Source organism: Variovorax ureilyticus, from assembly GCF_037889935.1.
Classification (GTDB): domain Bacteria; phylum Pseudomonadota; class Gammaproteobacteria; order Burkholderiales; family Burkholderiaceae_C; genus Variovorax; species Variovorax ureilyticus.
Genome location: NZ_JBBKZU010000002.1, coordinates 166,006 through 276,367, shown reverse-complemented (window position 1 = coordinate 276,367; position 110,362 = coordinate 166,006). Strand labels below are relative to the sequence as shown.

113 protein-coding genes and 2 pseudogenes (2 of these 115 running past the window's edge) are annotated in these 110,362 nt (G+C 67.0%); 51 read left to right on the top strand and 64 right to left on the bottom strand.

Features of this window, described 5'->3' with window-relative positions:
- On the top strand, positions 1-110 hold the end of the coding sequence (locus tag WKW77_RS05710) for an RNA recognition motif domain-containing protein (protein WP_340355875.1). Its footprint begins 316 nt before the window's first position; 110 of the gene's 426 nt are visible here — the last part of the coding sequence; its start codon lies beyond the left edge, outside the window; the stop codon is at positions 108-110.
- Positions 111-189: 79 nt separating this feature from the next.
- Here WKW77_RS05710 and WKW77_RS05705 read toward each other — a convergent pair whose 3' ends face one another.
- The gene (locus WKW77_RS05705) at positions 190-1,272 is read right to left on the bottom strand and encodes a LysR substrate-binding domain-containing protein (RefSeq protein ID WP_340355874.1); all 1,083 of its coding nucleotides are present in this window, start codon (positions 1,270-1,272) and stop codon (positions 190-192) included.
- On the opposite strand from WKW77_RS05705, the gene WKW77_RS05700 reads away from it, so the two are divergent.
- The 3 genes from WKW77_RS05700 to WKW77_RS05690 all read left to right on the top strand — a co-directional run bounded on the left by WKW77_RS05700 (position 1,226) and on the right by WKW77_RS05690 (position 4,701).
- The gene (locus WKW77_RS05700; RefSeq protein ID WP_340355873.1) at positions 1,226-2,560 is read left to right on the top strand and encodes a M20/M25/M40 family metallo-hydrolase; all 1,335 of its coding nucleotides are present in this window, start codon (positions 1,226-1,228) and stop codon (positions 2,558-2,560) included. The genes WKW77_RS05705 and WKW77_RS05700 overlap by 47 nt on opposite strands.
- Positions 2,561-2,643: 83 nt before the next feature.
- The gene (locus WKW77_RS05695) at positions 2,644-3,609 is read left to right on the top strand and encodes a Bug family tripartite tricarboxylate transporter substrate binding protein (protein ID WP_340355872.1); all 966 of its coding nucleotides are present in this window, start codon (positions 2,644-2,646) and stop codon (positions 3,607-3,609) included.
- A 132-nt stretch (positions 3,610-3,741) separates the two neighbouring features.
- On the top strand, positions 3,742-4,701 hold the full coding sequence (locus WKW77_RS05690; RefSeq protein ID WP_340355871.1) for a fasciclin domain-containing protein: 960 nt from the start codon (positions 3,742-3,744) through the stop codon (positions 4,699-4,701).
- A gap of 194 nt (positions 4,702-4,895) precedes the next feature.
- Here WKW77_RS05690 and WKW77_RS05685 read toward each other — a convergent pair whose 3' ends face one another.
- The 3 genes from WKW77_RS05685 to WKW77_RS05675 form a co-directional block, all read right to left on the bottom strand.
- On the bottom strand, positions 4,896-5,252 hold the full coding sequence (locus WKW77_RS05685) for a hypothetical protein (RefSeq protein ID WP_340355870.1): 357 nt from the start codon (positions 5,250-5,252) through the stop codon (positions 4,896-4,898).
- Between the two features lie 196 nt (positions 5,253-5,448).
- Positions 5,449-5,754, bottom strand: a complete 306-nt coding sequence (locus WKW77_RS05680; protein WP_340355869.1) for a hypothetical protein — start codon at positions 5,752-5,754, stop codon at positions 5,449-5,451.
- A gap of 12 nt (positions 5,755-5,766) precedes the next feature.
- The gene (locus WKW77_RS05675) at positions 5,767-6,075 is read right to left on the bottom strand and encodes a hypothetical protein (RefSeq protein WP_340355868.1); all 309 of its coding nucleotides are present in this window, start codon (positions 6,073-6,075) and stop codon (positions 5,767-5,769) included.
- A gap of 288 nt (positions 6,076-6,363) precedes the next feature.
- Between WKW77_RS05675 and WKW77_RS05670 the strand changes: the two genes are divergently transcribed.
- On the top strand, positions 6,364-6,798 hold the full coding sequence (locus WKW77_RS05670) for an Hsp20/alpha crystallin family protein (protein WP_340355867.1): 435 nt from the start codon (positions 6,364-6,366) through the stop codon (positions 6,796-6,798).
- 12 nt (positions 6,799-6,810) lie between these two features.
- Positions 6,811-7,215, top strand: a complete 405-nt coding sequence (locus tag WKW77_RS05665) for an Hsp20/alpha crystallin family protein (protein WP_340355866.1) — start codon at positions 6,811-6,813, stop codon at positions 7,213-7,215.
- 98 nt (positions 7,216-7,313) lie between these two features.
- Here WKW77_RS05665 and WKW77_RS05660 read toward each other — a convergent pair whose 3' ends face one another.
- The 4 genes from WKW77_RS05660 to WKW77_RS05645 all read right to left on the bottom strand — a co-directional run bounded on the left by WKW77_RS05660 (position 7,314) and on the right by WKW77_RS05645 (position 11,368).
- On the bottom strand, positions 7,314-8,426 hold the full coding sequence (locus tag WKW77_RS05660; protein ID WP_340355865.1) for a CgeB family protein: 1,113 nt from the start codon (positions 8,424-8,426) through the stop codon (positions 7,314-7,316).
- Entirely contained in the window at positions 8,423-9,607 is a 1,185-nt protein-coding gene (locus WKW77_RS05655) for a glycosyltransferase family 4 protein (RefSeq protein ID WP_340355864.1), read from the bottom strand. Before WKW77_RS05655 ends, WKW77_RS05660 begins: the two co-directional genes overlap by 4 nt.
- A 213-nt stretch (positions 9,608-9,820) precedes the next feature.
- Entirely contained in the window at positions 9,821-10,315 is a 495-nt protein-coding gene (locus WKW77_RS05650) for a hemerythrin domain-containing protein (RefSeq protein ID WP_340355863.1), read from the bottom strand.
- Positions 10,316-10,615: 300 nt separating this feature from the next.
- Positions 10,616-11,368: a histidine phosphatase family protein gene (locus WKW77_RS05645; protein ID WP_340355862.1), complete on the bottom strand. Its 753-nt coding sequence runs from the start codon at positions 11,366-11,368 to the stop codon at positions 10,616-10,618.
- Between the two features lie 277 nt (positions 11,369-11,645).
- Here WKW77_RS05645 and WKW77_RS05640 point away from each other — a divergent pair, with 277 nt between their 5' ends.
- A complete protein-coding gene (locus WKW77_RS05640) occupies positions 11,646-12,218 on the top strand; it encodes a phage holin family protein (RefSeq protein WP_340355861.1) in 573 nt (190 codons plus the stop codon).
- 137 nt (positions 12,219-12,355) lie between these two features.
- Here the strand turns inward: WKW77_RS05640 and WKW77_RS05635 are convergent, their stop codons facing one another.
- Positions 12,356-12,688 carry a hypothetical protein gene (locus WKW77_RS05635; RefSeq protein WP_340355860.1) on the bottom strand — a complete coding sequence of 111 codons (333 nt, stop codon included), beginning with the start codon at positions 12,686-12,688 and terminating at the stop codon, positions 12,356-12,358.
- Positions 12,689-12,987: 299 nt separating this feature from the next.
- On the opposite strand from WKW77_RS05635, the gene WKW77_RS05630 reads away from it, so the two are divergent.
- The 3 genes from WKW77_RS05630 (at position 12,988) to WKW77_RS05620 (ending at position 16,808) form a co-directional block, all read left to right on the top strand.
- Positions 12,988-13,524, top strand: a complete 537-nt coding sequence (locus WKW77_RS05630; RefSeq protein ID WP_340355859.1) for a hypothetical protein — start codon at positions 12,988-12,990, stop codon at positions 13,522-13,524.
- Between the two features lie 106 nt (positions 13,525-13,630).
- Positions 13,631-15,688 carry an AsmA family protein gene (locus WKW77_RS05625; protein ID WP_340355858.1) on the top strand — a complete coding sequence of 686 codons (2,058 nt, stop codon included), beginning with the start codon at positions 13,631-13,633 and terminating at the stop codon, positions 15,686-15,688.
- A 10-nt stretch (positions 15,689-15,698) separates the two neighbouring features.
- Positions 15,699-16,808 (top strand): YihY/virulence factor BrkB family protein, encoded by a 1,110-nt coding sequence (locus tag WKW77_RS05620; RefSeq protein ID WP_340355857.1) that lies wholly within the window; start codon positions 15,699-15,701, stop codon positions 16,806-16,808.
- Positions 16,809-16,829: 21 nt separating this feature from the next.
- Here WKW77_RS05620 and WKW77_RS05615 read toward each other — a convergent pair whose 3' ends face one another.
- The 5 genes from WKW77_RS05615 to WKW77_RS05595 are packed head-to-tail and all read right to left on the bottom strand — an operon-like array spanning position 16,830 to position 20,925.
- Positions 16,830-17,195, bottom strand: coding sequence for a hypothetical protein (locus WKW77_RS05615; RefSeq protein WP_340355856.1), 366 nt, complete (start codon positions 17,193-17,195; stop codon positions 16,830-16,832).
- Positions 17,196-17,235: 40 nt separating this feature from the next.
- Complete coding sequence (locus tag WKW77_RS05610; RefSeq protein WP_340355855.1) at positions 17,236-18,078, bottom strand: hypothetical protein; 843 nt, start codon at positions 18,076-18,078, stop codon at positions 17,236-17,238.
- 14 nt (positions 18,079-18,092) lie between these two features.
- Positions 18,093-18,641, bottom strand: a complete 549-nt coding sequence (locus tag WKW77_RS05605) for a hypothetical protein (RefSeq protein ID WP_340355854.1) — start codon at positions 18,639-18,641, stop codon at positions 18,093-18,095.
- A complete protein-coding gene (locus tag WKW77_RS05600) occupies positions 18,638-19,402 on the bottom strand; it encodes a DUF2092 domain-containing protein (RefSeq protein ID WP_340355853.1) in 765 nt (254 codons plus the stop codon). The genes WKW77_RS05605 and WKW77_RS05600 overlap by 4 nt, the downstream gene beginning before the upstream one ends.
- A 35-nt stretch (positions 19,403-19,437) precedes the next feature.
- On the bottom strand, positions 19,438-20,925 hold the full coding sequence (locus WKW77_RS05595) for a DUF1254 domain-containing protein (RefSeq protein WP_340355852.1): 1,488 nt from the start codon (positions 20,923-20,925) through the stop codon (positions 19,438-19,440).
- Positions 20,926-21,002: 77 nt separating this feature from the next.
- Here WKW77_RS05595 and WKW77_RS05590 point away from each other — a divergent pair, with 77 nt between their 5' ends.
- From WKW77_RS05590 to WKW77_RS05580, 3 genes are read left to right on the top strand one after another with little or no spacing between them, the layout of a single operon-like run.
- The gene (locus WKW77_RS05590; protein ID WP_340355851.1) at positions 21,003-21,347 is read left to right on the top strand and encodes a hypothetical protein; all 345 of its coding nucleotides are present in this window, start codon (positions 21,003-21,005) and stop codon (positions 21,345-21,347) included.
- Positions 21,344-23,170: an ATP-binding protein gene (locus WKW77_RS05585; RefSeq protein ID WP_340355850.1), complete on the top strand. Its 1,827-nt coding sequence runs from the start codon at positions 21,344-21,346 to the stop codon at positions 23,168-23,170. The genes WKW77_RS05590 and WKW77_RS05585 overlap by 4 nt, the downstream gene beginning before the upstream one ends.
- The gene (locus tag WKW77_RS05580) at positions 23,167-23,799 is read left to right on the top strand and encodes a response regulator transcription factor (RefSeq protein ID WP_340355849.1); all 633 of its coding nucleotides are present in this window, start codon (positions 23,167-23,169) and stop codon (positions 23,797-23,799) included. Before WKW77_RS05585 ends, WKW77_RS05580 begins: the two co-directional genes overlap by 4 nt.
- Here the strand turns inward: WKW77_RS05580 and WKW77_RS05575 are convergent.
- From WKW77_RS05575 to WKW77_RS05555, 5 genes are all read right to left on the bottom strand, one after another.
- Positions 23,794-24,162: a response regulator transcription factor gene (locus WKW77_RS05575; protein ID WP_340355848.1), complete on the bottom strand. Its 369-nt coding sequence runs from the start codon at positions 24,160-24,162 to the stop codon at positions 23,794-23,796. The two genes, WKW77_RS05580 and WKW77_RS05575, sit on opposite strands and share 6 nt — an antisense overlap.
- Before the next feature lie 156 nt (positions 24,163-24,318).
- A complete protein-coding gene (locus tag WKW77_RS05570; RefSeq protein WP_340355847.1) occupies positions 24,319-25,167 on the bottom strand; it encodes a fumarylacetoacetate hydrolase family protein in 849 nt (282 codons plus the stop codon).
- A gap of 40 nt (positions 25,168-25,207) precedes the next feature.
- Complete coding sequence (locus WKW77_RS05565; RefSeq protein ID WP_340355846.1) at positions 25,208-25,960, bottom strand: IclR family transcriptional regulator; 753 nt, start codon at positions 25,958-25,960, stop codon at positions 25,208-25,210.
- 21 nt (positions 25,961-25,981) lie between these two features.
- Positions 25,982-27,481 carry a bifunctional 3-(3-hydroxy-phenyl)propionate/3-hydroxycinnamic acid hydroxylase MhpA gene (gene mhpA, locus WKW77_RS05560; RefSeq protein WP_340355845.1) on the bottom strand — a complete coding sequence of 500 codons (1,500 nt, stop codon included), beginning with the start codon at positions 27,479-27,481 and terminating at the stop codon, positions 25,982-25,984.
- A complete protein-coding gene (locus WKW77_RS05555; protein WP_340355844.1) occupies positions 27,474-28,031 on the bottom strand; it encodes a VOC family protein in 558 nt (185 codons plus the stop codon). Before WKW77_RS05555 ends, mhpA begins: the two co-directional genes overlap by 8 nt.
- Positions 28,032-28,177: 146 nt before the next feature.
- Between WKW77_RS05555 and WKW77_RS05550 the strand changes: the two genes are divergently transcribed.
- From WKW77_RS05550 to WKW77_RS05525, 6 genes are all read left to right on the top strand, one after another.
- A complete protein-coding gene (locus WKW77_RS05550) occupies positions 28,178-29,167 on the top strand; it encodes a Bug family tripartite tricarboxylate transporter substrate binding protein (protein WP_340355843.1) in 990 nt (329 codons plus the stop codon).
- 87 nt (positions 29,168-29,254) lie between these two features.
- Positions 29,255-29,788 (top strand): cytochrome b, encoded by a 534-nt coding sequence (locus tag WKW77_RS05545; protein ID WP_340355842.1) that lies wholly within the window; start codon positions 29,255-29,257, stop codon positions 29,786-29,788.
- Positions 29,785-31,557: a glucans biosynthesis glucosyltransferase MdoH gene (gene mdoH / locus WKW77_RS05540; protein WP_340355841.1), complete on the top strand. Its 1,773-nt coding sequence runs from the start codon at positions 29,785-29,787 to the stop codon at positions 31,555-31,557. The genes WKW77_RS05545 and mdoH overlap by 4 nt, the downstream gene beginning before the upstream one ends.
- A gap of 107 nt (positions 31,558-31,664) precedes the next feature.
- On the top strand, positions 31,665-32,261 hold the full coding sequence (locus WKW77_RS05535; protein WP_177142738.1) for an RNA polymerase sigma factor: 597 nt from the start codon (positions 31,665-31,667) through the stop codon (positions 32,259-32,261).
- 104 nt (positions 32,262-32,365) lie between these two features.
- Positions 32,366-32,983, top strand: coding sequence for an anti-sigma factor family protein (locus tag WKW77_RS05530; RefSeq protein WP_093165278.1), 618 nt, complete (start codon positions 32,366-32,368; stop codon positions 32,981-32,983).
- Positions 32,984-32,988: 5 nt separating this feature from the next.
- Positions 32,989-33,828, top strand: coding sequence for a caspase family protein (locus tag WKW77_RS05525; protein ID WP_340355840.1), 840 nt, complete (start codon positions 32,989-32,991; stop codon positions 33,826-33,828).
- A gap of 72 nt (positions 33,829-33,900) precedes the next feature.
- Here the strand turns inward: WKW77_RS05525 and WKW77_RS05520 are convergent, their stop codons facing one another.
- Positions 33,901-34,860, bottom strand: coding sequence for an alpha/beta fold hydrolase (locus tag WKW77_RS05520; RefSeq protein WP_340355839.1), 960 nt, complete (start codon positions 34,858-34,860; stop codon positions 33,901-33,903).
- A 141-nt stretch (positions 34,861-35,001) separates the two neighbouring features.
- Here WKW77_RS05520 and WKW77_RS05515 point away from each other — a divergent pair, with 141 nt between their 5' ends.
- From WKW77_RS05515 to tagF, 10 genes are all read left to right on the top strand, one after another.
- Positions 35,002-35,574, top strand: a complete 573-nt coding sequence (locus tag WKW77_RS05515; protein WP_340355838.1) for a hypothetical protein — start codon at positions 35,002-35,004, stop codon at positions 35,572-35,574.
- 69 nt (positions 35,575-35,643) lie between these two features.
- Positions 35,644-35,967 carry a hypothetical protein gene (locus WKW77_RS05510; RefSeq protein ID WP_340355837.1) on the top strand — a complete coding sequence of 108 codons (324 nt, stop codon included), beginning with the start codon at positions 35,644-35,646 and terminating at the stop codon, positions 35,965-35,967.
- A gap of 27 nt (positions 35,968-35,994) precedes the next feature.
- Complete coding sequence (locus WKW77_RS05505; protein WP_340355836.1) at positions 35,995-37,599, top strand: DUF4384 domain-containing protein; 1,605 nt, start codon at positions 35,995-35,997, stop codon at positions 37,597-37,599.
- Positions 37,583-38,020, top strand: a complete 438-nt coding sequence (locus WKW77_RS05500) for a hypothetical protein (RefSeq protein ID WP_340355835.1) — start codon at positions 37,583-37,585, stop codon at positions 38,018-38,020. The genes WKW77_RS05505 and WKW77_RS05500 overlap by 17 nt, the downstream gene beginning before the upstream one ends.
- Positions 38,021-38,051: 31 nt before the next feature.
- Positions 38,052-38,786 (top strand): GIN domain-containing protein, encoded by a 735-nt coding sequence (locus WKW77_RS05495; RefSeq protein WP_340355834.1) that lies wholly within the window; start codon positions 38,052-38,054, stop codon positions 38,784-38,786.
- Between the two features lie 62 nt (positions 38,787-38,848).
- Positions 38,849-39,454, top strand: a complete 606-nt coding sequence (locus tag WKW77_RS05490) for an OmpA family protein (protein ID WP_340355833.1) — start codon at positions 38,849-38,851, stop codon at positions 39,452-39,454.
- A 143-nt stretch (positions 39,455-39,597) separates the two neighbouring features.
- Positions 39,598-40,791 (top strand): type VI secretion system lipoprotein TssJ, encoded by a 1,194-nt coding sequence (gene tssJ / locus WKW77_RS05485; protein WP_340355832.1) that lies wholly within the window; start codon positions 39,598-39,600, stop codon positions 40,789-40,791.
- Positions 40,788-41,915, top strand: coding sequence for a type IVB secretion system protein IcmH/DotU (gene icmH / locus WKW77_RS05480; RefSeq protein ID WP_340355831.1), 1,128 nt, complete (start codon positions 40,788-40,790; stop codon positions 41,913-41,915). Before tssJ ends, icmH begins: the two co-directional genes overlap by 4 nt.
- Positions 41,912-45,235: a type VI secretion system membrane subunit TssM gene (gene tssM, locus WKW77_RS05475; RefSeq protein WP_340355830.1), complete on the top strand. Its 3,324-nt coding sequence runs from the start codon at positions 41,912-41,914 to the stop codon at positions 45,233-45,235. The genes icmH and tssM overlap by 4 nt, the downstream gene beginning before the upstream one ends.
- Positions 45,229-45,816: a type VI secretion system-associated protein TagF gene (tagF, locus tag WKW77_RS05470; RefSeq protein WP_340355829.1), complete on the top strand. Its 588-nt coding sequence runs from the start codon at positions 45,229-45,231 to the stop codon at positions 45,814-45,816. The genes tssM and tagF overlap by 7 nt, the downstream gene beginning before the upstream one ends.
- Here tagF and WKW77_RS05465 read toward each other — a convergent pair.
- From WKW77_RS05465 to WKW77_RS05445, 5 genes are read right to left on the bottom strand one after another with little or no spacing between them, the layout of a single operon-like run.
- Positions 45,780-46,520 (bottom strand): PP2C family protein-serine/threonine phosphatase, encoded by a 741-nt coding sequence (locus tag WKW77_RS05465; RefSeq protein WP_340355828.1) that lies wholly within the window; start codon positions 46,518-46,520, stop codon positions 45,780-45,782. The two genes, tagF and WKW77_RS05465, sit on opposite strands and share 37 nt — an antisense overlap.
- Complete coding sequence (gene tagH / locus WKW77_RS05460; RefSeq protein ID WP_340355827.1) at positions 46,502-47,785, bottom strand: type VI secretion system-associated FHA domain protein TagH; 1,284 nt, start codon at positions 47,783-47,785, stop codon at positions 46,502-46,504. Before tagH ends, WKW77_RS05465 begins: the two co-directional genes overlap by 19 nt.
- A gap of 17 nt (positions 47,786-47,802) precedes the next feature.
- Complete coding sequence (locus WKW77_RS05455) at positions 47,803-49,308, bottom strand: serine/threonine-protein kinase (protein ID WP_340355826.1); 1,506 nt, start codon at positions 49,306-49,308, stop codon at positions 47,803-47,805.
- A 13-nt stretch (positions 49,309-49,321) separates the two neighbouring features.
- Positions 49,322-50,194 carry a Tll0287-like domain-containing protein gene (locus WKW77_RS05450; protein WP_340355825.1) on the bottom strand — a complete coding sequence of 291 codons (873 nt, stop codon included), beginning with the start codon at positions 50,192-50,194 and terminating at the stop codon, positions 49,322-49,324.
- Between the two features lie 58 nt (positions 50,195-50,252).
- Positions 50,253-51,332: a FecR family protein gene (locus WKW77_RS05445; protein ID WP_340355824.1), complete on the bottom strand. Its 1,080-nt coding sequence runs from the start codon at positions 51,330-51,332 to the stop codon at positions 50,253-50,255.
- A 239-nt stretch (positions 51,333-51,571) separates the two neighbouring features.
- Between WKW77_RS05445 and WKW77_RS05440 the strand changes: the two genes are divergently transcribed.
- The 3 genes from WKW77_RS05440 (at position 51,572) to WKW77_RS05430 (ending at position 53,460) form a co-directional block, all read left to right on the top strand.
- Positions 51,572-52,159, top strand: a complete 588-nt coding sequence (locus tag WKW77_RS05440; protein ID WP_340355823.1) for a SixA phosphatase family protein — start codon at positions 51,572-51,574, stop codon at positions 52,157-52,159.
- A 129-nt stretch (positions 52,160-52,288) separates the two neighbouring features.
- Positions 52,289-52,597 (top strand): AAA family ATPase, encoded by a 309-nt coding sequence (locus WKW77_RS05435; protein ID WP_340355822.1) that lies wholly within the window; start codon positions 52,289-52,291, stop codon positions 52,595-52,597.
- Positions 52,558-53,460 (top strand): ATP-binding protein, encoded by a 903-nt coding sequence (locus WKW77_RS05430; protein WP_340355821.1) that lies wholly within the window; start codon positions 52,558-52,560, stop codon positions 53,458-53,460. Before WKW77_RS05435 ends, WKW77_RS05430 begins: the two co-directional genes overlap by 40 nt.
- Positions 53,461-53,672: 212 nt before the next feature.
- On the opposite strand, the gene WKW77_RS05425 is transcribed toward WKW77_RS05430, so the two are convergent.
- Positions 53,673-54,038, bottom strand: coding sequence for a hypothetical protein (locus tag WKW77_RS05425; protein WP_340355820.1), 366 nt, complete (start codon positions 54,036-54,038; stop codon positions 53,673-53,675).
- A gap of 333 nt (positions 54,039-54,371) precedes the next feature.
- Between WKW77_RS05425 and WKW77_RS05420 the strand changes: the two genes are divergently transcribed.
- Both WKW77_RS05420 and WKW77_RS05415 read left to right on the top strand, forming a co-directional pair.
- Entirely contained in the window at positions 54,372-54,989 is a 618-nt protein-coding gene (locus WKW77_RS05420; RefSeq protein ID WP_340355819.1) for a DUF2652 domain-containing protein, read from the top strand.
- 70 nt (positions 54,990-55,059) lie between these two features.
- The gene (locus WKW77_RS05415) at positions 55,060-55,824 is read left to right on the top strand and encodes a ParA family protein (RefSeq protein ID WP_340355818.1); all 765 of its coding nucleotides are present in this window, start codon (positions 55,060-55,062) and stop codon (positions 55,822-55,824) included.
- A 40-nt stretch (positions 55,825-55,864) separates the two neighbouring features.
- Here WKW77_RS05415 and WKW77_RS05410 read toward each other — a convergent pair whose 3' ends face one another.
- Together WKW77_RS05410 and WKW77_RS05405 are read right to left on the bottom strand one after the other, a co-directional pair.
- Entirely contained in the window at positions 55,865-56,794 is a 930-nt protein-coding gene (locus tag WKW77_RS05410) for an amidohydrolase family protein (RefSeq protein ID WP_340355817.1), read from the bottom strand.
- Between the two features lie 32 nt (positions 56,795-56,826).
- Positions 56,827-57,801 carry a Bug family tripartite tricarboxylate transporter substrate binding protein gene (locus tag WKW77_RS05405; protein ID WP_340355816.1) on the bottom strand — a complete coding sequence of 325 codons (975 nt, stop codon included), beginning with the start codon at positions 57,799-57,801 and terminating at the stop codon, positions 56,827-56,829.
- Between the two features lie 93 nt (positions 57,802-57,894).
- Between WKW77_RS05405 and WKW77_RS05400 the strand changes: the two genes are divergently transcribed.
- Complete coding sequence (locus tag WKW77_RS05400) at positions 57,895-58,821, top strand: LysR family transcriptional regulator (RefSeq protein WP_340355815.1); 927 nt, start codon at positions 57,895-57,897, stop codon at positions 58,819-58,821.
- On the opposite strand, the gene WKW77_RS05395 is transcribed toward WKW77_RS05400, so the two are convergent.
- From WKW77_RS05395 to WKW77_RS05325, 15 genes are all read right to left on the bottom strand, one after another.
- The gene (locus tag WKW77_RS05395; protein ID WP_340355814.1) at positions 58,818-59,009 is read right to left on the bottom strand and encodes a 2-hydroxymuconate tautomerase; all 192 of its coding nucleotides are present in this window, start codon (positions 59,007-59,009) and stop codon (positions 58,818-58,820) included. The genes WKW77_RS05400 and WKW77_RS05395 overlap by 4 nt on opposite strands.
- A 13-nt stretch (positions 59,010-59,022) precedes the next feature.
- Complete coding sequence (dmpH, locus tag WKW77_RS05390; RefSeq protein ID WP_340355813.1) at positions 59,023-59,814, bottom strand: 2-oxo-3-hexenedioate decarboxylase; 792 nt, start codon at positions 59,812-59,814, stop codon at positions 59,023-59,025.
- Positions 59,811-60,854 carry a 4-hydroxy-2-oxovalerate aldolase gene (dmpG, locus tag WKW77_RS05385; RefSeq protein ID WP_340355812.1) on the bottom strand — a complete coding sequence of 348 codons (1,044 nt, stop codon included), beginning with the start codon at positions 60,852-60,854 and terminating at the stop codon, positions 59,811-59,813. Before dmpG ends, dmpH begins: the two co-directional genes overlap by 4 nt.
- Positions 60,855-60,863: 9 nt before the next feature.
- Positions 60,864-61,778 (bottom strand): acetaldehyde dehydrogenase (acetylating), encoded by a 915-nt coding sequence (locus tag WKW77_RS05380; RefSeq protein ID WP_340355811.1) that lies wholly within the window; start codon positions 61,776-61,778, stop codon positions 60,864-60,866.
- 13 nt (positions 61,779-61,791) lie between these two features.
- A complete protein-coding gene (gene dmpE / locus WKW77_RS05375; protein ID WP_340355810.1) occupies positions 61,792-62,574 on the bottom strand; it encodes a 2-oxopent-4-enoate hydratase in 783 nt (260 codons plus the stop codon).
- 21 nt (positions 62,575-62,595) lie between these two features.
- Positions 62,596-63,420, bottom strand: coding sequence for an alpha/beta fold hydrolase (locus WKW77_RS05370; RefSeq protein ID WP_340355809.1), 825 nt, complete (start codon positions 63,418-63,420; stop codon positions 62,596-62,598).
- Positions 63,421-63,430: 10 nt separating this feature from the next.
- Positions 63,431-64,885 carry a 2-hydroxymuconic semialdehyde dehydrogenase gene (locus WKW77_RS05365; protein ID WP_340355808.1) on the bottom strand — a complete coding sequence of 485 codons (1,455 nt, stop codon included), beginning with the start codon at positions 64,883-64,885 and terminating at the stop codon, positions 63,431-63,433.
- A gap of 11 nt (positions 64,886-64,896) precedes the next feature.
- The gene (locus WKW77_RS05360; protein ID WP_340355807.1) at positions 64,897-65,829 is read right to left on the bottom strand and encodes a catechol 2,3-dioxygenase; all 933 of its coding nucleotides are present in this window, start codon (positions 65,827-65,829) and stop codon (positions 64,897-64,899) included.
- Positions 65,830-65,850: 21 nt separating this feature from the next.
- A complete protein-coding gene (locus WKW77_RS05355) occupies positions 65,851-66,189 on the bottom strand; it encodes a 2Fe-2S iron-sulfur cluster binding domain-containing protein (protein WP_340355806.1) in 339 nt (112 codons plus the stop codon).
- Positions 66,189-67,247: an NADH:ubiquinone reductase (Na(+)-transporting) subunit F gene (locus WKW77_RS05350; RefSeq protein ID WP_340355805.1), complete on the bottom strand. Its 1,059-nt coding sequence runs from the start codon at positions 67,245-67,247 to the stop codon at positions 66,189-66,191. The genes WKW77_RS05355 and WKW77_RS05350 overlap by 1 nt, the downstream gene beginning before the upstream one ends.
- 18 nt (positions 67,248-67,265) lie before the next feature.
- Positions 67,266-67,628, bottom strand: a complete 363-nt coding sequence (locus WKW77_RS05345) for a phenol hydroxylase subunit P4 (protein WP_340355804.1) — start codon at positions 67,626-67,628, stop codon at positions 67,266-67,268.
- An 86-nt stretch (positions 67,629-67,714) separates the two neighbouring features.
- Entirely contained in the window at positions 67,715-69,295 is a 1,581-nt protein-coding gene (locus WKW77_RS05340) for an aromatic/alkene/methane monooxygenase hydroxylase/oxygenase subunit alpha (RefSeq protein ID WP_340355803.1), read from the bottom strand.
- A 10-nt stretch (positions 69,296-69,305) separates the two neighbouring features.
- Entirely contained in the window at positions 69,306-69,599 is a 294-nt protein-coding gene (locus WKW77_RS05335) for an MmoB/DmpM family protein (protein ID WP_340355802.1), read from the bottom strand.
- A gap of 20 nt (positions 69,600-69,619) precedes the next feature.
- The gene (locus WKW77_RS05330) at positions 69,620-70,615 is read right to left on the bottom strand and encodes an aromatic/alkene monooxygenase hydroxylase subunit beta (protein ID WP_340355801.1); all 996 of its coding nucleotides are present in this window, start codon (positions 70,613-70,615) and stop codon (positions 69,620-69,622) included.
- A gap of 18 nt (positions 70,616-70,633) precedes the next feature.
- Complete coding sequence (locus WKW77_RS05325; RefSeq protein ID WP_340355800.1) at positions 70,634-70,867, bottom strand: phenol hydroxylase subunit; 234 nt, start codon at positions 70,865-70,867, stop codon at positions 70,634-70,636.
- A 556-nt stretch (positions 70,868-71,423) separates the two neighbouring features.
- Here WKW77_RS05325 and WKW77_RS05320 point away from each other — a divergent pair.
- Positions 71,424-71,654: a hypothetical protein gene (locus WKW77_RS05320; protein WP_340355799.1), complete on the top strand. Its 231-nt coding sequence runs from the start codon at positions 71,424-71,426 to the stop codon at positions 71,652-71,654.
- Between the two features lie 181 nt (positions 71,655-71,835).
- On the opposite strand, the gene WKW77_RS05315 is transcribed toward WKW77_RS05320, so the two are convergent.
- The 11 genes from WKW77_RS05315 to WKW77_RS05265 form a co-directional block, all read right to left on the bottom strand.
- Positions 71,836-72,828, bottom strand: a complete 993-nt coding sequence (locus tag WKW77_RS05315; RefSeq protein WP_422823152.1) for a Bug family tripartite tricarboxylate transporter substrate binding protein — start codon at positions 72,826-72,828, stop codon at positions 71,836-71,838.
- Between the two features lie 22 nt (positions 72,829-72,850).
- The gene (locus WKW77_RS05310) at positions 72,851-74,215 is read right to left on the bottom strand and encodes an MFS transporter (protein ID WP_340355797.1); all 1,365 of its coding nucleotides are present in this window, start codon (positions 74,213-74,215) and stop codon (positions 72,851-72,853) included.
- A gap of 26 nt (positions 74,216-74,241) precedes the next feature.
- Positions 74,242-76,962 (bottom strand): CoA-binding protein, encoded by a 2,721-nt coding sequence (locus WKW77_RS05305; protein ID WP_340355796.1) that lies wholly within the window; start codon positions 76,960-76,962, stop codon positions 74,242-74,244.
- A 14-nt stretch (positions 76,963-76,976) separates the two neighbouring features.
- Positions 76,977-78,275, bottom strand: a complete 1,299-nt coding sequence (locus tag WKW77_RS05300) for an ATP citrate lyase citrate-binding domain-containing protein (RefSeq protein ID WP_340355795.1) — start codon at positions 78,273-78,275, stop codon at positions 76,977-76,979.
- Positions 78,276-78,378: 103 nt separating this feature from the next.
- Positions 78,379-79,368, bottom strand: coding sequence for a Bug family tripartite tricarboxylate transporter substrate binding protein (locus WKW77_RS05295; protein WP_340355794.1), 990 nt, complete (start codon positions 79,366-79,368; stop codon positions 78,379-78,381).
- 94 nt (positions 79,369-79,462) lie between these two features.
- A complete protein-coding gene (locus tag WKW77_RS05290) occupies positions 79,463-80,863 on the bottom strand; it encodes a sensor histidine kinase (RefSeq protein WP_340355793.1) in 1,401 nt (466 codons plus the stop codon).
- Complete coding sequence (locus WKW77_RS05285) at positions 80,860-81,528, bottom strand: response regulator (RefSeq protein ID WP_340356195.1); 669 nt, start codon at positions 81,526-81,528, stop codon at positions 80,860-80,862. Before WKW77_RS05285 ends, WKW77_RS05290 begins: the two co-directional genes overlap by 4 nt.
- Positions 81,529-82,110: 582 nt before the next feature.
- Positions 82,111-82,935: a sulfite exporter TauE/SafE family protein gene (locus WKW77_RS05280; protein ID WP_340355792.1), complete on the bottom strand. Its 825-nt coding sequence runs from the start codon at positions 82,933-82,935 to the stop codon at positions 82,111-82,113.
- Positions 82,936-82,948: 13 nt separating this feature from the next.
- A complete protein-coding gene (locus WKW77_RS05275) occupies positions 82,949-84,616 on the bottom strand; it encodes a bifunctional protein tyrosine phosphatase family protein/NAD(P)/FAD-dependent oxidoreductase (protein WP_340355791.1) in 1,668 nt (555 codons plus the stop codon).
- 60 nt (positions 84,617-84,676) lie between these two features.
- A complete protein-coding gene (locus WKW77_RS05270; RefSeq protein ID WP_340355790.1) occupies positions 84,677-85,573 on the bottom strand; it encodes an MBL fold metallo-hydrolase in 897 nt (298 codons plus the stop codon).
- A 16-nt stretch (positions 85,574-85,589) separates the two neighbouring features.
- Positions 85,590-85,784: a YgaP family membrane protein gene (locus WKW77_RS05265; RefSeq protein ID WP_340355789.1), complete on the bottom strand. Its 195-nt coding sequence runs from the start codon at positions 85,782-85,784 to the stop codon at positions 85,590-85,592.
- Between the two features lie 358 nt (positions 85,785-86,142).
- Here WKW77_RS05265 and WKW77_RS05260 point away from each other — a divergent pair.
- A pseudogene (locus WKW77_RS05260) lies at positions 86,143-87,265 on the top strand (sigma-54 interaction domain-containing protein); the annotation flags it as partial.
- A 56-nt stretch (positions 87,266-87,321) separates the two neighbouring features.
- A complete protein-coding gene (locus tag WKW77_RS34985) occupies positions 87,322-87,465 on the top strand; it encodes a helix-turn-helix domain-containing protein (RefSeq protein WP_422823151.1) in 144 nt (47 codons plus the stop codon).
- 347 nt (positions 87,466-87,812) lie between these two features.
- On the opposite strand, the gene WKW77_RS05255 is transcribed toward WKW77_RS34985, so the two are convergent.
- Together WKW77_RS05255 and WKW77_RS05250 are read right to left on the bottom strand one after the other, a co-directional pair.
- Positions 87,813-89,450, bottom strand: coding sequence for a sigma 54-interacting transcriptional regulator (locus WKW77_RS05255; protein WP_340355788.1), 1,638 nt, complete (start codon positions 89,448-89,450; stop codon positions 87,813-87,815).
- Between the two features lie 79 nt (positions 89,451-89,529).
- A complete protein-coding gene (locus WKW77_RS05250) occupies positions 89,530-90,978 on the bottom strand; it encodes a cytochrome P450 (protein WP_340355787.1) in 1,449 nt (482 codons plus the stop codon).
- 170 nt (positions 90,979-91,148) lie between these two features.
- On the opposite strand from WKW77_RS05250, the gene WKW77_RS05245 reads away from it, so the two are divergent.
- From WKW77_RS05245 to WKW77_RS05235, 3 genes are read left to right on the top strand one after another with little or no spacing between them, the layout of a single operon-like run.
- Positions 91,149-91,382, top strand: coding sequence for a DUF2789 domain-containing protein (locus WKW77_RS05245; RefSeq protein WP_340355786.1), 234 nt, complete (start codon positions 91,149-91,151; stop codon positions 91,380-91,382).
- 29 nt (positions 91,383-91,411) lie between these two features.
- Complete coding sequence (locus WKW77_RS05240; RefSeq protein WP_340355785.1) at positions 91,412-93,142, top strand: OPT/YSL family transporter; 1,731 nt, start codon at positions 91,412-91,414, stop codon at positions 93,140-93,142.
- A gap of 36 nt (positions 93,143-93,178) precedes the next feature.
- Positions 93,179-93,883 carry an SDR family oxidoreductase gene (locus WKW77_RS05235; protein WP_340355784.1) on the top strand — a complete coding sequence of 235 codons (705 nt, stop codon included), beginning with the start codon at positions 93,179-93,181 and terminating at the stop codon, positions 93,881-93,883.
- Positions 93,884-93,889: 6 nt separating this feature from the next.
- Here WKW77_RS05235 and WKW77_RS05230 read toward each other — a convergent pair whose 3' ends face one another.
- Positions 93,890-94,795, bottom strand: a complete 906-nt coding sequence (locus tag WKW77_RS05230) for a LysR family transcriptional regulator (protein ID WP_340355783.1) — start codon at positions 94,793-94,795, stop codon at positions 93,890-93,892.
- Between the two features lie 173 nt (positions 94,796-94,968).
- Between WKW77_RS05230 and WKW77_RS05225 the strand changes: the two genes are divergently transcribed.
- Genes WKW77_RS05225 through WKW77_RS05215 form a run of 3 tightly spaced genes read left to right on the top strand, consistent with a single transcriptional unit; the run spans position 94,969 to position 98,776 of the window.
- The gene (locus WKW77_RS05225) at positions 94,969-96,540 is read left to right on the top strand and encodes an AMP-binding protein (protein ID WP_340355782.1); all 1,572 of its coding nucleotides are present in this window, start codon (positions 94,969-94,971) and stop codon (positions 96,538-96,540) included.
- Positions 96,541-96,551: 11 nt separating this feature from the next.
- Positions 96,552-97,769: an acyl-CoA dehydrogenase family protein gene (locus WKW77_RS05220; RefSeq protein WP_340355781.1), complete on the top strand. Its 1,218-nt coding sequence runs from the start codon at positions 96,552-96,554 to the stop codon at positions 97,767-97,769.
- Positions 97,770-97,804: 35 nt separating this feature from the next.
- Complete coding sequence (locus tag WKW77_RS05215) at positions 97,805-98,776, top strand: Bug family tripartite tricarboxylate transporter substrate binding protein (protein ID WP_340355780.1); 972 nt, start codon at positions 97,805-97,807, stop codon at positions 98,774-98,776.
- Positions 98,777-98,792: 16 nt separating this feature from the next.
- On the opposite strand, the gene WKW77_RS05210 is transcribed toward WKW77_RS05215, so the two are convergent.
- A complete protein-coding gene (locus WKW77_RS05210) occupies positions 98,793-98,942 on the bottom strand; it encodes a hypothetical protein (protein ID WP_340355779.1) in 150 nt (49 codons plus the stop codon).
- A gap of 29 nt (positions 98,943-98,971) precedes the next feature.
- Entirely contained in the window at positions 98,972-99,595 is a 624-nt protein-coding gene (locus WKW77_RS05205; RefSeq protein WP_340355778.1) for a TetR/AcrR family transcriptional regulator, read from the bottom strand.
- Between the two features lie 131 nt (positions 99,596-99,726).
- Here WKW77_RS05205 and WKW77_RS05200 point away from each other — a divergent pair, with 131 nt between their 5' ends.
- From WKW77_RS05200 to WKW77_RS05175, 7 genes and pseudogenes are all read left to right on the top strand, one after another.
- Positions 99,727-100,530, top strand: coding sequence for an SDR family NAD(P)-dependent oxidoreductase (locus tag WKW77_RS05200; RefSeq protein ID WP_340355777.1), 804 nt, complete (start codon positions 99,727-99,729; stop codon positions 100,528-100,530).
- Positions 100,531-100,558: 28 nt separating this feature from the next.
- Entirely contained in the window at positions 100,559-101,689 is a 1,131-nt protein-coding gene (locus WKW77_RS05195) for a DUF5938 domain-containing protein (RefSeq protein ID WP_340355776.1), read from the top strand.
- A gap of 6 nt (positions 101,690-101,695) precedes the next feature.
- Positions 101,696-103,240, top strand: a complete 1,545-nt coding sequence (locus tag WKW77_RS05190; protein ID WP_340355775.1) for an acyl-CoA synthetase — start codon at positions 101,696-101,698, stop codon at positions 103,238-103,240.
- A gap of 155 nt (positions 103,241-103,395) precedes the next feature.
- A pseudogene (locus WKW77_RS34980) lies at positions 103,396-103,479 on the top strand (twin-arginine translocation signal domain-containing protein); the annotation flags it as partial.
- Positions 103,480-104,547, top strand: coding sequence for a type 1 periplasmic-binding domain-containing protein (locus WKW77_RS05185; protein WP_340355774.1), 1,068 nt, complete (start codon positions 103,480-103,482; stop codon positions 104,545-104,547).
- Positions 104,548-104,650: 103 nt separating this feature from the next.
- Positions 104,651-105,967, top strand: a complete 1,317-nt coding sequence (locus WKW77_RS05180; protein WP_340355773.1) for an alpha/beta hydrolase — start codon at positions 104,651-104,653, stop codon at positions 105,965-105,967.
- A complete protein-coding gene (locus WKW77_RS05175; protein ID WP_422823150.1) occupies positions 105,913-106,551 on the top strand; it encodes a uracil-DNA glycosylase family protein in 639 nt (212 codons plus the stop codon). The genes WKW77_RS05180 and WKW77_RS05175 overlap by 55 nt, the downstream gene beginning before the upstream one ends.
- Here the strand turns inward: WKW77_RS05175 and WKW77_RS05170 are convergent.
- From WKW77_RS05170 to WKW77_RS05150, 5 genes are all read right to left on the bottom strand, one after another.
- The gene (locus tag WKW77_RS05170; RefSeq protein ID WP_340355771.1) at positions 106,548-107,090 is read right to left on the bottom strand and encodes a hypothetical protein; all 543 of its coding nucleotides are present in this window, start codon (positions 107,088-107,090) and stop codon (positions 106,548-106,550) included. The two genes, WKW77_RS05175 and WKW77_RS05170, sit on opposite strands and share 4 nt — an antisense overlap.
- A gap of 172 nt (positions 107,091-107,262) precedes the next feature.
- Positions 107,263-108,105 carry an ABC transporter substrate-binding protein gene (locus WKW77_RS05165; RefSeq protein WP_340355770.1) on the bottom strand — a complete coding sequence of 281 codons (843 nt, stop codon included), beginning with the start codon at positions 108,103-108,105 and terminating at the stop codon, positions 107,263-107,265.
- 51 nt (positions 108,106-108,156) lie between these two features.
- Positions 108,157-108,891, bottom strand: coding sequence for an amino acid ABC transporter ATP-binding protein (locus WKW77_RS05160; protein ID WP_340356193.1), 735 nt, complete (start codon positions 108,889-108,891; stop codon positions 108,157-108,159).
- A gap of 104 nt (positions 108,892-108,995) precedes the next feature.
- Positions 108,996-109,754: an amino acid ABC transporter permease gene (locus WKW77_RS05155; RefSeq protein ID WP_340355769.1), complete on the bottom strand. Its 759-nt coding sequence runs from the start codon at positions 109,752-109,754 to the stop codon at positions 108,996-108,998.
- Positions 109,755-109,757: 3 nt separating this feature from the next.
- Positions 109,758-110,362, bottom strand: partial view of an amino acid ABC transporter permease gene (locus WKW77_RS05150; protein ID WP_340355768.1) — the 3' portion only. 97 nt of this gene lie beyond the right edge of the window; only the last 605 of its 702 coding nucleotides appear in the window; the start codon falls outside the window, past its right edge — the gene reads right to left on this strand; its stop codon occupies positions 109,758-109,760.

Sequence of the window (110,362 nt, the reverse complement as noted above, 5' to 3'; positions counted from 1 at the left end):
AAGGCTTGAACGGCAAGGAGATCGGTGGCCGCGCGCTGACGGTGAACCTGGCCCGTCCCATGGAGCAGCGAAGCGGCGGCTCGTATCGCAGCGGCGGCCGCGGATACTGACCCGGGGCCCTGCGCCCTGCCCGGATCGGCCCGTCGAAAACTCGACCGGCCGGGCCACCCGGCTTGTCCGTGGATGGCCTCAGTGCTCTCCGGAAGGCTTCCGCTGAACGGAGCCCGGGTCGGGAAATTCGGACTCGAGCACTTCCTGACGCAACCAGCGGACGAAAGCCGCAACGCATTCATCGGATGCGCGGTGGTCCGGCAGGAAGACCGCGTACGAATGCGTGCGCTTCTGCAAATGGCGATGGACGCGCGCAAGTTCCCCGGTTCGCAGTTCCCGTTCCGCAACGAATGTCGGAACAAGTCCCGCGCCGAGTCCGGCGCGCACCGCTTCGAGCAATGTCGAGAACAGGTCGAAGCGATGACCCGCCAGGGCATTGGCGGGCGAACGCGCGAGCCCCGCATCCGCGAACCAGCCCTGCCACGCCTCGGGCCTGTTCGAGAGATGCAGTAGTGGCACCCGGCGGAAGTCGCCGGCCGCAGCAGACTTCGCGAACGGCGCATGCGGGCTGCACACAGCGACGCAGGACTCCTCGAATAGCGGCTGGGATCGCGTACCGGGCCAGATGGCGTCGCCGTAGTGCAGTGCGACATCGAACTGCGGCTCGCCCACGAAGAGCTTGTTGGGAAACTCCCTGACCGTCACGCTCACACGCGGCTGTTGCTGCAGAAACCGCGCAAGACGTGGAAGCAGCCAGCGATCGGCCAGCACGGGGACCACGCCCACCACCAGCGATATCTCGCCTTCCCGCAGCGACATGAGTTCCATCATGTGCGTCTGCATCTGCAACAGGTCGCTGTCCACGTTGGCGCGGAAGCGCTGACCCACTTCCGTCAGTGACACCCCACGCGTGGTGCGTCGAAGCAGCTTGACTCCCAGCTGCTGCTCCAGCTTCTGCATTTGCTGGCTGAGTGCGCTATGGGTCAAGCACAACTCTTCCGCGGCCTGGCTGAGGCTCTGGTGTCGGGCGATGGCACTGAAGATCTGAAGCGCCCGCGTCGAAGGGAGGTGGCGTGGCATTGGGCTGTTAGCAAAGCTTTCAGCTCGCCAGAATAAACCGAAGCGGACCGGCGCGTGCAATCCCAGAATTTGGGTCTTGCCTGGAGCGACCCCAATGCCCTTCCCTCGCCTGCCCCGCCTTTCTGCCGCCTTCGTCTGCATCTCGCTCGCCGCATTGCATTGCGCCGCGGCCGACCCCCCGTCCTCGCCGGCTCCGCCGGTCGAACCTGCTGTCGATCAGGCGATCTCTCGCCTGCTGGCCGCTCCGGCTACGCAACGCGTCATGCAAGCCGTGAAGGCCGATCACGAGCGCACCCTCGCCGACCTGAGGCTCCTGACCGAGATCCCCGCCCCGCCGTTCAAGGAGAAGGCACGCGCCGAGGCTTTCCTTGCGCGCGCCAAGGCCCTGGGTCTGGACGCGCACATCGACGCCGAAGGCAATGTGATCGGGGTGCGCAAAGGCACCGGCCGTGGTCCGCGGCTTCTGGTCTCGGCGCATCTCGACACCGTCTTTCCCGAGGGCACCGACGTCACGGTGAAGATCCGCGACGGCAAGTGGTTCGCACCCGGCGTGTCCGACGACACGCGCGGCCTGACGGTGCTGTTGTCGTGGCTCAAGGTGCTCAATGACCTCAAAGTGCAGACGGTCGGCGACCTCGTGTTTGCGGCCAACGTGGGAGAGGAAGAGTTGGGTGACCTGCGTGGCATGAAGGCCATCTTTCGCGAGCATGGGGACATCGACGGCATGGTGGGCCTCGAGCCCGACCCCAGCGGCTCCATCACCACGGGCGGTGTGGGCAGCCATCGCTACGAGGTGACGTTCAAGGGGCCAGGCGGACACAGCTACGTCACTTTCGGCCTGCCGAGCGCGATCCACGGAATGGGGCGGGCCATCGCGAAGATCGGCGATGTCCGCCCGCCGGCCGACCCGAAGACCACCTTCACCGTGGGTACCGCCGGCGGCGGTACGGCGGTCAACGCCATCGCCGCCGAGGCGCGCATGGCCATCGACATCCGTTCGGCCGATATGAACTCGCTGCAGGCCACCGACCGCCAGGTCATGGCCGCCATTGCCGCAGGCGTCGCCGAGGAGAACGCACGTTGGGATTCCAATACCCTGAGCGCCTCGACCCGCTTGATCGGCGATCGCCCTGCCGGAAGCACGCCGGCGGATGCGCGCATCGTCCAGGCCGCGGTGCGCGCGAACACCGCCTTCGGCCGCTCGGCTCCCAAGCTGATGCCGAACAGCAGCGATGCCAACGTCCCCATGTCGCTGGGCATTCCGGCCGTGATCCTCTCCAGCGGAGGCGAATCCGGCGGCTGGCATAGCAAGGGCGAATGGTGGAACCCGGCCAACGCTTGGGAGGACGCGCAGGTCGGCCTCGTCACGATTCTTGCGCTCGTGGGTGTCCACGATGTCACGGAGCCTCTGCTGGCTCGCCGCAAGTAAGCGTATCGGCGCGCCGCTGTCTGGCTCGACCGACCCACGCGACGCATCCTGCGCCGCTTTCCATCTGCTCCGGGAGCTTCATCATGAATTGGATCTACAAGTTCTTGCCGTGCCTCCTGGCTCTCACGATGGGATGCACGGCCGCGGCCGCGGACAACTATCCCAGTCGAGCGATCCGGCTCATCGTGCCGTTCCCGCCCGGCGGGGGCACGGACACGGTCGCTCGCGTGGTCGCCGCCAAGCTCACGGAGCGCTGGAACGTGCCCGTGACGGTGGACAACCGGCCGGGCGGCAACACGGTCATCGGCGCGGACATGGCCTCGAGGGCAGCGCCCGACGGGTACACCCTGTTCCTGCCGATCGACTCGACGCTGGCGATGAACCAGAGCCTCTATACCAAGCTGCCCTACGACCCCGTCAACAGTTTCACGCCGATCACCCTGGCGGTCACCATGCCGATGGTGCTGGCAGTCAACCCTTCCGTCGGCGCGCGCAATGTCAAGGAACTCGTCGCCCTGGCCAATTCCAGCCCCGGCAAGCTCGCCTACGCGCACGGCGCGCTGCCTGCGCAGGTCGCCGGCGAAGCGTTCAAGGCAGCGGCCAAAGCGGATCTCGTCGCCGTGCCCTACAAGGGCAGCGGCCCGGCGATGACCGACGCGGTCGGCGGCCAGGTGCCGGTGATCTTCGATGCGCTCGGGCCGGCCATGGCGTTCGTGAAGTCCGGCAAGGTCCGTGCGCTGGCGGTCACCAGCGCACGCCGCTCGCCGCAATTGCCCGACGTTCCCACGCTGGCCGAATCAGGTCTCACCGGCATGGACCTGGTGACCTGGATCGGATTCGTGGCGCCTGCCGGAACGGACAAGGCCATCGTGACCAAGCTCAACACGGAGGTCACTCGCATCCTCAAGCTGCCCGAGACCATCGAGACGCTGGGCTCGATGGGCATGGAGGTCGTCGCCAGCACCCCCGAGCAATTCGGCCAGACGATCAAGGATGACGCCGTGAAGCTCGGAGCCGTCATCCGCGCCGCCGGTATCAAGCTCGATTGAGCACAGCGCCGCAGCGGCGCTAGGGTTTTCGATAGCAGTCCACGTGGCCAGCGGATCCGTAGAAGCGAACGGATGCCGCGCACGAGGGTTCGCGGTCTCCGGTTGTCCATCCATCTGCAACAGGAGTAGCTCATGAACACCTGCCTTACGCGTCGCGCAGTGCTGATCGGTTCTCTGGGAGGAAGTGTGGCCCTGGCGGGCTGCGGCGGAGGCGGCGGCGGCAATCAGTGGCTGGGCGCGCTCGCGCAACCGAGCATCGCGCAGGTCGTGGCATCCCGTTCGGATCTCAGCCTGCTTTCGGAAGCCATCGGCAAGGCGGATCTGACGAGCACACTGTCGACGGGTGGACCCTACACGCTGTTTGCTCCGAACAATGACGCATTCACGGCGCTGCTCGGAGAATTGGGGACCACGAAAGACGCGCTGTTTGCCGACAAGACGCTCCTGGCCGCGGTCTTGAAGTATCACGTGCTCAACGCGGCCGTTCGCAAGGCGGACATTCCTTCCGGCAAGGCGATCGAACCGGTCGGCGGTGGATTCTTCAAGATCGAGGCACAAGGCTCCGGTGCACGCATCACCGATGGCCGCAACCGCGTCACGAACATCATCGCGACGGACATCCCTGCGCTGAACGGTGTCGTTCATATCGTCGATCGCGTCCTGCTACCTGCCAACAAGGACATCGTGCAAACGGCGCAGGCCGTTCCCAGCCTGAGCATCCTCGTCGAGGCCGTGGTCGCAGCAGGTCTCGTCACGACTCTCAAGGGGCCCGGGCCGTTTACGGTATTTGCGCCATCGAACGACGCCTTCGTCGCGCTGCTGTCCGAACTCGGCATCACCAAGGACGCACTCCTGGCCGACAAGGCGCTGCTGACCAAGGTGCTCACCTACCACGTGCTGCCAGAGCGGGTCCTGAAGGCCGAGGTTCCGATCAACGCTCCGATCGCGACCGTGCAAGGCCAGAGCATCATCATCAACAGCAGCCTGCAGATCATCGATCAGCGGGGGCGGACATCAGGCATTTCGGCAACGGACATCTTCACCACCAACGGTGTGGTGCATTTGATAGACAAGGTGTTGCTGCCCGCTTGAACCTGAACCGCGCACTGACCTCACACGGCGTGGCCTCGAAAGCGAGAAGACGGGGATCGAGGAGTAGTGCAAGGTCCGAACAGCGAGGCGTCCTCCCTGGACACGAGGAAGACGAATGGCTGGAAGCCGAGCGCTTGATCGACGAGGATGCCGGCGCGGCATGACCCTGGGCCTCGACGACTTTCCGCCGGCTCTCAAGGATCTTCCGATGAAGTGGATTTCGAAGGGTCTCGCCGACCCGAAACCTCTTCATCGTCGCCGACCCGGTGCCCTTCGACGACCGACCTGTTGTAGACCGCGTCGAGCACGGGCCCGCGATCGGTGTCCTCGCTGGTCACGGCGTCGTGGTGCGCGATCTTTCCGATCGCTTCCATCGATGCGTTGTCAGCGGCCTGGCTGCTGGCGGATTCGTCGCGCTCGTTGGGTTGCTGGGGCACCGGCCTTTGCAGGCCGCCGCCGCTGGCCTGCGACCAGTGCGTTTCGCCCTGCTGGACCGGCCCCTTCCTCGGGCTGCCGCCCTTGTGCTGTGGGTCTGGATTTCTGGGTTTCATGATGTTCCTGTCGTGCGAACCGCCAGTCTGGGCGCGGGTCGCCGCGCTTGCATGTAGTCCAAGACCCAGCTACTCGGTACGCGAAGCCGCGCGGCGCCGGGCCGTTTGGAAGCGAAGGGGAATCACGTGCCCGCTCATCGCCGACGGACCGCGCGCCGAGGGAACGCATGAACGTTGACGCTGCCGTCGCGGCGAGCTATGTCGATTCCTTTCGCCTGCCCTGCCCACGCTTTGCCGGATGCACCGCCGCCGGGCGGCACCTGGCGCATTCCGCCTCTGCAGTACGGACGACCTCGGCCAGATCGATCTTCGCCTTGGCGAGGCACCGCAGGCGCTCGCGGACTTCATCGGGTGAACGGCCGCTTCCCAGAGAGACCCTGTTCATGAACTCGCCGCCCGCCAGGAGATCCGCGTGGCCGAAGACGAGGCCGCGCGCACATTCGATTTGCAAGTCGACGCAGACCCCGCGATAGCTGAACGATTCAGCCGGCATGTGCTTCATGGCGGCCTCCCTCTAGTGCAGGAAGCGGGAAGACAGGGCTGCACCGAGCCTGGCCTTCCATGAGGACGGCGCAGCGGCCGCCCCTTCCGTTGGCCGGCCGGGCAACTCGAAGCGGGCGAGTTCCTCGCGCCCCTTGGCGGTAATCGCCAGCACCTGGGCCGATTCCATTCCCGCTGCGCCGGACGGGCTCGCCGCCTGTGGCGTCAGTGCGATCACCAGGCCCGCTGCGCGCAGCAGCTTGACCTTGTCGACCTCGTCGGGCGCGTAGAACTGCGCCGGCAGAGGTGAAGCAGACAGTCTTCTCAGCAAGTCGATGGCCATGTCAGGTTCTCCTTTCGCTCGATGACCAAGGAATTTGAGCGTTCACGAGATAGGTCCACGCTCCGCCCTTTCAAGAGGGCCAGCCGCGAATCTCGCCTGCCGATGTTTGTCTTCAGCCGCGCGGTTTCGCGGAAGACGCGCTGGAACCCGTCCGTCTGTCGCCGGCCGTCCTACAGAACGGTCGCCTCGACGACCCTCTTGATTTTCTGCAGGGCACTCCTAATTGCCTGCCGGATGCGCTGGAGGCATCTCCGGCGTTTCTTTCAACCCTGAATTGGAGGTTTCGCCATGTACCGATCCCTGTTTTCCCGCGACATGTTCGCCGAGATGGATCGCCTGCAGCGCGAGATGCAGCAGGCCTTCGATCTGTCTCCCAGCATCCGTGGCTTCGGCCGGGGAGGCTTTCCGGCCCTCAACATCGGCAGTACGCCGCAGGCCATCCACATCTATGCGTTCGCGCCCGGCATCGACCCGTCGAAGCTGGAGGTCCAACTCGACCGCGGGCTGCTGACCATTGCAGGCACACGTGAAAGCTCGCTGCCCGACAAGTCCGCCAGCACCGTGCACATCGATGAGCGCTTCGCGGGCTCCTTCCGCCGTGTGCTCACGCTCCCCGAGGACGCGGACCCCGAGTCGGTGGACGCCAAGTACACGGACGGCGTGGTGCACATCACGGTCCAGCGTCGTGCTTCGGCGCAGCCGCGCCGCATCACCGTCCAGTAAAGGAGAAGGATCATGAACGACATCAAGACCACGAATCCCGGCGCCGATCAAGCGCAAACGCCAAAGGGCAGGACGAACTACAGCGACGCTGCCCTGACACCGCCCGTGGACGTCGTCGAGGATGCCACCGGCATCACCGTGTTCGCCGATCTGCCGGGCGTCTCGCGCGACAAGCTCGATCTCCAGATCGAATCGGACACGCTCACGATCGAAGCAGAAACCGCGTTGACGGTGCCCGAGGGCCTGCAGTCGAGTCACACGGAGGTGGGCCTGGCGCGCTTTCGCCGCGTCTTCACGCTGAGCAGGGAACTGGACGCCGAGAAGGTCTCGGCCCAGCTCGCGAACGGCGTGCTGACGCTCCGGATTCCCAAGTCCGAGCGGGCGCAGCCGCGGCGCATCGATGTGCAGGTCGCCTAGTCGCGAGGCCAGTGCCTGGGCTGCGTGGAACCACGGACCGAGCGCATCGATCTGCCGGCGCGGCGCTTGGGAACTCTGGCTTCGTCATGGCTGCGGCTTCATGCCACCGCGCCGGCCCGCGTCTCGCTCACGTAGCCTTCGAGCTGCGCGGCGCGGATCGCCGCGGTGTGCCCCGCGAGGATGCGCGCGCGGGCGCGCTCGCCCGTCGCGCGGCGCACTTCCTCAGGCAGTTCGCGCAGGAGATGCAGCACCTCGCCCGGCGTCTCCGCCAGGAAGATTTCGCGGCCGGGCTCCAGCAGCGTCTCGATGCCGTCCCAGCGGTCGCTGATGATCGGCGTGCCGCATGCGGCGGCCTCGAACAGGCGCACGCTGGGCGACCAGCCCGCCACGACCATGTCGTCGCGCGTGACGTTGAGCGTGAAGCGCTGCGCGTTGAAGTAGGCGCGGTGTTCCGAGGTCGGCAGGTGCGCGAAGCGGCTCACGTTCGGCGGCCAGGTGTCCTGGTCGGTGTACTTCGCGCCTGCGATGTTGAAGCGCCCTGCCCGCCATTGGCGCGCGGGCGCGAGCAGCATCGCCTCGACGCGCGGCTGCCGGTCTTCGCTGCAGGTGCCCATGTAGCCGAGATCCCACGCGGGCTCGCGATGCTCGGGGTAATACAGCTCGGGATCGGCCGCGCAATAGAGCGCGCGTGCGGCGGGCGCGCCGAACTCGTGCTCCAGCCGCCGCAGGATCGGCCCGCCGGTGAACGACAGGTAGAGGTCGTAGCCGGCGATCTGCCGCGCGCTGAGATAGACCTCCGCACCCGGCGGCGCATTCTCCAGCCGCGCGAGCGTCACGGGCGTGTCGATGTCGTAGAAGGCCACTACGCCGCCGGCCGTCTCCTGGACCCAGTCGCCGACTTCCACGCCGTCGCGCACGAAAGAGCCGACGATCACGAGGTCCGCCTCGCCGACGTCGCTCGCGTGCCACCGCCGGAGCGTCGCGGTGTCTTCGTAGAGAACGGTGCGTCCGAAGGACGGATGGGGCATGTCCCGGTAGCGGTCGAACCACGGCGCGTCGTACTCGAGAAAAAGCACGTCGTGCCCCCGCCTGACCAGCTCGCGCATCAGTCCGCGGTAGGTGGTGGCGTGGCCATTGCCCCACGACGAGGTGATCGACAGGCCGATGATCACGATGCGCAGCGCGCCGGGGGAAGGTTCGTGGGAAATCATGCGAGGGCCTTCGTCTTCCTGGCCGCGTCGGGGCCCTCCGGCAGCGCTTCGACCTGCGCCGCGCGATGAGCGTAGGTGTGTTGCGTCTCCCGGCGCCGGTTGCCCAGCAGCCAGCGGTAGGTACGCAGATAGCCGTCGGCCATGCGCTGGGGCGTGAAGCGGCCGGCGCGCAGGCGGGCCCGCTGGCCCATCGCCGTGCGCAGTTCCGGTTGCTCGATGAGCCTGGTGAGTGCCTCGTGCAGCGCGTCATGGTCGTCGGGCGGCACGTACAGCGCGGCCGCGCCCCAGATCTCGCGCAGGCTCGGGATGTCGCCGAGCACGAGCGCACACCCCGAGAACGCGGCTTCCAGCGCCGTCTGCCCGAAGGGCTCGTAGCGGGCCGGCAGCGCATAGATGGATGCGGCGGCGAACTGCGCAGCCAGCGCTTCGGCCGTGAGTTCCCCCAGCGGCTCCACGCCATGAAGCTGCCGCCGGCCGCCGCAGGGATGAACTGCCGATCCGGACACCCGTACCGGCCACGGCAGGTAGGGGGCGACCGCTTCGAGCGCCGCGAGGTTCCTGGCGTCGTCCCACAGTCGGCCGGCGGAAAGGATCACCGGCTGCTTGCGTCCCGCCGCGAAGGCCGCGGGATCGCGCCCGTTGTGAATGGCCGCGCCCTGCCAGTGCGCGCCGTAGTGGCTCGCCAGCGAAGCGAGCATGCTGCGCGTCGGCGCGGCCACCAGCGCCGCGCCTTCGAGCCCGGCGGTCACCGCGCCGCGGTACGTGTCGTATCGGCGCGGCGCCCCCGCCCCCCGCACCGCCTGCCACCACGAAAGCACGCACGAATGCGCCACGACGAGCTTCGGCGCGCCGAACGGCAGCGCGCCGAAGCTGAACTGGTTGAGATGCAGCACGTCGGGACGCACCGCGCGCTCCAGCGCCAGCAGCCACTCGCCGGCGGCGCGCACGTCGTCCCACGGGTCGTCCATCCATTCGAGCCGCCATGCGGACTCGTGCAGGTCGAGCGACGGGACGCACGCCGCCGCGGCCCGCTGATGCGGCGTGAGCCGTGCACCGAGGCTCGCCAGCGTGACGCGCACGCCGCGGCGACCGAGCGCGCCGGCCAGTTCCAATGCGTGCGTCCACACGCCGCCGACGCAGTCGGCCGTCATCAGGACATGGAGTTCGGCGTCAGCGGCCATAGATCGCATCCACCACCGACGCCACCTCGACCTTCTCTTCGACGCCGAATATCAGCCCCCGCCGGCACCGACGTTGATGGTTCATCCAGGTCCTCCAAGCATGCTTGCATCGGAACGGAGTCGAGCTTCGTCCCGGTGCGACGCCGAAGCGAAAGCGCAACGCCCGATGTGCTGTCGGAGGCCGCGCACACTCGGCCGCGGTGCAAGTGACCTTCAAGCAGTGGTTCCCATGAGTTCCGCCATCAATTCTTCCTTGCGAGTCGCAAGCTCCTCGCGCATGGCGACGAGGTCCAGCCCGCGCGCGGCGCGTGCCTTCACGAAAATCTCGTTGCGTTCTTCCTTGACATGGTGGTCGATGTACTCGCCGAGAACGGTCACCTTGGCATCGAACATGTCGTCGACGTCCGTGGCGCCCTGGATTTGGGCGATCAGGTCCTTGGCGCTCGCGTGCTCGACGTTGGCCTCGTCCAGCAGGTCGGTTTCCTTGATGGCCTCGCGCAACGCGGGGTAGAAGATCTCCTCCTCGATCTGCGCATGGACGGTCAGTTCGGTGCAGATCTCGTTGGCGAGATCCCGCTTCTTCTGCGATGTGCTCGCGCCTCGCGACTTGGCGAGTTCGTCGTAGGCCTTGAACAGCTTCTTCACGTTGCGATGATCGGCATCGAGAAGGGCGCACGCGTCGGGTTCGGCTCGTTTGGTGGTGGGCATCGGAGACTCCATTTGGGTTGTGGGGTCCACAGCCTCTGGCGTGCCTCACTCCTGTTGCGTAGGAACTTGACGCGAGGCCGCGCCAGCATGGGCGGACCCACCGCGTCGCAGGGCAGTCCATTCGTCGCACTGCTGCCCCGGCCGTCCGGAAGTCCACGCCTGACGGTGAGGCGGCCCCTATGCGATCGCGCGGATGGGTGCGGGGACCTCGGGCGAGAGTTCGCGCGCGAGATGACTCAGCGTGCCGCGCTCAGGACGCGGAAGGAAGCTCGTGGCGCCGTCGTCGTCAGGGTTGGCCGGTCAGGGCTTCGGTGCGGCCGGCAGGTCGGGCTCGGTGGTGACCGCCGCTGCCGCTTCGCGAAGCGGTGCGATGAAGTTGACCAGATCGAGCTGCATCGGCCTGGATGGGGAGGAAGCCGGCCGCGGCGGCGCGCGATAGGAGGTCACGGCACAGTTCGGCACGTCGCCCTGCCGATCGATCTCCAGGATCTGCTTCTCGCCCATCTGCTCGAGCAGGTAACGCGTGCAATTGACGATCACCTGGTGCGCCACGACCAGCACGCGACGGTCGGGATATTCACGCGTGACCATTTCCAGCAGGCTGCGCAATCTCAGGATCACGTCGCACCAGCTCTCGCCGCCGGGCGGACGGAAATAGAACTTGCCCACGTGCACCCGCTGTTCGCTCAATTCAGGATGCTTCTGGCGAATGCCCAGCTTGGTCAGCCGATCGAGGATGCCGAACTCCTTTTCGCGCAGGCGCTCGTCGATGCGCAGCTCGATGTCCGCGCTCGCGGGCTCCGTGTGCATGGCGATCAGGCGCGCGGTCTCGCGGGCACGCTCGTAGGGAGAACAAAGCAGCACATCGGGGCGCTCATCTGCCGGCAGCGATCCGAACCATTTCCCGAGCGCCACGGATTGCTCCACACCAAGCTCGGACAGGGGCACGTCGATGTCACGCCAGGCCAGGTCGATCATCGCCAATCCCCCCTCCTCGGCGGCGTCGCGCGCCACATTGCCGGCGCTCTGTCCGTGGCGGACCAGCCAGAGCATGCTTGGCCATCGAGTCTGCATGGGACGCATGTTCCCGGGGCATCGGCATGCATCACAGCCGAGCCAGTTCCCGAGCGGCTGTAGGCCAAGCACGATGGTTGAGGGCGCGGAGCTTCGGCACAGAACGGCGCGATCGGATGCGCGCGGCACCGCGATGAGCGCCTGCCGGCTGCGGCGACGCACGCGAACCGGTCGGCGCGCACCTCTCGGGGCTTCGCGCTTCCTTCCTACGCCGAAGGCGAGCGCGCGGGCCGAGCCTTCGTCAGCCGTGTAGGCGGTGGAGGACTTCCTGATGTTCCATCCTTTCTTCAAGGCCGTGCTGCAGCGTCCTGACCTGCTGGTGCAGCACCTTTCCAACCACGTCGCGCTGATGAAGGCCGAGGCGGCGGCCACCGGGCGCTCGCTGGCGATGAAGGGGATTGCCGCGCTGCTGGCCGGGCTCCTCCTCCTGCTGGCGCTCGGCTTGACGGGCGTGGCCGTCATGCTGGGATTCGTGCACGCGTTCCACGCGGCCCTCGTGGCCGTGCCGGCGGTTGCATGGGGACTTGCGTTGCTGAGCCTGGTGCTCGCCATGCGCCGCAGCACGGCTGCACAGGCGCAGCGCGAAGTGATGAGCGAGATCGAAGCCGATCTGGCCGTGCTTCGCGACGTGAAAGAAGAGCGGGACGAGCGAGAACGACCATCCACAGCGAGCGCGGGCCGGATCGGCGCATTCGCAAGCAGCGCTGGCGGCACCGGGCTTGCCGGTCAGGATGCCCATGCGCTGAGCGCCGACGGCCGCGCACGGGTTGCCTCACCCGCGAAGACCGCCGCCAGCGCACGCGGCGCGGCCACTTCGAGCTGGTCATAGCGGCATGCGGCGGGAGGCTTGTCGAAGCGCCACCGCACGAAGACGGCGGCATGGCGAAAGCGCGGACCCTGCAGATGGTCCTAGCGCACTTCGCACACCCGCTCGACGGTGCGGCGCCCTGCATCATTCCGACACCTTCATTCGAAGCCCTGTTGCTTGAGCCAATCGCCCGGCGTCGGCTGCCACAAGCGTTCGTTCGCGGAAAGCCTGTGGATGAGCCGCAGTCGATCAGCCACTGTCCGGGGGGGTCTCTTCGCCACGTTGAGTCCGTCCAGGTAGGTGCGCAAGGCCGCGGATGCGGCTCTGCCGAGCGCGGCAGTCGCTTCGTACTCCGTGGCGCTGGGCCATTCGCCATTGCGGGCGTCCGCGCCGAACAGTCGACCCAGAAGCCGGTACTGCGCCACAAGGTACTCGACTCTCGCGCGATCGTAGTCGCGTCGGAGCGCGTCGATATCCGAGGAAGCGGGCATGGCGAAAGCATTCAATCAGCCACACGGCCAGGACGTAGGACAAGACCTCGTCCATCGCGCCGCACACAACACATGGGTGCAGCTTGAACCTCGTGAGGACGCGCGGATCCACTGCACGGAAGCCAGTTTTCCGGTGCGAGCACACGGAGCATTCCTACGACCGCGACGCGCGGGAAAGGGGATGCTTCGTTCTTGCCGGCGGCCTCGCAGGGTTGCTCCGGTCAGGACAGGCGTGCCCCGCTGCGGGCTGCGATGTCCGAAATGTTCGGGGTCATACGGCACAGTCCGGCGGGATCGGGATGAGATCAATTTCTTGTAGTGCATTCGGCGTTCTGCTGCTTTCCGCCGTTGCGTTCCACGCCCAGGCATCGGGAACGAACAAGGTATGCAACGGACGAAAGACCGACGTCGTCTTCGCCGTGATCCATGAGGATTCCGACGATCCGGATGCCCGATGCGACCTCCAGGGGGCCCGGTGCCACGTGACGCTCCAGGGCTGGTACACCTTGAAGCCGGGCGTCTGCACGGAGGTCGCCGTGGGAAGTCGATGGGAATCCCTTCTTTCGATCTTCGTCAAGGACGCTGCGGACGGCCGGTACAGACCGGAGGCGTTTCCGGTCAACGAGAAGTTCGACAAGGACAGGAGCGAGAAGAACTCCGGCGTCGTCAACGTCAACGTGTGCCTGCCTGTCGGACCGTTCAGGAGACAGCTCCCGGGAACGCTCGCGCCGCTGGTGAATCCAGTCGCGGCATGCGGGTCCGGCGAGGCGTTTCATCCGATCAACTACGTCATGCGAAGCGGGCCGGACACCCACGTGGTCCTCACGGTGAACTAGGTCGCTCTGGGAAGGCGCCAGATGACGCGTCCCACACGATCCGGTGCTTCATTCCCACACCTTTGCCGTGGGACTCGCGCAGGCTGCCTAGAGGCTGGAAATGTCCATGATGGCGCTCGACCCCACGCATGCAAGACCGTCGCTCCTGCGGCGACATCCGGTGCTGTCCACCGTGGGTGCACTTCTTGCACTGCTGGTCATCTTCGTTCTCCTGTTCGACTGGAACTGGGTTCGGCCGCCCCTGGAGCGCTACATCTCGAAGAAGACCCAGAGGGAGTTCCGCGCGTCCGACCTTCACGTCAAGCTCGGGTTCACGCCGACGATTCGCCTGCGCGACGTGTACTTCGGAAATGCGGCCTGGGCCAAGGATGAGCCGGCCATGGCGAAGATCCAGGCGCTCGAGTTCTCCGTCTCCCTGCGCGACCTGCCGGAGAAGATCCTGGTTCCACGTGTCGCTCTCACGCGGCCCGAACTGGTGTTCGAGCGTCTGCCGGACAACCGGAAGAACTGGATTCTGTCGGAGCCCTCCGACACATCGCCCAGCAAGCTGCGCATCAGCACCCTGTCGGTGGACCACGGTCATCTGCGCTACCTCGACCACGGCGAACCCTTCACGCTCGACATTCAGGGCAGTACCTTCGACGCGGCCTCGCAGGAGAAGGTGCGCGACGCCAATGCACTGCCCTCCAACGCCCGGTACACGACACAGTACGACTTCAAGGGCAGCTATCACGACAGCGAATTCCGCGGCCGCGCGCTCACCGGCGACGTGCTGAGCTTCCAGGAGTCGGGCGTGCCGTTTCCTCTGCAAGGCACGCTCGATGCGGGCACCACGCGGCTGGCGGTGGAGGGCACCATCGCCGACGCCGCCAAGATCTCCGCCATCGACGTGGAGTTGCGCATCGAAGGCCAGACGCTGGCGAACCTCTATCCCTTCCTGCTGCTCCCGCTGCCGGCCTCCCCGCCCTATTCGCTGAGTGGCCACCTGATCCTCAAGGGAAACCGCTACACGATGGACGACCTCAAGGGCAAGATCGGCTCCACGGACGTGACCGGTCACGGCGCTTACGTCGACAAGAAGCCCCGGCCGCTGCTGACCGCGAACCTGCACAGCAAGCTGCTCAACATGGCCGACCTCGGGCCACTGGTCGGCGTCCAGACCAAGGAGACCGGCGGCAAGCCCCAGGCCACGCAGGCCCAGACCCGAGACCGTCCGGCGGCCAAGGCGCAGGAGAAAGCCGCGGATCCGAACCACGTGCTGCCGGCGGGCACTTTCGAAGGCAGCCGCTTGCAGAAGATCGATGCCGAGGTCGATCTCGTCGCAACCCGGCTCGTCGTCCCGCAGGCCCTTCCCCTCGAAAGCCTGAAGGCTTCGCTGCGCCTTCATGATTCGATGCTCAAGGTCGACCCGCTCGACTTCGGGTTCGCGGGCGGCACGATCGCTTCACGCGTTGCACTGGATGCCCGCCAGCCGACGCTCAAGTCGGACGTCCGCGTCGACCTGCAACGCATTCGCGTCGACAAGCTGGTGCCCGCGAGTCCGGTGGTTGCCAAAGGCGCGGGCAGGCTGGGCGCCACGCTGCATCTGACGGGCACGGGCAATTCGATCGCGGATGCAGCGGCGAAGGCGAACGGACGCATCGCCGCGACCATCGTGAACGGCCGCATCTCCAACCTGCTGGATGCCGCCAGCGGCCTCAACGGGGGCAAGGTGCTCACCCTGCTCGCAGGCGGCGACAAGGACATCGTCGTCCGGTGCGGCGGCGTCGCCTTCGATGTCAAAGGGGGCCGGGGCAAGAGCACGCTGTTCCTCATCGACACCGAGCAAACCCAGGTACTCGGCAGCGGCGGCTTCGATCTCGAGAACGAGCGCTTCGACCTCACGGTGGCGCCGAAGCCCAAGGAGTTCGGGCTGCTGTCGTTTCGCACGCCGGTGCGGCTGCACGGCAGCTTCAAGCAGCCCGAATTCCAGATCGTCAAGGGTCCGCTGGTCGCGCGCGCCGGTGCCGCTCTCGCGTTGGCCGCGGCCACACCGCTGGCTGCTCTGGTCCCTCTGATCGAGACGGGACCGGGCGAGGACAGCAACTGCGCCGATGTCGACCGAAACGTGAGAGGCGCCGTCGAGCAGGCGGGCACCAAGCCGAAAAGCGTTCCACGCAAGTGAGGAGGCCATCGTGCACCCCAGGCATCTCTACGATCTGTGCCGCAAGGCCGTGATGGCGTGGATCGACGACTATGCGCCGAGCATGGGCGCCGCGATTTCCTACTACACGATCTTTTCTCTCGCGCCCCTGCTGATCATCGTGATCGCCATCGCGGGGGCCATCTTCGGGCGCGAGGCCGTCGAGGGCCAGATCATCAGCCAGATCGGCGGCCTGGTCGGCCAGGACGGCGCGTCGGCTGTTCAAGGGCTGCTCCGGGCCGCCAGCGACACGGACAAAGGCCTGGTCGCAGGAGTCATCAGTGGCGTCGTGTTGCTGGTGGGCGCCACCAGCGTCTTTGCCGAGTTGCAGAGCGCGCTCGATCGCATCTGGCACGTTCCCGAACATGAGAAGCCCTCGGGCATCTGGTCGGTGCTCAGGGCGCGGCTGCTCTCGTTCGGGTTGATCCTGGGCCTGGCCTTCCTCCTCATGGTCTCGCTGATCGTGAGCGCGGCCCTGGCCGCGTTCGACACCTGGTTCGGCGGACTGATGGCCGGATGGGAGGTCCTGCTGCAGGGATTGAACCTGCTGATCTCCCTCGGGATCATGACCTCGCTGTTCGCCATGATCTTCAAGCTGATGCCCACCGCGCCGATCGCATGGCGGGACGTGTGGATCGGCGCTCTTGTCACAGCCGTTCTCTTCGAGGTCGGCAAGCTGCTGATCGGCCTCTATCTCGGCAAGAGCGGCGTGACCGAAGCGTTCGCTGCGGCGGGCTCTTTGGTCGTGCTCGTTGCCTGGGTGTACTACGCCGCGCAGATCTTCCTGCTCGGCGCCGAGTTCACCAAGGCGTATGCGGATGAGCACGGATCGCTCGCGGCGAAACGAGCCCGGCCGAGCGAAGGCGCGGCCGCCGCGGGCAGCAGGGAGGAGACGGGGCCGCGCCCGGCGGCAGCCGATGTTCCCGACTACGCCGGCCTGGCGCGGGCGGCGAACGCGCAGCAGGAGGTCGATCACCGCGTGACGCTCGCCAGCCGGCGTCTCGCGCGCCAGGTGGTGCTGCTCGCGACCGTCTCGCTGACGGAAGCGATCATGCGCCGGAAGATCCGGCAGAAGGAAAAAGCAGTGCGGCGTTTGCGATAGCCGAATCCCGCCGCGAACCCCTCATTGCGACAAGGGCCTGGAGCCGTCGGCCGGCAGGACGATCGTCGAATCGCCATCCGGCGAAGTGACCAGGTCCGAATCGCTCAGGGGTGGCCGTGATCCCTGCGGGACGACGATGGTCGCACGGCCACCGGGCGAGATGACCTCGGTGCTCGGAGGAAGCCCTCTTTGCGCCCGATCCCACGCCTGTCCGGCATCACGGACGCAGGCATCGCGCTCCGGGCGCGGCAGGTTTCCCTCGTTGCATGCCGCCATGGCGCGCTCGTAGCGCTGCATCGCGGCATCGATGTCCTGTTGCGAGTAGGCCGCCGTGCTCGCCGCCACGGCGGCACACGAGATCACGGCATAGCTGCAGCGAAAGATCATGGTGCATCTCCTTGGCGGGCTGCGGCGAGGTGCAGGCACGCTACCACCGCATGGTCACGGCCAGCAGCCCACCGCTCAGACCGATGTCCTGGATGGGCCTGCCACTCTTCATCCGATAGTCCAGGTAGCGCCAGCCCGCAATGACGTCGCCCCACTGGAACGCATACCCGATGCCGGTCATGGCCTGCCAGGTGGAGTCGGACTGTCCGGTGCCCACGTCCAGGTAGTAGGGCAGGAACCAGCGCCGGTCGCCGCTGAGTGCGACGCGACCCTTGATGCCGACGATTCCGTCCCAGTTGCTCTGGCTGGTCTCCCGCTCGCCGCCACGCAGAGGCGGCGCCACGGTGGCGACGTTGCCCGCGAGCTGCCAGTCGAGCGTCTGCCTGATGTCCAGAAGGCGCACGCCGAACAGGACATCCAGGGTCGCGCCCGGTTGCGCAATGGCCCGGTAGGTGCCCGCCAACGTCCACAAGGTCGCCTTCATGTCGAGGCTGCCACTCGCAAAGGCGCCGGCAGGCAGTCCGAAGTCCCCCAGGCCGAAACCGCGAATCAGCTGCTTCGAGCCGCCGAGGTCCACGTAGAGGATGTCGGTGAAGGCGCCCCAGCTCCCCCGTCGCGCCTCGAGCGTTCCCATGAACGTGAATTTCAGGTGGTCGATGATGGCCGACGTGTCGACGGTGACGTTGCTGGCGAACCCCGGAAAGCTGGTCGTGCCGTGAAGCTTCGGCAGGTAGCCGTAAAGGGACGCTTCGAAGCGCCATTCGTCCGCAGGAAGTGCGGTGTCGAGCGTATCCGCCGCGAACGCGGGGATCCAGGCCAGCAATGACGCTGCGATGGCGCTCGATGCCGCGCGGAATCGCGGCGTCGGGGATGCGACGGTCACCACGGTCGACACCCTCAGGGCTGCTGGACGACGTAGACGAGATTCGGCCCGTTGAATGCCGCGCGGTAGTAGGTACTTCCGCAGCGCTGGTATTCGACGCCATTGAGCGAGGTCTGCCCGCACCCTGGCGGCAGCGAGGTGACGATCGTGCCCACCGCTGGCGCACCAGGGGACGCAGGCGGCGCCGCACTTCTTGCGGCTGCGGCCGCTGCGGCATTCGCCTGATTCGCCATCACGGCCGTCGTCGCCACGGCTGCCGTCGTGGCTGCTGCGGCGGCGGTGGTCACTTCTGCGGCTCTGGCCACCTCGGCGGTGCGGGCCACCTCGGCGGTGCGGGCTACTTCAGCCGTGCGGGCGACCTCGGCGGTCCTGACCGCTTCGGTCTCCCGGTACGCGGAGCGCCGCGCGACGCCAGCGTAGCTGACAGGTGTCGCCGGGCGCCCGACGATGGCTTGGGCATTCGGGATCAGTTGAAGCCTCAGTGGTCCTTCTCCCGGGGCGTCGAGCGCCCACAGAACGGCGGACGCAACGCCGATGCCGAGCGTCTTCAGGATTGTCTTCATGGCATCCGTCCTTCCGGCTTCAGAAAGTCGATCCGCTTCGCATCCTTGGGCGGCGCGAAGGCGAACAGCGAATCGGGCACCTTCGGATCGAGGTTCCAGCGGTTCAAGGTCACCGCAAACTGCGGCATGCCCTCGACCCGCCTCGTGGTGATGACGTACTTGCGCGGAAGCGGCCTGTCGCCGTCCTGGACCCAGACCTGGAAGTCGACTTCCGGACTGCGGAACGCAAGGTGCGTCGTGCTCGCGCCGCCGATCACGCTCGTGCCGACGACCATCGCCCCGACCAGGTCCTGCGTGAGCCGTTCGAACGCGTTCGTGGCCAGGAGATCGGAGGCCGGCGCAACGATGTCGAGCCGATCCCGTGCAAAGTCGAGCGCCGCATCCAGCGTGGCGGGTGCGGGAACCGTCGCGTAGCGCCTGTTTGCCAGGTTGAAGAGCGTCAGCGATGCGCCGTCGTAGTAGAAGACCTGGTCGACGACTTCGCCCCTGCGCTCGGCCCGCAGCCGGTCCGGCCGCCGGATGGTCGCCGTCGCCGCGGTGTCGAACTGCAGCTTCTGGCCCGTCGTGAGCACGACTTCCAGCGTGCTGTCGCTGTCGACGCTGAAGTGCTTGAGACCGGCAAGGTACTCGGTCATGCGCCGCAGCAACTGGGTCGCGTGCGGATCGATGTCGGAAGACTGCGCGCCGGCCGGCTGCGCACCGAGGGCCATGACGACGATCGATGCGATCGCCGCGGCGCAACGCACGAGTTTGATTGACATGGTGCCTTTCCTTTGCCTGGTGATTGCGTGCCCGTTCAAACCGCCTTGGCTCGCGGCGGAACCCACGAGCCGTCGATGATCGATGGCGGCTTGTCCTTCGGCCAGTAGAGACGCATCATCAGGACGAAGCCGTCCTTCGGCGCGGGCAGCCAGTTCTCCTCCTTGTCCGGCCCTGGCGACTCGTGCTGGATGAAGATATCGACCGAGCCGTCGGCGTTGGCCTTCAGCTTGTTGCGCTGGCTGACCGTGTAGCGATTGATCGGGTTCGGCACGAAGAAATAGTCCGTGCCGTACATCGTCAGCGACCAGAAGCCATTGACCGGCGGCAGTTGCCCCTTCGGGAAGTGCATCACGTACTTCTTGGAGCCGTCGTACTTCTGCAGTATGTCGGGCCCGGTGGAGGTGGGATAGACCGCATCCTGGGGCCGGTTGGCTCCAAGGCCGATGGCCGTGACCAGGGCTCGCTGGATGTAGTTGGTCCCGTAGGTGCCCGCTTTGGTGGTGAACGTCCAGCCATTCTTGAGACTCAGGTCGCCTGCGAGCACACCCTTCTTCATCCAACCCATGATCTTTGCCTGCGCCGGCTTCGGCGCCTCGGCCAATCCCTTGTTGACCGAATCGCCGAGCTTGGCGGCATCGAAGTCCTTGCCCGGCACGATGCCGATCTTCGCAAGCTTGGCGACCATCGCGGCATCCCCCGCGAGCGGCGGATTGGTCTTGAGCAACTGCGCGAAAAGCGCGAAATAGCTTGCGGCATCCATTGCATCGACCTGGTCGCGCACTGCCGTCTTGCTGTCGACGCTCGGGTCGACGGTGCCGGGCGGCGGCGTGTACGGCTTCCCGTAGGACGACAGCGGCGTCGCCGTCATCTGGTCTTGCAGTGCGTGGACTTCCGCGTAGTCTTCCGGCGTGCCGGTGCAATAGATCCGGCCGAGCATCCACACCATACCGGTGGGCGACTTGTACTGCTTGACGCCCGACGGCAGGCTTCCCTTCCAGCCCGGACCGGTGATGGCGAATTTCTGCGCCCCCGTGCCAGTGGTGCGCTTGCCCGGAACCTCGAAGACGTTGGTCCAGCCGTCCAGCATCGGCAGCAGGAAAAAGCGTCCCTTCATGTCGGGCGTGGAGATGATCCAGGGTTCCTTCGCCACATCCAGCCAGATGATGGTGTAGAGCGTGTCGGCATTCGGCGCCGTCACCGCATGGTTGTCGACCGCCGGATAGTCGCGCAGCTTGAGGAAGTGGCCCATCGGAGCCCTTGCTGCTTCCGGTGCCGCAACGTTCGTCAGACTGCGGCGGGTCAATTCCATCGTGACCAGCGGATAGGCATAGATGTAGGCCTCGATGGCGAGGTCGCGCGCCTGCCGCGCCTTGATATCGCCCTTGAGGGAATCGACGCTGTCTTCGACCTCCCGCTTGAGGTCGAGCATCAGGCCGTCGGCCGCGCGGGCGACCCCCGAACTGCCCAAGGCTCCAAGGGTCATGGCCAGGCACAGGTTGCGCCGCGTTGCGTTCGTGTCCATGTCTGATTCCTCGTTCGTTGTGAATTGGATGGGTTTCCCCTGCCGGCTCGCAACGGACCTGGGAAGCACTGACCCGAGTGCATCGACCGGCAGAACGCACTTTGGATGTCCCGGCGAACCCCGTCTACTGCCCTTTAGGGAAGGTGCCGGCCCCTGAACAAGCTGGCCAGCGGGCGCCTCTTTTTGTGAGTGCGCCTGGTCTGATCTACATTTCGAAGTTGCCATCGCTGCAGTCGAACCACGAGAAGAAAGTTCGCGGCATCGATGGCACGGCGAAGAAGAATTTCGGCGCCAGGGCGCCGAACGAGGAGGACGAAATGCATTCGCAATCGGCGAGATGCCGATCCTGTTTCTTCGAGGCGGTCATCGCGCGTGCGGGCAAGCACGGGTCGATCGGAGCCTGCGGCAAGGTCAGGCCGTGAGCTGGGTCACTTTCCTGTGGGCGATGGTCAGCGCCGCGTGCCTGACCTTGGCGGCAGTGCACCTGCCGGTCTGGCTCAAGGATCGTTCGGCCTGGCCCAGCTTCTTCTTCGCGATGCTGTGCGTATCGACCGCGGGACTGGCGCTGGGCGAGCTCCAGATGATGTACGCCCAGACGCCCGACGCCTATGCCGCTGCCCTTCGCCTCGCCCATGTGCCGGTCCTCGGGCTCTACGTCGCGGCCATCGGTTTCGTCCGCAGCTATTTCGGAACGGGCCGGCCCTGGCTCGGCTGGCTGGTCATCGGGCTGCGAACCGCCACCCTGCTGCCCAACTTCTTCACCGGCCAGAGCCTGAACCTGGCGACCATCTCGCACCTCGAAGCCTTTCCGCTCCTGGGCGAGAACGTGTCGGTGGCGATCGGCACGCCCAATCCGTGGATGGTGCTCGCCCATCTCTCCGCCTCGCTGATGGTGCTCTTCGTTCTGGACGCGAGCATCGGCGCGTGGCGGCGCGGCGACCGGCGAACCTCCCTCACCGTCGGCGGCGGGTTCGTCTTCTTCGCCCTGGCCGGCACCGTCCAGAGCATGCTCGTGTTCTGGGGCGTCATTCGCATGCCGATCTCGGTCAGCCTGCTTTCGCTTCTCCTCGTGATCGCCATGGGATACGAGCTGAGCCGGCATGTGCTGCACACGGCCAGCCTCGTCCGGGAACTGCGCGAGAGCCAGGAACGCATGGCGCTGGCCACGGAGGCGGCCAGTCTCGGCATCTGGATGTTCGACTTCTCGCGCCGCACCTTCTGGGCGAGCGCCAGGATGCGCGGCCTGCTGGGGTTCTCCCAGACCGAGCCGTGGGACCTGGACCGCGTGCTGCAGCGCGTGGACGAGGAAGATCGTGCCGTGGTGCGCCAGGCACTGGCCGAGACATCGCAGGGCGTGCCCAGCTATCACTTCGAATTCCGGGTGCACGCACCCGATGGGAGAACACGATGGATCGCGGCGCAGGGACAGATCGAGTTCGACGACCGGGGGCATGCGCGCCGAGCCCGCGGCGCCTGCGCGGATGTCACGGACCGCAAGGAAGCTGAGCATCAGTTGATGCAGCTGCGACTCGAACTCGCGCATGCCGGACGCGTGTCGGCGATGGGCCATCTGGCTTCTTCCCTGGCCCACGAGATCAACCAGCCCCTGGGAGCGATCCTTCGCAATACCGAGGCCGCATTGCTGCTGCTGCAGGCGCAGCAGCCGGACCTCGAAGAGATCCGGGCCATCCTCGCCGACATCCTCGGGGACGACCAGCGCGCAGGGACGGTCATCGACCGCATGCGCGCCATGCTTCGCCACAGCGCAATGGCGATCGAACCCCTGGCGGTCGACGATCTGCTCTCGGATGTCGCCGCGCTCGTGCGTCCCGATGCCGCGGCGCGCCATGTGCGCGTCGTCCTCGACATCGCGGACGACCTGCCGCCGGTGCTCGGAGACTCCGTGCACCTGCAGCAGGTGCTCCTCAACCTGATATCGAACGGCATGGACTCCATCGACGAGGCCGGACGCAAGGTGCGCCAGATCGTCGTCTCCGCGATCCGTGCCGGCGCCCGTAAGGTCGAGATCGCCGTGAGCGACAGCGGCGGCGGCATCCCGCAGGATTGCCTCGAGGAGGTCTTCGGCTCCTTCTACACGACCAAGCCATCCGGCCTGGGCATGGGCCTGTCGATCTCGCGCAGCCTCGTGGAGGCCCACGGGGGCCGTCTATGGGCCGAGAACCGATCGGAAGGCGGCGCTCGCCTGCGCTTCACGCTGCGCGTGCCGTCGGAGAACCCCGCATGAACGCCGTGCAGCCGATCGTCCACATCGTCGACGACGACGCCGCCTACCTCCGGGCGACGACGAGGCTGCTGCTGGCGAGCGGCTTCGCGGTGCAGGGCTACGCCTCCGCGAACGAGTTCCTCGCGCGGGAGGCGGGCTCGCAGCCCGGTTGCGTGGTCGTCGACCTGCAAATGCCCGGCTTGAGCGGCCTCGATTTGCAGGAAAGGCTCGCACGCAGCGCCAATCCGATGCCGGTGGTGTTCCTGACGGGCCAGGGCGACATCGCGTCGAGCGTGCGGGCGATGCGTGCCGGCGCCGAGGACTTCCTGGAAAAGCGCGCGCCGCTCGACGAATTGCTCGATGCGGTCCGGCGCGCGCTCACCCGCGGCGAGCAGGAGCAGGCGCTCAGGGGACGCCAACTGGAGCTTGAGCAGCGCATCGAATCCCTCTCCGCGCGCGAGCGCGAGGTCCTGGAGCACGTGCTGCGGGGACGACTCAACAAGCAGATCGCGGGCGACCTCGGGATCAACGAACGAACGGTCAAGCTCCACCGCACGTCCATCATGACGAAGATGAAAGTGCGTGCGGTCGCCGAACTGGCGCGGCTGGTGCAGGAGATTGGTGAGCGCAAGTCCGGGGCGGGCTCATGAAGCCGCGCGCCGGATGGCCTCGACGACCTCGGCACCTGGATCGTTCTTGCGGAAGTAGCCGGCGCAGCCGAGGCACAGCGCAGAGGACCTTGTCTCGGCATCGTCGAACGCCGTGATGAAGATGAAGGGAACCCCCGCACCTTCCGTGCAGAGCCGCTTCGCCAGATCGAGTCCCGACATCCCGCCGAGCTGGACATCGAGCAGCAGGCAATCGAAGCGCGAATCCCTGTCGGCGAGAAAGGTTTCGGCCGATTCATAAGTGTGCGGCTCCATCCCCGATGCGCGCAGATACCGTCCGAGGGAGCGGCAAAGGCTGGCATCGTCGTCGACGATGGCGACATGGAGGCAGGGGCGATCGTTCATCGGGGGATGGAAGATCGACACACTGTGGATGTCGGGGCGAGGGCCGTCTACTGCCCTTTCGGGAAGGTGCGACGACCGGGGTTCGATCCAATGCTCCCGCCGCGAGCGGCTTCGGCTACCATCCGCCGCCGGCGCGAACGGCGCCAGCCGAGCGGCTCACTCGTCGCGGATGCCGTTGCGCAGCACGCCGATGGCGTCCACCTCGATCTCGCAGACGTCGCCCGGCTTCATGAAGACCTGCGGCGTGCGCTTGTTGCCGACGCCGCCCGGCGTGCCGGTGACGATGACGTCTCCGGCCGCAAGCGGCAGGAAGGCGGAGATGTAGGCGATCTGCCGCGGGATGCTGTGCACCATCATGTCGGTGGTGGCGCGCTGCAGTTCCTGGCCGTTCAGGCGCGTGACGAGCGTCATCTTCTGGTCGGGCGCGATCTCGTCGGCGGTCACCATCCACGGGCCGAACGCGCCGGTCTTCCAGAAGTTCTTGCCCGGGGCCCACTGCGAGGTGTGGACCTGCCAGTCGCGCACGCTGCCGTCGTTGTAGCAGCTGTAGCCGGCGATGTGCGACCAGGAATCGGCCTCGGAGATGTGGCGGCCGCCCTTGCCGATGACAATCGCGATCTCGCCTTCGTAGTCGAGCCGCTCGGAGACGCGGGGGCGCACGATGTCCTCGCCATGCGCGACCTGCGAGTCGGCCACGCGCAGGAAAATCACCGGCTTCTCGGTCACTTCCTTGCCGGTCTCGCGGATGTGCTCGCCATAGTTCAGGCCGATGCAGAAGATCTTGCCGGGGTTGGGGATCACCGGCTGCAGCGTCACTTCGTTCAGCGGAAGGGTGGCCTTGGCGGCCGCGACTTTCGCGGATGCATCGAGGGCGAGGTCCGCGGCGATGAACGCCTTGAGATCCGGCGCGCGCCCGCCGTAGACCTCGCCGAGATCGACCACGCGGTCGCCAACGACGGCGCCGTAGCTGTCCTTGCCGTTGTATTGGTAGCTGATGAGTTTCATGAGGATTCCTTGATATCGATAGGAGGAGAGTGGGTCGGATCTAGGCCAGCCGACCTCCGATGCGCGTGGCGGCCTCGGTGATCAGATTGACCATCTTTTCAAGGTCGACGATCGCCAGGCGCGAGGTATCGAACACCAGGGAGATGGCGGCCCAGGCACCGCCATCGGGTTTGAGGATGGGCGCCGCCACGGCCGCCAGCTGCGGCTCCAGCTCGCCCTTGGAGATGTAGTGCCCCGCCTTGCGGATCGCCGCGTAGTAGCGCCGGAACTCGGGCCACTCGGCCGGAAGGCCAGAGCGCACCAGTTCCTCGTGTTTCGACTCGAAGACCTTCTTCAGCTGCGTCGAGCCGAAGGAGGCGAGCAGCACCTTCGGCGCGGCGCCCAGGAACAGCGGTCGCGGCCGGCCGCGTCCGTACGCGAGACTGGCCGGAGCAGTGCCCATTTCGCGATAGGTATCGAGCACCTGCACGCCGAACACGCCGGTCAGCACGCAGTCGAATCCGGTCGCATCGACCAGCTCCCGCATCACAGGCAGCCCGACCTTGAGCACCGGATCGGCGCGCCGGATGTAGTGGTCCAGCAGGATGATGCGCGGCCCCAGCGCGTAGTGCGAGTCCTCCACGCGCTGCAGCAGCCCGGCCTGCAGCAGGAGGCGCACATAGCGGTAGCTCGTGGGCAGCGACACATCCAGCGCCGCGGCGATGTCCTCCGCCGTGCGCATCAGATGGGTGTCGTCGAAGAGGTCGAGCACCCCGAGCATGCGCTCCAGACTGGACGTTGATGGTTCCGACAAGGAAATTCCCCGATGAATGATTCATGGCGCGACGGGGAGGTATTGCGAAATGCGATCCAGATCGGCCCCTGAACGCGCCACGCCGACGATATATCGGTCAGGGCGCAGTATCACGGCACCGGCGTCGTGCGAGCGCAGCCATTCCGCGAGGCTCGCATCCGGCCGGTCGATCACGATGGCGCCGCTGCGCTGCCAGAGCGATGCGGTGGCGGGCGACACCGCGGAGAGCAGCTGCGGGCTGCCGATGACGGCGCCGCGGCGCCCCAGCAGCTCGTCGAGCAGGCGGCCATCGTCCAGCTTCGGCTGTGGAAAGGGCCGCCCCGCGAGATCGGGCACGCTGGGATCGAAGGCGCCGGCGCCGAGGAGTTGCGGCGGCAGTTCGAAGATCTCTGGGCGCCCCGCCTGGAACTTCGCGTCGCGCTCCGCGGCGAGCACAGGGTCCGTCGTCTGGATGATGTTGCCCAGGCGCACCGCCAGTTCGATGAGCGCGCGCACATGCGGCTTGCGCTCCGACTCGTAGGTGTCGAGCAGCGCATCCGGTGCACGGCCCGACAGCACCGCGTCCAGCTTCCAGGCCAGGTTCGATGCGTCGCGGATGCCGGCGCACATGCCTTGCCCGAGGAAGGGCGGCGTCTGGTGGCAGGCGTCGCCGGCCAGGAACAGGCGCCGGTCGCGCCAGCCGTCGGCGACCACGGACTGGAAGGTGTAGATGGCCGCCCGCTCCAGGCTCGCCTGATCGCGGCGCACCCACGGGGCCACCATCTGCCACAGCGTGTCCGGCTGCACGAGCGCCTCGCGATCGTCGTCCGGCAACACCATGATTTCCCAGCGGCGGCGCTCGCCCACCACGTTGCAGTAGGTCATCGGCCGGCGCGGATCGCAGTACTGCACGGTGTAGGGCGGCAGATCGACCGGCTGCTCCAGCACCACGTCGAACACCAGCCAGGGCTGGCGAAGGCCGAGGTCGACCATCTCGCTCCCGATGGCCCGGCGGACGGGGGAACGTGCGCCGTCGCAGCCCACGACATAGCGGGCCTGCGCGGCGTGGCTGTCGCCGGATTCCGTCGAGCGATAGGTCACGGTGGCGAACTCGTCGCCCTGCGCCACGTCGACCACTTCGTGGCGCAGGCGGACACGCACCTGCGGGAAGCGCGCCAGCCCCTCGCGCAGCACGGCCTCCAGTTGCGGCTGGTGGAAGTAGTAGTTGTTGGCGCACCCATGCGGACCGGCTGCGGCCGAACCGCCGCGGATCAGCATCGTCTCGCCCGCGCCGTTGACGAAATGCATGCCCTGCGTGCCGGGCCGAGAGATGGCCAGCACCTGCTCGCGCAGGCCCGCGGCCTGGAAGATGCGCAGCACTTCGCCGTCGAAGTGGATGGCGCGCGGCAGCGGGAAGATGCCGCCTTCCTTCTCCAGCACCAGCACCGAACGCCCGGCCGCGCCCAGCAGGTTGGCGAGCGTCGCCCCGGTGGGGCCCAAGCCGACGATGGCTACGTCGTAGACCTCGGCACGCTCAGGCATTCTGGTCTTCCTGCATGCGGCGCGCGACCTCGGCCTGCCATTGCGCGCGGCTCATGAACTTGGGAAAGCGCCTGGCGATGGCCTCTGCCTGCGCCAGGATGGCTTCGTCCGATTGGCCGAGGTCGATCGCCTCGCGCAGCGGCTGGTCGCAGTACCAGGGCGTGTCCATGAAGAGTTCGAGCCGGTTGCCTTCGGGATCGCGGCAGTAGACGGACACCGCATTGCCGTGCGTCACGGGCTGCATGTCCGTCGCACCCTCGGCCAGCAGCCGATCGTGGAAGCGGCGGAGCGCGGCCAGGTCCGGCACCCGGAAGGAGATCTGGTTGACCACGTTGAAGGCCATGTCGGCCGGACGGCCGGTCGCCAGCACCAGTTGGTGATGCTCGCCCGGGTCGCGGCTGAGGAAGACCAGTTGCACCGGGCCGAGTTCGCCTGCGTCGGTCTGGGTGAAGCGCAGCGCCTGCTTGTAGAAGCGCGCCATGCGCGGCAGATCCGACACGTACAAGCCGATGTGGCTGAACCGCAGATCCGAGAGATGAGTCGCTTGCATCCGTTGTCTCCTGTCGAGAATGAAAGCCTGAATATTCGTCAAGCATGGACGAATATTATTGTTATTCTCATAATTTGACAATAGATAGTGTTTTCGTATGATCCAACCCCGTGCGACTGGCACGTATTCGCAAACGGAGACATTTCATGAAGTTCCTCAAGAGGCTCATCTCTCATTCCGCCGCCTTGGCCACCGCTGCAGGCCTGGCCTTGTCGGTGTCCGACGCGGCGGCCCAGGCCAACTACCCGACCAAGCCGGTGCGGATCATTGCCCCCTTCCCCGCGGGCAGCGGACCGGACGCGAATGCGCGGGAACTGGCGGCCGAACTCACGAAGATCCTGGGCCAGTCGTTCTATGTGGAGAACCGCCCCGGCGCCTCGAACCTCATCGGCACCGAAGTCGCCGCCAAGGCGGCGAACGACGGCTACTCGCTGTACATCGGCACCACGAGCTCGCTCTCGGTGCTGCCGCACCTGTACGGCAAGCTGCCCTTCAACGCCGAGCGCGACTTCGCGCCCATCAGCCTGATGGGCGTGCTCAACACGGGTCTCATCGCCCACCCCGGCGTCCAGGCCAAGGACGCGAAGGAATTGATCGCCGAGCTCAAGGCCAAGCCGGACTCCTTCTCCGTGGCCACGCAAGGCATCGGCAGCTACTCGCACCTGTCGGCCGTGTGGTTCAACAATGCGGCCGGGGTGAAGTCGAACCTCGTGCCCTACAACAGCCAGAGCCCCTACGCGGACCTGCTGGCCGGACAGGTCCAGCTCATGTACGACGGCATGCCCGCCGCCGCCACGAGCGTGCAGGCCGGCAAGCTCAAGTTGCTGGCCATCACGGGCAAGGAACGTCACCCCAGCTTCCCAAACGTGCCGACCTTCGCCGAGCAGGGCCTGCCCGACTACACGCCGATCGCGTGGCAAGGGCTGCTGGCGCCGGCGGGCACGCCCACGGCCATCCTCGAGAAGCTGAGCGCCGCCATGGGCAAGGTGTGCCAGTCGCAGGAACTGGCGAAGAAGTGGCGCGACTACGGCGGCGAACTGCGCTGCAACACGCCGGCCGAGTTCACCGCGTTCATCAACGCCGATCGCGCGATGTGGGGCAAGGTGATCCGTGCGGCGGGGGTGAAGCTCGACTAGAGTCGAGTCAGTTGCCGGCCACATGGTCCGGATGGCGCCGCTCCGGTGCGCGCCCGGCGCAGCCTTTGACGAATCTGGAGGTCTGACATGAAACCTGTGTCGCGCTACGCTGCTTCGTCCCGCTGGCTGCACTGGCTGACCGTGCTGCTGCTGCTCGTCATCCTGCCGCTCGGCGTCTGGATCGGCTTCTTCGAGCCGGCCGACGAGACCTTCAAGCTGCGGCTGTACAACGTGCACGAGAGCCTGGGCGTGCTGATGTTCGTGCTGGTGCTGATTCGTATCGTCAATCGCCGCCTCAACCCTCCGCCGCCGCTGCCGGCGGACATGCCGGCATGGATGCGGTCGGTCGCCCGTGCGAACCATATCGGCCTGTATGCGCTGCTGGTCCTGATGCCGATGATCGGCTTCCTTGCCACGAACGCCTGGGGCTTTCCCCTTTCGCTTTTCAATGTGTTGCCGATTCCGGCCCCGTTGGGCAAGGACGAGGCGCTCGCCAAGGTGCTGTCGTTCCTGCACTTGTGCGGGGCGATCGCGATCGGGCTGATGATCCTGGGACATCTGGCAGGCGTCGTGCACCATACCTTCATCCGGCGCGACGGCCTGTTGGGCCGCATGCTGTGAAGCCTCCCGCAACGGTTTGGCCCACGAGTGCGGGCCTGCGTTGGCGTCGCGCCGGCTTCGCGCTCGCTGTCGCAGGCACGGTGCTCGGCCTTGTCTGGTTGATGGCTGCGACGCTGTTCGTCGAAAGCGTGGATGCGACGGGCCTGGCGATGCTGCTGGCCTTCGCGGTCACGCTGCCCTGGACGGTGGTCGGATTCTGGAATGCGGCCATCGGCTTGACGCTGATGGTCGGCAGCCGCAGTGCGGCCGCCGTGGTAGCGCCGCAGATCCAGGCGGCCGACCCGCAGCAGCGCATCGAGACATCCACGGCGCTGCTGGCCTGCGTTCGCAACGAGGATGCGGATCGGCTCTCTCGTAATCTGGCCTGGATGCTCGAAGGCCTGATCGATAGCGGTCAGGCTCCGGCTTTTCGCCTCTACGTCCTGAGCGACAGCGACGAGCCCGAGATCGTGGCGGCCGAGGGCGGCATGATGTCCCAACTGCAGGCGCGCTTCGGCGCGGACATCTCGCTGCACTACCGGCGCCGCGAGCAGCGCAATGGCTTCAAAGCCGGGAACATCCGCGATTTTTGCGAACGCTGGGGCCCACTGCACGACTACGCGATCGTGCTCGACGCCGACAGCCTGATGACGCCGCGAGCGATGCTGAGGCTGGTGCGCGTCATGCAGGCGCAGCCCGCGATCGGCATCCTGCAGACGCTGGTGACAGGGCTGCCCAGCGCCAGCGCCTTCACGCGCATGTTCCAGTTCGGCATGCGGCTGGGCATGCGTTCCTACACACTGGGCGCGGCCAGCTGGCAGGGTGACTGTGGTCCCTATTGGGGCCACAACGCCATCTTGCGTCTGCAACCGTTCATCGCCCACTGCAAGCTGCCGGAGTTGCCCGGTCCTCCGCCGCTCGGCGGCCCGGTCCTGAGCCACGATCAGCTCGAGGCCGTGCTGATGCGGCGCGCTGGCTATGAAGTCCGCGTCTTGCCGGACGAGGACGGCAGTTGGGAAGAGAACCCGCCGAACCTGCTCGAATTCATCCGGCGCGACTTGCGCTGGTGCCAGGGCAACATGCAGTACCTGCAATTGCTCGCGATACCCGGACTGCGCCCGGTCAGCCGATGCCAGCTGCTGTTGGCGATCGCGATGTATCTGGGCGCGCCAGCCTGGCTTGCCTTCATGGTGCTCGGGCTGTGGCGTGAACAGCCCTTCAGGTCCGAACTGGGGCTCGCGCTGTTCCTCATGATGCTGGGCATGAGCGTGGCCCCCAAGCTCGCCACCCTGGTCGACGTGCTTTTGCGCGGTCCGTTGCGTCGGGCCTATGGCGGCGCGCCTCGCATCGCTTGCGGCTTCGCGCTCGATTTCGGCTTCTGGGTGCTCACGGCGCCGGTGGTGGCCGTCGCCACCACCGGATTCCTGCTCGGACTTCCCTTCGGCCGCCGCGTCGGCTGGGTTGCACAGCAGCGCGAAGTACGGCGCATCGACTGGCAGGTTGCGTTGCGCAGCCTGTGGCCGCAGACGGCGCTGGGCCTCGTGCTGGCCGGGGCGGTGTTGGCGCGGATGCCGGGTGCTCTTTGGTTCTGGTCGCCCATCCTGGTCGCACTGATCGGATCGATCCCGTTCGCCTGGTTGAGCGCGCACCCGGCGGTCGGCCGCTGGCTGGTGCGTTGGGGACTGTGTCGCATACCGGAGGAAGCGCCGACGGCATCCGGGCCCGGGCCTCTGGGCAGCGCGCCGGTGCCGTCTTCGGTCACGACGCCTGCCGTACCGGCGGCGGAATGAAGTCCTCGCCTTCACAAGTGCAGGTGCCGGTGCCCTAGCCAAGAGATTCGCTACGAATCGAACAGAAACGCTATATTTGGTCACCGCCACCGCACCGCTCCGCCCGCATGGACAACGACGAGGTCAGCCAGCTGCTGGTACGCATCGGCCGCGAAGACCAGGCAGCGTTTCGTCAGCTGTACAAGGCGTTCAGCCGCAAGGTGTTCGCGTATGTGCTCAACATGCTGAACGACCACGCGCGAGCAGAGGAAGTCCTGGCGGACTCGTTCTATGAGGTCTGGCGCCACCCTGATCGCTTTCGAGGCGAGTCGCAGTTCTCCACGTGGCTCATCGGAATTGCGCGCAGAAAGGCGCTGATGGTCCACCGTGCGCGGCGGCCCGACGAGGTGCACGGCGATCTCGACGACATCGCCGAGACCACCGCCGCCGACACGCCGGACGGCTACGCGGAACTGGCTGGCAAGCAGCGGCGCGAAGGCGTGCAACATTGCATGGGCAAGCTGTCGGACGAGCATCGCGAATGCCTGCACCTGGTGTTCTACGAGGGCATGAGCCTCGCTGACGTGGCACAAGTACAGAACTGTCCCGAGGGCACCGTCAAGACGCGCCTGTTCCACGCCCGCCAGAAGATCAAGAATTGCCTGCAGGCGCTGTTGCGCAGCGAAGGTGGTGCCCCGGACGCCAGAGGCGCCCTTGCATCCTGAAGTTGCGGCGTATTTGGCGATTGCGCGAAATAAATTTGAACCGTCCGCCGGACTCGCGCAACCTAGGGGCTGACACCGGTATGCCCCGTGCAGGAATGATCATCATGAAAGAACGCTTCGAAGAACTACTTCCCTGGTATGTCAACGGCTCGTTGGGAGCCGAAGACCGCGCCTGGGTCGACGCATACATGGAGCGGCATCCCGAGGCCCGCAGCGAGTTGGACTGGTATCGCTCGCTGCAGGCGCGCGTTCAGGAAAATGCCCCGGCCGTGCCTGCAACGATCGGCCTGGCCCGCACCATGCGCCTGATCCAGGGCGACCGGCCGACACTGGCCGAGCGCATCGGCGCCTTTTTCGGCAACTTCGGCATGCGCCCGAGTTACGCGCTGGCCGCGCTGGCGGTCATGGCGGTGCAGAGTGGCGTCATCCTGAACCTGCTCGGCAGCGCTCGCGACAGCGAAGACGAAATCCGCGCGCTGCACGCGGTTCGCGTCGAAGAGGCCCCGATGCTGAAGGTCAGCTTCGCGCCGGACGCCAAGGAGACCGACATCCGCATGCTGTTGGTGCAGGTCCAGGGCGAACTGGCCGGCGGCCCTGGCCAGCTCGGCGACTACTACCTGCGCGTACCCGCCGGCAGCGAAGCGGCTGCGCTCGCCCGGGTGCAGGCTGCCCCGATCGTCCAGGCCGCCGCGCTCGTGGCCGGCGTGCCGCCCCGGGAGTAGCCGACATGGCCACCCTGCTGACCCGTCGTGTTCTGCTGCGCGGCGCGCTGGGCGCCGCAGCCCTGCCCTTCGGCCCTGCCATGAGCGCCCCGGCCGATGCCAAGGACACCGGATCGCGCATCGCACTGGTGATCGGCAACGGCGCCTACCGCACTGCACCACTGAAGAATCCGCCGGGCGACGCCGTCGCCGTCGCGGCGGTGCTGCGCGACCTTGGGTATGCGGTGACCCTGCGTCAGAACACGCGACTGCCGGAACTGATCGAATCGCTGCGCGAGTTTTCGATTCGTGCGCCGAAGGCGGCGGTTCGCGTGGTGTTCTATGCCGGCCATGGGGTTCAGGTGAAGGGCCGCAACTACCTGGTGCCGATCGATGCCGACCCGCAGTCCGAAGAGGAAATCCAGCGGCAGAGCGCGGACGTCGGCGAGTTCGTCGACCGGCTCAGTGCGATCGGCAGTGGCGCCAACATCGTGGTGCTCGATGCCTGCCGTGTGAACCCGTTCGCAGGCGGTGTGATCGTGGGTCCCGATGGACGGCGCCTGAAATTCCGCGGCGCGACGCCGGGTGGCCTCGCATCGCTCGATGCGCCCGTGGGCACTCTTGTGGCCTTCTCGACCGCGCCGAACGGCGTGGCGCTCGACAGCGCCGGCAGCGAGCACAGCGTCTATGCACGTCACCTGCTGGCCAACATGGCGAGGCCGGGGCTGCAGATCGAGCAACTCTTCAAGCGGGTGCGTATCGGTGTGGCCGAAGACACCGGCCGCGTGCAGGTGCCCTGGGAGTCCTCGAGCCTGACCGCTGACTTCTGCTTCAAATCGGACGCGAACGGGCGCTGCGGTAGCTGAGCCGACCGGCTCATTGAGTCACCTCCGCGCTGCGCACTGAGGTGCGAGCGCCTTCGGGCGGCCAGGCGGCGCTCACGCGTGGTCCTCGATGAAGTGCTCGAGCTCGCGCGCGAAGCGCAGCGGCTCGCTGACATGCGGCGAATGGCCGGCGTGCGGGTAGATCGAGATCTGCGCGTGCTTCACCGTGTCGCGATACCAGGCTTCGAGCGGCACGCCGGCATAGTGCGGGCTGCGGGCCCCGAGCACCACGAGCAGCGGCGCGTCGAGGCGCGACAGCGAAGCGCGGAAGTCGGCCTTCGCGATGGACTCGGCGAGGTCGAGCAGCGGCCCGGCATCGATGCGCCCCAGGCGCCGGCGCAGAATCCGTCCGAGCGGCGCTTCGAGGGTCAGCCGGCGCTGCAACCAGGCGCCTCCGAGTGCGCCGATCTCGTTCAACAGCATCTCCGCCAGATCGCGGCGCGCGCCGGCGATCAGCCCCGACAGCATGGCCGCACTGCAGCCGCCGAACAGCCCGAGTCGCCAGCTGTCGTCCGTCACGATGCGCGGCGACTGGTCGACCAGCGCCACCGCGGCAACGCGCTGCGTGCCATGCAGATGCAGGTATTGCATCAACGTCAGCGCGCCCATGGAATGCCCGACGAGGATCGAGCGCTGCAGCCCGAAGTGGTCGAGTGCCTCGGCCAGGTCGTTCGCAAGTCGCGCCAGCGTGATGCTGCCGCTCGTCGACCGGCAACTGCCATGGCCGCGAGCGTCCCAGGCGAGAACGCAATGGCGCCGTGCCAGCCTTCGGGCCACCGGCAGCCAATCGCGATGCGAGCATCCGAATCCATGCACCAGCACCAGCGGCGACCCGCGGCCGAGCACGCACACGGGAACCACATGGCCATCGGTGGTCGTGAAGCTGTCGTAGTCGCTCGCTTCGGGTGAGCCCAGCCCCATCAACCCCAGGTTGCGCAGCGCATCGAAGGCGCCGCGCAAGCCCGTCAGGCGTGCGGGGTTCGGAGGCGGATCAGGCGGCGCGCTGTCGGGCATCGCGGGCGATCCTACCCCTCGCGTGAGGTTCGCCCGAAAACTCTTTGAACCGGATTCGGAACCCCCGCAACCCATGGGCGGGAAGGCAAGCAATTCGGCAAGCCCAACCTCAAACCCTCTCATCACTTCCTGGAGATCATCATGCAAGTCGTTCGCAAAGCATCCATCCTCATCGCCCTCGGCTTCGCCTTCGGTGGCGCGATGGCCGGCGAAATCGCCAACTCGACGGTGCTGTCCACCAACGCCAACAACAGCTCGTCCGGCTTCCTGGCCACGGCGCGCCAGAACATCGGTGTGTCCGAGGGAAACTCCAAGATCGCCAATAGCACGGTGCTCGTCAACGGCGCCAACAACTCCGCATCGGGCTTCCTGTCGACGGCGAACCAGGACGTCGGCCGCGCACGGGACAACGGCCAGATCACGAACAGCACGGTTGTCGGCACGAACCTGAACAACAGGGCTTCGGGCTTCCTCAGCACCGCCACGCAGGAAGTGGGCTTCGCCAAGGGCAACGGCCAGGTCACCAACAGCACGGTGCTCGCCAATGGTGCCACCAACACCGCAAGCGGCTTCCTGTCCACGGCCAGCCAGCAGATCGGCGGCGCGCAAGGCAACGGCAAGCTGACCAACTCGACGGTCATCGCCAGCGGCTCGAACAACACCGCGAGCGGCTTCCTGTCCACCGCCGCGCAAAGCATCGGCGTCGCCAAGTAACCCGCGCCGTGCTTTCACCCTCGTCCGCCAGCGCCGATGCGCTGGCGGCTTTCCATCAAGGAGACCCCCATGAATTCGACCCTCGTCCGCACCTCCCGCATCATCCTCGTCGCCGTCACGCTGGGCGCATGCGCCAGTGCATTCGCGGGACAGGAACTGCTGGAGGTCGACTCGCGCTTCCGCGCGAAGATCGCAAAGGAAAAGATCCGCCTCGGCGCACAGGAGCGCAAGGCCGAAGAACAAGGAAAGTCCCTGGAGCAGAACCAGGGCACCTGCGGGAGCCAGAGCATCGGCAACATCGACACCGGCGGGCGCATCGGAGCCGCACCGCGCGAGGTGTTCGTGTTCGCACCCAATGCCATCAACATCGTCGGCCGCGGCAGTTGCCAGTGACCTGACCCCCCTCAGATCGGAGATGTCATGAAACCGCCCCGCATCGTGCGCCTCCTGGCGCTTGCAGCCATCGCGGCACTCGCCGGTTGCCAGGCGCTCGAGGTCAAGCAGCCGACCATCGAACAGACCGCCGAGATCCGCGTCGGCCCCGAGCAGAAGCCCCAGCGCTCGATCACGGGCTTTTCGCAGCCGCTGCGCTGCATGGACACGCTGATGCTCGACTACGGCGTGCGCGACGTGACGATGCTGACCGAGGAAATCACCGACGAGACGAAGAAGCTGAACGCCGGAACGCGCGACATGCTGATCTCGGCGGTGTCGGACATGTCGCGGCGCAGCCGCGCCGTGCGTCTGGTCGCGTTCGGCAAGGACACGTTGAACGTGGTCAGCTTCCTGTCGGCGGCGCAGACCACGGCTGTCTACCAGGCGATTCCGCGCTACGACATCAAGGGCTCCGTGTCGCAGTTCGACGAGAACCTGATCAAGAACCAGAAGGACCTCGGCATCGGCTACTTCCCGTACCTCAACCTTGGCGTTGCAAAGGACGCGTCCACCAGCATGCTGGCACTGGACCTGAGCGTGATGTCGACCAGCGACATGGGGGTGCTGCCGGGAGTCACTTCGCGCAATGCCGTGGTGATCATGAAGCAGGGCAAGGGCTTCGACGGCGATGCCGCCTACCGCAAGTTCGGAATCAACTACAGCATGAACCTCGCGCGCTCGGAAGGCCAGTCGCAGGCGCTGCGCGGGCTGGTCGAACTGGCCGTGGTGGAACTCATCGGCAAACTGACGAAGACTCCCTACTGGTCCTGCCTGGGCGTCACCGACCCGAAGTCGAACGAGGAGACGCGCCTCGAGATGCTGGACTGGTACAGCGCGATGGCCACGTCGCGCATCGAGCTGATCGCCTACTTCCAGAACCAGCTGCGCCACCGCGGGTTCTACGACGGCCCGATCGACGGGGAATTCAATCCCGCCATCGACGAGGCGATTTCCAACTATCGCGAGCAGCTCGGCCTGAGCCGCGCGGCAGTGCTCGACGAGAAGTTCTTCAGCGCCTTCCTCGCCGCGGACCACAGCAAGGTCCAGCGTCCGGCGCAACCGGCACGCTACGTTGCACCTGGCACGCCTGGTACGGCTGCCACGACCACCGGATCGCAGACGGCTGCAGCCACTGCACCTGCAAGTGCCCCCGCACCCACGGCGGCGCCCCTGAAGCTGTCGGTCTCCGCCCCGAGCCAGCAGACGCGATTTGCCCGCGGGGAGTCGATCAGCCTCTCCCTCGCGCCGTCGCAGGACGCGCACGTCTACTGCTATCTGCGGGACGAGGAGGCCAAGGTCATCCGCTTCTTCCCCAACCGGTTCACGCGGGACTCGCGCATCTCTTCGGCCAAGCCTCTGACCTTGCCCGGCTCGATGCGCTTCCAGCTCTCGATGAATGCCAAGGGCGTGCCCGAGACAGTGACCTGCTTCGCAACGCCGCGCGACGTGATGCCCTCGCTGCCCCAAGCGGTGGTCGGCATCGACTTCGAACCCCTGCCCGGCGTCACGCTCGAAACGATCCGCGTCGCCTTCGACAAAGCCAGCGGCGGCACGCTCGCCCAGGAGAACTTCCATGTACAAGCCAAGTGATTCCCTTCCCCATCGCCAGATGCGCCAGATGCGCCAGATGCGGCGCGGCGCCCGCGTGGCAGCGCTGTCCCTGGTGGCCGTGGCCACGATGACCGGCATCGCTCTGCAGTGGCCCCGCGGCGCGACCGCAGCTGTCGCGGCCATCATCGGTGGCGACGACCGTGTCGCGCCCCCGGTCGCTCCGGCGACGCCGGCCGCAGCAGGGAAGGCACCCGCCACCTATCAACTCCGCTGCTGGCAGTATGGTCGGCTGCTGTTCGACGAGGGGCCGGTCACCCTGGGCGCCGAAGCAAGGCAGGGCGCGAAGATGGTGGCGACCGACCGCCGCGGCGGGGCCTTGATCGTCACCGCCGATCTCGGCGGGACCACCTGCCTGGCGCGCCCATACCCGCCCCCGCCGAGCCTCTGGCTGCCACGCTGAGGCCCGTGCAGCCACCACCCGGAGCCCTGTCATGAACTGGTTCACCCAAGCCTTCCCGCAACCACCTTCGCTCCGGGCTGCGGCCCTTGCCGCCAGCTGCGCCGCGGTTCTGGCCGCGACGCCTTCCGGGCCGGCACAGGCGGCCACCGAAACCCGCAGCGTCGCCAATTTCGACGAGGTCGTATTTGCCGTCGCCGGCGATGTCAGCATCGAACAGGGCCCACGCGAGTCGTTGACCCTGGAGGCCGAGCCTGCGGTGCTGCGCAAGATCACGACCGAGGTGCACGACCGGCGTCTGCTCATCGGCCTTGCGCCCGGGCGGGTCGAGACACGCGAGCCGATCCGGATGAAGCTCGGCGTCCAGACGTTGCGAGCCTTCGAATCGCGCACCGCCGGTTCGATCAGCATCGGACCCCTGCGCAGCGACACGCTTGCGCTGGTGCTTGCCGGTGGCGGCTCGATCCGCCTGGAGCGCCTGGACAACGCGCGCAGCCTCGACGTGCGGATCACCGGCGCCGGCGATGTCGCCGTCGGCGGCGGCAAAGTGACGGTGCAGCAGCTTGCCATCGCCGGCATTGGCACCTATTCAGCACCCAGACTCGCCAGCGAACGCGCCGACGTGTCCATCGACGGCAACGGTGAGGTGCAGCTCGCCGCCAGCAACGCGCTTGCGGTGCGCATCGGCGGTGTCGGCAACGTGCGCTACCACGGCGACCCGGCGGTGACGCGCTCCATCCGCGGCATCGGCTCGATCGAGAAAGAGTGAACCGGGCAGGCGGCGCGCGCAACCCATGGGCATCGACGAACCCCACACCCAAGGAGCCCCCCATGATCCGCTACTTCACTACCCTCGCCCTCGCCATCGCCGCCGCACTGGCCACCCCCCTGGTGAAGGCCGAGAAGGTCATGATCTACCGCGAGGGCCAGCTCGTGGTGCCGCAGGACGTGGCGGACGTGCTGAACCGTTCGATCCGCCTGCTCGACGATGCGCCCGCAGCCCCGGCGAAGGCCACGGCAGTGGCCACGGGTTCGCGGGTCAATGCCTCGGCGCGTCCCTCGGAATCCGCGCTCGCGGCCCGCCACGACTCGAAAGACGCCGCCTCGGCGCTGTCCCTGCCGGTGCGGTTCGCTTTCGATTCCGCCGAGATCCTTCCTGCCGCACGGACCCAGCTCGACGCACTCGCCAAGGGCATCAAGCTGCTCGCACCTGGAAGCATCGTCGTCGTCGAAGGTCACACCGATGCCAAGGGCAGCCCGGCCTACAACCTCGAGCTCTCGCGCAACCGGGCCCGCGCCGTGCGTGACTATCTCGTTCACGAGCACGGCATCGACGCCGCACGCCTGAAGACGGTCGGGTATGGCCCCAGCCAGCCGATCGAAGCCACTGATCCGTACGCCGCCATCAACCGTCGCGTGCAGTTCCGCGGCGCCTGAGCGTTCGCCGCCGCATGCCCACTGCGGACCGGATCGCGGCGGCTCCGCCCTCCCCTTGTGCCGCCGCAGCGCTCGCCCGAGAATGACATGCGATCGCCAGTGGAGTCCTCGAGGTCCGCAGCATCCATTCTTTGGCCGTCACCATGAATCGCCGTCGCCTGCTCGCCTGCCTTGGCTTCGGTTTCGGGTGGAGCCGGGCCGGCCTCGCGCAACCGCAGCAGGCCACGATCGACTCACCTGGGCAACGCCGTGTCGCACTCGTCATCGGCAACGGACGGTATCCCGAGATCCCCCTGAACAATCCCGAGCATGACGCTCGGCTGGTCGCGCAGACATTGCGCAGCCTCAACTTCGAGGTGGGCGAGTATCTGAACCTGAATGCGCGCGACTTCAAGCGCGTGCTGCGGGAATTCGCGCGCCGCATGGACGACGATCAGGTCGCGTCGGTCTTCTACTACGCGGGCCATGGCGTACAGATCGGCGGGCGCAACTTCCTGATGCCGGTCGACATCGCGTTGCGCGACGAGGCCGAAGTGCGCGACGAGGCCATCGACTTGCAGGAAGCCCTGCTCACGCATGTCGACCGGGTGCGTCCACGCGCGCGCATCTTCATCATCGACGCCTGCCGCGACGACCCCTTCGCGACGCGCAGCGCCGCTTCGCGCAAGACCAACGGCCTTGCCGAGATGGCGGCGCCGGGTGCCCTCATTGCCTTCTCCGCTGCACCCGGTCGCGTCGCCGAGGACGGGCCGGTCGGCGGCAACAGCATCTACACGCGTTACCTCGCCTCCGAGATGCGCACCCCCGGCGTGGATGTCGAGGAAATGATGAAGACCGTGCGCATCAAGGTGCTGCGCGACACCTCGGAGCGCCAGATTCCCTGGGTCAACACCTCGATGGTGGTGAATTTCATGTTCAATCCCGGTCCGGCACCCGTGCTGGCCGGGCCGAAGCGCAACCTGCAGTTGCTCGTGCAGGCGCAGCGCAGCCTGAACACCGATGCGCGCGATGCATCGGCCTCGCTGGCGCTGCGGGTCTACGTGCTGAGCGATGCGAGCGGCTTTGAAAAGGCGAGTTTCGACAGCCTCTACGACGATGACGAGGCCACGCTCGGGTCGAATATGCTCGCGCGCCAGAGCCTGTTCCTGCGCCCCGGCGAGGCGCGCGAGCTGGACCTCGAACTGCGCGGCGACGCGCGTGCCGTTGCGGTGTTCGGTGCGTTCCGGGAAATCGAGAGCTCGCAATGGCGCGCCGTCCTCCCCTTGCCGGGCGGATCGCTGGCGCGTGCGCGCCTCGATGCGCAGGCGCGCCGGCTGCAACTGGGGTGGGCCAAGTGAAGCGCACCGGCGCCGCGCCAGCGTCGCCGGGCAACGGTGCGCCGGATGGCGCCGATGAGCCGGCCGCCGCGCGCGCACTGCGCGTCGAAGCCCTTCCCCTCGTTGCCCTGCTGTCACGCTTGCGCGACTCGGCGCCTGTCGATCCGGCCGAATTGCGCCGGACGCTGTCCGCGGCAGTGGCTCATTTCGAGGCCCATGCGCGCGTCGCGGGCGTCGACGAGGCAAGCGTCGCGGCCGCGAGCTACGTGCTCTGTGCCTGGGGCGACGAGCAGATCGGCGCGGCGCCGTGGGGCGCGGGCGCCCTCGGACTGCTGCAGCGCTTTCACGGGGAGGCCGACGGCGGCGACAAGCTCCTGCGCCTGCTGTCGCGCCTGGCCGAAAAGCCGCGCGAGCATCGCGCGCTGCTCGAACTCTTCCATACCTGCCTGAGCCTCGGGCTGCGCGCGGGCATGGCGCCCGACGGCCGCGACCATGAAATCCTGCGCACGCGCGTGCACCTCGCGCTCGAACAGGCGTCCCCGGTTCCGGCGTTGGTAGCGCCATGGCACTGCGCGCCGGCTGCGGCCAGCCCGCCGAAGGCGTCCCGCGTCGCGCTTCCGGCGGTGCTGCTCCTCGGCGTGCTGGCCGTGGGCATCTACACGGCCAGCCAGCTTCAGCTTGCAGCGCGGGTCGACGGCGTGCTGGCGTCCTTGCAGCGACTCCTGCCGGCACCGGCCGTCGCCGCGCAGCCGGCCGCGGGGGCAGTGACGGTGCCGCCGCGGCTGGCAGCGAGCCTGCGTGATGACATCGATGCGGGCCGGCTGTCCGTGCGCGACGAGGCGCTGCGCAGCGTGGTCGTGATCGGCGCCAACGCGCTCGGCGATGCCACCGGCCCGTTGGAGCGCCTGGGCTCGGCGCTGAAGAAGGTCCCGGGGAAGGTGCTCGTCGTCGGCTACACCGACGGCAGCGATCCGCCGACGGCGCGCACGCCCTCGGCCTGGCACCAGGCGATGGAATGGGCGCGCGCTACCGCCGACGTCCTGCGCCCACAACTCGGCGACGAACGGCTGGCGGTCGAGGCCCGAGTCGACGCCACGGCCGGCGCGCCGCTTCGACGCGTCGAGATCGTCCTGTTTCCGGAATGAAGGCCTCGCCACGCCTCGTCCAACGCGCCGTCAACCTCGGCGCCGCAGGTGTCCTGTTGTGGTTCGCGGCACCGCTTCTGGCCGTGGGCAGTTGGCACCCCTTCGACGGCATGCGCGCACGCGTGGCCCTGCTCGCGCTGGTGGCGATCCTGCTGGTCGGCCTGCGGGGACTGCGCGGATGGCTGGCCCGTCGGCGCAACGAGCAATTGCTCAAGGGCCTCGAATCCGGCGACGCCACCGTCGAACTGAGCCAGCGTTTCCGCGAGGCGCTCGCGATGCTGCGCCAGGGGTTTGGGGCGCCAGGTGCGCATGGCTGGTGGCAGCGCCGGCGCCAGGTGCAGCAGTTGCCCTGGTATCTCATCATCGGGGCGCCCGGGGGCGGCAAGACCACCGCGATATTGCATTCCGGTCTGCGCTTTCCGCTCGCCGAGAAGCTCGGACGAGACCCGCTCGCGGGCATCGGCGGAACCCGCCAATGTGACTGGTGGTTCAGCGAGGACGCCGTGTTCATCGACACGGCGGGACGCTACACGACACAGGACAGCGACGCAGCGGTCGACGCCGGAGAATGGCAGCAGTTCCTCGCGCTCCTGCGGCGGCACCGGCCCGTGCAGCCGATCAACGGCGTGATCGTCAGCGTCAGCGTGCCCGACCTGCTGCAAGGCGGAGCGGAACTCGCGCGCCAGTCGGCCGCCGTCGCATCCCGTCTGGCAGAGCTGCGCCGTGAGCTCGATCTGGCTTTTCCGGTCTACCTGCTGGTGACCAAGGCCGACCTGCTCGCCGGCTTCGTCGAAACCTTCGGCGATCTCGACGCCCTGCAACGCGAGCAGCTCTGGGGACTGGTGTTCGACGCCGACGTTGCAGGCATCCCGGCCGATCTCGGCGCGCGCCTGGACGACCTCGCGCAGCGCCTGGCGCAACGCAGTCCCGAACTGCTGCAGCAAGAGCGGATGCCGCAGCGCCGCCTGCCGATCTACGCCTTCGCGGCACAGTTCAAGGCCCTGCTCGCGCCCCTCGAAGGATTCGTGCGCGAGGCCTTCTCCGACATTGCAGCCGAGCCGGCGCAGCGCCTGCGGTCGATCGCGCTGACGAGCGGCACGCAGGAGGGCAATCCGATCGACCGGGTGATCGGCGAACTCGCGCGCAGCCATGGCCTGGCGCTCACGCCGCTGCCTCGCCCTGATGCCGGCGGCAAGTCGTTCTTCCTGAATGCGCTGCTCAAGCGCCTGGTGATCGCCGAAGCGCCGCTGGCAGGCCAGCGGCTGCAGCAGCTGCGCTTGCGTCGGCGCGCCGGCATGTTCGGCGCAGCGCTTGCCGGTGCCGCGCTACTCACCGCCTCCGCCCTGTGGTGGCAGAGCTTCCGGCACAACCTCGCCTATGTCGACGCAGTGCGCGCGCGTGTCGAGCAGTTGACCCGGCGCATCGGCCCGCTGGAATCGGCCAGTCTCGAACAGGTGTTGCCGCTCTATTCGGTGCTACAGCACCTGGCCGCGAACGACGGCATCGATCCGGATGCGCCGCCTGCCGGCTTCGGCTTCGGGTTGTTCCAGGGACCGCGCCTGGCGCGCTCGGCGGAACAGGTCTACCGCGAGATGCTCGATCGGAGCCTGGCGCCGCTGCTCATCGAGCGATTGCGCCGCGACCTGCGCGAGGCCGAGGACAGCGCGACCCGCTACGAGGCGCTGCGGACCTCGCTGATGCTCGCCAACCCCCCACGCTTGGTCCGCAGCGAGTTGCGCGCTTGGGTCGAAGAGACGCTCGCACAAGCGAGCGGTGCCGGCGAACGCGGCGAGGTGAAGCGCCATGCCGAAAACCTGCTCGAACGAAGCGGGCTGCCCGAGGCCATGCGCCCCGACGACGCCGGCGTCCGGGCGGCGCGCAGCGCCCTCGCGGCATTGCCGCTGGCGCAACGCGTGCACGAGCGCCTGCTGCGGCGCGTTCCCGACCCCGAGCCGCTGCAGGACCTGCCGACCCGTCTCGGCGCCGCCAGTGCCCTCCTGTTCGCTGCGTCGAGCGCCGGGCCGATGCCGGCGCATTCGAGCGCCAGCGACTGGCGGCGCAACCTGGCGCCAGCGCTCGAAACGACCCTGGATGAACTCGCGAACGAGGCGGACTGGGTGCTCGGCGACACCGGCGGCGAAGTACGGCGCCTGCAGAAGGACCGCGTCTGGCACGACGAAATCGCCACCCAGGTCGGCAAACGCCACGCCGAACGCGTGATCGCCGCCTGGTCGCGCCAACTCGATGCCCTTGCGTTGGCACCGGGCAGCGATGCGGTTGACGCATCGCGGCAGGCGTTGGAACTCACGGCGCCCGATTCACCGCTGCGCCGCCTCCTGACGCGCCTGGCCGACGACTTCAGCGCGACCTCACAAGGCGCAGGCGCGGCCGAGGTCGCCTTCGATGGCCTGCTCCGGGCACGCTTCGGCTCCCTCGGCGACTACGCGGCAGGTCCTGGACCGCAGGCGCTCGATCGCCTTCAGGCCCTGGTCGCCGGCAAGCGCGACGAGACCCGAGGCGCCGAACTCGACGCGACCCTGCGCGCCGAGGCGGCCGGTGCGCCGGCGGCGCTGCGCAGGCTCTATCTCGACCTGGGGGCATTGATTCGCTCGCGCGGTCGCGCCAAACCGGGTTTCGACACCGCGCTGGTCGAACTCGCGCAGGCTTGCAGCACCCTGACGCGCGATCGCTTTCCGTTCAGCACCACCGCGACGCGGGACATGGCACCGTCCGACTTTGCGCGCCTGTTCGGACCCGGTGGCCTGTTCGACGAGTTCCGGCGCAACCAGTTGACCGAACGCGTGGACACGTCGACCCGGCCATGGAAGGTGCGAAGCGCGGGCGCCAGTTCGGGCAACTCGAATGCGTTCGAGCAGGCGGCGGCGATCGGCAGCCTGTTCTTTCCCCAAGGCGCACCGCTGCCCGAACTCAGGCTGCGCATCACGCCGCGGCGCATGGATGCCGAACTGCTGCAGTTCAGCATCGATGTCGATGGCCAGCTCTTGCGCTTCGAGAACGGCCCGCCACGTGCCAAGGACCTGGTCTGGCCGGGACCGGCTTCGACGCAAAAAGTGGTGCTGCGCGTGCTGCCGCCCGGCCCGACCGGGGTCGGCGCCGAAGTCCATGAAGGTCCGTTCGCCTGGGTGCGGGTGCTGCTGCGAAGCGATTGGAAGGGCGAGCGCGGCGCGCCGGCGCGGCTGACCTTCGTCGTCGACACACGCACCCTCGACGTCGAGGCGATCGCCGCCGGGACGCCCGACGCCGATGTCTGGACCCTCCGGGAACTGGCGGGTTTTCATTGCCCGCAGGCATCATGGTGAAGTCGCCAGCGCGTCGCGTCGCCTGGTATGGCAAGTTGCCTGCGCGTGGCGACTTTATCGGCCGCGGCCTGCCCGCACGCTGGCGCAGCGACTGGGACGGGTGGCTGCAGCGCGGCCTCGCCCTCGCCGCCACGACGCTGGACGCCGCCACGCTGCGAGAACGCCTTGGCACCTTCGCGCCGTGGCGCTATCTGGCGCTGCCGGCGCACGGCGAGATCTGGTGCGGGATCTTCACGGCGTCACATGATCGTGTCGGACGCGCCTTTCCGCTGACGCTCGCGGAACGCTTCAACACGCCGCCTTCGCCGGACGAAGGTGCCGCACGGCTCGCGTCGCTGCTCGGCGCGGTCGCGGGAGGGCCCGAGGCTCTCGAGGCCGCGATCGCCGCCCTGCCGCCCCGGCCGGAGCAGGCATTCAAGCCGGCCGAGCCCTGGCCACCGGCGCCGGCCAGCCTCTGGTGGCCGCTCGCCGCCGCCCACGATGTCGATGCGCGCCCTGCGGCCTGGCCGCCGGAGCCGGCGCTTCTGCTCGAACTCATCGGCATTCAGCCCGGCTCGCACCAGATCGCGAGCGCGGAATAGTTGTCCTGGTCGCTGCGATCGGCTCGCCGCACGCCCGCTTCGAGTCGATCGAGCCAGGCCTGGATGCCGCTGCAGCCGGCCAGGCTGCGCTCCATCGACAGGTCGTCGAAGGCGGACCAGAGCCCGTCGCTGCACAGCAGCAGGGCATCGCGGGCAGCAAGCACCTGGGGCGTTTCCAGGATCTCGACGTCGAAGCCTTCGGGCGAGCCGAGTGCCGACGTCAGCTGCCCCAAGGCGGCGTCGCTCGCGTTCAGCCCGGCATCGCACAAGCTCTGCGCGAGGCTTTGATCACGCGTGCGCCCGAGCAGTCGGGCGTCATGCCAGCGGTACAGGCGCGAGTCGCCGGCATGGGCCCAGATCGCTGCGCCGCTGGCGAGGTCGAGCAGCAGCACGACGATGGTGGTGCGCATGTCGGCCGTCATGGTGCCGGCCACCTGCTGCGCGACCACCGCGTCGTTCGCCCCTTGGACAAGCCGCTTCAGCGCGTTCGGGCTGACCTCGGGTCGGAGCGCAAAGGCTTCGAGCACATGCGTCACGGCCGCGCGCGAGGCCGTCTGGCCGCCGCCGTGCCCGCCCGCACCGTCGCACAGGGTGGCCACAAGGAAGTCGGCGCCCTGCCAATAGCCGAAGGCGTCCTCGTTGCGCTCGCGCCGGCCGGTGTGCGACAGCGCGGCCACCGAGACGTTCAACGCGCGATGGGCCATGGTGGCTCCTTCAGTGGGGCGTCGGCATCGGCGTCGAGGCGCGACTGGGCTTCGTAGGCGCGCAGGAATTCCCGTCCGAAGATGGTCTCGAAGTCGTCGTCCAGGTGCTCGAGCAAGTGGGCGTGTTGCAGCCGATGGCGCTCCCAGAGTGCCGCGGCACGGCGCATGGGCAGGCGCGAGAGAATGTCGCGCGGCGGCCCCTCCGCGTTCTCGACAGCCTCCGGGCCCAGCCGGGAGAACAGCTCGAACACCGCCGCGCGCATGCCGGCGACCATCGCCACCTGGTGCACCAGCAGGTCGCGATTCGCATCGTTCAACGCCGCCACGGGGTCGAGGAAGCCGGGGCTCGGGTCGCGCTGCAGCATCCGGGTCAGCGCTTCGGTCGCGTTCGGCGAGAACTTCAGGGGGTTGTTGTGACGCGGCGCGATCACCGTCCCCTCGGCGCGCATGTGGCGCTTCGCGACGGAGCGGCTTTTCAGCAGCGCCAAGGTGCCTTCGGCAGTCGCCCGCAGGAGCGCGCCCAGATGTTCCATCAGCTCCGGTGTCAACGGCGGCACTTGGGCGCCGCCCAGTGCGGCGCCCCGACCGAATGCCGCCCCGAGTTCGGCCAGGTCCGACGACACGGCTTCGGCGGCCGAAGCCGGGGTTGATGAAGAAAGAGGCGCGGGCGCCGTCGATGCGGCAGTCGCTTCGGTGGGCGGCTGCGGCAGCTGAGCGGACTCGGTGGCTTGCAAGGGCGGCGAAGCCGGCGGCGCCGAGGGCGCGCTCTGCACCATCGGTGTGCCGGTCCGCACGACCAGCGGATCCGTCTTCCAGGACACAACCGCACTGGCCGACGCCGCCTCGGGCGCCGGCGCAAGGTCCGGCAGCGGCGATTGCGCAGCAAGCGGATCGGGCGCGCCATCCAGATCGAACCAGCGGTCCAGGCGCGCACGCGGGGCTGCCGGCGCCGCGATGGACTCGACCGCGAGCTCGAACCCGCCGATGCGCAGGCAGTCGCCCACCGACAGGGGCAATTGACCCCCGGGGGCGAGCTGCGTGTCGTTCACCCAGAGAGGGGTGGTGCCGCTGATGCAGCGCACGAGGGCGTCCTGGCCGGCCATGGCGACCTGTGCGTGCTGGCGCGACACCCCGCGCAACGGGTCGGCCAGCACCAGGTCGCATTCGGGAGCGCGGCCGATGATGAGGCCCTCGGGCGGAAGCGGAAGCGCCGTCGCATCGGGCTCGGTGACGCCGGGGCGGCGCACGACATGCAATGCGATCACGGTGGTTCCGCCTGAATTCAGCCCAAGGCTCGCCACAGGTCAGCCTGCACACGGCGGGCATCGACGGTTGGCGCGAGCTGCTCCATGACGCTGGCAACGAATTGCTCGCGAGTGCTCGATTTCGCCGCGCAGCGCTTCGCGACGACCCGCGCAATCGGTCCCAGCGAGGAAAGGAGTGCGGCGGCCGCCTTGTCGACATCGCCTTCGCGCATCGGCATGCCGCCCGGCGCCGCGCCCACCGCTCTCGAGACCTGGGACCCGGAGGCGCCTGCTCCTGCCGAGACTGCGCCATGGGTTGGCGGCAGGCCTGCCCGGGCCAGGAAGCGCTCGCGCTCTTCGATGTCGATGATCGTGCTGGCGACGGCGTGGCGCACTTCCACCAGCGTGGATGCCCCACGCGCGGCGCGGCGCACCAGCACGCGCGCCACCGCGCCCACATGCTGGGCCAGTTCGCGTTCGACCTCGGCCAGCGCGGCGGCGTCCCACCCGGTGGGTGTGGGGATCGAAGGCGGGACCGTGGTGGCGAGCGACTTCGGGGGCGCCGGGGAGTTCCGTGCCGAGTCGGGCACTGTCGTAACGACCTGAGCGCCCCCGGCGGCGATCTCGGACGCGTGGCGCAGCGTCGGGACGGGCATGCTCGGCTCGAGGTTCTCGAGGAGCGGCGCCAGCAGGATGTGGGCCGGGAGCACCTCCGGCAAGGCCTCGGTGGCGAGCGCCAGCAGCGCCGTTCGCATCGCCATCGCGCTGGGATAGCGCTGCGCCGGGTCCTTCGCCAGCGCCCGGTCCAACACCACATCGAATGGCTTGAGCGTGGTGTCTTTCGTCGCTTCGCTCAGCGGCTTGTGAGGCTCGTAGACGATCTTGTACATGATCGCGTCGTCGGTCCCGACGAACGGGGTCGTCCCGCTCAGCATCCGATAGAGCAGCACACCCGCGGAGAACACATCGACACGGCGGTCGATCTCGCGGTTCGTGTACTGCTCGGGCGCGATGTAGCCGGGCGATCCGACAACCGAATTGGCGCGGGTCAGGTTCGACGTCTCGGTTCTGGCAATACCAAAATCGGTGATCTTGAGGCGCCCGTCATCGGCAACCAGGAGATTCGCCGGCTTGATATCCCGGTGCACGATGCCCCGCTCATGCGCGTAGTGCAAGCCGTCGAGCAGCTGCATCATCACGCACAGCACCTGCGGCACGTCGAGCTTGCGCGGTGCCTGCACATAGTCGCGCAGGTTCCGTCCGGCCACGTACTCCATGACGATGTAGGCGAAGTCGTTGTCTTCGCCGAACTGGTAGATCGAGACGATGTTGCGGTGGGTCAGCCGCCCTGCCGCCTTGGCTTCCACGCGAAAGCGCGCCGCCACGCCGAGGTCGTCGCCCGATTCGAGCAGGCGGCGGTGGATGGTCTTGATCGCCACCGCACGGTCGATCGCCGGATCGTGCGCCAGATACACCATGCCCATCCCGCCCGAGCCGATCACGCCGCGGATGGGGTATGGACCGACGTGGGTGGGCAGCGACATGCGGGTACGAGCCTCAGGTGTCGATCATCTTGATGGCCTGATCGAGGCTGCGGCGCATCCGCGTGAACGATTTCGCCAGGGTCCCGATTTCGTCACGGCCATCCGTCGCGAATTCCGGTACATCGGGTTCGCCGAGGCTGACGCGGTTGGCCACCTTCGACAGCGCCGTCACCGGCCGGATGACGAGCAGGTAGAGCATCACGTTCAACACGATGCCGATGGCCACGAAGATGCCGATGAGCGAAGCCATGAAGATCTTGAAAGTCTGTTCGGCGCGCGCCAGGGGCACCGACATCGGCACCGAAACGACCTGCGCGCCGATCACCTCGTTCAGGTGCCAGCCGAAACCGTTTGCCGGCCCGTACTTCTCGATGACCGTGCGCGGCGCCGCCTCGACCGTGCTATGGCATGCAAGGCAGGCGGCGTTGGTGATGCGGATCGGCCGTGCGATGTAGAGCGCCCGCCCGGTACCCGACTCGCGCTCGCCGACGAACTCCTTCTGATCGGCCTGGGTGCGAAAACGATTCACGATGTCGGCCTCCCAATCGACTGCCCGATCGCGCGGATTGGTCGGATTCAGGGTGGCTTCCTTGTAGGTGTAGTCCGGAAAGCTCTTGGCCAGTGTCGCCAGCACTTCCGTGGCGGAATAGGCCGGCACGGTCTGGGGCAGGAAGGTGTACTTCATCTGCGTTTCGAGCAATGGGCGGATCTGGTCATTGGTATAGGCGCGTACCGCCATCGCCTTTTCCATGGTCAGGCGTGCATGGTTGAGCACTTCCTGCTTGGCGTTGTCTTGCAGCAGGTCATGGGAAATCTTGCCCGTGCCAGCCACACCGGCGACGAAGACAACCAGGAAGATCAGATTGAACTTGAATAGAAGGCTCATGGATTTCTCCAGTTCTGCTCGTCGGTAGTCGCTGGGTTGCGCCACGACGCGGAACGGTTCATTGAGTTGTGCCGCGCCCCGCGCTCGTGCCCGAGGCTGCGGGTGCAGATGCAGGCGCAGGGCCAGGCGCCGGTGCGGGGACAGCGGAGGCTGCAGCCGCTGCAGCGGCTGCAGCCCTGGCCCGTGCGGCGGCGGCCGCGGCCTCCCGCGCGCGTCGACGCTCGGCCTCTTCGGCCAGACGGCGCGCATAACCCTCGGGGTCGGCATAGCGCTCCCATTCAGGGTGTTGCGCCAGATCGGCCTTGGCCCCCGCACGGAAGTCCAGGTCGGTCGCGCGCGACTGCCACAGCGGCAGCAGCGGAAGCCGCAGCGCCGGTTCGGTACGCAGCCAGGCAGCCACATCGGCGTAGGTGATTTCGCCGCGCGGCTTGGGTGCGACGCTGCGCTTGGCGTATTGCTCCCCGCGCGCGGGCAACTGGTCGCGGAACTGGCGCGGCACCTTGCCCAGGAACTCGGGCGTGGCACGCTGCCCGACCGTGGGGGTGCTGCCTTCGCGCCGCTGTGCGAAGTCGCCGCCGGCCAGTTGCGCGACCGACTGCGAGCCATCGCGCAGCGTCAGCCTGGCGGAGCCGGATTCGACGAACAGCTCGTACTGCGCGCCCTTGGAGTAGATGACAGCCGCTCCGCCTTGCGTCGCAACGTCGATGCCGGGGCCGACGTAGCCGAAGGCGCCGCTGGCGGTGGTCTTGAGCCAGCCCTCCAGCAGATAGAGCGGCGGCGCCGACAGCCCCTTGCCAACGCGAGGCCGCAACATCAGTCGCGTCGATTCACCGATGCCTACAAGGACGCCCCCGGGAAGTTCGATCTGGGCAAATGCGCCGGGCGCTGTCTCGATGATGTCCTGATCATTCAACAACACGCCTTCGGCGAGCGTGTAACGCGTGGTCTGGCGGATCAGCGCGACGTCGCCTTCGACGATGCCGACGATGCCGTTCGATCGCGCCGGGGCCGGCGAGGCGCTGGTGGATTGCGCACTGGCAAACGGTGACGCGAAAAGGGTCGCGGCGCACAGCAGCAGGAACCCGAACAACATCCTTGCGAGCCGCAATGGCGTAGTTCCGCTGGCAACGAGCATCATGGCATCTGTCTGCAAGACAAATTTACAACTTCCATATTACTCAGTCCCTCGTGCCGTGTGCGTCTTTTTCCGCGTGGAGGAGCGCCGTCACCCCCCGTCGGTGGTAGTCGACACAAGCAGTGCGCCGCCAGACAAGCGGCCAGGACCTTCTCTGGCACCTGAGCTCCCAGGCGCTCTCGCCTGCATCATCCGTCTTCTCAAGGCCACCTATCGCAAGTACGCTGATACAAGCTGCCTTGATGCCGTCACTCGCGGTCTCGCCGAAACCGCGGCGCGGGTCCTCAGCGGTACCAGCGCGGACTCGTAGCGCGCATAGAGTTGAAACCGACCGAAAGCTGATCGTGAAAACCTTGATCCTCGTGCGGCATGCCAAGTCGAGTCGCGACGATCCGTCATTGCCCGACCGGGAGCGACCGTTGGATGGCCGCGGCCGCCAGGACGCTCCGACGATGGGCAAGCGACTCGCAAAGCGCGAGGTAAGGCCCGACCTGCTCGTCTCGAGCCCAGCTCTGCGCGCTCTGACGACGGCGCAGCTGATCGCCGACGAGATCGGCTATCCACGCAAGAGGATCGTTGTCGATGAGCGGCTCTACGCGAGCAGCCCGGATGACTTGCTTGCCGTTGTTTGCGCACTGGACAACAAGCTGAACTGCGCGATGCTCTTCGGCCACAACCCCGAGTTCACCGAGTTCGCGCATCGGCTTTCGAGCGAGATCATCGACATGCCCACCTGCGCGGTCGCCGAGTTCCGCTTCGACGCAAAGGCGTGGGCGGATGTCGCTGGGATCGGTCCGGTGAAGGTGAAGCTCGACGCGCCGAGAAGATAGTCCGCACCGCGGCTGCTGCGGCGCCAGACGGTGTCGAGAGAGGCCCGGACCTGTCTGCCGGCGGTTCGCCCATCCGCGCCCTTTTCAGCAAATGCAAGATCAAATCTTCAATTTGCATGAAGTCGGAGAATGGCGACCATGGTTCCTCGCGACATCGCGCCGCTCGCCGCCGAATTGGCGCGCCAATATCCAGTCCTGACGCTGACCGGACCGCGCCAGAGTGGCAAGACCACTCTGTGCCGCAGCCTCTTTCCCGACAAGCCCTATGTCACGCTGGAAGATCCGGACATGCGGCGTTTCGCGGATGAAGATCCGCGCGGCTTCCTGAAGGGGATCGAAGGTGGCGCCATCGTCGCGAAATCCAACGTGCGCCGCACATCCCCTCTTACCTTCAGCCGATGGTCGACGCCGACCCCGCCCCGGGGCGCTTCGTCCTGACGGGTAGCCAGCAGTTCGGACTCATGTCCCAAGTGGGTCAGTCGTTGGCCGGCCGAACTGCCGTCTTGCAACTGCTGCCGTTTTCTCTCGCCGAGGTCGCCCGGCTGCATCCGGTGCCGGCGCTGACGCAAACACTGCTCACCGGCTTCTACCCGCGCATTCACGACCGCGGCCTCGACCCCTCTCAGGCGCTTGGCGACTATTTCGCGACCTACGTGGAGCGTGACCTGCGCCAACTCGCCGCCGTCCACGACCTGCAGCGCTTTGAACGTTTCGTGCGACTCTGCGCCGGGCGCGTCGGTCAGCTCGTGAATCTCACGAGCCTGGGCAATGATGCCGGCGTTTCGCACGCCACCGCCCGCGCGTGGCTCGACTTGCTCCAGACGAGCTACATCGTGCACGTGCTGCCTCCGTGGTTCACCCACACGTCGAAGCGGCTGCTGAAAAGCCCCAAGATGTACTTTTACGACGTAGGGCTGGCCTGCTGGCTGCTGGGCTTGCGCAGCGCCGACCAGGTGGCGCGCGACCCGCTGTTCGGCAGCTTGTTCGAGAACCTGGTGATCATGGAAGCCCTCAAGACCCGATTCAATCAGGGCGAGTCGGCGGAGATGTACTTCTTCCGCGATGCGACAGGCAACGAAGTCGATCTGCTGATTCCCTCAGGACGCAAGCTCCGCGCCGTGGAGATCAAGGCTGGCGCCACAGTCAACGCCGACTACTTTCGCGGGCTTCGCAGCTTCTCTGGCGCCTTCCCTGATGCGCTGGAAGGCGGTAGCGTCGTGTATGGCGGCGACGTTGACGAAGCGCGAAGCGACTGGCCGGTGATTGGCTGGCAACGACTGCAGCATCCGCCGGCGCGGTGATGCGGCGGCTTTCGCCGCCGCGCTGAAGTTCGATGCGGATGCCAGCCTGGGATGCAGGGCCGACCACGGGCTCAGACCGCGGCAACTCGACAGGGACGAACTGCAGGGCGGCGCTGCACCACCGGACGCCGCCGCGTCGCGGTCGCGGCCGAAATACACCCGATAGCCTGATCCGAAATCCACCCGGTCGCCACCCGGGATCATTCAGCCTCTCAGTATCGATAGTCCCGCCCGTCCCGATCATCCCAGTGGCGATGGTGATGGCGCCATCCTTCACCCCGCCAGTAGCCCGGGTCTGGCTGCACGTCGTACACGCGCGCCGGTCGGTAGTAGGCCGGCGGCGGCGGGTAGTACGCGCGCGGTGCCGGCTCGTAGTAAACGGGCGCGGGCGCCGAGTAGACCTGCGCGGGTTGGTAGTAGCGCGCGGGCCCCGGGTCGGCAACGCCGATTGCAACGCCCGGCACGTCGATGCCGACAGACCAGTTCGCGCCCGCATTGGCCGAGGCTGCGAAGAGTGCGCTGGCGGCCACGGCACCAACTGCGGCCAGTTTGAGAAAGTAGGAACGATTGAGGCTCACTGTGAGGCTCCTGTACGGGCGAACACCGCCCTTGCCCACCTACAACGCACTGCGCCCATCGAATGTCACGTCGCTCACATGAAGAGTGTTGCAACCCGTAACGACAGGTCCCTGCTCTCCGGCGAGCGGCCAGCGGGCGGGTCGACATTCGTCCACAGACCCGCGACCGCTCTATCCCAGTCATGTCCAGCCGCGCGTGCTCCGCGAAGAGAAGGTAGCCAGCTTCGCGAGGAGGAAGGCGCCATCACCCTCTAGAGCCCTGAGCATCGCAGGACAATCTGCGCTACGCTGTGTCGGCGGCGATCTGCGACGCGACATGCGGTGGAGGCGGTGATGGCCAGTTCCTCAAGTTCTCGCAACGTCCTCTTCTTCATTCCCGACATCGGCGGATTCACAAGGTTTGTGACGGAAACCGAGATCAGCCATAGCCAGCACATCGTCAGCGAGCTTCTGGAATTGCTGGTGGACTCCAATGAGATTGGCCTGGAAGTGTCCGAGTTCGAGGGTGATGCGGTGCTCTTCGTCCGGAAGGGAGACCTCCCCACTCTGAACGAACTGCTGGCCCAGGCCAGGAAGATGTTCCTGAACTTTCATCTGCATCTCAAGCGGCGTGAAATGGAGCGGATCTGCCAGTGCGGCGCCTGTGCCCGGATGCACAACTTGACGCTCAAGTTTGTCGCACACAGCGGCCCATGCAGCACCATGGAAGTCAAGGGGCATTCGAAATTCATCGGGAAGAGCATCATCGTCGCCCACCGACTGCTGAAGAACTCGGTGCCCGAGTCGGAGTACCTGCTGATCACACAGGACACGCTGGACCAGGTGCAGGGCGAATCAGTACCACCGCCCGACTTCGAAAGCGGCAGCAACCAATACGACGAGATCGGAGAGGTCGTCTATCGTCATCATTCAATGACGGGCTACCTGAGCGAGCTTCCGTCGCTGAATTAGTCCGCAAGCGCTCTACGCCCCAGGCACGTCCGATAGACTTGCGGGCTTCATTCCGAAGAAGGGCAAACCGATGTTGCGCGTGGTGTTCAACCAAAAGGGTGGCGTGGGCAAATCCACGATCGTGTGCAATCTCGCCGGCGTGAGCGCCGCCCAGGGATTGCGCACGCTCGTGATCGACCTCGACCCACAGGGAAATTCAAGCCAGTATCTTCTGGGTGCGCAGGCCCAGGACGCAAAGCCCAATATCGCGACTTTCTTCGAGTCGGCCCTGAACTACAGCTTCAAGGAGCCCAAGTTCGAATCGTTCATCCATGAAACCGAGTTCGAGAACCTCGACATCATCCCGTCGAATGTCGATCTCGACACGTTGACGGGCAAGCTCGAGTCGCGCCACAAGATCTACAAGCTGCGCGACGCGCTCAAGGACCTCGCCGGGTACGACGCGGTATACATCGATACGCCGCCGGCCATGAACTTCTACACGCGCTCGGCACTCATTGCCGCCGCGCGCTGCCTCATCCCCTTCGACTGTGACGACTTCTCGCGCCGTGCGTTGTACTCGGTGCTCGAGAACGTGAAGGAGATCAAGCACGACCACAATCGGCGGCTCACGGTTGAAGGAATCGTCATCAACCAGTTCCAGTCACGCGCCGCACTCCCCCAGCAGCTCGTGAACGAGTTGATCGAGGAGGGGCATCCGGTGCTGGATTCCTATCTTTCGCAATCCGTGAAGATTCGCGAGAGCCATCAGCACGCCACGCCGATGATCTACTTGGAGCCACGCCACAAGCTGGCGCAGGAATTCGTGGCGCTGCACGACGAGATCAACGCCTAGGAGGCTGGGCTGCTGCCCAGACTCCAAGGCCCTGGCTGTGTTACCTGCAGCGGGGGAACAGCCTTTCCATGTTGCCGCGGTCGATCGCGGCCCGCATCGCGTCCGGCATCTCGAACGCATCGAGCAGGCGCGCGAAGTGCAAGGAACGCTCCTTGGGCGCGTACGGCCAATCGCTGCCGAAGCCGATACGGCCCGGATCCGCAAACGCCAGCAACGAAGGCAGCGCGTAGGCGCTGCTCGACAGCGCCGTGTCGAAGTAGAAGCGGCGCAGCCGTTCGATGCCCGTCGCCTGATCGCCGTCGGGCGAGCAGATCCTCGCGACCCGTTCGGCGGCATACGGGATGAATCCGCCACCGTGCGACAGGATGATCTTCAGATCGGGATAGCGGTCCAGCCAGCCTCGCCGTGCCATGTTGATGGCTGCGCGCGTGGTGTCGAGCAGGAAGTCCGCGGCGAAGGGCGGAATGCCCGGAACGGGCGGCGCCGGCAACTCCGACGGGTGCACGAACACCACGGCCTTGCGCCGATCCAGCTCTTCCATCAGGGGCTCGATCGAGGCATCGCCCAGATAGGTGCCACGCACATTGGTCAGCAGCACGACGCCGTCGGCGCCCAGCACGTCCAGTGCATGGGCGGCCTCGGCCAGTGCGCCATCGACGTCCGGCAGTGTCAGTGTCGCGAAGAAGCCGAAGCGGCCCGGGTGCCTCCGAACCACGTCTGCGGCGAACTCGTTCACCGCGCGCGCCATGCTGCGCGCCTCGGCGTGGTCGCCCAGGTGCACGCCGGGTGTCGAGACCGACAGGATGCCCGTTGCGATGCCGGCGCTTTCCATCAGATCGAGGGCCCCCTCCGCGCTCCATGTCGGGATCGGCAAGCCGCCGGCGAGAACGCCGTGCCTGTCGAGCCACGCTGCGTAGTCGGGGGGAACCATGTGCTGGTGCGTGTCGATGCGTCGCCGGTTGTTGGCCATGGGTCGATGTCCTGCTGATGGGGTTGAAGGGGTCATTCGGCTTTCAGGCCGGCCTGCTGCACGCCGGCGGCCCATTTCTTCTTCTCCGATTCGAGAAACCGGCGGGCATCGGCGATCGAGCCGCCGACCGGATAGTTCGCGGTCGCCTGCAGCTTCTGGATCAACTCGGGCGACTTCAGCGCGGCATTGACCGCCGCGTTGATCTGTTGAAGGCGAGGCTCCGGCGTGCCCTTGGACGCCAGCAGCATGAACCAGCCGGTCATCTCCAACCCGGGAACCGTCTCGTTCGCCAGCGGCAGCCCTTCCAGTCCCGGCAGCGCCTTCTTCGATGTGACGGCAAGCGCCCGGAGGCGGCCCGACCTCACCATCGGCAGCAGGGGCGCGACACCGTCCACCGACATGACGGTATCGCCACCGACCACAGCCTGCAGGGCCTGGCCACTGCTGTTCATCGCCACGCTGTTGAATTGCGCGCCGGTCATCTGGCCCAGCAGCACGCCGGCGAGATGCGGAATGGAGCCCCGTGCCGTGCTGCCCAGCGCGAGCGCGTCCGGGCTGGCCTTGGCCTGAGCGATCGCGTCGGCCAGCGTCTTCGGGCCCTTGCCCTGATTGGCGACGAACAGCATGGGGGTCTCGGCCACCGTCGCAACCGGCTCGAAGTCGGTGGCCAGATCGAACCTGGCCGCACGGTAGGTCAGCGGTGTCACGGTGGCCACGGCCGCATGGACGAACAGCAGGGTGTTGGCCCGGTTCGCCGCGGACTTCGCCCCCATCACCGCGATGATCCCGCCCGCACCCGGCTTGTTCTCGATGATGAGCGGCTGGCCAAGCCGATGCTGCAGTTCGTCGCCGAGCAGGCGCGCCACGATGTCCGGCGCGCTGCCCGCCGGGGCCGGGACCACCATGATCATCGGCGGGCTCGAGTTCAGGCCCTGCGCGAATCCGTTGCCAGGGATGGCGCAGAAGGTGGCCGCGCCAGCCACGATCCACTTGAGCAGCTTGAACATTCGGGTGTCTCCATCTTGTCGTGAATGCACCGCAGATTAGGGCGCCTCAGAGTTCACGAATAGCGCAATTCGCCGAAATCTAAAATCAATGCCATGGATATCAGGGACATTGATCTCAACCTTCTGCCGGTGCTGGATGCGCTGCTGAGACACCGGAGCGCAACCCTGGCCGCCCGCGAACTCGACATGAGCCAGTCGGCGCTGAGCACGGCGCTGGGACGGTTGCGCACGCTGCTCGACGACGAGCTGTTCGTTCGGACCGGACGGGGCCTTCGCCCGACCGCGCGGGCCAGTGCACTCGCGGAGCCGGTGGCCGGGATCATCGAGTGCGTGCGCGATCGGGTGCTGCAAAGCGCCACCTTCGACCCGCAGGCGTCCAGCGTGGCATTCCGCATCGCGCACTCGGATGTCGGCGCCTACGTCCTGTGGCCCAGGGTCGTGCGGGCCGTGCGCGCGCGTGCGCCCGGCGTGCGGCTCTCGCTCAAGACCCTGCAGCAGGCGGAGATCGCCGTTGCCTTGGCCGAAGGGCAGGTGGATCTCGCCATCGGCAGCTACCCCGGCCTGCCCGACACCCTGTTCCAGCAGCGCCTGTTCGAGCGGGTTTACGTCGCCCTCGTGGCTGCGAGTCATCCGCTGGCGCGCAAGGCACTCACGCTGCGCAGCTTCGCCGCTGCGCCCCAGGTCGTCGTGCGCGCTGCCTCGGGCGTGCAGGACCGGATCGACACCGCCTTGGCACGCGAAGGTCTCACCCGCGCGGAATGCGTGGAACTGCCGTCGTACCTGATGATCCCGCCCCTGCTGGAGAGCGGCGATTTTCTGGCCGTCGTGCCGGGCCAGCTTGCCGACGCCTTCTCGCACCGCGGGGACTTCGTGAGCCGCAAGCTGCCGCTGCCCGTGCCGCCATCGGTCATCCGCATGCACTGGCATCGACGCTTCAACGAAGACGCCGGCAACCGGTGGTTGCGCGCGCTGATGGTCGAGGAATTCGGCCGCGAAGCGGCCACCTCGCGCGCCCGCTAGCGGCCCAGGTCCTTTGCGCTCACACCGGCGATGCCCCAGTTCTCCTTGGGTACGTCGTGCAGCCACACGCGCACGTTGGCCTTCGGGGCGCCGATGGCTTCCACGATGGCCTCGGTGACTTTCTCGATCAGCGCGCGCTTCTGCTCCTCGGTGCGCCCTTCGATGAGGTAGATCTGTGCGAATGGCATCGGATGCGCCTCCTCATTCGGTGAAACGCATGCCGACGCTGCCCATGCCCTGCACGCGCAGCGTCACGCTGTCGCCCGCAGCGACAGCCACCGCCTCGGTGATGCCGCCCGACAGGATCAGCGTGCCGGCCGGGATCTCCCCGCCGCGCGCGCCGAGATGGTTGGCCAGCATCGCGATCGCCGCCGCCGGATGCCCCAGCACCGCGGCGCCGGCACCGAAGGCGACAGGCTCGCCGTTCTTCTCCAGCACGATGCCGACGGTGCGCAGGTCCACTTCCGAAGCAGGCAGCGCCCGCCCGCCGACCACGAAGCGCGCCGCCGAGGTGTTGTCCGCCACCACGCTCTTCAGGTCGAACTTGAAGTCGCGGTAGCGGCTGTCGATGACCTCGATGCCCGGCAGCACGAAGTCCGTGGCCGCGAGCACCGCGCCGATGTGGCAACCCGGTCCCTTGAGGGCGCGGCGCGTGACGAAGGCGATCTCCGGCTCCACCTTCGGGTGGATGAGGTCGCGCACGCTGCACTCGCCGCCTTCGGGCAGCGCGAAGTTGTCGGCGAGAAATCCGAAGACCGGCGTGGCGACGCCCATCTGCTTCATCTTCGCGTGCGAGGTCAGGCCGGCCTTGAGGCCGATGATGCGATGCCCACGATCGGTCTTGCGGCGGCGGATCGCGTCCTGGATGGCATAGGCGTCGTCCCAGTCCATCTGCGGATGCTCGTCGGTGATCTTCGGCGTGTCGCGCGCCTCCAGTTCACACGTCTCCAGGTGCTCGGCCAGCGCGGCGATGGTTCGTGCGTCGAGTTTCATGCGTGTACCTCCTGCTGCGCGGCGCGCGCGCGGGCCAGCGTGATGGCCGTGTCTTCGATCATGTCTTCCTGTCCGCCGACCATGCCGCGCCGGCCCAGCTGGACGAGGATCTCGCGCGCGGGCACGCCCCACTTCTGCTCGGCGCGCTTGGCGAAAAGCAGGAAGCTCGAATACACGCCCGCATAGCCGAGCGTGAGCGAATCGCGGTCCACGCGGATCGGCTGGTCCATGATCGGCACCACGCGGTCCTCGGCCACGTCCTGGATCGCGAAGACGTCGACGCCGGTCGCGATGCCCATGCGGTCGCACACCGCGACGAAGACTTCGAGCGGCGTGTTGCCCGCGCCCGCACCCAGCCCCGCCGCGGCTGCATCGATGCGGTTGGCGCCGGCCTCGACCGCGGCGATGGAGTTCGCCACGCCCATCGCGAGGTTGTGGTGGCCGTGAAAGCCCAACTCCGTTTCGGGCTTGAGCGCCGCGCGCACCGCGGCGATGCGCGCCTTCACGTCGTCCGGCAGCATGTAGCCCGCCGAGTCCGTGACGTAGATGCAGTTGGCGCCGTAGCCCTCCATCAGCAGCGCCTGCGCAACCAGCTTCTGCGGCGAGGCCATGTGCGCCATCATCAGGAAGCCGACCGTGTCCAGATCGAGCTTGCGGGCCATCGTGATGTGCTGCTCCGACACGTCGGCCTCGGTGCAATGCGTGGCGACGCGGATCGTGTGCACGCCCGCCCCATGGGCCATCCGCAGATGGTCGACCGTGCCGATGCCGGGGATCAGCAGCGCGGACACCTTCGCCTTCTTCATGCGCGGGATCACCGCCGAGAGGTATTGCTCGTCGCTGTGCGCCGGAAAGCCGTAGTTGACCGAGCTGCCGCCCAGCCCGTCGCCGTGCGTGACCTCGATCAGCGGCACGCCCGCCGCGTCGAGCCCGGTGGCGATGTCGATCATCTGTTCGATCGACATGCGATGGCGCTTCGGATGCATGCCGTCGCGCAGCGTCATGTCGTGGACCGTGACCTGTGTTCCTTGAAGTGTCATGGGATGTTCCTAGGCGGTGGTGACTTCGGCCGACGCATCGGCCAGCATGGATTCGGCGAACATTTCCGCCGTGCGCGCAGCGGCAGCGGTCATGATGTCGAGGTTGCCGGCGTACTTGGGCAGGTAGTCGCCCAGACCCTCGACTTCGAGGTAGATCGACACGCGCTTGCCATCGAACACCGGGCCGTTGACCAGCTTGTAGCCAGGCACGTAGCGCCGGACCTCCGCGATCATGCGGTGCACCGAGGCGGTGATCGCCTCCTGGTCCGGCTCGTCTTCCGTCAGGCAGTGCACGGTGTCGCGCATGATGAGCGGCGGCTCGGCGGGGTTGATGATGATGATGGCCTTGCCCACCGCCGCGCCGCCGACGCGCTCGACCGCGCCGGCCGTGGTGCGGGTGAACTCGTCGATGTTGCGGCGGGTGCCCGGCCCCACCGAGCGGCTGGATACGGTCGCGACGATCTCGCCGTAGGCGACCTTCTGCACCTGCGAGACGGCCGCGACCATCGGGATCGTCGCCTGCCCGCCGCAGGTGACCATGTTGACGTTCATCGGCCGCTCGCCGGCAAGCTGCTCGCGCAGGTTGACCGGCGGCACGCAGTACGGCCCGATGGCCGCCGGCGTGAGGTCGATCATCAGCACGCCGAGCGCATTGAGTTTCTCGCTGTTCTCCGCATGCACATAGGCACTGGTCGCGTCGAAGGCGATGCGGATGCCGTCGGCTTCCACATGCGGCAGCAGGCCGTCCACGCCGTCGGCGGTGGTCTTCAGGCCCATCTCGCGGGCTCGCTTGAGGCCATCGGATGCGGGATCGATGCCCACCATCCACACCGGTTCCAGCACGGGGCTGCGCTGCAGCTTCGCGAGCAGGTCGGTGCCGATGTTGCCGGGCCCGATCAGGGCGCATTTGATCTTCTTGCTCATGGGTCGGTCCTTTTCAATGGAATCGCACGGAGCAGCCGCCGAGGCCGCCGATAGAGACACGGAAGTTGTCGCCCGCCGCAGCGGGGAACATCGCGGCGAGCGCGCCCGAGAGCACCACCTCGCCGGCCTTCAGGCCGATGCCGAGCTTGCCGAGCGTGTTCGCGAGCCACGCCACCGCGTTGACCGGCGAACCGAGCGCGGCCGCGCCGGCGCCGGTGGCGACGATCTCGCCGTTCTTCTCCAGCACCATGCCGCAGGTCGCGAGATCGACGCGGCGCGGATCGACCGCGTTGTCGCCGAGCACGAAGACGCCGCAGGAGGCGTTGTCGGCCACGGTGTCGGCGATCCTGATCTTCCAGTCGCGGATGCGCGAATCGACGATCTCGAAGCACGGCATCACGCATTCGGTGGCCGCGAGCACGTCGGCGTTGCCGATGCCCGGGCCCATCAGGTCGCGCTTGAGCAGGAAGGCGATCTCGCCCTCCGCCTTGGGCTGGATCAGCGAGCGCGTGTCGACCGACTCGCCTTCATTCACCACCATGCCATCGAGCAGGTAGCCGAAGTCGGGCTGGTACACGCCCAGCATGTTCATCACGGCGCGCGAGGTCACGCCGATCTTCTTGCCGACGATGCGCTCGCCGGCGTCGAGGCGGCGCGAGATCATGCGTTGCTGCACGCGATAGGCGTCCTCGATGCCCATGCCTTCGTGGCGGTTGGTCAGCGGCTCGACGACCTGCCGGTCGCGCAGCGCAGCGTAGAGCTCGTCGCCGAGCGTCTCGATGAGTTGGGAGTCCATGGTTCTTTCCGTTTCGATGAATCAGAGGTCTTCGGCCAGGAAGTCGCGCACCAGCCGCACGAAGCGCGCGCTGTGCTCGATCTGCGTCCAGTGGCCGCACTGGCCGAATACGTGGAGCTGGCTGCGCGCAATCCACTGCGCCAAGGTGAGCGAGGTCGCGAGCGGGATTACCTGGTCCTCGCGGCCGTGGATCAGGAGCGTCTCGTGCGGGAGCGCGCGGATCGCGGCCTCGGGGCTCGCCATCGCGTCGACCCAGCGCTGGCGCGGCGCGGGGAACATCGCGGCGAACGAGTCCTGGAAGCCCGGGCGGATGCTCGCCTCGTAGCGCAGTTGCGCGAGTTCGTCGGTGACCAGCGCGCGGTCGTGGGCGAACACATCCATGATGCGGCGCATGTTGTCGAACGAGGGCGTGTAGCCCCACACCGCGTCGAGTCCGGGCGTGATCTCGAACGGTACGCCCACGCTGCCCATCAGCACCAGCCGCCGCACGCGATGCGGCGCACGGATCGCCAGCGCCAACGAGAGCGCGCCGCCGAACGAATTGCCGACGAGGTCTGTGCGCTCGATGTCCAGCGCATCGAGCAGGTCGAGTGCCTGCCTCACCCACAGGTCCATCGTGTAGGCCGCGCCGTGCACGCGCTCGGTGAAACCGAAGCCTGCCATGTCAGGCGCGATCACGCGCCGCGTCTTCGCGAGCTCCGGCAGCACCAGCCGCCAGTTGGCCCATGCGCTCACGCCAGGGCCGGAGCCGTGGATGAAGAGCACCGGTGCGCCCTCGCCCATGTCGTGGAAGTTGGTGTCGAAGGCGCCGGTGCGCACGCTGTTCGCGATCTCGGGGTTGCTCATGCTGCCGCCGTCAGAGCTTCACGCACACGTTGCGGAGTTCCGTGTAGAACTCCAGCGAATGCACGCCGCCCTCGCGCCCGATGCCCGAGGCCTTGGCGCCGCCGAAGGCGGTGCGCAGGTCGCGTAGGAACCAGCTGTTGATCCAGCAGATGCCCACTTCCACCTGCTTCGCGACGCGATGCGCGCGGCCGAGGTTCTGCGTCCACACGGTGGTTGCAAGGCCGTAGTCGGTGGCGTTGGCGAGCGCGATCGCTTCCTCTTCCGTGTCGAAGGGCGCGATGTGGCAGCACGGGCCGAAGATCTCCTCGCGGATCACGGCGGCCGATTCGGGCAGGCCGGTCCAGATGGTGGGCTGCACCCAGTGCCCCTCCGCCAGTGGTCCCTTCATCGCCGGTTCGCCGCCGCCGGTGACCACGGTCGCGCCCTCGCGCACCGCCTTCTCGTAGTACGAGAGCACCTTCTGCTTGTGCTCCTGCGAGATCAGCGGGCCGATGCCGACACCGGGCTCTTCCGACGGACCGGGCTTCAGCGCCTCGGCCCTGGCCTTGAGCGCCGCGACGAAGCGATCGAAGATCGGCCGCTCCACGTACACCCGCTCGGTGCCCAGGCACACCTGCCCGCAGTTCTCGAAGGCCGAGCGCGTGATGCCGGCGACCGCCTGGTCGAAGTCGGCATCGGCGAACACGATGCCCGCGTTCTTGCCGCCGAGCTCGAAGGACACCGGCCGCACGCCCTTGGCAGCCGCGGCCATGATGGCCTCGCCGGTGCGCGTCTCGCCGGTGAAGGTGATGCCGTTCACACCCGGATGGCGGGTGAGGAATTCACCGGCCGAATCAGGCCCGAAGCCGTGGACCACGTTGTAGACGCCGGGCGGAATACCGACCGCGTTCATCACCTCGCCGAGCAGGGTCGCCGTGGCCGGCGTTTCTTCCGACGGCTTCACAACCACCGTGTTGCCGCAAGCCAGTGCCGGTCCGACCTTCCAAGTCATCAGCAGCAGCGGCAGGTTCCATGGGCAGACCACGCCGATCACGCCCACCGGCGAGCGGACCGCATAGTTCAGCGCCTGGCCGCCATCGGGCGTCGCCATCTCGAAGCTCTCGGTGGGCACCTTCTTCACGATGTCCGCGAACACCTTGAAGTTGGCCGCGCCGCGCGGGATGTCGACATGCGAGGCGAGCGCGTGCGGCTTGCCGGTGTCGGCCATCTCGGCCTGCAGGAAGTCGTCGAAGCGTCGGTTGATCTCGTCGGCCACCGCGTGCAGCAGCTCGACGCGGCGCGCGACCGTCATGCGGCCCCATTCGCCGTTCAGCGCAGCGCGGGCCGCGCGCACCGCCGCATCGACCTCGGCCGCTCCGGCCTCGTGCACGAGGCCGAGCACCCGGTTGTCCACCGGCGCGCGGTTCTCGAAGGTCTTGCCGCTCGCGACGAACTCGCCGCCGATGAAGTTCATGTACTGCTTCATGGCCGCGCCCTTCAGGTCAGCACCGAGAGGAAGTTCTCGTTGAGCTTGCGGTCGTGATAGAAGATCGCGCGCCCGAGCTCGTCGTCGGTCCACACCAGCGGCGGCTTGTCCGGGTAGTAGATGTAGCCGCCGGAGAAGACCTCGTTGCGGTTGCCGCTCGGGTCGAAGAAGTAGATCGTCTCGCCGCGCGTGATGCCGTGGCGCGTCGGGCCGATGTCCAGCGACACGCGCTTCTTGGTGATGATGTCGGCGGCCTTGAGGATCTCACCCCAGTTGTCGAGCAGGAAGGAGGCGTGGTGGAACTTGTTCTTCTCGGCGTGGCGGATGAAGGCGATGTCGTGCGGCTTGGTCGAGCAGGTCAGGAAGGCAGCGATCAGCATCTTCTCGGGGCCGGCCACCACTTTCTCGGCCAGCTCGAAGCCGAGGATCTCGGTGAACACCTTCACCGTGCCGTCGAGGTCGTCGCCGTAGAGCAGGCAGTGGTCGAAGCGCGAAGGCGCCATGCCCTTGAGGTCATCGGGCGAGATCTCCGGGTTCTCGTAGGGCATGCCGTTGCCGACCTTCTCCTTCTCCGCGTAGAGCTCGATCGCGTGGCCGGTGGGCACGGTGAAGCGGAAGCGCCGGCCGGTGCGCACGTGTTCGCCGGCCTCGACCCAGCCGGTATCGGTCGCGAGCGGGCTGGCCTGCAGGTCGGCCGCGAGCTTGTCCAGCGTGGCATTCGAATCCACGCGGAAGCCCATGAAATCCATGCCAGCCGTGTCGGCCTCGCGCAGCACCACGCTGTGGTGGTCATGCTCGTCCCAGGCCTTGAGGTAGATGCGGCCCTGCGCATCTCGCGCCGTCTCGATGAGGCCGAGCACATCTCGGTAGTGCTTGAGTGCGGCTTCCATGTCGAGCACGCGAAGTTGAACGTGGCCGGGTCGTAGTACGCCAGTGAGTGCCATGATGATCTCCTAGGTGGGTTGTCAGGGGTGGGGATGGGGTTGCGCCAGGTGGCGCTCGATGCAGCGGGCCATGCGCGGGGCGGCGCGTAGCTCCAGGTCGCTCTGCGGATACGCGCGGCAGGCGAGCACGTAGCCTTGCGCTTCCTCGTCGGCGCTGACGTGGCAGCGGCTCATGCGCTCGCAGCGGGTGCGGCCCGATTCGATGCGGACCTTGCACACGCCGCAGCCGCCGCCGCGGCAGCCGACGGGGATGCCCTTGCGGCCGAGCTGTTCCATGCCGCCGAGCAGGGTCTGGTCGGGCCGGCAGGTGTAGCGCTCCTGCGTGTTGCCGATCGCGATCGAGAAGCTCGTCGTCGTCATCACAGTGCCTTGAACAAGGGGCTGCGCGGGGCGGCCGAGGCCGCATCGGCGGCGGTGAAGAACTTCTCGGTGTAGATGTCGCGCTCGAAGAGCCGGCCCTGCATCAGGGTGGCGATGCACGCCTCGGTCATCGGCGGCGGTCCGCACAGGTAGGCCTTGTGGCCGCGGAAGTCGTTCGCGAAGTGCGCTTTCAGCGCCTCGTGGGCGAAGCCGCGCGCGCCGCGCCAGTCGTCGTCCGGCGCGATGTCGGACAGCACCGGGACGTAGGTGAAGTTCGGATGCCGGTCCGCCAGCGCCTCGAAGAGCTCGTGGAAGTACAGCTCCTCGCGGTTGCGCGCGCCCTGGATCAGCGTGATCGGAAGCGTGCAGCCTTCGGCCAGCAGATCGAGCACCATCGACTTCGGGCTCGACAGACCCGAGCCGCCCGCGACGAAGATCATCGGAACGCCCGCGGACTTGCGCACGAAGAAGCGGCCGTTGGGCGCGGTGAAGCGCACGCGCTGGCCCTGCTGGAGTTCGTCGTGCAGCCAGCCGGTGGCGCGCCCGTTGGGCACGCGGCGGATATGCAGTTCGATCAGGTCGTCCTGCGGCGAATTGGCGATCGAGAAGGCGCGCGCGCCCTCCACGCCTGGCACATGCAGCATCACGTACTGACCCGCCTGGAAGGGCACGGGCCGCTGCGTGCGCAGCCACAGCCCGCGGATCGTCGGAGTGAGCATGCGCGCCTCGACCACTTCGGCATCGAAGTCCTCGAGCGGCATGAACTGTGCATCGGGGTCTTCGTCGATGTCGGCCTCGATGACGATGTCGCCCTGCGCCATCGCGCAGCACGCGAGGATCTTGCCCTCGTCGCGCTCGAAGTCCATCAGCGCGAAGTTGGACGAATCGCCGTGGTCGCATTCGCCTTCGAGCACCTGCACCTTGCAGGTGCCGCAGACGCCGTGGCCGCAGGCGTGCGGCAGCCACACGCCGGCGCGCAGGCAGGCGTCGAGCACGGTCTGGCCGTCGCGCACCTCGATGCCCTGCCCGATCGGTTCGATCATGATCTGGAAGCTCATGGCCGTCTCCCGTCTTGTTCAGCTGCCCGAACCTTTGATGCCCTTCAGGCCGGGCACCCGGAAGCGGATGACGGACTTGTGCACCAGTCCGTTGTCGGCCAGCGACTTGGCCGGATCGGGCTTGAAGGGCTTGCCCGAGTCGAACCATTGCGCGGTGGACCAGTCGATCCTTTCGAAGTCGGGGTGGCTGCCGTAGACGCCTGGGAGCACGTCGCTCAGCAGCGCGCCGAACGGCATCGAGGGCGGTAGCGGCAGGCACACCGGCGCGCAGAACAGCAGGTGGTCTTCCCAGCCGATGTAGAGCAAGCGGTTGCCATGGAAGCGGTCTTCGGTGTCCGCGACGGTGCCGGTGTAGCCGGGTTGGAGTGCGACGACTGACATTTCGGTCTCCTTGTTTCGGGATGAGCTCCGCCAACGCAGCGCGCGACGCGCTGCGGGCTCGGTGATGAAAGCTGAGTACTAGGAGGTCAAGCGACCTTGGCCTGCGATGACGACAGGTCCTGCCCCGTCCAGCGTTCCCAGTTCGCCTTGTCGGGCGACGTGTTGAACTCGCCGTTGTCGGCGCCGTTGTTGATGTGGTAGTACTCCAGCACCGCGGCCAGCGGGTTGAAGCCGGGCGCCGTCGGGTCGGTGCCTTCGGGGAAGCAGTTGCCCTGGTAGATCTGGTGCACCGGCAGCCAGGCCTGCACGTACTTCTCGGGCTCGCCGTCGAAGACGTCCTTGCAGCCGTCCGAGCAGAAGTGGTGCTTCATGCCGTGGTAGGTGCTCTCGCGGTAGCAGATCTTCGTCGGATCGTCGGGCTCGGTGAAGAACATCGGGATCTGGCAGGTCTGGCACAGCATGGGCAGCGTGTTGTTGAACCAGCGCTTGCCGGCCTTCTCCTGCGCATCGAGCCATTCGAAGCGCGGGCGGTAGAGGCGGTCGAAGGTCTCGGGGTACTTCTCCGAGAGCCATGCCATTTCCTCGGCGCGCGGCACCCACACATTGAAGTCCGCCGCATGGCCGTAGTTGTTGAAGGTGGCCCAGGCCTCGTGCGAGAGGCGGCTCTTCTCCTTGGTCGCGACCTCGTGGTACTTGGGCAGGCGGATGCCGTAGCGCGCCAGATCCTGGAACAGCGCGCCGCCGTTCTTCTCGAAGTACATCTCCCAGGCCTCGGACCAGCTCATCACGCGCTTGGGCAGCATGTAGTCCATCATCATCGCGACCAGCGTGAGGAGGCGATAGCCGCGCCAGAACCACTTGTCGATCCACTTCTGCACGATGGGCACGTTGTCGGGGTCCTGCTCGAGCAGGAACTTCACCACCTCGAGGCCCAGCGTCATGTGGCGCGACTCGTCGCTCTGCGCCGAGAAGCCGAAGGTCACGGTTGCCATGTCGCCGTTGTAGGCGGCGCCGCTCATGAAGGGCATGAACAGCAGGTTGGTCAGCACGTACTCGAAGGAGAACGAGATCGCGGTGACGAACTCGAAGGGCCCCGCGCTCATCGCGTCCTCGAAGTAGCTCTTGGGCACCGACAAGTACCACACGCGGTCGTGCATGTGCTGCGGGTCGTGCAGGCCGTGGAAGAACTTGTTGAAGTGGCTGATGGTGTGGAACTGCGTCTGCGCATGGCGCAGCTCGTCGATGGACTGCATCTGGCAGGCCACGCGCGCACCCACGCCGCGGAACGCCCGCCCTGCCATTGCATAGCCGCGATGTGCCGCGTACTCGAGCGGCGACACGCCGGTGAGGAACAGCTTGAGCGTGTTCAGGTAGCGCGGGTCGCTGACGTTGAACTGGCCGTTGTTCTGCTGGAAGGCGTCGATGATCGCGTAGAGCTTCTTTTCCTTCTCGCCCTGGAACTTCCAGTAGGCGTCCATGGTGAGGCGGAAGGGGTCTTCCCACTTGTCCCAGTCGTGGATCTTGATGCCTTCGAACTTGTCGTAGGGGAACACCTCGTCCATCGACTCGTAGGTGGTCTCCCAGCCGAGGCCGCGAGTCATCATCGCGTAGCGCTCCTTGAGGCCGAGGCGGGGCGTGGAGCGCGGGGTGCTGTTTGCTTGGGTCATGTCTTGGTCCTCAGTTCCAGTGCAGGGTGAACTCATCGTCGGTTTCGTCGATGCTTCCGGACAGCGAGATCAGGCTCAGGTGGATCTCCTGCATGCTCCACGGGCGGCCGACGCGGTCCTCGACCGATTCGCGGCGGATCACGAGCCGCCCGGGCGCGTCGATCTTGACCATCGCGGGGTAGTCGTTGACCGTGGCTTCCGGGTTGTCTTCGACGATGGCCTCGACGATGGCGCGCGCGGTCTCGCCGGACTGCAATGCGATGAACACGGGCGCGCGGCTGGGTGCTTCGGTGGCGGCGGTCATGGGGTCTCCTTCGTTGCGGTTCACTTCTGGATGCCGAGACGCGCGGCGCGCGCATCGAGTTCGGTGACGAGGCTGGCGAGCACGCCCGCGCCCGTGTCGTGCAGCGCGAGCGCGGCGAGCGGCTGCAGCGCCTCGGCGATCTCGTCGCGCCACTGCACGTACCAGCGCGAGAGCTGCGCGGCGTTGGCCGGCGATTCGTCGACGGCGGTCTTCACGGTCGCATCGACCCAGCGCGCGGTCTCGTCGAACCATTCGTTGGGGAACTCGGTGAGCATCGCGAGCGCATGGCCGCTGGCGGCGCTGTGCGCGTTCACGTAGCGGCGGTGGATCAGCGGATACATCAGGCCGTCGAACACCAGGCTTTGCGCGACGAACACCTCGAACCAGTCCTTGGTGACGAAGAGCTTCTCCATCGTGCGGCGCACGCCCTGCCACGCCGGGTGCGCAAGCCACGCCTGCTTGCCCGCGTCGAGTGCGGCACCCGTGTTGCCGTCCACCTGCAGGCCGATGCGCGACATGTACTGCGCGATGCCGAGGCGGTCCATCGCGGCGAAGATGAAGGCCTGCGTCACCGCCGTGCCGTAGCCATAGCCGCAGCAGTAGCTCATGTTCATGTTGGCGCCCCACTCGTAGTGGCGCAGCGGCACCATCACCTGCTGCAGCGATTCGCGCGTCTGCGGATCCGCCTGCGCGAGCAGGCTGCGCTTCTCGGCGAACTCGAACTGCCGGTCGGCGCCCTCCTGCTGCCGTGCGCGCGCCATGGTGTAGACGCCGTAGTAGTAGTGGCGCGGGTCCTTGAAGCTGTACCAGTCGGCCATGACGATCGTGGTGCGGCGCTTGTCGTAGAGCTCGTACTCGGGCTGCCACAGCGGCCGGTAGTGGAAGTTGGCCGTGGGCTGCATGTCCAGCGTGGCTTCCTGGTAGCGCGAGGCGGGCTTGTCGCCGAGCCGCCGCGCCACATGCGAGAAGGTCTGCCGGATCGGCCGGATGTCGGAGGTCTTGATGTCGACTTGCACGAGGGGTCTCCTTGAAGGTCAGTGTTCGATGCCCGGCGCGCCGTAGCGCCACTTCATGCGTTCGTAGTCGATCCGGGCGCCCTCCTCGGGCGTCAGGTGGCTGACCGCGTGGCACGCGCAGAACTCGCGGAACTGGTCGAACTGCATGACGAGTTCCACCGCCAGCGCCGGATCGCCGATGGCGAACTCGAACTCGACGAAGCGCGCATCGCGCGTGCCGGTGACGCGCACGAAGCAGCGTTGTCCGGTCATTTCGCCGGCACTCCGAGGGCCGCAGGCTGGGGTGGAAGACTTCATTTGTTCAATCCATCACTTGTCGGGCAGCAACCGCGCCGCCCGTGCAATAAGGCGCAACGGCCGTGCCAGCGCGGCTAAGTGATTGATTTGTATGAAGTCGGGATCGCCACCCGCCTGGGAGTGCGGGTTGTCCCGGATAATCGATTGATCATTTGCTGCAGTGCAGCTTGATCAAATGGTGAAAACGCAAGGCGCGCCAAGGGGTCTGTTCATCGGCGCAGGCTTGTCGTCGACCGAACTGTTCCACTGGACATGAGATTGGCGCGTTGATGGCCGCAAGAGGGCTGCCATACGGCGCGAGTCGCGTCGGAAAAGGACGCGATCGGGTTTGGAAGCCCGCGAATGACATTCTTACGGCAGAAGCTGGCGAGCAGTTCAATGTCATCTACCGAGCCAACGCTTGAATCGAGTGCGCTCCAGTCGGGGCAAACGCCGATCGCCTTGAACCGGCCAGGACCAAACAGAGATGCCTTTAACCAGGGTGTCGGGAAATAGCTTGGAGATACTCAAAATGATGGATTGGGTCCCGATAGTCTTCGTTACGTTCAAGGTTCTCGTGTTCGGCACGGGCATGTTCTTCGCCATCAAGTGGCACTATGAGCGAGGGAAGAAGGGGAAGCAGAGCCCGGTGCTACGCGCGGGCGGCAAGGTGGCCGCAATCTTCGTGCTATCGCTCCTGGGCCTCTCGCTCCTCACCTTCGGCCTTGGCAGGATGCTCGGTCTGGACTTGACCTTTCCATGATGGCAGGAATAGTCGGCCGATATCCGAATGCGGCCAGCTGCAGTCCTTCGCTTGGCCTCTTTCAAATGTCGATGCCGGAGCGGCGAGCAGTCATTCCCACTGCTCCGGTCGAGTGACCAAGCCACGCTGCGAGGCGGCTGCCTTTGGCGGTGTGCTCCCCACTGTGCAACGCCAGCGATCCTCAGTCAGGCTTGATTTTCGCCCGCGCAATCACAGGCTTCCACCGTTGCTTTTCGGATTCGATGAATGACTGGAACTCTGCGCCCGTGCTCCCTACCGGAATCGCGGCTTCGGACTCGAAGAGGTTCAATGCCGCGGGCGCCTTGACCGCACGCGCCGCCGCCGCCGAGAGCTTGTCGGCATTCGCCTGGGGCAACGAGGCCGGCGCAAGAAGCCCGTACCACTGTGTCATCTCGAAGCCGGGGTAGCCTTGCTCCGCCACGGTGGGGACATCGGGCAGTTGCGCCAGCCGCTGGCTCGTGCCAGTCGCAATGCAGCGCACCTTGCCCGACTTGATGAATGCCATCACGGCGGGTGCTCCGACTGCGGCGGCATCCACGCGCCCGCCCATCAAGTCGGTGAGCTGGGGTCCGGTGCCTCGGTAGGCTACGTGGAGGATGTCGGTGTCGCTCACCATCTTCAGGTATTCGAAGGCGAGATGCCCCGCGCTGCCGTTGCCTGCGGAGCCGTAGTTCAACGCGCCCGGCTTGGATCTGGCGAGGGCAACGAATTCCTTGAGATTCTTGGCGGGCAGGTCGGGCCGCACGACATACAGGCTCGGCACTTTGGAGAGCAGCGAGATCGGCCTGAACGCCTTGTCCGGGTCGTAGGGCAACTTCGGGAAGATGAACGGATTGACCGCGATGGTGCCAATGTGCCCGAGCACCAATGTGTGCTGGTCGTCGGCCCGAGCCACTTCGCTCATTGCGACATTGCCTGCGCCGCCTGGCTTGTTATCGACGTAGACGCTCTGGCCAAGAAGCGTGGTCAATTCGGCGGCGGTCGCTCGCGCCACGATCTCCGAGCTCCCTCCCGGTGCGAAGGGCACCACAAGGCGCACTGATCTGCTCGGCCAAGCAGTCTGGGCTCTTGCCACCATTGGCAGCAGAGCAGCTGCGGGCAGGGCAGCGCCCAGATGCAAGGCGCTGCGGCGGGTCAAACGGAACGTGTTCACGGAGGTTCTCCTTTGGTTGAGATCAGGCAGTACGGGTTGATGCGCCGGCGGCAGGCAGCGGAATGGCCGAGGCAGCGGCATCACGCGCCTGGCTGCGACCCATCCAGATGACGATGGCTGCGCCCAGAGCCGTCAGCAGTGCGAGCGGCATGAGCGCCAGCGGGTAGCTTCCGGTCGCGTCCTTGATGGCCCCTAGCGTCCATGTGGCGCCCGATGTGCCGATATGGGCCAGCGTGTTGATGGCAGCGATGCCTGCAGCGGCGCTGCCAGCTGAAAGCCACTCGGTCGACAGCGCCCAGAACGGACCCTTGATCGAATAGGTGCCCACGAGCACGAAGGTCAGCAGCACCATCGTTGCGGCGAGCGAGCCGGCCGTCAGCTGTGTCGCCAGCAGGCAGGCGGAGGTCAGGGCAAGGGGCAGAGCCGTGTTCCAGATGCGCTCGCCCGACTTGTCGGCGCGACGGCCCCACAGCACCATGATGATGGACGCCACGGCAAAGGGAATGCCGTTCATCAAGCCAGTCTCCATGGTGGTGAGACCGAGCGACTTCAGAATCTGCGGCTGCCACAGCGAGAGCGCATTGCTGGTGGCAGAACTGCCGGCATACACGATGGCCAGCGCCAGCACGTACTTGTTCTTCAGGATCCGCAGCACCGACATGTGGGCGACGGGCTTGGCCTCCTGCTTCTCGGATTCCAGCCGGGCGTTGAGCCACTCGCGTTGTTCATGGGTCAACCATTTCGCGTTGTCGGGGCGGTTCGGCAGGACGAAGAACACCATGACGCCAAGCACCACGGCAGGGATCGCCTCGAGAATGAAGAGCCACTGCCAACCGCGCAACCCTAGCCAGCCATCGGTGCCCAGCAGTGCAGCCGAGATAGGCGATCCGAGGAGGCTGGAGATGGGGATCGCCACCATGAAAGTGGCCACGATGCGGCCGCGATATTCCTTGGGAAACCAGTAGGTCAGGTACAGGATGACGCCCGGAAAGAACCCGGCTTCTGCAGCTCCGAGAAGGAACCGGCCGAGGTAGAACGAGTACGGCCCGACGGCGAATGCGGCCAGTGCACCGATGACGCCCCAGGTGACCATGATCCGCGCGATCCACAACCGCGCGCCGAATTTCTGCAGTGCGAGATTGCTGGGAATCTCGAACAGGATGTAGGCAATGAAGAACAGGCTGCCGCCCAGTCCGAACATGGCCTGCGAAAGCCCGAGATCCTTGTTCATCTGCAGCGCCGCGAAGCCGGCGTTGACGCGGTCCACGTAGGCGATGAAGTAGCACAGCATCAGGAAAGGCAGGATGCGCAGGGCGACCCGCCGCATGGTGGCCTTCTCCAGGGCCGACTTCTCGATCGGCTGCGACGCGAGGGAATGGGTGTTCATCGAGGTTCTCCAAAGAAGGTCATGGGTCACATCACGAAGGAACACGACGCCTCGGGCGTGCGCGTGTCCATGTTCCGGCCACGGTTGAGGTGGTCGTCGATCTCAGCGGCGGCGCCGATCATTCGGCCGTAGAGGAAGACGGTGAACGCGGCGGCTTCGAGGTCGCGCTCGGTCAGCGCGCCGGCCTTGTAGTCCTTCCACAGCAGCGCAAGAAGCAGGGCCGCGATGACGGCATCGACGTTCACGCAGAAGACGTAAGGCGTGGCGCCGTTCGCATAGAGCGCCTGCACCAGTTCCAGGTAGTAGGCGTGGAAGACGTTGTAGGCGCCCTGCTGCGCCATGTAGCAGGCAATGAAGCGCTCGCGCGGATCGTGGTTGACCGGCTTGCCCTTGAACACGGGGTGATGCACACCCGGCAAGGCGCGCATTTCGCTGCCCAGTTCCTTCGCTGCGCGCTTGTCTGCCTTGTAGGTCCTGGCGAATGCAGTCGCCATGGCCTTGAGGTCCAGTCCGTGCGAAGGGTCGGTCGGATCGGTCAGGCCGCTGGACCTGAACTGTTCCAGCAGGAAGGCCATGCCCTCGAAGCCGTTGCCGCCGTGGCTGTAGCCGGTGTGCGTGAGGAAGCCGGCCATGGCCTTGTTGATCTGGACGCGGCCCGGCGTCTGCGGGCCGTCCGCCGCAACGGCGCCTTTCGCACCCTGGGCCGAGATGGAGCCCGGTCCGTTGGAGATCAGCAGTCCGATCAGCATCTGCAGAGGCCGCGATTCGTCCGCACTGGGCTTCTTGCCGGTGATGGCCAGGAAGCACAGGTCGGCCATGGTCCAGTGGCCGAAGCGTTCTTCGCGCGAGATGCCGCAGAGCGATCCCGCCTGATGCCGTTCGCCCGGGATCGATGCGCCGACCATCACCCCGTACAGGCGCAGGTACCAGGGCAAGGTTTCGGCCGTGAGTCGGCTGATGCGCTTGCGCACCAGCGGGCCCCAGGCGATCGTCGTGGCGATCGCCGCGAGCAGCGCGTCGCGCGACGGCGGGCCGTCCAGCGCCTGCACGAAACGCAGGAAGACCGACTTGGCTCCGCGCTGCCGCACGGCTTCGAGCATGGCGGCCGGGCGCGGGTCGTCGGCTTCTTCCGGTCCTGCCATGAAGAGTTCGCGCACGGCTGGATCGATCGGGAGATGCCTGAAGTCGAAGCGCTCGTCGTGACCATCCTTCAGGCCCGAACCGGCGAACAACTCGATCAGCGCACGGCTGCAGGCGAGCGTGCGATTCACGCGGCGCGGTCCGACGATGGCGACGGCTGCAGCCATCACGGTGTTGGGCGAGTTGCCGGCGTCGCGCGCCGCGTCTGCGGCCACCAGGATGGGATCGCCTACCAGGTTCACTTCGGCAGCGACGGCGATGTCGAGCAGTGCCCGATCGTTCGGACCTGCGACCTCGTGCACCAGAGGCAGCGCGAAGTTGGCCTGCAACGGTTCGAGCGCGAGTTCGAGCACGGACTTGCCGTGCACCGACGTCACCTGCGTCTTCGAGTCCATCACGGACGCTCCGGAGCGGTCCTTCATGTTCTGCCGTGCGATCACGGCGCCCACCTGCGCGGCGAGTTCCGCGATCTGCGCTGCGTAGGGTTCCGGCGCGGCGACGGGCTCGAGCGCGAGGGCCGCTGGGAGTGCAATGCCCTGGTCGTTGGCCATCCAAGGCTTGAGGACGAGGCTGCCGCGCGGCGCGAAGTCGGGCTTGGCGCCGCTCAACTTCATCACGGCCGTCAGCGCTGCGGGGATGTGCGCGATGTTGGTCACTACCGCGCCCTTGCGCGAGACGATGGGGTTCTCGGGCGTGTAGAGGCCGTCCACGCCGAAGGCCTCCATGAACCAGCGCTCCTTGTCCTCGGCGCGGTCGCCCGAGCCGGCCATCGCACCGGCGTGCCCGACGGCTCGGCTCAGCTTGGACTTCCACCGCCCCACCACGCAGGCCACCACGGGCTTGCCGAAATCGAGGTCCTGCTCGTAGTAGCCGCCGGGCTCGACGTAGAGAACGGCGGCGCGGGAGCGTCCGTCATTGCGAAACGCATGCGCGAAGTCGCGCGCTGCGTAATGGATGTAGACGTCCTTGCCCGACGAGACCAGCGTGGTCGTGCCCCAGCCTTCCGTCGAGAGGTATTGCGCGATCGTGCTCGTGAAGCCACCGGAGTTCGAGAAGATGGCCACGGTGCCCTGCAGCAGCGATTCCTCCGGATGGTCGCCACCGAGTGCGCCCCCGATGCGCGTACGGCTCCACGAGTCGGCCACGCCCAGGCAGTTGCCGCCGATGATGTCGACGCCGCGCTGCTGCGCCATGGCGCGGATCTCGCGTGCATCGTGCACCGCGATCTTCTCCGTGATGATGACGATCTTCTTCAACTCGGGGTTCACGCGGATGAGTTCGGCCACGCCGTCACGCACGCCCGAGGGCGGCAGGTAGACCACGCCGGTGTTGAAGGCGTGGCCGGCGTCTAGACCCTCGCGCACGTTGTTGAAAACGGGGATGTCACCCATGGCCGTCTTGAGGGACTGCCCGCTGCGTCCCGGTGAAGTGCCGAAGACCACGTTGCCGCCCGAGAACACATGGCTCGTGGGCGTGACCTGGCGTGATTCGCCGCCCAGGATGTTGAGAACGCAGACGCGGTCGCCGCGCGTGGCGAGGTCTGCGAGCGAGTGGATGCCGAGGTAGTAGTGCGAAGAGGACGAGGCCCCGTTGGCTTGGTTGTGCATGACCGTGATTCCTCTCAGTGGACGTTGGTGTTGGCGGTCGACGGAGCGATGCCCAGATGCGCGGCGATCTGCGCGCGCCCTTCGGCCTTCATCCATTCGTCCACCCTCTTCGCGTAGTTCACGACCTCGGAGATCGCACTGTCGAAGCCGAAGAAGCGGTAGGGCACGCCGAGCGCATCGCAGGCCTCCGCCAGGGCCCCGAAGCCGCGGACCAGGTTTGGCCCGCCGCGTCCGACCACCACATACAGCGGTGTCGGTCCGTGCTCCGAGAAGTGCTCGCGCAGCGCGTCGCCCATCGCACGCAGCGTCTCGTGGATGTCGGTGTTGTTCGACTTGCCGCCGATGATGAACAGCACGTTGGACTGCCGCAGGAAGTGCCGATAGCAGATGCGCGCGACCTGCTTCATCTTTTCGTAGGGCGGATTGCCACCGAAGTCCGACGAGATGCTGGCGGCTTCGCCCAGCACCTCGGTCACGAGGCTGTTGGCGCCGCCACCGAAGGTGGGTGCCAGGATCGAGCCCTTCTCGTTGATGACGAACACGTCCGACTGGCCCTGGTGCGTGCGCAGTTCGTTCACCTCCTGTTCGAAGGCGGAGACGTCGGCCGCGAAGACGTGGTCGGGCAGTCCCAGGCGTGCCACGCGCGGGTCATCGCGGTCGAAGCCGCACTTGAAGTCGCAGGCCACCGGTGTAAGACGGCCGTTCTTGTCCGGTCGCATCCGGATCGGATTGAGCTCCAGCGTCGTCATGCCGTAGTGATGCATCAGCTCCCACAGCTTGGGCAGGTGCTGGACGAGCGGTGAAATGACCTCGCGTGGCGCACCGATGTCGCTCAGCGCATTGGCGATGACGAAGGCCTTCAGGCCCGTGAGGGCGTCGAAGGGAACGGTGCGGATCTCGTCCTTGCCCAACTCCTCGATGTCGACACCGCCCTTGTGCGTGATGGTGATGGTGGGTGCGCGAAATCGCGTGTCGTCCGTGATCGAGAAGTAGATCTCGTGTTCGGCGGGCACACCGCCCTCGAAGGTCACGCCGTTGGCCTTGGCCGTGGCATTGCCATGCCGGTGCTCCGCGAAGTACAGACGCTCCTTCTCTGCCAGCGCCGTCTTCAGGTCACTCGCCTTGCCGATCAGACCCGACTTGCCCTTCTTGCCCACGCCGCCACGGAAGAGCGGCTTGATGAAGACCTGTCCATGACGCTTGATGAGATCCTGGATCTGCCCTTCCGAGGCATCCGGCCCGAGCACGTCGGAGGTGGGGAAGTCCACGTGTTCGAGCAGTTTGGCGCCATACAGCATGCCGGTGAGTTGCATAGGAACGCTCCTTTGAAGTTGAAAAAGACAAAGCTCCGCCCGGGCCGGTGCTGGACGGCACCGGTCACTGGCAATCAGGGAGTGGGGTCGTGGGTGCCGCTGGCTACCTGGCGACCTTGAGGCCGAACTCCTCGGCCACCTTGCGATAGCTGCTCACGCTGCGCTTCACGTAGGCATCGAGCTCCGGGCCTGTCATCGAGAACGCGTACAGCCCGCGTTCGCTACGCAACTGCTCGAAAGGCTTGCTGGCGAGCATTCGGGTGAACACATCGACCCAGGCCTTGTAGTCCGCGTCACTGACCTTCGGACCGACATAGAAGCCGCGCACGATCGGCCAGACCAGATCGAAGCCCGCCTCGCGCGCCGTCGGCACCTGGGCCAACCGGCCGGGCAGGCGCTCTTCGGACATCACCGCCAGAATCCGGATCGGCGCGCCGGCGGCGATCCGTGTCGCGGTTTCCGAGGCGTCGCCCGTGTAGACCTGCACATGGTTGCCCTGCAGCGCCATCAGCGCCTCGCCGCCGCCCTCGAGGGCGACCAGGCGCATGTTGCGATGATGGACGCCGGCGGCGCGGGCCGTCATCGCCGACTTGATCCAGTCCTGGCTGCCGACGGTACCGCCTGCGCCGAACACGATCTTCGACGGGTCGGCCTTGATGGCAGTCATCAGGTCCTTGAGCGTCTTGAAGGGCGAACTCTCCGCCACGATCACCACGCCATAGTCGGCCGCCACGCCCGCGACCCAGCGCACATCGGAGGCGTCGTGAGGACCGAACTTGCCCTGCCCGAGGTTTAGCAGCGAACCGCTGGAGAAGGCCACCAGCGTCTCTGGTTCGGCAGGCCGCTGCGTCACGAAGGCGTTGAAGGCGAGCGCGCCGATGCCGCCGGGCAGGTAGCTGATGCGCATCGGCGCCTGGATGTAGCGCCCCTCCAGCAAGCCGGCCTGCGCGAGCTTGCAGGTCACGTCGAAGCCGCCCCCCGGCTTGGCGCCAGCGACGCACTGCGTCTTGTCGAGTTCGAGCGCGTGGGCGGGCATGGCGCCCCCGCACAGCGCGAACAGCAGTGGCAGCAGAGGTTGGATGGCGTTTCGCATCGGAGCTTGTCTCTTTGGAGTGGGGTCACTGTATCGAGACGGGGCTTTCAGGCCGCTTTCAGAAAATTCGGCAAAACATAGGTGAAAACCCGAGTTATGGCGCGATGGGCAGTTCGATGGACACGACCAGGCCGCGACCGTCCTTGCCGCCCGCCAGTCGCATGCTGCCGCCGTGGCGCTGGGCGATCGAGCGGACGATCGCCAGGCCGAGGCCAGAGCCGGGCAGCGTCATGTTGCTCGCCCGGAAAAAGCGCTCGCCGGCGCGCGGGAGTTCATCCGCGGGGATGCCCGGCCCGGAGTCGATGACTTCGAGAAAGGCCGCCCGATCGTCCCGGCGTATGGCGACGGTGACTTCGCCGCCGCGCGGCGAGTAGCGGATCGCGTTGTGCAGCAGGTTGGCGAGTGCCTCGCGCAGCAGGGCGGCATGCGCGGGCAGATCGAGCCTCTCGCAGGCGCTGTCGAAGCCCAGGTCGATGCCGCTATCGCGTGCCGCCGGCCACCAGTCGCGGGTACTTTGTCGGGCCAATGCGACCAGGTCGATCTGTTCCAGTTCCAGGTCGACGGCGTCCGTGCGCGCCAATGACAGCATCTGGTTGGTCTGGCGCACCGCTTCGTCGAGCTGCGTCTTCACGGCCGTCAGCGCGTCTCGCATGCGCTCCGGATCGGGCTCGCGCAGCGCGTAGCCGACCTGTGTCGCCAGCGTGGCCAGTGGCGTACGCAGTTGATGCGAGGCGTCGTCGATGAAGCGCCGTCGCGCTTCCGTAAGCGTGCGATTGCGCACGACATGGTGGTTGATCGCGTCGACCAACGGACGGACGTCCGCCGGAATATCCACGGTGTCCAGTGGCGCAAGATCCTGCGCCGCGCGCGAGCGCACTTCATCGTGCAGACGCCGCAGCGGCTTCAGCGCCCAGCCAATTGCGACGGCGAGCAGCGCGCTGGCCAGGAGGATGAGGAGCACGTCGCGCTGCACCGACTGCCACACGAGGCTGCGGGTGAAGGTGGTGCGTGAGCCCAGCGTCTCGGCCACCTGAATGATCACGCGCTGGTCGCGCTTGCCGCCCCCAATGGGCTCGTTGAGCACGCGTGCATAGGTGCCCACGCGCACCGCTTCGTCGAAGTAGCGCGAATCCTCGAAGCGAGGCTGGCCAGTCACCAGTGCGCCGCTTGGCGACGGCAGGTCCGCGTTGCCGATCTCGACCAATGCGTCTTCAGTCGCGACGCGGTAGTAGACCTGCCCGCTCGCAGTCAGCTCGAAGAACTCAAGCATGCGATAGGGCAGTTCAACCGACAGGCCGCCGCTTTCCGTCGAGATGTTTGCGTCGATGGCCTTGATGGCTCCGAGCAGCGAGCGGTCGTAGGCCGCGTTGGCCGCGTCCAGGGAGGTGCGCCATGTGAGCCAAAGCTCGGCGATGACGAGAAGCAGCATGCCCGGCAACAGCACGAGCAGCAGCTTGCGCCGCAGGCTTGCTCCGTACCAGGGCGCAAAGGTCATGTGCCGGCTTCGAGCACGTAGCCGAGGCCGCGCAACGTGGTGATGCGCACGGGGCTCGCCTCCAGGCGCTTGCGCAGTCGATGCACCAGCACTTCGATGGCTTCCGGACTGACGTCCCGTTCGTCGGAGAAGACCCGCTCGAGGATCTCCTGCTTGGACAGTGGCTGGCCGCTGTGCTGGATCAGCGTGCGCAGCACCGCATGTTCACGCGGCGTCAGCATCAGGCTTTCATGTCCCAGCACGAACTGCTTGGTTCCAGTGTCGTACGCCAACGGCCCGCACGCAAAGCGCGGATGAGCCCCTCCGCGCGAGCGGCGAATGAGGGCGATCAGCCGCGCTTCCAGCTCGGCGAGTTCGAAAGGCTTGGCCAGAAAGTCGTCGGCGCCTTCGGTCAGGCTGCTCACGCGCTCCATGAGCGAGTCACGTGCCGTGAGGATCAGGATGGGCATGCGCTGGTCGGCGGCGCGAAGATCCGCCAGAACTTCGTGGCCGCCCAGGCCCGGCAAACCCAGGTCGAGGATCAATGCGTCGTAGCGAGTGTCCCTGACCGCGCGCCGCACCATCCGCCCATCGGCCACCCAATCGACCCGAAAATCGCTCTGCTCCAGGGCGCGGGTGAGCCAGGTTGCCAGACCGGTCTCGTCTTCAGCCAAAAGGATGCGCATGGCAATGATCGAGTCTGATTGAGTCAACATTGTGCATGGCCCCGTTGCTCTCGGTCCGCAGACCTTTGAGGACCGGGTCGATTTGAGCATGGGAGGAAAGTGCCGAAAACGAAGAGCCGAAGGCCACGCGGGTGGAACGCAACGGGCGCTACGACAGGCGGCAGAGCACCAGTATGCAGTCCTCGGTGGTCGCCTGCTTGGAGGCCGCTAGCGCTGCACTCCCGCGGCTCAGTTCGACAAGGAGCCGACACTCGGTGACGATGCTCACTGCCCCTTTGCGCTGCGAATGGCCGCGATGGCCTTTCCCTTTGGGTCAAGTAGCGTGCCGATAGCCCGCGACCCGTCATCCTTCTGGACGCTCGTAGACGACGGCGATCTCCTCGCCTGACAAACCTGCCTTCCCGAAGGCCTGGGTGAATGTCTCGCGCAGCGAGGTCACGCCCTGCGATGTCGACATCGCCAAGTAGGTGAATATTTCGCTCGCCGCGCCGCTTCTACCTGGACGCCCAAAGAACCAAATTGGACGGCTGGTCTGGGTGTTGACGCCTGTCAAACCGTAGCGAAAGACCAGGCCCTCCGACTCTACGCAGCGATCCAGCCCAGCCCGCGGGCCAGCAGCAGCACCGACACCGCGCCACTGATCACGGCGAAGGCTTGCTGGAGTCGGGCGCCAGCCAAACGGGCGGCGACCAATCTTCCCGCGAGCAGGGCCGCGACGGCGCCAACGGCGAATGGTATGGCGATCGGCCAGACGATCGATCCCTGCCAGGCTGCGGAGGCCACCCCGCCTACGGACACCAGCGCAATCACTGCCAGGGACGTCGCGAAGATGCCGGGCATTGCGACATTCGTGTAGCGGCTGAGCGAAGGCACGATGACGAAGCCGCCACCGACTCCCAGCAGGCCGCTGAGCAGGCCCGACACGACACCCGTTCCAGCGAGTACCCAGGCGCACGGAAGGGTCCAGATGAGACGGCCCTCGCCGGGACGGAGTACGCACGGGAGCTTCGACGATGCATGCACCTCCGAGCGAGGCCCGGCGTCGCGCCGCGCCTGGTTGAACATCCGCCACGCGACCCAGGCAAGTACGAAGGAGAACGCCACCATCAAAGGTGCATTGGGAATGACACGCCCCAGCCGCAAGCCCAGCGGCGCCAGCAGCATGCCCGTCACGCCGATCAGCGCAGCGGCGCGATACCGCACAAGACGCTTGCGCAGTCCGAGCACCGCTCCGAACGCGGACGCGGCGCCCACGGCAATGAGCCCGACCGGAGCGGCCTGCATGATCGACATGTGCAATCCGAATACCAGCAGCGGCACCGCGAGGATGCCGCCGCCGGCACCGGTGAGCGCCAGGATGAAGCCAACCACCGTGCCGAGGCCGAATCCGAGCAGAGCCACTTCCATATCGCAAAGCCTCCTACGTGGTCATCTCGGGCTGCGCCAGCCACTCGCGCCCCTTGAGCATCGCCTGCCAGTACAAAGGCGGCAGAACACGCTCCTTGAGGTACCAGGCCAGTGTGGATGGACGCGTGCCGTCGATGAGCCATTTCGGGAAGCTCGGCGCGAGCTTGCCGCCGTAAGTGAACTCGGCCAGAACGATCTTGCCGCGCTCGACCGTCAACGGGCATGAGCCGTAGCCGTCATAAGTGGCTTCACCCTTGGCCTCGCCCCGCGTGGCGAGCAGGTTGTGCGCCACCACGGGTGCCTGCTTGCGGGCGGCGGCCGCCGTCTTGGCGTTGGAAGTATTTCCTGCGTCCCCGAGCGCGAAGATGTTGGCGAAAGTCTTGTGCCGCAGGGTCGCAGGATCGATGTCGACCCATCCCGCTGCATCCGCCAGCGGACCGACGCGAACGAAGTCAGGTGCTTTCTGTGGCGGCGCGACATGGATCATGTCGAACTCGCGCGTGACCAGTTGCTTCGTCCCGTCGGCGTTCGCCTGGCTGAAGCAGGCCTTCCTTGAAGGTCCATCCACGGAGACCAGCGTCTGCCCGAAGTTCAGGCCAATGCCGTAGGTCGCAACGTATTCCATCAGCGCAGGCACGTATTCGCTCACACCGAAGAGCACCGCACCGGCGTTGCAGAACTGGATGTCGATCGCGCCCAGCACTCCTGTGCGCCGCCAGTGGTCAGCCGACATGTACATGGCCTTCTGAGGCGCACCTGCACACTTGATGGGCATCGGTGGCTGCGTGAAGATGGCCTTGCCGCGATGCAGTTGCTGCACCAGCTGCCAAGTGTAGGGCGCCAGGTCATACCGGTAGTTGGAGGTCACGCCATTGCGGCCCAGCGTCTCTGAAAGGCCGTCGATGCCATGCCAATCGAGCTTGAGTCCAGGGCACACCACGAGTTGCTTGTACTTGACCACGCGGCAGCCATCGAGGACGACCGCGTCGCGCTCCGGCTCGAAGGCGGCCACGGCCGACTTGATCCAATGCACGCCGCGCGGCAACACAGATGCCATCGTGCGCGCCGTGGTCGCCGCGTCGAAGACGCCGGCCCCGACCATCGTCCACCCCGGCTGGTAGTAGTGGATGTCTGCCGGATCGATGATGGCGATGTCGAGATTCGGGCTGCGCGCCAGCAGGCTGGACGCGACGGCGATGCCCGCTGCGCCGCCACCGATGATGACCACCTCGTGCGTCGCATCGGCCACCTCGATCGGTGTCTTTCCGCCGTTGACGATGCGGCGCACGACGCCCTTCAGGTCGAAGCCGGCCCTGGAAGCGCGCTCGATGATCTCCGGCAGCGGAATCCGCCCAGCCTGTGAAAGCGCCCACATCGTCGTGGAGCGCATGCCGGTGCGGCAGAAGGCCAACACCGGCTTTGGAAGCTCCGCCATCAAGGCGCCGAAGGCCGCGCCCTGTTGGTCGGTGACTTTGCCTGACTCGGCTGGCAGGTAGCGCACCTGCAGCCCCTGCTCGCGGGCCGCAAGTTCGATCTCGCTGAAGACGGGTTGATCGGATCCTTCGCCATCCGGGCGATTGCAGATCACGGACCGGAATCCCGCCTCCGCGATGGCCTGCATGTCGGCGCCGACGATCTGGGGGGAGACCGACAGTTCGCCGGTCAATGACTTGATGTCCATGGCATTGTCTCCTGGTGCGTCGTGTGACTCTGTCGGGCCACCTTTGCGTCGTGCCGCGGGCTACACCGCGTCCAAGGGAATCTTGATGTAGCGCGTGCCGTTGTCTTCGGGTTCGGGCAACTGTCCCGCTCGCATGTTGACCTGCACCGACGGCAGGATCAGCGTCGGCATGCCCAGCGTGAGGTCGCGGGCGTGCCTCATTGCGACGAACTCTTCCTCGCTGATGCCGTCGCGCACATGGATGTTCTTCTCGCGCTCCTCGGCGACCGTGGTGGCGAACTGCACCTCCCGGCCGCCAGGCTGATAGTCATGACACATGTAGAGCCGGGTTTCGCGAGGCAGGCTCAGCACCTTGTTGATGGAGCGATACAAGGTACGGGCATCGCCCCCCGGGAAGTCACAGCGCGCCGTACCGTAGTCGGGCATGAAGAGCGTGTCACCCACGAAGGCGGCGCTGGCCAGAGCCGCGTCTTCCGGGTCGCTCACCACGTACGTCATGCAGGCGGGGGTATGGCCCGGCGTGTGGATGGCGCGAGCCTTCAGGCTGCCGATGCTGAAGCTCTCGTCATCCGCGAAGAGGTGATCGAACTGGCGGCCGTCGCGCGCGAATTCGTCGCCGGAATTGAACAGAGACCCGAAGACCTGTTGCACTGTCGTGATCTGCTGGCCGATCCCGAGCTGGCCGCCCAGCGCGTCCTTCAGGTAAGGCGCCGCCGAGAGGTGGTCGGCATGTACGTGGGTTTCGAGGATCCATTGCACGGTCGCGCCGAGTTCAGTCACGCGAGCGATCAACCGATCGGCGCTCGCATGGCCCGTGCGGCCCGACTTCGGGTCGTAGTCCAGCACGCTGTCGATCAGGGCGCAGGCCCGCGTCCTCTGGTCGAGGACGATGTAGCTGATGGTCCAGGTGGCGGGGTCGAAGAAACCTTCGACCTGCATGTTGGGTGAGGTGTTCATGATCGATGTCCAGTCTTCAATGCCGGTTGTTCGAACAGGTATTGATTCGAAGCAGTCCGTAGAGGGGACACATACCGACCACGCCAGTCAGCAACGGCACGATGCCCACATAGCCCCACGCGCCGATTGCGTTCGTCGCCGCCAAGCCGATCAGAAGCACGCCAATGGCGACACGCAGTGTGCGGTCCAGGGTGCCCTCGTTCCTCTTCATGATGCGTCTCCTGTTGGTTGAACCAGTGGTGATGGCCGTCAGGCCGTCACACAGGCTCTATATCAAGAGCCATGCCACCTTCGACGGACCCGCTGGGCCGGACGCAAGTCATTGATATGAAAGAGATTTTTTCGGTGCTTCTCCTGGGGAGCGATGCTTGAGCATCGAAATGGCGGCAGACGTGGCAGAGAGAGTGGCAGTGCGGACTGCCACTTTTGGCAGCCTTTGGCAGACAGGCGCACAATCGGTCGATTTCCCGGATTTGCTCGCGATGCCAGACGTCGAACTACACAAGGACCCCGCCGCACTGGGTCCGAGTCCATACGAGGCTGCTGTCCAACCGGCCCGAGCCGGCGCCATGGATTCGGGGCCTCAAGTGCAAGCGCTGATCTCGTACCTCGAGCACGAAGCGCAGCCGATGATCGTGCTCGATCCGGACTACAACATCCTGGCGGCGAACACGGCCTATCAGCGTCAGTTCGCCACGGTGGGCAGCCCCTACATCGGGCACAAGTGCTTTCGCATTTCGCATCACTACGAAGTGCCGTGCGATCAGGCGGGTGAGCACTGCCCGATGAGACGGGCGTTCGAGCTCAAGGGTCCGGACCGCGTGCTGCACATCCATCACACGCCGCGCGGACCCGAGCATGTGGATGTCTCCCTGCGACCGATCCTCGATGCCCGCGGCGAGGTGGTGGCCTATGTCGAGCGCCTTGTGACCGTGCACAGCGCGTCGGCAAGTCCGAGTGCCAGAGGGCTGGTGGGTCGCGCGCCTGCCTTCAACGCGGCACTCTCGGCGGTGCAGCGGGTGGCGCCATCCATGCTGCCGGTCCTCCTGCTCGGCGAGTCTGGCACGGGCAAGGAGCTCTTCGCGCGTGCGATCCATGAGGCGAGCGAACGGGCCGGCGGCCCCTTCGTCGTGGTGGACTGTTCGGGTCTGACCGAGACGCTGTTCGAGAGCGAGTTGTTCGGCTACGAAAAGGGCGCGTTCACCGGAGCCAACACGCGCAAGAAGGGCTTGGTCGAGACCGCCGACGGCGGCACGCTTTTCCTGGACGAAATGGGCGATGTGCCTTTGGCGATGCAGGTGAAGCTGCTGCGCCTGATCGAATCGGGCACCTTTCGCCGTGTGGGCAGTCTTGAAACGCAGAGGGCCAACTTCCGGTTGATCTCCGCGACTCACAAGCCTCTTCAACAGATGGTGGCCGACGGTCGATTCCGCCAGGATCTCTACTACCGCATCAGTGCATTTCCGATCTACCTGCCACCGCTGCGCGATCGCGTCTCGGATATTCCCTTGCTTGTCGATTCCTTCCTGCAAAGGGGGGGCTCTGCCGAGCGTCGGGTCACGGTCGAGCCCGCCGCGATGGCGCGTCTGCAGTCCCACGACTGGCCCGGCAACATCCGCGAGCTTCGCAATGTGTTGGAGCGAGCGCGGCTCTTTGCAGATGACGGCGTTGTGCATGCCGAACATTTGCCGGACTTCGCGAGCCACGGAGAAGCCGGTCCCGCGAGTCCCGTCGCCACGGGCGGCCCGATGCCATCAGATGGCAAGGACAGCGTCAGCGACCTGAAAGCGCTGTTTCAGACAGGCCGGTACACACGGGTCGAAATGGCCGAGAGGCTGGGCCTGAGTGAACGTACGCTCTACCGCCGGCTCAAGGCGCTTGGGTTGAATTGAGTTGCGAACCGCATCGCGGACATGCCGCGGCGCGGGGCGAGAAGCCGCGGCATCCGGTGTCAAGGAGACACACAAAAAGCGCAATGCACTTTTCCCTACCTTGGGCACCCCAGTGCCGGCCAGAAATCTTCGGCAGGCGGTCGGACCCATTTGCGATCCGGAGGTGCGGCAGCGGAAGAGGCAGAGGCGCGGAGTGGCATCGCGGACTGCTTGAATCCAGAGACCAGCCACCAGCCGTGGGTGGCCGCGGAACAAGGAAAAACTGGTTGGGCAGAAGGCTCGGTTGAAAGCCAAGGAGATCTGGTCCATTCGAACTCACCTGCAAATGAACAACCGTGTACGCGATCCTAGGCCGGCGGCAGGCCTTCCTTCTTGAGCCGGTAGGCCAGTTGCGGCCGCGTGATGCCGAGCAGCCGCGCGGCCTGCGAGAGATTCCCCTTGGCGCGCTGCATCGCGAACTGCATGAGGCGCTGTTCGAGGGACGCGAGGTCGATCTTCTGGTCGAGCAGCTTCTCGCAGAACACGTCGAGCGCGTCGTCGCCGGCTTCCGCCTCGCCGGCCGGGCTGCCGGAGGCCTCCGGCGGCGTGATCCACAGGTGCGCGGCCTCGATGTCGGCATGGTCCGGCGCGAGCAGCACCGCGCGCTCGATCACGTTCTCCAGCTCGCGGATGTTGCCCGGCCATGCATGGCGCATGACTTCGCGCATCGCCTTGTCGGTGAGGCCGCGCAGCTTCTTGCCGTAGAGCGCGCTGAACTTGTCGACGAAGCGCATCACCAGCGCGGGAATGTCGGCGGTGCGCTCGCGCAGCGGCGGGATGGTGATCGGGAAGGTGTTGAGCCGATAGAACAGGTCGCTGCGGAAGCGCCCGGCCTTCATGGCGTCCTGCAGGTTGACGTTGGTCGCGGCGACGATGCGCACGTCCACCTTCGTGGGCTGCTCGGCGCCGAGGCGTTCGATCTCGCCGGTCTGCAGCACGCGCAGCAACTTGACCTGCGTGGCCGGCGGCAGGTCGCCGGCCTCGTCGAGGAACAGCGTGCCGCCGTGCGCGCGCTCGAAGCGGCCGGCACGCGCGTGGTGTGCGCCGGTGTAGGCGCCCTTCTCGACGCCAAAGAGTTCGGCCTCGATCAGCTCAGCCGGGATCGCCGCGCAGTTGACCGCGATGAAAGGCTGCCGCGCGCGCGGGCCGTTGTCGTGCAGCCAGCGCGCGAAGATTTCCTTGCCGACACCGGTTTCTCCGAGCAGCAATACCGTGATCGCGGTGTCCGCCGCGCTGCGCAGCAAGTCGAAGGACGCACGAAAGCCGGGCGAGACGCCGACCAGCTTCTGGTCGTACTCGCGCCGCGGCTGCAGGCTGCGCACATGCTCGAGGCCGAGGTTGAACTCGATCAGCTTCTGCGCCACGTGGTGCTGGCGGAAGTAGTCCAGGTAGTGTTCGTCCTGCCAGGCCTCCGCCGGCTGGCCGATGATGCGGCAGCGGCTGTCGCCCATGCTGGTGCATTCGATTTCCTTGAACACGACGAGGCGGCCCATGAAGGCGCTGGTGTAGCCCGAGGCATAGCCGATCTGCGACCAGCACTGCGGGTCCTCGCCGTAGCCGAACTCGGCGACGTGGGACTCGCACTCCCAGGAGTTCTCCCAGAGGAATTCGCCGTAGAAGTGCTTCGTCGCGAGGTCCATGTCGATGTGAACCTTCTCGACGCTGACGATGCCCTCGATGGAATGCAGCCGCGGCCCGAGCATGAATGCATCCTCGGTGCGAAGGCCGCTGCGGCGTTCCTTGACGGCCAGTTCGCCGTCGCGCTGGCCGGAGGCGAAGCCCATCCGCACCAGCAGCCCGCGGGCGCGCTCGACACCCAGCGAATCCAGCAGTTCCTTGCGCAGCTCGGCAAAGGCCCTCGCGTGCAGCAGCAGCATGCGTTGCTCGTCGAGCCAGATGTGACCCGATCCGGCGCTGAAGCGCAGGAGAGAGAGCAGTTCTCCCACGTTGTCTCCTTGGATGATGGTGCGGGCCCCGACGGGCCCCGCCGGTCATCCTAGCACCGGGTTCGTGGAACCTCCGCGCTCAGCCGGACGTGCCGTGCTCCCGCACACGCATCTTCAACCCGACCGGCGCCATGGCCAGCTGGAGCAGCTCGCGCGGCTCCTCGCCGGTGGCCGTCCCGACGTCCAGGATGTCGAAACGGCTCAGCAGGACCGCCATCGCCATCTTGATCTCGACCAAGGCGAGATATCGTCCGGGGCAGATGCGCGGGCCGGCGCCGAAGGGCATCGAGATGCGCTTGGCGGCGCTGGCGCTCTGATTGGGGTGGTCGTCGGCGAGCCAGCGTTCGGGGCTGAAGCGGGCCGCATCGTGGACGTGCGCTTCGCTCACCGCGTCGCGACGCATGACCGCCATCACCAGCATGCCGGCCGGGATGTGCACGTCGCCCAGCGTGGTGTCGCGCAGGGCCTGCATGGTGTTCTGCGGCGCCACCGGCTTCAGGCGCATGGATTCGTGGGCGCAGGCCTCGATGTAGTCCAGTTGGCCGATCTGGTCGATGGTGGGCGGCTGCCCGTCGGCACACACCCGGCGCGCTTCCGCGGTGGCCTTGGCCAGGGCATCGGGGTTCTGCCACAGCAGGTGGATCATCCACGCCAGCGTGTTCGCGGTGGTGTCTTCGCCTGCCAGCAGCATGGTGAGCACGTTACCCGCGACCTGCCTGTCGTCCATGCCGCTGTCGGGCTCGTCCGCCGCCACCAGCATGGCCTCCAGCAGGTTGGACGGATGCTCGCGCAGCGCCGGGTTCTCCTGCAACCGCTTGCGGCCTTGCGCGATGAAGCCGTCGACCGCCGCGTTCACTTCGGCCACGCTGCGCACGAGGGCGCGATCTTCGGCCGACGGGAACCATCGCCACGTCGGTAGGGGCGCGAAGATGCGTTTGAACACGGCCGGGAAGAGGCGGTTCAGGTGCTCCTGAATCACGTCCTCCCCACTCTGCAGCGTGTTCACCTCGGCGCCGAAGGCCAGGCCGGCGATCGCATCCACCGTGAAGCGCATCAGGTCCTCGCGCAGGTCGATGGCGGCGCCCTGGCGCGCGGCCTGCTGCCAGCGCTCGACCAGGCGCAGCGCGACGCGCTGAAGCGCCGGGTGGTAGCGCCGGACATGTCCGGGATCGAAGGCGGCCATGACCATGCGTCGCTGCCGCCGCCAGGACTCGCCATTGGCGCCGAAGACGCCGCCCGTGAGGCCGAGCTCGGTCCAGACCTGCTCGAGCTTGGTGGTGCGGCGAAAACCGTCGGGTCGGTCGCGCAGGGCCGCGGCAATCAATTCATGGTCGCCCACCACCACCGCGCTGCGGGGCCCCAGGCGCAGCTTGTAGATCGGGCCGTACACCTCGCACCACTGTTCGAGCTGCAGGTGCAGGCGGGTGGAGTCGACCTGGAGCAGGTTGCCGAACACCGGTACGCCGCGCGGGCCGGGCAGGTCGTCGAACTCGCGCAGGCGGGTTGCCGTGGTGGGTGCGGTGGTCATGGGCCGTCTCCATGGATGGATTCAGTTCGAGCGGTTCTGCAGGGTCCGCAATCGGCGTTCAGGATGATAGCGGCGGCCTCGCACAATCTGGCAACATCGTCGTTCGCCCACGCCGTTTCGGCCCGACCCGCCGTCCGGCCCGATCACCCGATGCACTGGAGCGCAGCCTCATGGAACTTTCGAACCACACGCTCAGAGACCTCTTCAGCCAGCTCGGCCTGCCCGATTCGCATGGGGAGATCGAAACGTTCATCGCAACGCATCGACCTCTTGCCGACAACGTCCCTCTTCCGGACGCCCCGTTCTGGACGCCGTCCCAGGCGCGCTTCCTTCGCGAAGAGATCAACGAGGACGCGGACTGGGCCGAACTGGTCGACCAACTGAACCTGCGCCTGCGCGCATAGCGGCGACACAACTCCGGTCGCGCCTGACCATGGACCGGAGCACCAACCCGCATTGGCGTTGGCTGCCTGCGGAAGGCAGCTGGCGCTACCACCTGCTGCTTGCGGTGGCAGGCATGTTCGTGCTCGGCCCGCTGGCGGGGGTGACTGCGGCCTACATGAACTTCTCGCTCGGCTTCTTCGTCGGCGGGCAAGTGCTGGCGGGCCTGCTGGGGTCCGCCGTGACCGCGGGCTACGGAGCCGCCGGGCGCCACGGCGCGAACTACATCCAGACCGCCGCGGCGTCCGTCGCGAGCATGAGCGGCCTCGGCGTGCTGCTGCAGGCCATGGCATGGATGGGCCTGCCGCAGCCCCCGGCCTGGCAGATGGTGCTGTACCTCACCTGCGTGGGCATGTTCGGCGTCGGCGTGGGCATGCTCTACACGCCGGTGCTGGTGGATCGCATGCGGCTGACTTTTCCGTCGGGTCTGGCGGTCGCGAACATCCTCCGTGCGCTGACCGATCCCGGTCTGTTGCGCCGTTCGGTGACGCAGCTTGGGAGCGGCACGGCCGTGGGCCTCGTGTCCGGGCTCGCGACGAGTCGCCTGCCGCTGCTCGGCGCGATCGAACTCTCTGCATCCACCTTCGGCGCGGGACTGGTGATCGGCGCACGGATCGGCGTCCCGGCGGTCGTGGGCGGATTGATCGGGGTCGCGCTGAAGCCCTACTTCGTGAACATCGGCTGGCTGCAGCCCGGCGATCCGCCGCGCAAGATCATGTTTCTCATCGCGCTGGGCACCATCATGGGTGCGGCGCTCATCGACCTCTGGCTGATCTTCGCGCGGGCACTGCCGCGTGCGCGGCGTGAGGCGGCTGCGAGTGCGCCGATCCCTGCCGTCGACGACTGGAAGCGCGTGAACACCGCGCGCCTCGTGCTGTGGGTGCTGTTCTGGGCGATCGCCACCGTCGTCTGCGGTCATGCGCTGCTCGGCCAGCCGGTGTTCTATCTCGCCGTGGCCGTGGCGCTGGTGTTTCTCTTCGCGCTGGTGAACGGGATCTCCGTGGGCATCAGCGATTCCAACCCGATCTCGTCGGCCTTCGTGGTCACGGTCGTCATCCTCGCGGCGCTCGGCCTGCGGGATCCCGGCGTGGGCCTGATGGCCGGCGCCGTGCTGCTGGTGGCGACCAGCGTCGCCTGCGACATGCAGCAGGACCGCTCCACCGGCTGGCGGCTCGGCACGCCGCGTGCGTTGCAGTTCCGCTATCAGGTGCTCGGCATCCTGATGGGCGCGACGATGGCAGTGGTGTTCGCGCGCCTCTTCATGGCCGCGTACCCGGTGCTGCTGCAGGACCAGACCGTGATGAAGGCCGACCAGCAGCCCGCCGAATGGGGCTCGGCCATGACGTACAAGCTCGTGGGCGTGCTGCGGGGCCTGACCGACGAGATGACCTACCAGCGCACCGCCGTCGCGATCGGGGTCGCGGCCGGTGCGGTGATCGAGGTGCTGCGCAAGTGGCTGCGCCCGCGCAGTTTCGTGCTCGATGCGATCGTGCTGCCTTCGCCCTATGCGTTGTCGTTCGGCGGCTTCGTCAACCTGCCGACCTCGCTCTGGCTCGGCGCAGGCGGCGTGGCGGGCAGCCTGCTCGATGCGCGCGGCGCAAGGCGCAGGGACGTGCCGCAGGACATGGGCAGCGCCTCCCTCTTCGGCGGCGGCCTGATCGCCGGCGACGCGCTGGCAGCCGTCGGGATCGGCATTGCAAGCCTGCTCGCCGCACTGCTCTAGCATGCGGCGCATCGCATCCATCAACAGGAACAAGCAATGACATCCGACAAAGTGGCACTCATCACCGCCGGCGGCAGCGGCATGGGCGCGGCCGCCGCCGAACGCCTCGCGGCCGACGGCTTCAAGGTCGCGATCCTCTCTTCGTCCGGCAAGGGCGAAGCGCTGGCCCAGCGGCTCGGCGGCATCGGCCTCACCGGCTCGAACCAGTCGACCGACGACCTGCGCCGGCTCGTCGATCTCGCGACGAACCAATGGGGCCGCATCGACGTGCTGGTCAACAGCGCCGGGCACGGCCCGCGCGCGCAGATCCTCGACATCACCGACGAGGACTGGCATCGCGGCATGGACACCTACCTGATGAACGTCATCCGCCCCACGCGCCTCGTCGCGCCAGTGATGCAGCAGCAGAAGGCCGGCGCGATCATCAACATCTCGACCGCGTGGACCTTCGAGCCGAGCGCCCTCTTCCCGACCTCCGCGGTGTTCCGCGCCGGGCTGGCGTCGTTCACCAAGATCTTCGCGGACACCTACGCGGCCGACAACGTCCGCATGAACAACGTGCTGCCGGGCTGGATCGACAGCCTCCCCGCCACGGAGCACCGCCGCGATTCCGTGCCGATGAAGCGCTACGGCAAGCGCGAGGAGGTCGCGGCGACCATCGCATTTCTCGCCTCCGAGGGCGCCGGCTACATCACCGGGCAGAACATCCGTGTCGACGGCGGGCTGATGCGCTCGGTCTGAGTCTGTTCAAGCGCGCGGACCAGCGGTCTCGCGCAGGATTTCGAGGAAGCGCCGGGCCAGCGGTGACAGCACATGGTCCTTGCGCATCAATGCGCCGATCTCCCGCGCGAAGCGTGCCTCCGCGAAGGGCAGCGGCGCGAGACCTTCGCCGGCGGGCCCGTCCAGCATCGCCTGGCTCATCAGCGCCACGAGATCGCTGCGGATCAGGAGCCGGCTGAGCTGCGACGCGGTGTTGCTCACCTCGACCGCAACGCGCGGCGGCGGCATGCCCGCCTCCGCCAGCCGCGCCTCGACGCCGCGACGTCCGGCCACGCCGGGCCCCGGCAGCATCCAGTGCGCATCCAGCAGGTCCTGCAGCCGCACGCGCCGCCGCAGCAGCAGCGGATGGTCTTCGCGCACCACCATGCACAGGTCGTCGTTCATCAGCGGCACCGCTTCGAGATCTTCGGACAACACGCGCGGAATCGCGTTGATGCTGAGGTCCAGATCGCCCAGCCGCAGCGCCCCGAGCAGCGCATCGTTCAGGTTGACCATCACGCGCAGGCGCGCGGCCGGGCGCTGCTGGTGGAGCTGGAGGCACGCCGGAACGAACAGCCGCTCCGCGTACAGCGGCGACACGCCGACGCGCAGCAGGCCCATCGCGCCGAGGTGCAGGTCGGAGGCCTCCTTGATCGCGTCGCCGAGGCTCGTGCGCAGGGTTTGCGTGCGCTGGCGGAATTGCTCCGCAACGGGCGTGAGCGTCATGCCGCGCGCGCCGCGCTCGAACAGCGGAAATCCGAGTTCCTTTTCGAGCCGCTGCAGGCCCTTGGTCAGCGCGGGCTGCGAAAGGCCGAGCGCCGCCGCCGCCCGGCGCACCTGGCCGTGCTCGGCCACCGCCAGGAAGTAATCGATGTCATCCAGCCGCAGGGCCATGGCCGCCTCCTTGAAGATTCCCGCCGCATGAGGGCGCAGCCGCTCCGATAACGCTGCGTTATCGGAAAACGCGGGTGGATTATCCGCAGACGGGCCGCCGATTCCTAGACTTCCTCCATCCACTTCAGGAGACAAGCAATGACGAATCGCCCTGCCCGACCGGAGGCCCGCCCATGAACCTCGGCATGTACCTTGCGCGCGGCGCGCGCCAATGGGGCGACCGCCCCGCCGTGCTGTTCCGCGACCGCGCGCTCAGCTACCGCGAGTTGGAGCTGCGCTCCAACCGGCTGGCGCATGCGCTGAAGGCACTCGGCCTCCAGCGCGGCGATCGCGTGGCGGTGGTGTCGCCCAACCGGCCGGAAATCGTGGAACTCGAATGCGCGCTCTACAAGGCCGGGCTGGTGAAGGTCGCGCTCAACTCGCGCCTCGCGCCGCAGGAACTGGCCGATGCGCTCGGCAACGCCGAACCCGCCCTCTGCCTGGCCGGTCCCGAGCATCGCGGCATGGTCGACGAGGCCGCCGCCGGTGCGCCTTCCCTGCAGCACCGGATCGCGTTCGACCCCACGCCGGAAAGCGACAAGGGCGGCTGGCTCCACTACGAAGCCGTTCTCGCCGGCGCGTCCGACGCCCACATGCACGAGGAGATGAAGCCCGACGAACTCGCCGTGCTGCACTACACCTCGGGCTCCACCGGCAAGCTCAAGGCCGCGATGCAGACGGTGGGCAACCGCTTCGCGTCGCTGCGCAAGAACGTGATGGGCCGCATGCATGCGCAACCCGGCGACGTGCTGATGCTCTCCGGCCCGATCACGCATGCCAGCGGCATGTTCATCCAGCCCGTGCTCTACCAGGGCGCGACGATCCTGCTGATGGAAGGCTTCCGTCCGGCCGAGTACCTCGATGCGATCGAGAAGCACCGCGTCACCATGGCCTTCCTGGTGCCCGCGATGATCTACGCGCTGCTGGCCGAGCCGAGCCTTCGCGGGCGCGATCTGTCCAGCCTGCGGCTGTTGAGCTACGGCGCCGCGCCGATGTCGCCGTCGCGCATCCGCGAAGCGTGGGCCGCGTTCGGGCCGGTACTCGCGCAAGGCTATGGCGCGGGCGAAACCACCGGTGGCGTCGTCGGGCTCTGCATCGCCGATCATGCGGCGGCCATCGAAGGCGGCAACGAGGCCTTGCTCTCCGCGTGCGGACGTCCGTTCTGCGAGTCCGACGTGCAGGTGCTCGACGACGCGGGCCAGCCGGTCAGCGGCGACGCCATCGGCGAGATCTGCGTGCGCGGTCCCGATGTGTTCGCGGGCTACTGGCGCGCGCCCGACCAGACCGCGCAGGCGCTCGACGCCGCCGGCTGGCTGCACACCGGCGATCTCGCGCGCGTGGACGACCGGGGCTACATCTACATCGTCGACCGCAAGAAGGAGATGCTGGTCTCCGGCGGATTCAACATCTACCCGAGCGAGGTCGAGTCGGTGCTGGCGCAGCACCCGGCGATCTACGAGGTGTGCGTGGTCGGCGTGCCCGACGACCACTGGGGCGAAACGGTCAAGGCGGTCGTCGTGCTGCGCGACGGCGCCGAGGCGGACATCGGCCACATCATGGACTTCTGCCGCGGCCGGCTGGCGGACTTCAAGCGCCCTCGCTCGGTGGACTTCGTTGCGCAACTGCCGAAGAACGCGAACGGCAAGCTGTCCCGCAAGGATGTGCGCGAACACTATTGGCGCGGCCGCGAGCGCCGCGTGAACTGAGGAGCCCCGCGATGGATGCAACCACCACCCACATGCCGGCGCTTCGCGCGCCCATGCCGCCCTTCGAGGGCTCCGACGCAGCGCGCGACTTCATCGCCCGGCTCGACACGTTCATCCGCGACGAACTGCACCCCCTGGCCAAAGAGCACGGCATCGACTCCGAGAACGGCGCGCCGCGCGCGCTGCTGGAGCAGGTGTGGAAGCGGTCGCGCGATCTCGGCTTCTACGGCATGACCTTGCCCAAGGCGCTCGGCGGCGCGGGCTTCAGCGTGGTCGACCACGCGCTGGTCAAGGAATCCATCTACGCGAGCGGCTCGCCTTTTGCGCCGCACGTGCTGGGCGAACTGACCGGACCGCCGCGCGTGGGCGCTTTGGCCAGGCAGGCGACGCCGGACCAGATGGAGCGCTTCATCCTCCCGGTGGCGCGCGCCGAGAAGGCGATCTGCTTCGCGATCACCGAGCCGGAGGCCGGCTCCGACGCCGGTGCCCTGCAGACGCGCGCGGTGAGGGATGGCGACGAGTTCGTACTCGACGGCACCAAGCGCTTCATCTCCGGATCGCCCTTCTGCGACTTCGCGGTGATCATCTGCTCCACCAGCGACGATCCCGCGGTGCGGGAAACCACCGCCTTCTTCGTCGAGCGCGACCGCCCGGGCTTCCGCGTGGAAGCCGGCTACAAGACGATGGCGGGCCAGTCCCACACCGGCAACATCGTGCTGACCGGCTGCCGCATTCCGGCGGCCAATCAGATCGGCGAGCGCGGCCGCGGCCTCGCACTGGCGCTGGGGCGCATCACGGTCAACCGCCTGTTGCATTGCCCGGCGATGCTGGGCCTTGCGCGGCTTGCGCTGGAAGATTCGCTGGCCTACGCGGGAAAGCGCCGCCAGTTCGGGCAACCGATCGGCGCCTTCCAGGCGGTGCAGCATCTGCTCGCGGACATGGCGACCGAGCTGGCGGCAGCGCGCGCGCTGATGCTCAGCGTGGCCCGCAGCCTCGATGCCGGTACGGACGCGCGCGCCGAAGCCTCGATGGCGAAACTGTTCTGCTCCGAAACCGCCTTCCGCATCGCCGACCGTGCGGTGCAGGTGCATGGCGGCGAAGGCATCGTGCAGGGCAGTCGCGTGGAATTTCTCTTCCGGCTGCTGCGCATGTACCGCGTGCTGACCGGCACCAGCGAGATCCAGCGCAACACGATCGCGCGCGAATTGCTGGGCGCGGCGGTGCGCTGAACAGCACACACTCGAACATGAGACAGGAGACAAGCATGCAGACACTCAACAGACGCAGCCTGCTGCTGGCAGCCGCCGGCCTCGCGCTGGCGGGCTCCGGCTGGGCGCAGGACTACCCCTCGCGGCCGATCAAGTGGATCGTGCCCTACCTCGCGGGCACCGCGCCCGACATCACGGTGCGCATCGCCGCCGAGGCGATGTCGCAGATCCTCAAGCAGCCCGTGGTGATCGAGAACCGGGGCGGCGCCGCCGGCAACCTCGGCGCACAGATCGCGGCGCGCGCACCGGCCGACGGCTACACCTGGGTGTATTCCGCCACGCCGATGGCGACCAACATGCGCATGTACCGCAAGCCGGGCTACGACGTCATGAAGGACTTCATCCACGTGGGCGGGATCACCCGCTCGGACGTGGTGCTGGTGGTCTCGGGCGATTCGGACATCGACAGCACGAAGGCGCTCGTCGAGCGCATGCGCCAGCAGCCGGGCAAGCTGTCGTACGCCTCCGGCGGCGTGGGCACGCCGGCGCACATGGGCGCCGAGCTCATCCTCAAGAGCGCCGGGGCGCAGGCGCTTCACGTGCCTTACAAGGGCGCATCGGAATCGGCGAACGCGGTGCTGGGCAAGCAGGTGGATTTCGCGCTCACCATCAGCTCGGTCTCGCTGCCGCACATCAACGCAGGCAAGCTCAAGGCGCTGGCGGTAACTGCCCCGACGCGCAATCCGCGCCTGCCCGACGTGCCGACCCTCGCCGAGGCGGGCATCGCGGGCGTGACGCTGGTGTCCTTCGGCGGGCTGTCCCTGCCGGCCGGCACGCCGAAGCCGGTCGTGCAGCGTGTCTCGCAGGCACTTCAGCAGGCACTGGCCGACCCTGCCGTGCGAGCCAGGCTGGAGGCCAACGGCGCCGAGGTCGTGGCCAGCCAGTCCGATGAATACGCCCGCAACCTGGCATCGGAGATCTCGCTGACCGAGAAGATGATGAAGGTCGCGAACATCGCCGCGCAGTGAGGCGCGGGGCGCCTGCTCAGTCGACGTTCTGGTAGCGCTCGATCTGGCAGGCGTAGCCCCCGGGGTCCGTCGCGCAGACCGGATAGCTTCGTGGCGACGGGCTGCCGGCGCAGCCGTACAGGGCGCAGACGGCACAGAGAAGAAGCGCGCCGACAAGCGGGTTCATGGGATCTCGTTGCGGCGTCCGGGGGCCGCTCAGTGCGACAGCTGCGGCTCGCCGAGCAATTGCAGGATCGCAACGCGCACGTGCTTCTGCATCGTGGCGACCGCGCGCTTGTCGCCGTTGAGGTGCCGGAGCAGGCACTGCTGGAAGAGGCCGTCGAACACCGCATAGGCCACGCCCGGCGGCACCGCCAGCGCCCGGCCGCCCAGCTCGGAGAAGCGCACCATGATGCGCCAGACCATGCGCTCGAGGCTCTTGTCGATCTCGGCGACGTCTGCGCGGAACGCATCCTCGAAGAGCGACTGCGAGCGCAGGTCATACCACAGGCGATGCAGCGGCGCCTCGTCGCGCACCGTCGCGCCGAGCGCATCGAGGAAGCCTTCCATCAGTTCCTCGAAGCCGGTGGCCTCCTCGACCACCCGGTCGTAGCGCTTGACGCACACCGACTTGTACTGGCGCACGCTGCACAGGATCAGGTCCACCTTGTCCTTGAAGTAGTAGTGCAGAACACCGTGCGAATACTCGGAGTTCTGTGCGATCTCGCGCAGGCTGGTGCGCGCGTAGCCGAGCGATGCGAGCGTCTGCAGAGTGGCTTCGCCAAGCTCGGCGCGGCGCTGCGAAAACTTGTCGACCTGTGAGCGGGCAATGCGTTCCATCGCGCGAAAAGATAGCACAGAGGATGTGTTTGACATATGCCCAGTTTTTTCTTGACACGTGTCAAGGCCACTCCTAGCATGGCCTGCGCTTCGTTTTTCCCCGACTCGTAAATCACAACCGGAGACAAGACATGACGAAGATCGACCTGACCGGCCGAAAGGCCCTGGTCACCGGTGCCGCGCGCGGCATCGGTGCCGCGATTGCCAAGGCACTGACCGACGCCGGCGCGTCGGTGATGATCGGCGACGTGCTCACCGACCTGGGACAGGAAACCGCGCAGACGCTCACCTCAGGCGGCGCGACCGCCCGCTTCGTGAAGCTCGACGTCACGAGCGACAGCGACTGGGAAGCCGCCGTCGCCGCCACGGTAAAGGAGCTCGGCTCCTTCGATCTGCTCGTCAACAACGCCGGCATCGAGATCACCTCGCTCGTGATCGACGTGAAAGCCGAGGACCTGCGTCGCATGTTCGACGTCAACGCGGTCGGCACGCTGCTCGGCATCAAGCACGCATTCCGTGCGATGAAGCCGGGCGGCGCGGCGGGCAAAGGTGGCTCGATCGTCAACATCGCCTCGGTGGCCGCGACCATCGCCTTCCCCGCGATCGCCGGCTATTCGGCCACCAAGTCCGCCGTCGACCGCATGACGCGCATTGCGGCCAACGAGTCGGGCAAGCTCGGCTACGGCGTTCGCGTGAACTGCGTCTATCCCGGCCTCGTGCCGACCGAGATGGGCATGAAGCTCGCCAACGACATCGTGGCCGCCGGCCTCGCGCCGAGCGTGGAGGCGGCGGTGGGCGATGTGATCGGGCAAACGCCGCTGGGCCGTCTCGGCGAAGTCGGCGACATGGCCGATGCGGTCGTGTTCCTCTGCTCCGATGCCGCCCGCTTCATCACCGGCATCGGCCTGCCGGTCGATGGCGGCATGGGCATGTAGCAGCTTCCGATCCACACAGGAGACACGCATGAGCAGCAGCAAGAAACCCGTCATCGTCTACGGCGCCTCCGGCTACACCGGGCGCCTGGTGTGCGAATACCTGCGCGAATACGGCATCCCCTTCATTGCGGCCGGTCGCAGCGCGGAGAAGCTGAACGACGCGATGAAAAGCAACGTGCCCGGCATCGAGACCGCGAGCTTCGAGGTGGTCGAGGTGCAGCACACCACCGACGCACTGACGAAGCTCTTCAGCGGCGCGTCCGTGGTGCTGAACACCGTCGGCCCGTTCGCGAAGTTCGGCCACGAGGTGGTGCAGGCCTGCCTCGCGGCGAAGTGCCACTACACCGACACCACCGGCGAGCAGGACTGGCTGATCACGCTCGAACGCGAGTACGGCGCGCAGTTCGCATCCGCGGGCTTGCTGCTGTCGCCCGGCCTCGCGCAGATGTACACCACCGGCGAGATCGCGGCGCAGTTGTGCCTCGAAGAGCCGGGGCTCGACACGCTGGACATCGCGGTGTTCTGGGGTGGCAGCCCGACGATCGCCTCGACCCAGACGATCCTCGTCAACGCGGCGACCTCGAAGGCCTACTACCTCGAGCAGAAGCAGTACGTCGAATGGCCCGCCGATGCCGGCCTCTACCAGCTGGCGATTCCCGGCCAGCACGAACTCGCGCTGGCGCTGCCGTGGGGCGGCACCTCGCACCCGGTTTGGTTCAAGCGCGATCCGCGCGTGGCCAACGTGAAGGTGCTCGGCGGCGTGTTCAATCGGCCGCTGATGCTGGGGGTGCCTCAGATCGTCGCCGCGGCGCTGAAAGCGACCGAAGGCATGAAAGACGACGACCGCTACGCCGCGCTGGCACAGACGGCCGCGAGCGTGATGAACACCATGCCGCCGCGCGAGAACCCGCGGCTGAACCGCTCGCTCGATTCGGTCCACGCCTCGGGCCCGATGGGGCGCGCGCACTGCGTCATCCATGGCCATTGCAACTACAAGCAGACCGGCCTGCTGCAGGCGTTCGCGGCCTACTCGCTGCTGCAGCAGCCGCCACGACGCGCGGGCTTCGCGTCGGGCTGCCAGGCCTTCGGCCACCGCGAACTGCTCGGCGCCCTGAAGACCTTCGGCCTGGTGATGGACCCGGTGCTGACCCGCTCCTGAACCACCATGCGGCTGACCGACTACCTCGACAAGGGCGCGCAGCTCGGCGCCGATGCGCCCTGCCTCACGATGAACGGGCAGGACCTGAGCTATGCGCAGGTGCAGCGCATCAGCCACCGGGTCGCACGCGCGCTTCAGCACTCGGGCATCGCGCCCGGCGACAAGGTCGCGGTGCTGTCGGGCAACGACGCGCACGCCTTCGCCTGCGTGTTCGGCATCTCGCGCGCGGGCGCGGTGTGGTGCCCGATCAATCCGCGCAACGAGGCGGCCGAGAACAGCTATGTGCTCGACGCCTTCGACTGCGCGGCGCTGATCTTCCACAGCACGTATCTCCCGATGGTCGAGCAGATGCGTGCGCAGCTGCCCAAGCTGAAGACGCTGGTCTGCCTCGACCGCGCGTGCGAGATCGCGCCATCGTGCAGCGACTGGCTCGAAGGCGTGCCGGACGAACCCTTGCAGGTCGAACCGCCCGATGACGTCGCGATGATCGCCGGCACCGGCGGCACCACCGGCCGCCCCAAGGGCGTGATGCTGACCGGCCGCAACCTGGAGACGATGTCGGCGCTGACGCTGATGGGCTACCCCTTCGACGGCCGGCCGGTCTATCTCGCGCTCGCGCCGCTGACGCATGCGGCCGGCGTGCTGTGCCTGCCGGTGATGACGCTCGGCGGACGCATCGTGATCCTGCCGAAGCCCGAGATCGGCGATTTCCTCGCGGCGATCGAGCATCACGCGGTCACGCACACCTTCCTGCCACCGACGCTGATCTACATGCTGCTCGCGCACGAGAGGCTCGCGGCGACGAAGCTCGATTCGCTGCAGTGCTTCTGGTATGGCGCGGCGCCGATCTCGGCCGCGCGGCTCGAAGAGGCGCTCACGAAGGTCGGGCCGGTGATGGCGCAGCTCTTCGGCCAGACCGAGGCGCCAATGATGATCTCGATGATGCCTCCGCGCGATCACTTCCACGCCGACGGATCGGTCGCGCGCGAGCGCCTCTCCTCTGCTGGCCGGCCTGGCCCGCTGGTGCAGGTCGCGATGATGGATGGCGACGGCCGCCTGCTCCCGCGCGGCGAGACCGGCGAGATCGTGGTGCGCAGCTCGCTCGTCATGGCCGGCTACTACAAGGACGCGGAGGCCACCGCCGAAGCCTCGCGGCACGGCTGGCACCACACCGGCGACATCGGCTACCTCGATGCCGACAACTTCCTCCACATCGTCGACCGCGCGAAGGACATGATCATCAGCGGCGGCTTCAACGTCTATTCGGTCGAGGTCGAGCAGGCATTGATGCAACACCCCGACGTGCAGGACAGCGCGGTGGTCGGCCTGCCCGACGACAAGTGGGGCGAACGCGTAGTGGCGGTGATTCAGCCGCGCACGGGCAAGCACGTCGATGCCGCCGAGATCCAGGCCTTCGTCAAGGCGCGCATCGGCAGCGTGAAGGCGCCCAAGCAGGTGGAGATCTGGCCCAACCTGCCGCGCTCCAAAGTGGGCAAGGTGCTGAAGAAGGACGTGCGCGGCGAGCTGCTCCGTCGCAGCGGCGCGGCGTAGCGGGCAGCAGCGCCACGATCTGCTCTCTATTGAGGGCACCTTCACCTTCGATTCCGGCCTGCCGCGAACGAATCCTTTGGCATGCGTGACCTATTTCACGCAGCGAAGGTGGCCGGACGCAGTCCTGTCATGCGCGCCTCCTAGCCTCGCGCCGCATGAATCCACCGCAACCTCTCTCGCGCCGCCGCCTCCTCCAGGCCTCGGCCGCCACTGCTGCATGCGCCGTCACCGGCGCCCCGATGCGCTCTTTCGCCCAGTCACGTCCCCCCGACGGCGCCGGTCCGCGCGTCACGCAGCTGCTCGACATGTCGCCGGACCAGCAGGAGTTCTCCCGGGACTACGCGACCGGCATCCGCCTCGCCTTCGCCGAACTGCGCAAGGCCAACATCGCCGCGCCGCAGCTTTCCACGGTGGAGACCGACGGCACGGACGTCTCGGCGCGCAATGCGATCCAGCTCGTCAGGAACGACCCCGCGCAGGTAGCCCTGCTGGGCACGGTGGGCGAGGCGCTGGCCCTGTCGAGCTTCCGGGAGGCCGCCGCCGCGAAGCTGGACATCGCCCATGTCGCGCCGTGGCTGGCCGATTCGCAGTTCGACCGCGATCCGCACGTGTTCAGCCTCTTCGCCTCGCGCGAGGACCAGATCCGCTACGTGCTCAGGAACCTCGCCGAAATGGGCGTTTCCGAACTCGGCATGGTGTACCCGAACCCGGCGCGCGCCGAAGCCCTCCGCGCCAGCACCGAGGCGATCGGCGGCCGGCTGAAGATCAGGCTGCGCACGCTGACCATCCCGGCCGGGCAGGACCCGGCGGCCTATGCATCGCAACTGCGCCCCGACGCGCCCTTCTTCCTCGTCTTCATGGGCGCGGGCATCGAGCTCGCGCAGTTCACGCAGGGCCTGAGCCGCCGCCGCATGCAGCGCTACGTGGTGTGCCTGGCCGATGTCGACACCAACACCTTCCTGCAGCTCAACCCCGGCAAATCGGTGCCGATCATCTTCACGCAGGTCGTGCCCAACCCGCGCTCCAGCAAGGTGCCGGTGGTGCGTGCGTATCGCGACGCACTCCAGCGCCTGTTCGACGAGGCGCCCACGCCGGTCAGCCTGGCCGGCTATCTCGCCGGCCGCTATGCGGCGCAGGTGATCGCGGGCACGGGCGCGAACCCGTCGCGCGCCAAGGTACTCGCGGAGTTCCAGCGCCGCCGGTCGATCGATGTCGACGGCTGGCGCATCGAGTACGCGGACGGCGGCCGCGCGAGCAGCTTCGTGAGCCAGACGCTCCTGAACGCACAGGGCGCCTTCGTCGGCTGAAACGCGGCGCGGGGGCCGCTCCCTATACTCGCGAAAGGGTCCGGCGCCTGTCGCGCGGCAGGCGCCCTCCACCAGCCATCCACGCCTGCCATCCCTTTCGAGTATGACCGCCGCGCACGCCCCCGACTCGATCGCCACAGGAGCACGCGACACGGGGCGCCTCGGGAGCGCGGCAAGAACCGTCTGCGCGGTGCTCCTGGCGGGACTGCTCGCGGCCTGCCATGCGCCGGTGCGGCTCATGCCGACGCCCGCGTCCTTCAGCAACGGCGACGTCGACCCCTTCGAGAAGATCGGCGCCAAGCTCCAGACCACCGAGGTGCCGGTGTTCTACGCCACCAACCGCGTGGCGCTGATCGAGCACCCGGACCCGATCCACACCATCGTGCCGAGCGACGACCTGCGCATGGGCACCGCGCACGTTCGCGTCGGCGACGAGACGCTGGACTGGGAGACGCTGCACCGCCTCTCGACGAGCACCGACCCGGATGAGCGGCCGATCGTCCACCTGCAGCGTCTGGAGCAGATGGCGAAGCTGCGTTCCGGCGAGGCGGTGAAGGACTCGCCCGATGCCAAGGCCTTCTTCACGATGGTGAACCAGGCGCTGGCCGCGAGTCCGAACAGCGAGCTGCTGATCTACGTGCACGGCTCCAACAACACCGTGCCGCGCGCGGCAGCGCAGGCGGCGCAGTTCCGGCACTTCACGGGCCGGCGCATGGTGGTGCTGGTGTTCATGTGGCCTTCGGCCGGGTCGATCCTTCGCTATCTCACAGACGTCAGCAACGCGGAGGCCTCGGTCGAACCCTTTGCGCGCATGGTCGAGCTGCTCGCCGAGAACACGAGCGCCTCGAAGATCGACGTGCTGGCCTACAGCGCCGGTGCGCAGGTGCTGAGCCCCGCGCTGGTGCGCCTGGGAACGCCCCGCCCTGGAGAGTCGCGCGAACAGCTCCAGAAGCGCCTGCGGCTCGGGCAGATCTACTTCACCGCGCCCGACATCGACACGCGCCGGTTCGTCGACGAGCTGGGCGGCTACATCGACGTCATCGAGCGCGTGAGCATCGCGGCCAACCTCAACGATTCGGTCCTGCGCTTCGCCGCGATCGTCGGCCGGGCCTCGCGCGCTGGGCGCCCCGACGTGACCGAGCTCGACGAGACGCAGACCCGCTTCCTCGTGGACGCCTCGCGCAAGCTGCGCTTCGACCTGATCCGCGTCGATCCGAAGGACATCCCCAACCTGCCGGAGAACTCGCATGCCTTCTGGTACGACGACCCGTGGGTCAGCGGCGACATGCTCGCGCAGTTCGTGCTGAACGCACCGCCGCCCCGGCGCGGGCTGGACGAACAGCTCACGGCGGGCGGGGCGCGCTACTGGCGCTTTCCCGCGGACTTCCACGACCGGATCTACCGGTTGTTCAGACCGTGACCGCCCGGGGCCTTGCACCGCTGCTGCGCGACATCCGCGCGTGCACCCTGTGCGCGCCGAACCTGCCGCATCCGCCGAGGCCCGTGTTGCAGGTCCATCGCGCCGCCTGCATCCTCGTCGCGGGCCAGGCGCCGGGGAGAAAGGTGGACCACAGCGGCATCCCCTTCGACGACGCGAGCGGCGATCGTCTGCGCCTCTGGATGGGCATCGACAGGGAGACCTTCTACGACCCGACCCTGATCGCCGTCGTGCCGATGGGCTTCTGCTATCCGGGCACTGGCGCCTCGGGCGACCTGCCACCCCGGCCGGAGTGCGCCACCGCCTGGCGCGACCGCGTGCTCGCCGGGTTGCCGAACATCCGCCTGACGCTGGTGATCGGCCAATACGCACAGGCCTGGCACCTCGGGCACGGCGCCGGCGCGGGGGTGACCGAGACGGTCCGCGCGTGGCGCGAGCATTGGCCCGCAATGCTCCCCCTGCCCCATCCGAGCCCGCGCAACAACCTCTGGCTGCGCCGCAATCCGTGGTTCGAGGAGGAGGTGATTCCGGCGCTGAGGGCGCGGGTGCAAATGCTGCTCGGCTAACGCACCAGCAGGCTGCGCAAGCCCTTCAGCACCCCCGGTGCCGGCCGCGCCTGCAACGCCCACTTCGTATAGCGCAGGCGCTCCTCCACCAGCACCACGCCGAGCGCCCGGAGGTTCTCGCGGTTGTAGTGCCATTGCCCGGACACCACGAAGTGGCCCGCCATCGCATGGGGCGTGATGCTCACGCCGACTGCGCCGATGCGCTCCATCGTCTCCGCGCGCGCGGCCGCTTGCTGCGAGCCGCCGCCGAGGATGTCCACACGGCGCGTGAAGGTGAAGCTCACGGTCTGGACCTGCTGGAAGCCGTCGGCCAGGAACTGGCAGATCTCCAGGAAGATCAGGCGCCCGATGTGGATCTGCGCATCGCTCACCATCGTGGCGGGACGGAAGTGCTCGATGTGGACCACGCTGCCACCGTTGCTCACCGGCACCGGGTCGATCGTGCCCAGCAGGGCCTCGCCATCAAGGATGTTCATGACCCCGCCCAGCCGATAGGGCGAGCCGAAGGGACCGGTGATCTGGAGTCTTCGCAGGTTCATGGAGCGGTCGCGTGAGTTGCACGCACCTTGCCGACGTCCGACGTTGCACGCGCAGCAAGGCTTGCTCGTGTCTATCGGCGCTTGCGGCCAAATGTTGAGGGCGGAGCCGGCGAGTATGTCTCAAGCCGCCCTCGATCTGGCTAGGCAGACGAACCTAGAGGGCACCGGCCGCTCAGGGCAGCAGCTCGAACTTCAGGTCCGCCAGAGGCGTCACCTTCTCGTCCCGCGTGAGCTTGTACTCGGTGTTCGGCCCGAGCCACTTGGCCCACAGCCTGTCGATCTCGCCCGACTTGTCGAGCGCGTAGAGCGCGGCGTTCACCTTGGACAGCAGCACCGGCTCGTCCTTCTTCATGCCGATGCCGATCGGCTGGTAGACCATCGGCTCCTTGATCATCTTGAGCTCGACGCCCGAGGTCTTCGACTGGTTGACCAGCTTGGTGATGGTCATGGTGTTCGCCACCATGCCGACGGACTTGTTCTGCTGCACCGCCATGAACGCCGAGCCGGTGTCCTGGAAGGTCACGGGCTCGGAGCCGTTCATCTTGATCGACAGCTCGGAGGTCGAGCCCTTCGTCGAGCTCAGGCGCTTGCCCTTGAAGTCGGCCTTGGTCGTGCCGGGGTCGGAGGCCTTCACCGCGAGCATTTCCTTGGCGATGTAGTACGGGTCGCTGAACTGGATCTGCTCACCGCGGCTCTTGGTGTAGGCGAGGTTCGCGACCGTGACGTCGACGCGCCCGAGCTTGACCTCCGGCACGCGTGCTTCCACCGACAGCGGCGTGACCTTCGCGGTCAGGCCGAGCTGCTTCGCGAGCGCATTGCACAGGTCGACGTCGAAGCCGACCATCTCGCGCGTCTTTGGATCGGGCGCGGCGAAAGGCGGAACGTCCGCGAAGGTGCCGCATTTCAGTTCCTTGCGCTGGCTGATCTCGTCCCATTGGTCCGCGTGCGCGAACACGGCGAGTGCGGACAAGCTGCAGCCGATGACGGCCAGACGGATCGCAGTCTTCTTCGACATGATGAACTCCAGGTGACGTGGTTTGCTGTGAAAGATGGAATGCGCGGCGCCTCAATGCGCGCGCAGATCGGACAGGAAGCGCTTCGCGCGCGGATGCTGCGGATTGCAGAAGAACTCCTTGGGCTCGGCTTTCTCCAGGATCTGGCCGGCATCCATGAACCAGACGCGGTCCGCGACCTCGCGCGCGAAGTTCATCTCGTGCGTGACGCACATCATGGTCATGCCCTCGTTGGCGAGGCCGCGCATGACCGAGAGCACTTCGCCGACCATCTCGGGGTCGAGCGCGCTGGTGGGCTCGTCGAACAGCATCGCGGGCGGTTCCATCGCGAGGGCGCGCGCGATCGCCACGCGCTGCTGCTGGCCGCCCGAGAGCTGCGCGGGATAGGCACCCGCCTTGTTGGCGAGCCCCACGCGTTCGAGCAGTTGCATTGCCTTGTCGCGAGCCACCGCGCGCTTCACACCCAGCACGCGCGTCGGCGACAGCATGATGTTCTCGAGCACCGACAGGTGCGGGAACAGGTTGAAGCTCTGGAACACGAAGCCGATGCGGCTGCGCAGCTTGTTCAGCGCGGCGCTACCCATCGGTGCATGGATGTCGTGGCCGTCGAAGAGCAACTGGCCCGACTTGATCTCTTCCAGGCGGTTGACGGTGCGGATCAGCGTCGACTTGCCCGAGCCCGACGGGCCGCAGACCACGACCACCTCGCCGCGCTTGACTTCGGCGTTGACGTCGGTGAGCGCCTGGTAGTCGCCGTACCACTTGTTGATGTTGGAGAACAGAATCATCGGGGAGTCCTCTGCGGCCGCTGGCGGCCGGCGTTGGGCGGTGTCGGGGGTCATGCTTTCCGTCTCCTGGTTTGTCGTTCGATCGTGCCGTCGTGCGCGGCCTCTCACGGATTCGTGGCGACCGTCGGCGGCAGCGTGCTCTGCGCTTCGACGGGTTTGGCCGCTGTCATGCCGGCCCGCTTGTGGGCGATGCGCCGCTCCACCCACTGCGCCAGCTGCGTGAGGCTGAAGCACACCACGTAGAACGTCACGGCCAGGATGAAGAACACCTGGAACGGCTTGGTCAGCAACTGGTTGTTGATCTGGTTCGCGGCGAAGGTCAGTTCCTGCACGTTGATCACGTAACCCAGCGTCGTCTCCTTGATCGTGGAGATGAACTGGCTGAGCATGCTCGGCAGCATGTTGTAGAGCGCCTGCGGGAGGATCACGTACCACATGGTCCCGAGGTGGCTGTGTCCCAGCGAACGGGCCGCCTCGACCTGTCCCTTGGGCAGCGCCTGGATGCCGGCGCGCACCACCTCCGACAGGTAGGCGCCTTCGTAGATCACCAGCGTGCAGAGCATGGTCGTGAAGCCGGAGACCTCGCGCCCGATCAGGAGCGGCACGAGGAAGTAGACCCACAGGATCACCATCAGCAGCGGCACGCCGCGCACCACGTACACCAGCACCGCGGCCGGCCAGCTCAGCGCCTTCCAAGGCGACAGCCGGGCCAGCGCCAGGAGCACCGAGAGCGGGAAGGCCATCAGGATGCCGAGCACGGAAAGAATCAGCGTCGCGCAGATGCCGCCCAGCGGGCCGTTCGGATACTGGCCGACGAGCAGCAGCAGCCAGTTGTCGCGAAGGATCTCGAAGATGCTGTACATGGCTTACCTCGCCCCCGCGATGCGATAGCGCCGGGCAACCCATGCGCCGATGCTCATGATGATCAGCGACAGCACGAGGTAGAGCACCGTGGCGACGCTGTAGGCCTCGAAGGCGCGGAAGCTCTGGCTTTCCACTTCCTTCACCGCGTGCGTCAGTTCGGCGACGCCGATCGCCATCGCGAGGCTGCTGTTCTTGAAGAGCGACACGCTGTGGTTGACCAGCGCGGGAATCGCGTTGCGCATCGCCTGCGGCAGGATGACGTGGCGCATCGAGCCGATGTAGCCGTGGCCCAGTGCGCGTGCCGCTTCGGCCTGCCCCGCGGGGATCGCACGCAGGCCGGAGCGGATGTCTTCGCTGAAGTACGCCGCCTGGCACAGCCCGAGCGCGATGATCGAGATGAGCGCTTCTGCGTTGTGGTCCGAGAGCCAGGCCTGCACCGCATCGGGCAGCACGCTGAAGATGCCGAAGTACCAGAACATCAGCTGCACCAGCGTCGGGACGTTCCGGTGGTAGGAGATGTAGGCGGCGACCACGCGTTCGGCGATGCGGTTGGTCGTGAGCCGCACCATCAGCAGCACGATCGCGATCGCCATCGCGAGGAGCCACG

Coding starts and splice junctions, on each gene's coding strand:
- WKW77_RS05700 (WP_340355873.1), top strand. CDS start 1,226: ATGCCCTTCCCTCGCCTGCCCCGCCTTTCTGCCGCCTTCGTCTGCATC.
- WKW77_RS05705 (WP_340355874.1), bottom strand. CDS start 1,272: ATGCAGACGAAGGCGGCAGAAAGGCGGGGCAGGCGAGGGAAGGGCATT.
- WKW77_RS05695 (WP_340355872.1), top strand. CDS start 2,644: ATGAATTGGATCTACAAGTTCTTGCCGTGCCTCCTGGCTCTCACGATG.
- WKW77_RS05690 (WP_340355871.1), top strand. CDS start 3,742: ATGAACACCTGCCTTACGCGTCGCGCAGTGCTGATCGGTTCTCTGGGA.
- WKW77_RS05685 (WP_340355870.1), bottom strand. CDS start 5,252: ATGAAACCCAGAAATCCAGACCCACAGCACAAGGGCGGCAGCCCGAGG.
- WKW77_RS05680 (WP_340355869.1), bottom strand. CDS start 5,754: ATGAAGCACATGCCGGCTGAATCGTTCAGCTATCGCGGGGTCTGCGTC.
- WKW77_RS05675 (WP_340355868.1), bottom strand. CDS start 6,075: ATGGCCATCGACTTGCTGAGAAGACTGTCTGCTTCACCTCTGCCGGCG.
- WKW77_RS05670 (WP_340355867.1), top strand. CDS start 6,364: ATGTACCGATCCCTGTTTTCCCGCGACATGTTCGCCGAGATGGATCGC.
- WKW77_RS05665 (WP_340355866.1), top strand. CDS start 6,811: ATGAACGACATCAAGACCACGAATCCCGGCGCCGATCAAGCGCAAACG.
- WKW77_RS05660 (WP_340355865.1), bottom strand. CDS start 8,426: ATGATTTCCCACGAACCTTCCCCCGGCGCGCTGCGCATCGTGATCATC.
- WKW77_RS05655 (WP_340355864.1), bottom strand. CDS start 9,607: ATGGCCGCTGACGCCGAACTCCATGTCCTGATGACGGCCGACTGCGTC.
- WKW77_RS05650 (WP_340355863.1), bottom strand. CDS start 10,315: ATGCCCACCACCAAACGAGCCGAACCCGACGCGTGCGCCCTTCTCGAT.
- WKW77_RS05645 (WP_340355862.1), bottom strand. CDS start 11,368: ATGCTCTGGCTGGTCCGCCACGGACAGAGCGCCGGCAATGTGGCGCGC.
- WKW77_RS05635 (WP_340355860.1), bottom strand. CDS start 12,688: ATGCCCGCTTCCTCGGATATCGACGCGCTCCGACGCGACTACGATCGC.
- WKW77_RS05630 (WP_340355859.1), top strand. CDS start 12,988: ATGAGATCAATTTCTTGTAGTGCATTCGGCGTTCTGCTGCTTTCCGCC.
- WKW77_RS05625 (WP_340355858.1), top strand. CDS start 13,631: ATGATGGCGCTCGACCCCACGCATGCAAGACCGTCGCTCCTGCGGCGA.
- WKW77_RS05615 (WP_340355856.1), bottom strand. CDS start 17,195: ATGATCTTTCGCTGCAGCTATGCCGTGATCTCGTGTGCCGCCGTGGCG.
- WKW77_RS05605 (WP_340355854.1), bottom strand. CDS start 18,641: ATGAAGACAATCCTGAAGACGCTCGGCATCGGCGTTGCGTCCGCCGTT.
- WKW77_RS05600 (WP_340355853.1), bottom strand. CDS start 19,402: ATGTCAATCAAACTCGTGCGTTGCGCCGCGGCGATCGCATCGATCGTC.
- WKW77_RS05595 (WP_340355852.1), bottom strand. CDS start 20,925: ATGGACACGAACGCAACGCGGCGCAACCTGTGCCTGGCCATGACCCTT.
- WKW77_RS05580 (WP_340355849.1), top strand. CDS start 23,167: ATGAACGCCGTGCAGCCGATCGTCCACATCGTCGACGACGACGCCGCC.
- WKW77_RS05575 (WP_340355848.1), bottom strand. CDS start 24,162: ATGAACGATCGCCCCTGCCTCCATGTCGCCATCGTCGACGACGATGCC.
- WKW77_RS05570 (WP_340355847.1), bottom strand. CDS start 25,167: ATGAAACTCATCAGCTACCAATACAACGGCAAGGACAGCTACGGCGCC.
- mhpA (WP_340355845.1), bottom strand. CDS start 27,481: ATGCCTGAGCGTGCCGAGGTCTACGACGTAGCCATCGTCGGCTTGGGC.
- WKW77_RS05555 (WP_340355844.1), bottom strand. CDS start 28,031: ATGCAAGCGACTCATCTCTCGGATCTGCGGTTCAGCCACATCGGCTTG.
- WKW77_RS05550 (WP_340355843.1), top strand. CDS start 28,178: ATGAAGTTCCTCAAGAGGCTCATCTCTCATTCCGCCGCCTTGGCCACC.
- WKW77_RS05545 (WP_340355842.1), top strand. CDS start 29,255: ATGAAACCTGTGTCGCGCTACGCTGCTTCGTCCCGCTGGCTGCACTGG.
- WKW77_RS05535 (WP_177142738.1), top strand. CDS start 31,665: ATGGACAACGACGAGGTCAGCCAGCTGCTGGTACGCATCGGCCGCGAA.
- WKW77_RS05530 (WP_093165278.1), top strand. CDS start 32,366: ATGAAAGAACGCTTCGAAGAACTACTTCCCTGGTATGTCAACGGCTCG.
- WKW77_RS05525 (WP_340355840.1), top strand. CDS start 32,989: ATGGCCACCCTGCTGACCCGTCGTGTTCTGCTGCGCGGCGCGCTGGGC.
- WKW77_RS05520 (WP_340355839.1), bottom strand. CDS start 34,860: ATGCCCGACAGCGCGCCGCCTGATCCGCCTCCGAACCCCGCACGCCTG.
- WKW77_RS05515 (WP_340355838.1), top strand. CDS start 35,002: ATGCAAGTCGTTCGCAAAGCATCCATCCTCATCGCCCTCGGCTTCGCC.
- WKW77_RS05510 (WP_340355837.1), top strand. CDS start 35,644: ATGAATTCGACCCTCGTCCGCACCTCCCGCATCATCCTCGTCGCCGTC.
- WKW77_RS05505 (WP_340355836.1), top strand. CDS start 35,995: ATGAAACCGCCCCGCATCGTGCGCCTCCTGGCGCTTGCAGCCATCGCG.
- WKW77_RS05500 (WP_340355835.1), top strand. CDS start 37,583: ATGTACAAGCCAAGTGATTCCCTTCCCCATCGCCAGATGCGCCAGATG.
- WKW77_RS05495 (WP_340355834.1), top strand. CDS start 38,052: ATGAACTGGTTCACCCAAGCCTTCCCGCAACCACCTTCGCTCCGGGCT.
- WKW77_RS05490 (WP_340355833.1), top strand. CDS start 38,849: ATGATCCGCTACTTCACTACCCTCGCCCTCGCCATCGCCGCCGCACTG.
- tssJ (WP_340355832.1), top strand. CDS start 39,598: ATGAATCGCCGTCGCCTGCTCGCCTGCCTTGGCTTCGGTTTCGGGTGG.
- tssM (WP_340355830.1), top strand. CDS start 41,912: ATGAAGGCCTCGCCACGCCTCGTCCAACGCGCCGTCAACCTCGGCGCC.
- tagF (WP_340355829.1), top strand. CDS start 45,229: ATGGTGAAGTCGCCAGCGCGTCGCGTCGCCTGGTATGGCAAGTTGCCT.
- WKW77_RS05465 (WP_340355828.1), bottom strand. CDS start 46,520: ATGGCCCATCGCGCGTTGAACGTCTCGGTGGCCGCGCTGTCGCACACC.
- WKW77_RS05455 (WP_340355826.1), bottom strand. CDS start 49,308: ATGTCGCTGCCCACCCACGTCGGTCCATACCCCATCCGCGGCGTGATC.
- WKW77_RS05450 (WP_340355825.1), bottom strand. CDS start 50,194: ATGAGCCTTCTATTCAAGTTCAATCTGATCTTCCTGGTTGTCTTCGTC.
- WKW77_RS05445 (WP_340355824.1), bottom strand. CDS start 51,332: ATGATGCTCGTTGCCAGCGGAACTACGCCATTGCGGCTCGCAAGGATG.
- WKW77_RS05440 (WP_340355823.1), top strand. CDS start 51,572: ATGCCGTCACTCGCGGTCTCGCCGAAACCGCGGCGCGGGTCCTCAGCG.
- WKW77_RS05435 (WP_340355822.1), top strand. CDS start 52,289: ATGGCGACCATGGTTCCTCGCGACATCGCGCCGCTCGCCGCCGAATTG.
- WKW77_RS05430 (WP_340355821.1), top strand. CDS start 52,558: ATGGTCGACGCCGACCCCGCCCCGGGGCGCTTCGTCCTGACGGGTAGC.
- WKW77_RS05420 (WP_340355819.1), top strand. CDS start 54,372: ATGGCCAGTTCCTCAAGTTCTCGCAACGTCCTCTTCTTCATTCCCGAC.
- WKW77_RS05415 (WP_340355818.1), top strand. CDS start 55,060: ATGTTGCGCGTGGTGTTCAACCAAAAGGGTGGCGTGGGCAAATCCACG.
- WKW77_RS05410 (WP_340355817.1), bottom strand. CDS start 56,794: ATGGCCAACAACCGGCGACGCATCGACACGCACCAGCACATGGTTCCC.
- WKW77_RS05405 (WP_340355816.1), bottom strand. CDS start 57,801: ATGTTCAAGCTGCTCAAGTGGATCGTGGCTGGCGCGGCCACCTTCTGC.
- WKW77_RS05400 (WP_340355815.1), top strand. CDS start 57,895: ATGGATATCAGGGACATTGATCTCAACCTTCTGCCGGTGCTGGATGCG.
- WKW77_RS05395 (WP_340355814.1), bottom strand. CDS start 59,009: ATGCCATTCGCACAGATCTACCTCATCGAAGGGCGCACCGAGGAGCAG.
- dmpH (WP_340355813.1), bottom strand. CDS start 59,814: ATGAAACTCGACGCACGAACCATCGCCGCGCTGGCCGAGCACCTGGAG.
- dmpG (WP_340355812.1), bottom strand. CDS start 60,854: ATGACACTTCAAGGAACACAGGTCACGGTCCACGACATGACGCTGCGC.
- WKW77_RS05380 (WP_340355811.1), bottom strand. CDS start 61,778: ATGAGCAAGAAGATCAAATGCGCCCTGATCGGGCCCGGCAACATCGGC.
- dmpE (WP_340355810.1), bottom strand. CDS start 62,574: ATGGACTCCCAACTCATCGAGACGCTCGGCGACGAGCTCTACGCTGCG.
- WKW77_RS05370 (WP_340355809.1), bottom strand. CDS start 63,420: ATGAGCAACCCCGAGATCGCGAACAGCGTGCGCACCGGCGCCTTCGAC.
- WKW77_RS05365 (WP_340355808.1), bottom strand. CDS start 64,885: ATGAAGCAGTACATGAACTTCATCGGCGGCGAGTTCGTCGCGAGCGGC.
- WKW77_RS05360 (WP_340355807.1), bottom strand. CDS start 65,829: ATGGCACTCACTGGCGTACTACGACCCGGCCACGTTCAACTTCGCGTG.
- WKW77_RS05355 (WP_340355806.1), bottom strand. CDS start 66,189: ATGACGACGACGAGCTTCTCGATCGCGATCGGCAACACGCAGGAGCGC.
- WKW77_RS05350 (WP_340355805.1), bottom strand. CDS start 67,247: ATGAGCTTCCAGATCATGATCGAACCGATCGGGCAGGGCATCGAGGTG.
- WKW77_RS05345 (WP_340355804.1), bottom strand. CDS start 67,628: ATGTCAGTCGTCGCACTCCAACCCGGCTACACCGGCACCGTCGCGGAC.
- WKW77_RS05340 (WP_340355803.1), bottom strand. CDS start 69,295: ATGACCCAAGCAAACAGCACCCCGCGCTCCACGCCCCGCCTCGGCCTC.
- WKW77_RS05335 (WP_340355802.1), bottom strand. CDS start 69,599: ATGACCGCCGCCACCGAAGCACCCAGCCGCGCGCCCGTGTTCATCGCA.
- WKW77_RS05325 (WP_340355800.1), bottom strand. CDS start 70,867: ATGACCGGACAACGCTGCTTCGTGCGCGTCACCGGCACGCGCGATGCG.
- WKW77_RS05320 (WP_340355799.1), top strand. CDS start 71,424: ATGATGGATTGGGTCCCGATAGTCTTCGTTACGTTCAAGGTTCTCGTG.
- WKW77_RS05310 (WP_340355797.1), bottom strand. CDS start 74,215: ATGAACACCCATTCCCTCGCGTCGCAGCCGATCGAGAAGTCGGCCCTG.
- WKW77_RS05305 (WP_340355796.1), bottom strand. CDS start 76,962: ATGCACAACCAAGCCAACGGGGCCTCGTCCTCTTCGCACTACTACCTC.
- WKW77_RS05300 (WP_340355795.1), bottom strand. CDS start 78,275: ATGCAACTCACCGGCATGCTGTATGGCGCCAAACTGCTCGAACACGTG.
- WKW77_RS05295 (WP_340355794.1), bottom strand. CDS start 79,368: ATGCGAAACGCCATCCAACCTCTGCTGCCACTGCTGTTCGCGCTGTGC.
- WKW77_RS05290 (WP_340355793.1), bottom strand. CDS start 80,863: ATGACCTTTGCGCCCTGGTACGGAGCAAGCCTGCGGCGCAAGCTGCTG.
- WKW77_RS05285 (WP_340356195.1), bottom strand. CDS start 81,528: ATGCGCATCCTTTTGGCTGAAGACGAGACCGGTCTGGCAACCTGGCTC.
- WKW77_RS05280 (WP_340355792.1), bottom strand. CDS start 82,935: ATGGAAGTGGCTCTGCTCGGATTCGGCCTCGGCACGGTGGTTGGCTTC.
- WKW77_RS05275 (WP_340355791.1), bottom strand. CDS start 84,616: ATGGACATCAAGTCATTGACCGGCGAACTGTCGGTCTCCCCCCAGATC.
- WKW77_RS05270 (WP_340355790.1), bottom strand. CDS start 85,573: ATGAACACCTCACCCAACATGCAGGTCGAAGGTTTCTTCGACCCCGCC.
- WKW77_RS05265 (WP_340355789.1), bottom strand. CDS start 85,784: ATGAAGAGGAACGAGGGCACCCTGGACCGCACACTGCGTGTCGCCATT.
- WKW77_RS34985 (WP_422823151.1), top strand. CDS start 87,322: ATGCCATCAGATGGCAAGGACAGCGTCAGCGACCTGAAAGCGCTGTTT.
- WKW77_RS05250 (WP_340355787.1), bottom strand. CDS start 90,978: ATGACCACCGCACCCACCACGGCAACCCGCCTGCGCGAGTTCGACGAC.
- WKW77_RS05245 (WP_340355786.1), top strand. CDS start 91,149: ATGGAACTTTCGAACCACACGCTCAGAGACCTCTTCAGCCAGCTCGGC.
- WKW77_RS05240 (WP_340355785.1), top strand. CDS start 91,412: ATGGACCGGAGCACCAACCCGCATTGGCGTTGGCTGCCTGCGGAAGGC.
- WKW77_RS05235 (WP_340355784.1), top strand. CDS start 93,179: ATGACATCCGACAAAGTGGCACTCATCACCGCCGGCGGCAGCGGCATG.
- WKW77_RS05230 (WP_340355783.1), bottom strand. CDS start 94,795: ATGGCCCTGCGGCTGGATGACATCGATTACTTCCTGGCGGTGGCCGAG.
- WKW77_RS05225 (WP_340355782.1), top strand. CDS start 94,969: ATGAACCTCGGCATGTACCTTGCGCGCGGCGCGCGCCAATGGGGCGAC.
- WKW77_RS05220 (WP_340355781.1), top strand. CDS start 96,552: ATGGATGCAACCACCACCCACATGCCGGCGCTTCGCGCGCCCATGCCG.
- WKW77_RS05215 (WP_340355780.1), top strand. CDS start 97,805: ATGCAGACACTCAACAGACGCAGCCTGCTGCTGGCAGCCGCCGGCCTC.
- WKW77_RS05210 (WP_340355779.1), bottom strand. CDS start 98,942: ATGAACCCGCTTGTCGGCGCGCTTCTTCTCTGTGCCGTCTGCGCCCTG.
- WKW77_RS05205 (WP_340355778.1), bottom strand. CDS start 99,595: ATGGAACGCATTGCCCGCTCACAGGTCGACAAGTTTTCGCAGCGCCGC.
- WKW77_RS05200 (WP_340355777.1), top strand. CDS start 99,727: ATGACGAAGATCGACCTGACCGGCCGAAAGGCCCTGGTCACCGGTGCC.
- WKW77_RS05195 (WP_340355776.1), top strand. CDS start 100,559: ATGAGCAGCAGCAAGAAACCCGTCATCGTCTACGGCGCCTCCGGCTAC.
- WKW77_RS05190 (WP_340355775.1), top strand. CDS start 101,696: ATGCGGCTGACCGACTACCTCGACAAGGGCGCGCAGCTCGGCGCCGAT.
- WKW77_RS05185 (WP_340355774.1), top strand. CDS start 103,480: ATGCGCTCTTTCGCCCAGTCACGTCCCCCCGACGGCGCCGGTCCGCGC.
- WKW77_RS05180 (WP_340355773.1), top strand. CDS start 104,651: ATGACCGCCGCGCACGCCCCCGACTCGATCGCCACAGGAGCACGCGAC.
- WKW77_RS05170 (WP_340355771.1), bottom strand. CDS start 107,090: ATGAACCTGCGAAGACTCCAGATCACCGGTCCCTTCGGCTCGCCCTAT.
- WKW77_RS05165 (WP_340355770.1), bottom strand. CDS start 108,105: ATGTCGAAGAAGACTGCGATCCGTCTGGCCGTCATCGGCTGCAGCTTG.
- WKW77_RS05160 (WP_340356193.1), bottom strand. CDS start 108,891: ATGATTCTGTTCTCCAACATCAACAAGTGGTACGGCGACTACCAGGCG.
- WKW77_RS05155 (WP_340355769.1), bottom strand. CDS start 109,754: ATGTACAGCATCTTCGAGATCCTTCGCGACAACTGGCTGCTGCTGCTC.